The sequence below is a fragment of the Amycolatopsis sp. NPDC050768 genome, assembly GCF_040654155.1.
Classification (GTDB): Bacteria; Actinomycetota; Actinomycetes; order Mycobacteriales; family Pseudonocardiaceae; genus Amycolatopsis.
The window spans coordinates 113,190-224,800 of sequence record NZ_JBFAHL010000004.1; the positions used below are offsets into that span (position 1 = coordinate 113,190).

Below are 111,611 nucleotides of genomic sequence, written 5' to 3' on the forward strand. Positions count from 1 at the left end.
GACCAGGACCGCTCACCGGGACACCGCCACCCCGGTCGTGTGACGTGCGGCCACCCGCCTTGCCGCCCGTTGATCATGTGCGCTAGGTTTTTGCACTGACCGGTCAGTTCAAAAGTCCGGTCAGTGGAGAAATTGGAGTGTCCCCGTGCAGGTACGAGCCGACCGGGTGTCCCTGGAGGGCCCCCACGGCACACTGTTGCCACCCACCTCGCTGACCGTCGAGGACGGCTACGTGACGCTGGTCCACGGCGAGCCCGGCGTCGGGATCACCGCGCTCGGCCTCGCGCTGGCCGGCCGCGTCAAGCCGAGCACCGGCACGGTCACCGCCGACGTCCCCGGCCTGCTGCGCGACCTCGTCGCCGTGGTCGACGCCCCGGGCGTGAGCGAGCCCGACGAGGCGCTGCCGCTGCGCGTGGTCGCCGGCGAGGAGCTCGCCCTGGCGCACCGGCCCGCAGGCAAGGAGGACGTGGCGCGCTGGCTCACCGAGCACGACGCCGCCCCCTTCGCCGGCACCCGCTTCGAGAACCTCGAGCCCGCGCTGCGCACCCGGCTGCTCGCCGAGCTGGCCGCGGAGCGCACCGGCGTGCGCGTGCTCGTGCTCGACACCCCCGACCGGCACACGAGCCTCGTCGAGACGTGGACCGCGGTCGCCGAGGAGCACGCGAAGCGCGGCCTCGCCGTCGCCGTGCTCACCGCGACGACACCCGCGTCCGCCCTCCCGTACCCCCCGGCGCGCATCGGGTCGACCGACCAGCCCGGGCCGGTGCGCCTGCTCCCCCGCATCGAGGAGCCCACCGGCGAAAAGCCCGCTGCCGAAGAGCCCGTCGTCGAAAAGCCCGTCGCTGCAAACGTCAGCGCTGAAGGAGAACCGGCATGACCGCCCCCGACAAGCGCGCCGGCGGCCTCAACGCCTTCCGCATCGCCCTCAACGAACTGCGCCGGCTCTCGGCCGGCACGCTGCCGAAGCTGGCGATGGCCGCGCTCGTGCTGGTTCCGCTGCTCTACGCGTCCTTCTACCTGTACGCGAACTACGACCCGTACGGCCGCCTCGACAAGCTGCCCGCCGCCGTGTTCACCAGCGACGCCGGTGCGAAGGACTCGACGGGTGCCACGCGCAACGTCGGGCGTGAGGTGACCGACGAACTCGCGAAGTCCGGCACCTTCCAGTGGCACGAAGTGTCCGAAAAGGACGCCCGCGACGGCGTGCGCGACGACAAGTACTCCTTCGCCATCGGCATCCCGCGCGACTTCTCCACCGCGCTGCTGTCGTCGGGCAACTTCACGCCCCAGCAGGCCACGATCACGCTGACCACCAACGACGCCAACAACTACCTCGCGGGGACCATCGCGAAGCAGGTGGCCGACCAGGTGCGCAAGACCATCGCCGAGAAGGTGGGCGGCGAGGCGGCCGACCGGTTCCTCGTGGGCTTCTCCACGATCTACGGCAAGATCTCCGACGCCGCCAACGGCGCGAAGCAGCTCGCCGACGGCGCCGCGCAGCTGCAGACCGGCCAGCACCAGCTCGCCGACGGGGCGAGCCAGCTCGCCACCGGCTCCGGCACGCTCGCGACCGGGCTGAACACGCTGAAGACGAGCACCGCGCAGCTGCCGAGCCAGACCCAGCAGCTCGCGACCGGTGCCGGCCAGGTCGCCGACGGCAACCAGCAGGTGGCCGACGCCGCCTCGCTCGCCGCGTCCGCGTCGGCCGACATCCAGGGCAAGCTCGACGGCTACCGGACCCAGCTCGACACCGACCTTCACAACGCGGGCCTGTCCGACACCCAGGTCAACAGCATCCTGGCTCAGCTCGACCAGCTGCGCTCGCCCGTCGACCAGGCGAACACCAAGATCCAGTCGGCCAACGGCGACCTCGCCAAGCTGGCGAGCGGTGCCCGTCAAGTGTCGGACGGCGCGCACCAGCTCGCCTCGGCCACGCCGCAGCTGACCAGCGGGATCGCGCAGGCGTCCGACGGCGCCAACCAGCTACGGGACGGCGCGGCGAAGCTCGACGACGGGGAGAAGACCGCCGTCACGGGCACCGACCAGCTCGCGAGCGGCGCGAACCAGCTGCGCGACGGGCTGTCCTCGGGCCTGTCGCAGATCCCGAACCCGGACGACCCGACGCGCACCGCCACGGCGAACACCATCGCCGACCCGGTCGCGGTCACGGCCAACGGCGTCGCCTCCGCGGGCACGTACGGCGCGGGCTTGGCCCCGTTCTTCATCTCGCTGGCCACGTGGATCGGCGCGTTCGTGCTGTTCCTGCTCATCCGCCCGCTGTCCACGCGGGCGCTCACCGCGGGCGCCGCGCCGCTGCGGGTGGCGCTCGGCGGCTGGCTGTCGTCGGCCGTGCTCGGCATCGCGCAGGTGATCGTGCTGTTCGCCGCGGTGACGTGGCTGGTCGGCATCCACATCGCGCACCCGTTGGGCGCGATCGGGTTCGCGATCCTCGTCTCGCTGGCGTTCACGTCGGTGGTGCACGCGCTCAACGCGTTCTTCGGCGCCGTCGGCAAGTTCCTCGGGCTGGTGCTGCTGGTGCTGCAACTGGTGAGCGCGGGCGGCACGTTCCCGTGGCAGACGATCCCCGACGCGCTCTACCCGCTGCACGTCGTGCTGCCGATGGGCTACGCCATCGACGGCTTCAGGCACCTGCTCTACTCCGGCGCGTCGCTGCAGATCCTCGGTGACGTCGGGGTGCTGCTGGCCTACCTCGTCGGCGGGATCGTGCTGTCGACGCTGGCGGCCCGCAAGCACCGGGTCTGGACGGTGTCGGCGCTCAAACCCGAGCTCAGCCTGTGAGGGAGACGACCAAGCGGAAGCTCTTCGAGGCGACCCTGCGGCTTTCGGCCAGCAGGGGCCTCGTGGGGCTGACGGTGGACGAGATCGCGACCGAGGCCGGCGTCGCCAAGGGCACGGTGTACTACAACTTCGGGTCCAAGGACGGGCTGGTCGACAGCCTGCTCCGTTTCGGCGTCGACCTGCTGGCCGGGCGCCTGCGCGCGGCTGTGACCGACGGCGAGCCGCTCGACGTCATCGAAGCGCAGGTCGACACGACGCTGCAGTTCATCGCCGAGTACCCGGGGTTCTCGCAGATCGTGGTGAGCGAGCTGTGGCGCACGCCGGGCCAGTGGCACGACACGCTGGCGCTGCTGCGCGAAGAGATCATCTCGATCGTGAAGGGGCAGCTGCACCGCCTCGACGAGGCCGGCCGGCTGCCCGCGGGCGTCGCCATCGAGACCGCGGCGGCTGGCCTGTTCGGGACGATGCTGGTCGTCGCGCTCGACTGGCAGGTCTTCCAGCCCGCCCGCACCCGGGCCGACGTGCGCGACTCGGTGATGGTGCTGATCCGGGGCCTCGGCCGCGGCTGAGACCCCGGACTGTTCTTTCGCGCGCCGGGTCAGCCGCAGTTGGCGCAGCAGCCGCAGCCCTTGCCGGTGCACGCGGCGCAGCAGCCGTGGCGCATGACGAACTTGAAGAGCCGCTTGATCATCTCTCGGTCCTCCGCTATCGATCGACACCTGCGCGTGTCACGCTAAGTGAGGCGGCCGTGACGCGGGTACCGCTGACCGGGCGGGTGACCCGGGTGAATCACCTCACGGAGGCGCCCGGCGCGCCCGCTAAGCTCGCCCGCGTGAAACTCCACGTCGGCTGCGCGATGTGGACGCACGCGCCCTGGCAGAGCCGGCTCCTGCCGCACCCCCTGGCACCCCGCGAGCGCCTCCGCGCGTACGCGACGTGGTGCAACGCGGTCGAGGGCAACACGACGTTCTACGCCACGCCGTCCCGCACCACGGTCGAGACCTGGGCCGAGCAGACGTCCGCCGATTTCCGCTTCGTGCTCAAGCTGCCGAAGCCGATCACGCACGAACGCGGTCTCGGCGACGTCGACGCGGTACTGGCCACGTTCCTCGCGGCGATCGAGCCACTGGGCGAGCGCGCCCACACGCTGTGGATCCAGCTCCCGCCGTCGTTCTCGCCGGAGGCCCTCGGCGCCCTCGCGGGTTTCCTGCGGCGCTTGCCCCGCGAGTACCGCTACGCCGTCGAGGTCCGCGACCGCGCCTTCTTCGAAGACGCGCGCGCCGCCCAGGCCCTGGAACGCGTCCTCGCCGGCGCCGGCGCCGAGTGGATCACCTTCGACACCACGGTGTTGTTCTCCCAGCCGCCGACATCCGAAGCCGAGCAGGAGGCGTGGCTCAAGAAGCCCCGCATGCCCCGGCGGATCCGCGCCCTGACCGCCGACCCCGTCGTCCGCTACATCGGCCGCGACGACCCCGACGAGACGGCCGCCGGCTGGCGCCCCTGGGCCGACGCCGTGGTGCACTGGCTGCGCGAAGGCCGCTCACCCACGGTCTTCCTCCACACCCCGGACAACGCCGACGCGCTGCTTCTGGCCCGCCGCTTCCACGACGAGGTGCGGGCGCGCGTTCCCGAACTGGCGCCCCTCGCCGAGCCGATGCCGGTGGGACCACCGACGCTGTTCTGAGCCGGACTGTCCACACAGGATCTGCGGCCTCACGCACGCCGGCGCCATTTGAGCTTGATCTCGAGCTGCATTTCCACGCCGGTCTTAGCGAGCCCGTCGTCCAAGCCCGGCGAACCCGATGCGGCCCGCTGCGGGAAAGCGGACCACCCCGGACCAGCGCACTCACCCGTTCGGCGCCGTCGGCAACGCTTCCTCCGCCGTCAGTGGTCCGGACCTTCCCCGGACTTCGGCGACGGACCGGAGCTCGCGGGCGAGGCGCTCCGCGGCGGGGCCGAAGAAAGCGCTGTCGAACGCGGTTGCGATGGCCGCGGCGTCGGCTGCCAGGTCGCGGCCCGAGCGGGTGAGGGAGACGCGGACGGCGCGGGCGTCGCGTTCGTGGGCGGTGCGGGTGAGCAGGCCGCGGACTTCCAGCGCCCGCAGGACTTTCGACGTCATCATGCGGTCGGCACCGGCGTGTTCGGCGACCTCCTGCTGGGTGGCCGGGCCGGCGGTGCGCTCGAGGCGGGCGGCCACGGACAGCAGGAGGAACTGCGTGGGCGTGAGGCCCAGCGGGCGCAGGCGGACGTCGAGCGCGGCGCGCCAGGCCAGGGCCGCCTGGTGGAGCCAGAGGCCGGCACCGGAAGCGGCGCCGTTCTCCGTGAGATCGGAGATCTCGTACATCACGTCTCCCCGTCCGCGTGCCGCGGCCGCCGGAGGTGCGGCCGCGGCACGCGGGTCGTCAGCGGACGCCCAGGGGCAGGTCGAACCGGCCGAACACCCAGGTGCCCGGGGCGTCGGCGTTGTCGCCGGCCCAGAACTCCAGCCAGTGCTCGGTGAACTCGTCGGCCGTGAGGTAGCCGTCGCCGTTGAGGTCCAGGACCGGGAAGACCGTGTCGGTGTCGGTGGCCGTGCCGTTCCAGGTCTCGATGAGCCGGCGGTACTCCTCGCGCGAGATGCGCTCGTCGCCGTTCTCGTCGATGGCCTCGAACATCGCGGCCGCCGTGCCGCGCACCGAGTCGGGCATGTCCCCCAACTGGTCCACCACGAGCAGGACCTCGTCGAGCGTCACCTTCTCGTCGCGGTCGATGTCGGACGCGGCAAGCAGCGTGGTCCACCAGCCCATCATGATCTCGCTCAGGCGCGCCGCCTGGGGCGAGTCGGGAGCGAGGCCGCGCGCCTTCGTCCAACGGTCGGTGAGCGCCTGGAAGTCGGCCTCGGTGAGGAATCCGTCGCCGTCGACGTCCATCGCCCCGAACACCGTGGAGATCTTGCGTCTCTGCAGTTCACTCGCCATCGTTCGCCGTCCTTTCTCCGATCCCCCTTGGCCGGGGACCCCGTGGGCGAAGCTCAGCGTTGTCGCGACTCAAGATCACCTGCACCGGCACCCGGGTTCTCCCCCTGCCCGACCCGGTGATTTCGTTAGTGACGCGAAGTAACCGAAAAGGCTCCTTCCCCGCGGGGAAGGAGCCTTTCTGGTCCGTTCGGAGTTCTAGTGCGCCGCTTCGTTCCACGAACGGCCGTAGCCCACCGAAACCTCCAGCGGCACGGCCAGGTGGGAGGCCGACCCCATGCCCTCGCGCACGAGCTTTTCGACTTCGGCGCGCTCGCCCTCGGCGACCTCCAGCACGAGCTCGTCGTGCACCTGCAACAGCACGCGGCTGCGCAGCTTCGCCTTGACCAGCTCGCGGTGCACGTTGAGCATCGCGACCTTGATGATGTCGGCCGCGCTGCCCTGGATCGGCGCGTTGAGCGCCATGCGCTCAGCCATCTCGCGGCGCTGGCGGTTGTCGCTCGTGAGGTCGGGCAGGTAGCGGCGGCGCCCGAAGATCGTCTCGGTGTAGCCGGTCTTCCCGGCTTCGCCGACCACGGACTGCAGGTAGTCGCGCACGCCGCCGAAGCGGTTGAAGTACGCCTCCATCTGCGACTTCGCGTCCTCGGTCGAAATGCGCAGCTGCTGCGAAAGCCCGTAAGCCGACAACCCGTAGGCCAGACCGTAGGACATCGCCTTGACGCGGTAGCGCTGCTCCGCCGTGATCTCCTCGGCGGGCACGGAGAACGCGCGCGACGCGACGAACGTGTGCAGGTCCTCGCCGCTGTTGAAGGCCTCGATCAGGCCCTCGTCCTTCGACAGGTGCGCCATGATCCGCATCTCGATCTGGCTGTAGTCGGCGGTCATCAGCTCGACGTAACCCTCGCCGACCACGAACGCGTCGCGGATGCGCCGGCCTTCTTCCGTGCGCACCGGGATGTTCTGCAGGTTCGGGTCGACCGACGACAGCCGCCCGGTCGCGGCGATGGTCTGCTGCAGCGTGGTGTGGATGCGCCCGTCGTCGGCGACCGACTTGATCAGGCCCTCGACGGTGGTGCGCAGCCGCGTGGCGTCGCGGTGTTCCAGCATGTGCTGCAGGAACGGGTGCTCGGTCTTCTCGAACAGGCTCTGCAGCGCCTCGGCGTCGGTGGTGTAGCCGGTCTTGGTGCGCTTGGTCTTCGGCATGCCGAGCTCTTCGAACAGCACGACCTGCAGCTGCTTCGGCGAACCGAGGTTGATCTGCTTGCCGATCACCTTGTACGCCTCTTCGGCGGCCTGCGTGACACGGCTGAGGTAGTGGGCCTCCAGCTCGGTGAGCTGTTCCACGTCCACGGCGATGCCCGCGGCCTCCAGCTCGGTGATGACCTCGAGCAGCGGCAGCTCCAGCTCGGCGAGCAGCTTCGCCCCGCCGAGGTCTTCCAGCTCCTTGCCGAGCGCGCCGGCGAGCTCGAAGATCGCGCGGGCCTTCACCAGCTCGTCGGAGATCTCCTTCTGCTCCAAGCCTTCGGCGCCGCCGTCGAGCAACGACAGCTGGCCGTCGCCCTCGGCGGCCTCCGAGCGCAGCTCGCGGTGCAGGTAGCGCAGCGCCAGGTCGTCGAGCTCGAAAGTCCGCTGGCCGGGCCGCACGAGGTAGGCCGCGAGCGCGGTGTCGAGCACCAGCCCCGCGAGCGTCCAGCCGCGAGCGCGCACCGCGTGCAGCGCCACCTTGAGGTCGTGGCCGATCTTGCGGATCTTCTCGTCGGCCAGCCACGCGGCAAGCGCGATGTCGTCAGCCTCGTCCATCGCCGTGACGTCGACGTACGCGCCTTCGCCGTCGGCGCACGCGAACGCCAGCGCTCGCAGGTCGGAGCGGATCGACGTGCCCGTGGCACGGAACGCGAGCGCCACCGGCTCGCCCTCGCCGGCGTGCGCGGCGAGCCAGGCGCCGAGCGCGCCGGGCGCGAGCGCATCGCCCGAGACGTCGAAGCCCTCCTCGGCCTCCGGCTCGGTGCTGCTGAGCGTGGCGAAGAGCCGGTCGCGCAGCACGCGGAACTCCAGCTCGTCGAACAGGCGGTGCACCGCGTCGCGGTCCCACGGCCGCAGCTCCAGCTGGTCGGGCACCAGGTCGAGCTGCACGTCGCGCACCAGCTCGGTGAGCTGGCGGTTGAGGGTGACCGACGTCAGGTTCTCGCGCAGCGAGTCGCCGACCTTGCCCTTGACCTCGTCGACACGGTCGATCAGGTCGGCCAGCGTGCCGAACTGCCGGATCCACTTCGCCGCCGTCTTCTCCCCCACCCCGGGAATGCCCGGCAGGTTGTCCGACGGGTCGCCCCGCAGCGCCGCGAAGTCGGGGTACTGGGTCGGCGTGAGGCCGTACTTCTCCTCCACCGCGTCGGGCGTGAAGCGGACCAGGTCCGACACGCCGCGCTTCGGGTAGAGCACGGTGACGTGCTCGTTGACCAGCTGCAGCGCGTCGCGGTCGCCGGTACAGATCAGCACGTCGAAATTCTCCGCGCCGGCCTGCGTGGTGAGCGTCGCGATGATGTCGTCGGCCTCGAAGTTCTCCTTGACCAGCGACGGGATGCCCAGCACGTCGAGCACCTCCTTGACCAGGTCGACCTGGCCGCGGAACTCGTCGGGCGTGGTGCTGCGGTTGGCCTTGTAGTCGGCGAACGTCTCGGACCGGAAGGTCTTGCGCGAGAGGTCGAACGCCACCGCGAGGTGCGTGGGCTCCTCGTCGCGCAGCAGGTTGATGAGCATCGAGGTGAACCCGAACACCGCGTTGGTGACCTGGCCGGTCTTCGTCTTGAAGTTCTCCGCGGGCAACGCGAAGAAGGCGCGGTAGGCCATCGAATGACCGTCGATGAGCAGCAGGCGGGGCCGCTCGGCCGTGGTCGTGGCTGCTGTGGCGTTCGCTACGGTTCGGTTCTCACTCGGGCTCACGGGAGCGAGTCTAAGGTGAGGGTCCGACACTCTTACGTGTCGCATAGGTTGAGGAGCATTGCGTGACCGAGCAGGCCGGCGACTTGGCGCTGGAAACTCGCGCGGGGATCGACCCCGCCGCCGCCGACCAGCAGCTGAACGACAAGATCGGGCTGAAGATCCTCGAGGCCACGCCCGAGCGCGTGGTCGGCACGATCCCCGTCGAGGGCAACCTGCAGCCCTACGGCCTGCTGCACGGCGGAGCCAACGCCACCGTCGCCGAGGCGCTCGGCTCGTACGTCGCCGCGCTCAACGCGGGCACCGACCGCGCCGCGATGGGCCTCGAGCTGTCCTGCACTCACCACCGCGCCGTCCGCTCCGGCACGGTCACCGGCGTCGCCACCCCGCTGCACGTCGGGCGCGGCACGATCACCGCGGAGATCGTGCTCACCGACGACCAGGGCCGGCGCACCTGCACCGCCCGCCTCACCTGCGTCGTGCGCGACCGCCCGCCGGGCGCTTGACCCGCCCGCTGCCATGACAACGGCCCCTCACCCACCAGGGCGAGGGGCCGTCGCACAGGGCCTCCTACCTCACCCGACGCCGAGGTAGGCCTCCTTGATGCTGGTGTCGGCCAGCAGTTCCTTCCCGGTGCCGGACTTGGTGATGCGCCCGGTCTCCAGCACGTACGCGCGGTGCGCTCGCGAAAGGGCCTGCTGCGCGTTCTGCTCCACCAGCAGCACCGTGGTGCCCTGGCGGTTGATCTCCGTGATGATCCGGAAGATCTGCTGGATGAACTGCGGCGCGAGCCCCATCGACGGCTCGTCCAGCAGCAGCAGCCGCGGCTTCGCCATCAGGGCTCGCCCGATGGCCAGCATCTGCTGCTCGCCGCCGGACATCGTGCCGCCGACCTGGGTCTTGCGTTCCGCGAGCCGCGGGAACAGCTCGAAGACGCGGTCGAAGTCCGGCTGCAGGTTCTTCCGGTCCTTGCGCGCATACGCGCCCATGTCGAGGTTCTCGAGCACCGTCATGCCGGGGAAGATCCCCCGGCCTTCGGGCGACTGCGAGATCCCGCGGACCACGCGCAGGTCACCGCGCAGCCGCGAAATGTCCTCGCCGTCGAAGCGGATCGTGCCGCCCGAGATCGCCCGGATCCCGGAGATGGCCCGCATCGTGGTGGACTTGCCCGCGCCGTTGGCCCCGATCAGCGTGACGATCTCGCCCTCGTCGACCCTGATGGACAGGTCCGACACGGCCTGGATCCGGCCGTAGTGGACGGACACCTCGGACAGCTCAAGCAACGTCATCGTCGGGCACCCCCAGGTAGGCGGCGATCACGGCGGGGTTCGCCCGGATCTCGGCGGGCACCCCTTCCGCGATCTTCTTGCCGAACTCCAGCACCACGATCCGGTCGGTCACGCCCATGACCAGCTTCATGTCGTGTTCGATCAGCAGGACGGTGTAGCCGTCGTCGCGGATCGTCCGGATCAGCCCCATGAGCTCTTCCTTCTCCGTCGGGTTGAACCCGGCGGCCGGCTCGTCGAGGCACAGCAGTTTCGGCTCGGTCGCGAGCGCCCGCGCGATCTCCAGGCGCCGCTGGTAGCCGTACGGCAGGTTCTTCGCGCGGTCGGCCGCCCGGTCGGCGATGCCGACGAACTCCAGCAGCGCCATGCCCTTCTCGATCGCCTGCTTCTCCTCGCGGTGGTGGCGAGGCGTGCGGAGCAGGGCGCCGATGAGGCTGGTCTTGTGGCGGGCGTCGGTGCCGACCACCACGTTCTCCAGCGCCGTCATCTCGGAGAAGAGCCGGATGTTCTGGAACGTGCGCGCGATGCCGAGCTGCGTGATGGCGTGGCGCGAGGCCTTGCCGAGCGGCTTGTCCTCCAGCAGCACCTGGCCTGAGGTCGGCCGGTACACACCGGTCATCGCGTTGAAGCACGTGGTCTTGCCCGCGCCGTTGGGCCCGATCAGGCCCAGGATCTCGCCGCGGCGGATGTCGAACGACACCGCGTCGAGCGCCACGAGACCGCCGAACCGCACGGTGACGTCGTCGACCTTCAGCAGCGTCTGCCCGACCGCGACGTCGATCTCACGGTCCGCTGCGACGACCTCGGCGACCTCCGCCTCGTGCTCGGCGAGCTGCTCCGCGTTCATCTGGGCGACCTCCGCCACGAGGCCGCCCTCGGCCGGGACTTCCGGGCCGTTGCCAGGGCCGGTCATGCCTTCTCTCCCGGGGTCTCGGGGGCCAGTGAGCCGTCACTCGAGATCTGCTCGCCGCGACCGAGCAGCCGCTGGTACGCCTGCCTGCCGTACGTGAGCAGCCGCTGCCGCGCACCGAGCAGACCCTGCGGGCGAAAGATCATCAGGATGATCAGCGCGAGGCCGAAGATCAGGTACTTGTACTCGGCGATCGCCTGGAACCGCAGCGGCACGTACGCCACCACGATGGCACCCAGCAGCACGCCGACCTTGTTGCCCGCCCCACCGAGGATCACCGCGGCGAGGAACAACATCGACGTGACGACGTCGAACTTCTGGTTGTTCACGAAGCCCAGCTGCCCGGCGTAGAGCGCGCCGGACAGGCCACCGACGGCCGCGCCGGAGACGAACGCGAAGATCTTGAACTTGTACGTCGGCAGGCCCATGATCTCGGCCGCGTCCTCGTCGTCCCGGATCGCGACCCACGCGCGGCCGACCCGGCTGCGCTCGAGGTTCCCGACCAGGAACAGCACGATGATGATGACCGTGACGCACAGCCAGTACCACGGCGTGCCGTCGGAGTTGTTGAACAACGCGCTGCCGTCGGCGTTGGTGCCCGGTGGGTGCCCCACCGCCTGGAACCCGCTGTTGCCGCGCAACGGGTCGACGTTGTCCGCCAGCAGGCGCACGATTTCGCCGAACCCGAGCGTCACGATGGCGAGATAGTCCCCGCGTAATCGCAGCGTCGGTGTCCCGAGGATCACGCCGAAGATCATCGTGACCACCATGGCGATCGGGAGCACGATGAGGAACGGCAGCTTGTGCAACGTCGAGTCGGGGCTCGTGAACAGCGCCATCACGTACGCGCCGACCGCGAAGAAGCCCACGTACCCGAGGTCGAGCAGGCCGGCCTGGCCCACCACGATGTTGAGCCCGATGGCGACCAGCGCGTAGCGGGACACCTCGAACATCGCGATCGGGAAGTTGTACCCCGGCTGCGTGGAGAGGATCGGCGGGTTCAGCACGGGCAGCAGGTAGATCAGCACCACCAGCGGCACGAGCACGAGCCACTGCTGCACGCGCGGCAGGTTGTTCCACCACTCCGAGATGGGCCGCCTGCGCTTGGCCGCGGCAGGCGCGGTAGGCGTCGAGGTCACTGTCATACCCGTGCCTTTCCGAGCGACTCGCCGAGGATACCGGTCGGGCGAACCATCAGGACCAGCACGAGGAGCACGAAGGCGACGACGTCACGCCAGCCTCCGCCGAAGAGCGACTGGCCGTAGTTCTCGGCGACCCCGAGCAGCAGACCGCCGAGCAGCGCGCCACGCAGGTTGCCGATACCGCCCAGCACCGCGGCGGTGAACGCCTTGATGCCGAGGATGAACCCGCCCTGGTAGGACGCGCCCTGCGGCACCTTCATCATGTAGAACAGGGCCGCCGCACCGGCCAGCAGGCCACCGATGAGGAACGTGAGCGTGATGACGCGCTCCTTGTTCACACCCATCAGCGTCGCGGTGTCCGGGTCCTGCGCCACGGCGCGGATGCCGCGGCCGAACTTGGTGCGGTTCACGAACATGTTGGTGGCGAGCATCAGCACGACCGACGCGATGATCGTGATGATCGTGACGTTGGTGACGTCGGCGCCGAAGAGCTTGAACACCGGTTCGTTGCGCATCAGGCGGATGCCCTGCTCGGCGTTGCCGCCGCGCCAGATGAAGAGGATCTGCTGCAGGACGAAGGAAGCGCCGATCGCGGTGATCAGGAAGACCAGCTTCGGCGCGCCGCGTTTCCTCAGTGGACGGTAGGCCACGCGTTCGAGGAGCACCGCCGTACCGCCGGACACGGCCATCGCCGCGAGCAAGGCGAGGAGCAAGAACCCGATCAGCTCGAAGACCGGCAGCTCAGGCGTGTCGCCGGGCCGGAAACCGAGGCCGAACAAGGTGAACCACACCGCGTAGGCGCCGTAGATGAACACCTCGGAGTGGGCGAAGTTGATCAGCTTCAGGACGCCGTAGACGAGGGTGTAGCCCAGCGCCACGAGCGCGTAGATGCTGCCGTAGGCAAGACCGTCGATCGTGTTGGCCCAGAACTGGTCAAGGAAGCCTTTCACGTCGAAGGTGATCCAGCTGTCGCCCTGCGCGAGGACGAGCGAGCTCAGGTCATGGGTCATCGACACACTAGTTCTCCATGTGGGTCCGGGGTGCGGGTCCGGCGGGATCGAGCCGCCGGACACGCACCCCGGTAACTGGAACGGAAGCCGGAACTACTTGATCTCGGTGTTGCGGACGATCTTCCCGTTCTCGACCTTGTAGGTCCACACGGTGGTCGACGACAGCTCACCCTTGTCGTTCCACTTGAAGTGCTTCGTGATGCCCTGGCCGTCGTAGGTCTTGACGAAGTCGAGCAGCGCAGGACGCGTGGTCTTGCCCGAGTCGATGCCCTTCAGCAGGATCGTCGCGAGGTCGTAGGCCTCGGGCGAGTACGTGCCCGGGTCCTTGCCTGTGGCGGCCTTGTACGCGTCGGTGAACTTGGTGAACTGGTCCGCCGGCACACACGGGCAGGTGAAGTACGCGTTGGCAGCGGCTTCGCCGGCGCCCTTCACGAACTCGTCGTCCTTCACGCCGTCCGGGCCCACGAACTTCGCGGTGACGCCGGCGTCATTCAGCTGCTGCGCGAACGGAGCGGCTTCCTGGTAGTAGCCGGAGTAGAAGACCGCGTCGGGCGCGTTGGCCTTGATCTTGTTGACCACGGCCGAGAAGTCGGTCTGCTTCGTCTTGACCTTGTCCTGGCACGACAGTGCCGGGCCGAGGGCCTTGATCGTCGAGGCGGCGAGGCCGGTGCCGTAGTCGGAGTCGTCCTCGATGACGCAGACCTTCTTGGCTGCGAGGTCACCGGTCATGAACTTCGCGGCGGCGGGGCCCTGCGTGTTGTCGTTGCCGAGACCGCGGAAGAAGGTCTTCCAGCCGTTCTCGCTCAGCGTCGGGTTCGTGGCCGACGGGGTGACCGTGACGAGACCGGCGGTGTTGAAGATGTTGCCGGCCGCCTTGGACTCACCCGAGAAGGGGAGGCCCACCACGCCGATGATCCCCGGCGTGTTCACGATCTGGGTCACGATGCCGGGCGCCTTGTCGGGCGTGCCCTCCGTGTCGTACTGCTCCAGCTTGACCTGGCAGCCCGGGTTCGCCTTGTTGTGCTGGTCGACCGCGAGCTTGGCACCGTTCAGGATGTTGATGCCGAGGGCCGCGTTGGCGCCGTTGATGGTGCCGGCGTAGGCGATGGAGGTCGGCGAACACTGCGCCTTGCCGTCGCCCGCGGGGTCGGCGGCGTCCGCGGCGGCCGAAGGCGCTGCCGCCTGCGGGGCTCCGCTGTCGTTTCCGCCAGAACCGCTGTCGGTACGCGCCGCGCACGCGCTCAGGGAGATGGCCCCCGCAGCCGCCAGCACGATGATCTTCGTGAGTCGTGCTCTCTGCACTCTTCCTCCAAATGCCAACCAACCGTTCGAAGCGAACGGCTCGTCCCTATGTGGGAACTGACTGGCCGCTGAAAGTAGCCGCCCCGTGAGGTGTTGCACAGAGTTACCCACGGTCTTGTATCCACATCGTGACGGTCGTCACCGGCAGTAATGGACGTTATCCACCCGATTGTCGCAATATGACAACCGGGTGATGACACTGAGTACTCGGATGGCACCTCGATCGGAGCACTTGACGTGCGGCCAGATCGATGTTGGCAGTCTAGGGACTCCACTCGGCTGATGAAGGGGCGGCAAGCCATGATCAGACTCGAAGGTAGCAAACTTGCCCTCTTGCACCGCGCAGAGCGACGGAAGACCACACCAAAACGGGCGCGACCCCCTGGTCACGCCCGTTTTGCCACTCGGATGGGTGAGGCCTAGCCGATGCTCTCCACCACGGCCTCGGCGACCGCCTTCATCGTCGTGCGGCGGTCCATCGCGGTGCGCTGTATCCACCGGAACGCGTCCGGCTCCGTGAGGCCTTGACGGCTCATCAGCAGGCCCTTCGCGCGGTCGATGACCTTGCGGGTCTCGAGCCGGTCGGTGAGGCCCGCGACTTCCGCCTCCAGCGCCTGCAGCTCGGAGAAGCGGCTCACGGCCAGCTCGATGGCCGGCACGAGGTCACGCTTCGCGAACGGCTTGACCAGGTACGCCATCGTGCCCGCGTCGCGGGCCCGCTCGACGAGGTCGCGCTGGCTGAACGCGGTGAGGATGACGACCGGCGCGATGCGGTCGCTCGTGATCTTGGCGGCCGCCTCGATGCCGTCGAGTTTCGGCATCTTGACGTCGAGGATGACGAGGTCGGGCTTGAGGTCGGTGGCCAGGTTGATGGCTTCTTCACCATCGCCTGCCTCGCCGACCACCTCGTAGCCCTCCTCACGCAGCATCTCGACCAGGTCGAGCCTGATGAGCGCCTCGTCCTCGGCGACGAGCACCCGACGCTGCGGCACGGTGGCGGCACCGTTGGCCTCGGTAGCCTGTTCGGTCACCGGGGTCCTCCTGAAGGCTCGGCGGGACGGTTGACTCGCGGTGACCCGCGAAAGGTCAGCCTACCGGGAACGATCCAGTTCCCAAGATGGCGTTCACCACGAAGTGGCGGGCGCGACACCCCGCCCCGCCACACGCGCGTCACCGGTGATCGCGTAAAGTTCGTCGCGCTCGCCCCCGTAGCCCAACTGGCAGAGGCAACGGATTCAAAACCCGTCCAGTGAGAGTTCGAATCTCTCCGGGGGCACCCCTTTCCACCAGCACAAACCGGCCCCTGACCAGGCGCAACTCGGTCGGGGGCCGATCTTGTGTCAACCAGTGGCGCGCGACGGCGACCGGCCGGCCCCTCGACGGCGTCACGGCCACGCTGGTCATCACCATCGGCTCGGCCGTGCTCGGCGCCGGCGTGAAGACCAACGACCCCGACCTACGTTCACCCCTCTCGCATGGGGACTGGCGGATGGCAAGACTGGCGGACCCCGGACCGCGATAATGGCCAGGTGACCGCACACGTCGAACTGCGTGAAATCACCGACGACAACCGCGACGAGGTATGCGCCGTGCGTGTCCGGCCGGACCAGAAGAAGTTCGTCGCATCGGTGAAGAAGTCACTGAAGGAGGCACGCAAGAAACCACAGCTGTCGCCCTGGTATCGCGCTGTGTACGCGGACGACGTGCCCGTCGGTTTCGTCATGCTGAACTGGGCGGTGTCCCCAGGCACGCGCGGCGTGGCCGGCTCGTACGTCTTGTGGCGACTGCTCGTCGGAGCGCAGTTCCAACGCCGCGGCTACGGGCGCGCCGCGCTGGCCAAAGTCATCGAACTGGTCAGGGCGGACGGTGGCACCGAACTATTCACCAGTTACCAACCAGGAAAGGGCGAACCATGGCCGTTCTACCGGGGCTTCGGCTTCCAGCCGACCGGTGAGATCGACGACGGCGAGATCGTCCTGCGGTGCGCGCTGACCTGATCGGCCAACCGCGACGACCGAAGGGGCGGTCCGTGGTCCGTTACTGGCGGTGGAAGACGGCCCTACAATCCGCCACCGCGGCCTAAGGACCGTCTCGTCGAGCAGATCGAACGCCAAAGTGAACGGGTTCGCGGAATCTGGTGTGCGCTGACACGGGAACCCGTCGCTCGGTCGGCGTCCAAGACCGGTTACTCGGGACGATCGTCGACGACGCGTTCCGTGAGCCAGGCAGTGACTAGCTCTGCGGTGACGGCGTCGAGGTACACGGTGTGCACGTACTCGCCGCGGCGGACCCGGATGACCTGCCGGGTGAGCTCGAGGTCGTCCAGCCACCGGCGCAAACCGGCCCCGCGACCAGCGAAAACTGGCGTGGGGCCCTTCTCGTTCTGTCCGGCTGTGTCCGAGCAGAACCGGCGACCTCGACCGCTACCCAGTGCCCAGCCCACTCGGCGCATTGCGCGGCGGGCGCCGTGCTTGAAGGATCGATGTCAGCGAGGGCGGCGAAGGCACGACGCGGACCTCTCCCCTGCCAGGCTGCTTGAGCTGTCAAGGACGGGATGCGGCGGAACAGCCGCCGGAACACTTCTGTCGGCTCTACTCGGGCCAGGTTCTGGCCGAGGCACTGGTGCACGCCGAAGCCGAACGCCGGGTGACCCGGGCCGCCGGTCCGCCGGTCCGCCTCCGGGTCAAGTCGGCCCCACAGGTCTTCACCGTTTACGGCCAGCCGCCCGGGTGACCATGTGAACGGCCAATTCGGGTTTGGTCTTACCGATTTCCCTTGCCCCGCATGGAATACACTAGCAGTTGATCATTTTTCAATACAGTCAAAAAATACAACCATACGCAGCGATCTTCCCGGCGCGCCACTGGTCGTGCGTCAACCTTCGGACGTCATGCGAACCTATGGTGAAGCGGATAGCGTGGGCCAGAACCGTTTGCGTACTGTTTCAGCACGGCCTTGGCCAAGGCGACGAGCGCGGTGCGAAGCTCAGGTGGTGACACCACCTCGATATCGCTGCCATACCCGATCAGCTGTACCGCGCCTTTCGCTGCCGATTCGATCGGCAGTTCCGCCAGTACCCAGCCCTGCTCGTCGCGAGAGCCGTGGCGGAGGGCGTCGGCGAGGCTGCTGTCGCTGAGGTCCGGCAGTTGTGCGACGAGTTCGGGAGCGACCCGGATGTGCGCTGTCGCGGTGAGGCGCCGGCGATCGAAGTCGGTCAGGTGGTGCTGCCAGAACTCGGCGAGGTCGAATGGGGTGACCCGCTCGAATGTCACGTCCTCGGTGCGGAGTTCCAGGATGTTGCTCACCCGGTAGGTCCGCAGTGGTGACGTGGTGCCGCGGGTGCGGTCGGCGGCGACGAGGTACCAGACGCCGTTCTTGACGACGAGGCCGTGCGGATCGAGGGTCCGGCGCACTTCGCGTGGTTCGGCCCAGCGCCAGTAGCTCACGTGCACCCGCCGGTTCGTCAGCAGCGCGTCGGCGAGCGCGGGCAGAGCCGCGGGGGTGGTCGCGTAGCTGTACCAGGCGGGCAGGTCGAGCAGAAAGCGATCGCGTAGCCGGTTCGCTCGCTCTTCGTGACGGGGTCCGAGGGCGGCGAGCAGCTTCGCCTCGGCCGAGCGGGCCTGTTCGGTCAGTCCGAGTGAGGCCGCCGGCGCCGGGAGTCCGATGAGGAACAGTGCCAGAGATTCCTGCGAGGTCAGGCCGGTGAGCGTGGTGCGGTACCCATCCACCAGCCGGTAGCCGCCGCCGCGACCGTTCTCGGCGTAGAGGGGGACGCCCATCTGGGACAGCACCTCAACGTCGCGGTACACGGTGCGCATCGAGACGCCGAGGTGGGCGGCGAGTTCGCGGGCGGTGGCGGTGCGGCGCGCCTGCAACAGCAGCAGGATCGAGAGCAGGCGCCCGGAACGGACGCCGGACTGGTTCATCGAACTAAAGCTGCCATACGGTGTCAGCGTTGGCCAGCAGACTTGCTCGCATGACGCAGACAGAGCGGCGCCCCGCCTACGACTTCGACTTCTTCACCGGAACCTGGCAGGTGCGGCACCGGCGGCTGAGCTCACCGCTCGACAGCACTTCGGACTGGATCGAATTCGAGGGCATCACGAACGCGCACACCCATCACGGTGGAGCGATCCACGTCGACGAGGTGTCCCTCGCCGAGCCAGGCCACTACGGCTTCACCATCCGCACGTACGACCAGGAGCGGAAGGACTGGACGATCCACTGGGTGAACAACCGGGTCGGACGGCTCGAGCCACCGGTGCGAGGGCGGTTCACCGACGGCGTCGGGACGTTCTACGGCACCGACGAGGTGGACGGCCGGCCGGTGCGAGTGCGGTTCGTGTGGTCCGAGATCTCGGACACGACCGCGCGTTGGCGGCAGGCTTTCAGCGTCGACGGCGGCACGACGTGGGTGGACAACTGGGAGATGCGCTTCACCCGGGAAGCCAAGTGACGGGCATCCCGCGCTCCGAAGTGGTCGACCTGCGGCAGTACACGCTCCGGCCCGGTCGCCGCGACACCTTGATCGATCTGTTCGACAGCTATTTCGTCGACGGCCAGGAAGACGTCGACATCCACGTCGTCGGACAGTTCCGCGATCTCGACGACCCGGACCGGTTCGTGTGGTTGCGCGGCTTCGACTCGATGGCCGCCCGCGGTGCGAGCCTGCCGGCCTTCTACGGCGGGCCGGTGTGGCAGGCGCATCGGGACCGGGCGAACGCCACCATGGTCGACTCGGACAACGCGTTGCTGCTGAACCCGCTTCGGCTGGCCGACGGGTATCCGCGGTTCGGTACAGCTCGCGATTCCGCCACACAGCCACGCTCGGTGGTCGGCGTTACCGTCGTCCATCGCGGCCGGCCGATCGATGAACCGTTCCGCGCGTTCGTCCTCGACTCTGTCCTCCCCGAACTCGTGGCGGCCGGCGGCGTGCCCATCGCGGTGTTCGTCACCGATCCGTCCGTCAACAACTTCCCGGCGCTGCCCCTGCGAGAGGAGAACGTCGTCGTGTGGATCAACTGCTTCGACGATGATGCGGCCTACCGCGCCCACCACACCCGCCTCGCCGCGTCGGCCGGATGGTGTGAGCACGTGCTGCCAGTTCTCGAGCACAGCGCCGGGTTGCCCATGCAACAGCTGCGGTTACGTCCCACGGCAGGGTCACATCTGCGCTGACCCTTGGCGAAGCCCCGGCGCAAGACGCCGGAGAACGTCGTCGCTGCTTCAAAGGGTCCCCGAGCTCGCGGGTCGCAGAATCCTGAGTCAGCGGATGCGTTCGCCGGTCTGGGCGCAGGAGTAGCCGCCGAGCCCCTCGACGCGTGTTCGGAAGCCCGGGTCCGCGAGCAGTGTCCACAGGGGAGCCAGCAGGTCGTGCGACACGTCCGCGGCGCGCATCACGAGATCGTAGGGTTCCTGCGCGACGGGCACGAAGTCGAGGCCGAAGGCGCGGGCCGCGGCGAGGATGCCCAGCCCCGTGTCGGCGCGGCCGGCGGAGACCGCGGCGGCGACCGCGAGGTGCGTGTGTTCCTCCCGGGCATAACCGGGGATGGCGGCGGGATCGATGCCGCGGCGGCCCAGTTCGTGGTCGAGCAGGGCGCGGGTGCCGGCGCCGCGCTGGCGGTTGACGTAGCGCACGCCGGGACGCGTGAGGTCGTCGACGTCCTTGAGGCCCAGCGGGTTTCCGGGCGCCACGAGAAGGCCTTGGTCGCGGTGGACGAGCCGGATCACCGCGGCGTCGTCGCCGAGCAACCGCTCCACGTAGGGCAGGGTGTACTCGCCGGTGGCCGGGTCGAGCAGGTGCGAGCCGGCGAGGTGGCAGAGCCCGTCGCGCAGGGCGACCAGGCCGCCGAGCGAGCCGACGTTCGAGGACGCGAGCGTCACCAGCGGGTCGGTGGCGCGCAACGCCGAGGCCGCGAGGTCGAGGACGAGGTCGTGCGAGCCGATCGCGACGATGGTGCGGTCGATCTCGGCGAGCCCGCGCAGCAGTTCCACCCGGACCTCGGTGCCGGCGTGGTGTCCTTCGACGCCGGCCGGGACGACGAGCAGCCCGTCCGCGCGGACGAGGGAGGTGAGCACACCGGCACCGCGCGGGAGCGGGGTCGCGACGACGTGGTCCCGTACGCGGCCGAGGCGCACGCGCACCCAGTCGTCCATCCCGACCACCGACGGCAGTTTCCGGGCGAGCCGCGCGGTCGTCGAGGGCCGCTCGCGCGGTGCGGCACCTTCGAGCTCGGCCAGCAGGGGCGCGGCGAAGATGTCGAAGGTGAGAGCCGCGGAGACGGGATAGCCGGGGACACCGAGAATCGGCGTGCCCTTCTCGCCCGTCACCGTCCCGAGCACCACGGGATGCCCGGGCCGCACCGCGACTCCGTGCACGGCAACGGTTCCGGCTTCGGCGACGACGCGGGCGGTGTAGTCGTCGCGGCCCGCGCTGGATCCCGCGATGAGCATGACCAGGTCGGCTTCGCACGCGGCCGTGCGCACGGCGGCGGTGATGGCGGCCGGGTCGTCGGCGACGATGGCGGTGACCCGCGCGTCGCAGCCGGCCTCGCGGGCCTGCGCGGCCAACATGACCGAGTTGGTGTCGGCGATCTCGCCCGGCCGCAGCTCGGTCCCGATCGGCCGGATCTCGTCGCCGGTCGGGATGATCACCACGATCGGCGCCCGCCGCACGGACAGCTCGATGACGCCTGCGGCGGCACTGGCGGCGACGTCTACCGGGCGCAGCCGGTGGCCCTCCGGCAACAACAACTCGGCGGCGCTGATGTCCTCGCCGATGGAGCGCACGTGCTGGTACGGCGGCACCGCCGTGCGCAGTTCGGCACCGTCGAGTGTGTGGTGGACGTGTTCGCGCATGACCACCGCGTCGTACCCGGGCGGCAGCGGGTCGCCGGTGTCGACGACCTCGAAGTCCGTCACCACCACCGGCGTCGTCTCCGACGCCCCGACCGTGTCGGCCGCTCGCACGGCGATGCCGTCCATCCCGGACGAGTCGAACGCCGGCGAAGACCGTTGCGCCCACACCGGTTCCGCCGTGACCCGGCCCACCGCGGCACCGACGGGGACCCGGATCGCCTCGACCCGGGCCGGGCACCCGGCGGCGGCCCGCGCTTCCCGCCAGGCGTCGTGGGCCTGGGCGGCGGGGACGTCGGAGATGAACGGGCTGTTCATGCGTACAGCGTGACATCGACGTCCAGGCCGCCGTCCAGCCCGGTCGCCGGCTCCGGAATGACCACGTACCCGTCCGCCCGGGTCAGCACCGACAGCAGCGCCGACGGCCCGAACAGCGGCTCGGCGACGCCGTCACGCACGCGCACCTGCACCACGTCCAGCCGCCCGGCGGCCGAGGCCAGGTCTCGCGACAGCCGCGCCCGCGTCGACGACCGGGCCGGCGGGATCTCGCAGCCGCTGAGCCGCCACAGCAGGGGAATCCCGATCTGCCCGAACACCACCAGCGCGGACAGCGGGTTGCCCGGCAGGCCGATCACCGGAACCCCGGCGCACTCGGCCAGCAGCGTGGGCTTCCCGGGCTTGATCGCCAGCCCGTGACACCACACCTCGCCGACCGCGGCGACGGCGCCCGCGGTCTCGTCCCGGGCCCCGACCGACGACCCGGCCGACACGACCACGAGATCCGCCCCGGGCAGGACCGAGGTCAGCTTGTCCTTCAACGCTCCGGGTTCGTCCGACACGATGCCGCCGGGCACGGGTTCACCACCGGCGTCGAGCACCAAGCCGGCCAACGCGGACGCCGTGGCATCACGCACCTGGCCCGCGCTCAGCGACGAGGTCTGCGGCGGAACCACTTCGTCGCCGGTGGAGATGATCACGACCCGCGGCCGTGCGTGCACCGACACGGTCACCACGCCGGCGGCGGCCAGCAGGCCCAGGTCCGGGGCACGCAGCGGCCGGCCACCCGGAACGAGCGACCCGCCGGCGGCCACGTCGTCGTCGGCGCGCACGAGCCCGCCGCCCGGCGCGACCGGCCGGGTGACCTCGATCGTGCCCGGCATGGTTTCGGCGGTGAACTCGACCATCACCACCGCGTCCGCCCCCTCGGGAAGCACGCCGCCGGTCGGCATCGCCACGCAGCCGCCCGGGCGCACGGGCACCGTGGGCGCCGCACCCATCCGCACCGCGCCGAGCAGGTCGAGGTAGGACGGCAGGCCGTCGGAGGCGCCGTAGGTGTCCGCCGCCCGGACCGCAAATCCGTCCACTGTGGACTTGACGAAGCCGGGCAGGGCGTGCGGCGACGGGATGTCCCCGGCCGGCACCCGGTGCAGTGCCGCCGCCAACGCAACCGTCTCGACCGCGGTGCGGTGCGAAGGGCGGAACCCCGCGAGGGCCTCGGCGACGGTGCGGGTGGTGAAGAACTCGCGTCCGCTCACCGATCCGGCTGGTCCTTCGCGCCTTCGGGCTTCGGGTGCGGACGGGCCGCGGCGCCGCCCTTGGCCAAGCCCAGCACGGACACCACGGGCCCGAGCGCGACCTGGCCGAGCCCGCAGATCGAGGTCTTGCGCATGGCCTCTTCCAGCTGCAGGACCTTCCCCCGTCCGGCGTCGTCCAGCTCGGAGCCCGAATCGAGCACACCACTCAGCAGCGTGTGCGCCTTGGTGGACCCGACCCGGCAGGGCACGCACTTGCCGCACGACTCGTTGCGGAAGAACCGCAGCACGTTCGTCGACGCGGCCAGCAGGTCGGTGCCCTCCGCCAGCACCACCAGCGCGCCGGAGCCGAGCATCGTCCCGGCCTCGGCCAGCGACGCGAAGTCCAGCCGCAGGTCGAGCCGGTCGGGACCGATGAAGTTGGACGACGCCCCGCCCGGCTGGACCGCGCCCACGGCCGCGCCGTCGAGCACGCCACCGGCGGTGTCGATCAGCTCCCGCACGGTGGTGCCCATCGGCACGCAATAGACACCCGGGCTGGTCACGTGCCCCGAAACGGCGAAGAACTTCCAGCCCGTCGAGTCGCCGACGCCCTGCGACTGCCACCAGTCCGCGCCCCGCTGCAGAATCACCGGCACGTCGGCGAAGGTTTCCACGGAGTTGATCAGCGTCGGGCGGCCGTGCAGGCCGTAGTTGCCCGGGAACGGCGGCTTGTTGCGGGGCTCGCCGCGGTGGCCCTCCATGCACTCGAGCAGCGCTGTCTCCTCGCCGAGGATGTAGCCGCCGGGCGAGACGAAGATGTCCAGCTCCAACCGGCGCCCGCTGCCGCACGCGTCCGGGCCGATCACCCCGGCCTCGCGCAGCGCATCGATCTCCTCGCGCAGCACGTGTTCCTCGGGGCCGTACTCGTGCCGGATGAACACCCAGCCCTGCTCGGCGCCGACCACCGCCATGCCCAGGAGCAGCCCTTCCAGCACCAGGTGCGGCTGCTCGGCGAGGATCTGCCGGTCCTTGAAGGTGCCCGGCTCGGACTCGTCGGCGTTACAGATCGCATACTTCACCGTGCCCGGCTGGGCACCCGCGACCAGGCTCCACTTCTGCCCGGTCGGGAACCCGGCGCCGCCCATGCCGCGCAGCCCGGAGTCTTTCAGCGTCGCCACCACGGCCTCGGGACTGATCTCACCGGCCAGCAACGCACGCGACGAGCGATAGCGATCGCCCACACCGGAGCCGCCCGGGTACGGGTCGTTCGGCCACGGTTCCTCGCGCCGCGCCGCCGACGCGTGCCCGACGCCCCCGCCGCGCGCGGCGGTGACCAAAGTGTCCACTTCGGACACCGGCGCCGGGTGCTCGTTCACCGCGGCCGCGGGCGCGGCGTCGCAGCGGCCCAGGCACGAGACCTCGACCAGCTCGACGTCGGTGTCTTCGCCGTACTGGCGCTTGATCGCCGCGATCCTGTCCTCGCCCGAGCGCAGCCAGCACGACAGGTCGTGACAGACGCTGATCTGCACCTTTTTCGGCGGCGTGGTGCGGAAGTGCGGGTAGAACGAGATCAGGCCCTCGATCTCGTAAAGGGGCCGGCGCACATCGCGCGCCAGCTCCTCCAGCTCCTCGCGCGGCAGCCAGCCCAGCCGCGCCTGGATCGCGTTCAGCGCGGGGATCAGCGACGGGCCGGGGAACTTGCCCGCCCGCGCCTCGACACCGGGTACCCGCTCGGGAATCAAGGTCATTCCGCGACTCCCACTGCCGTGACGGATTCCGTGTGCGCCGCGCCCAGGGCCTCGACCTGGATCGCGCAGAACTTGAACTCGGGGATCTTGCCGTACGGGTCGATCTCGTCGATGGTCAGCAGGTTCGCCGCCGCTTCCCGGAAGTGGAACGGGATGAAGCAGTTCCCGAGCTGTTCGCGGTGCGAGATCCGCACCTGCAGCTCGATCACCCCGCGCCGCGACCGCACGCGGGCCCGTTCACCGTGGGCCAGGCCGCGGTCGGCGGCGTCCTTCGGGTGCATGTACACCTCCGCAATCGGAGCGATCGAGTCCAGCGCGAACGAGCGCCGGGTCATCGACCCGGTGTGCCAGTGCTCCAGCAGCCGGCCGGTGTTGAGCACCAACGGGTACTCCGCGTCCGGGAGTTCCTTGGCGGGCAGCCAGTGCGCGGCGACGAGGTGGGCCAGGCCGTCGTCGGTGTTGAATCGCTCGTCGAACAGCACCACGGTGCCGTCGGAGTGCTCCGGATCGGCGTTGGGGTAGAGCTTGCCGGACAGGCCGAGGTTGTCGTGGCGCAGGTTCTTGTACGAGGGCATCAGCGCGACCATCTCGTCGAAGATCTCGCCGGGCGCCGAGTAGGTCCAGTCCAGGCCGATCCGCCGGGCGATGTCCTGCACGATCTCCCAGTCGACCCTCGCCTGCCCGGGTGGGTCCATGACCTTGCGGCCCAGTTGCACCCGCCGGTCGGTGTTGGTGTAGCTGCCGTCCTTTTCCAGGTACGACGACGCGGGCAGGATCACGTCGGCGAACTCGGCGGTCTCGGTGAGGAAGATGTCCTGCACGACCAGGAAGTCCAGCGCTGCCAACGCTTTGCGGACCTTGTTGATGTTCGGGTCGGACAGGAACGGGTTCTCCCCGAGCATGTACATCCCGCGCACGCCACCGGGTTTGAGCACGGAACCGATGATCTCGGTGACGGTCAGCCCGCGCTTCGGATCCAGCTCCGTGCCCCACGCCTGCTCGAACCGCTTCCGGGTGCCGTCGAGGTCCACACCCTGGTAGTCCGGGTAGAACATCGGGATCAGGCCCGCATCGGAGGCGCCCTGCACGTTGTTCTGGCCGCGCAACGGGTGCAGGCCGGCGCCGGGCCGCCCGACGTTGCCGGTGATCGAGCACAAGGCGATCAGGCAACGAGCGTTGTCGGTGCCGGTGGTGTGCTGGGAAATGCCCATGCCCCAGTAGATGACGCCCGCGCCCGCCTCGCCCCACTCGCGGGCGACCTCGCGGATCAGGTCCGCGTCCACGCCGGTGATCTGCGCGGCGCGTTCCGGCGGGTACTCGGCGACCGTGCGCGCGAGCTCTTCGTAGCCGGACACTCGCTCGGCGATGAACTCGCGGTCGATCAGGCCGAGGCGGATCACCTCGTACATGATCGAGTTGTAGAACGCGACGTCGGTGCCGGGCTTGACCTGGCAGTAGTAGTCGGCGTGCTCGGCCACCGTGCTGGCGCGCGGGTCCACGTACACGATCTTGGTGCCGCGGCGGCGGGCCTGCTTGAAGAACGAGCTGGCGACCGGGTGGTTCGCCGTCGGGTTGGACCCGGTGATGATCACGATGTCCGCGTTGGCCACGTCGCCGTAGGTCGTGGACACCGCGCCCGAGCCGACGCCCTCGAACAGCGCCGCGACCGACGACGCGTGACACAGCCGCGTGCAGTGGTCGACGTTGTTCGTGCCGAAACCGGCCCGGATCAGCTTCTGGAAGAGATAAGCCTCCTCGTTGGAGCACTTCGCTGAGCCGAACCCGGCGATCGCGCCCGGCCCGCCGGTCGCGTGGATCTCCTTGAGCCGCCGCGCGACCAGGTCGAGTGCCTCGTCCCAGGTCGCCTCGCGGAAGTGCGGCATGACCTCGTCGTAGTCGACGAGCCCGCCCGGCTTGCGCCGGCCGTCGCGCCCGCGTTTCTGGCTCCGGCCGCCACCGCTGCGGTTTCCACCGCCTCCACCGCGCCCGCGGTCGTTCTCGGCGTCACCCCGCACGTCCGCGGACAGCGGGCCCTTCGGGTACGACGAGTCGATGCGGATGAGCGGCGTGGTGAGCCGCTGTGGTGAGGCGGCGTAGTCCCAGCCGTAGCGGCCCTTCACGCACAGCCGGCTCTTCGACCCGGGCTGGTCCCGGCCTTCGGCGAAGGAGATCGCCCCACGGTCGCGGTCGACGTAGTAGGTCAGCGCGCAGCCGACCCCGCAGTAGGGGCAGACGCTGTCGACGGCGTCGAGCTGCTCGCGGGGCTGGATCGGGATGAGATTGATCGCCTTGTTGGTCAGCGCACCGGTCGGGCAGGCCTGCACGCATTCACCGCATGTGACGCACGAGCTGGCGCCCATGGGGTCGTCGAGGTCGAAGGCGATCTTCGTCGAGTAGCCCTTGCCGGAGCGGCCGATCACGTCGTTGCCCTGGATGTCGTCGCAGGCCCGCACGCACCGGTCGCACAGGATGCAAGCGTCGTGATCGACGCTGATGACCGGGTTGGACAGGTCCGTGCCGCGCCCGGATCCGCACGGCAGGTCGGTGGTTTCCTTGGCGACGTCGAACCGGTCGGCCAGCTCGAGCAACAGGTTGTCGCCGGTCGTGGTCTGCTTGGGGTCCTCGGCGCGATCCGGCTGGTCCGACAGCAGCAGCTCGGTCAAGGTCGCGCGGTTGCGTTCGAGCTCGGGCGTACTGGTCTTGACTTCCATGCCGTCCTCGCACGGGCGCACGCACGCGGCGGCGAAGACCCGGCCGCCGGTGTCGACCACGCACATCCGACAGACGCCGACGGGGTCGTAGCGTTCGTTGTGGCACAGCACGGGAATGTCCACGCCGGCCTGCTGCGCCGCGTTGTAGATGCTGGTTCCCTCGGGCACCGTCACGGAGTGGCCGTCGATCGTCGTGGTCACCGTGCGCACCGCCGTGGCGGGCTCGTCGACTGTCGTCATCACTGACCTCCGTCGCAGGCGAGCGGATGCTGCATACAACATACCCTCGTAAGTCAGGCGTCGAGGAGAAGATCGGGAAGGTCGCTCGCGCGCACCCGGCCTTCCTCATCGAGCCCACGGGCAACGTAATAACTGTCGACCATGGCCTGCAACCGCTGAGCGGTCAACGTCGCGGAGCGGCCGGAAGGCAGTTCCAGCGGCGTTTCCAGCAGGCGGGGCGGCAGGGTGTCGTCCTTCGCGGTTGCCCCTTCGCGCTGGTTGAACGCCCGCTTCGCGCGCACGATCCGCGCGGCCGTGGTACGCAGCTCGGCTGAGTCCACCGGCCACCCGGTGACCAGGGACAACAGCGTGGCCCACTCGGTGAACGGATCCTCGAACACCCCGCGCAGGAACTTGCACAGGATCATCGAGTCCATCACCGCGGCCCGGTCCTCCGTGCCGATCGCCGCGCCGACGTGGGCCTCGCCGCCGCGGAACCGGTTCACCTCGCCCGAAAGGTCGGCTTCGTAGGCGCCGGACCGGTTGTGGTCGGCGCCGCGCGAGTTCACCGCCAGGCCCAGAGCCATCGACTGCAGGCTGCGCGGCTCGTAACCCGGCAGCTCCAGGCCCTTCACCTGCGGGGCGAAGCCGATCGAGCCGTGCCCGACGATCCCCGCCGCGCGCCGCGACCCCTGGGCCAGCAGCTCGCCCAGCCCTTCCTCACGGGTACCGATCGCCTCGAGTGCCCGCAGCAGGGCCGCGCCGTCGCCGAACTTCAGCCACGGCTCGTCGATCAGGCCGCGCTCGACGCACTCCATGGCCCACGCGATGGTGCCGCCGGCCGAGATCGTGTCCAGGCCCAGCTCGTCGCACTTCGCGCTGGCGGCGAACACGTCGTCAGGGTCGGAGACCCCGCACAGCGGGCCGAGGGCGAACACGTTCTCGTACTCCATCCGCTGGCTGCCGCCGCCCTTGCGGGAGTAGATGTGCTCGCACCCGATCGAGCAGGACGCGCAGCTGTTGCGGGCCACCCCGCGCAGCTCGTGCAGCTCCTCGGCGGCCAGCCTCGGCGCACCGTCGAAGGTCGCCGCGGTGAAGTTGCGGGTCGGCAGCGTGCTGACCGCGTTGAACGCCAGCAGGTTCGCCAGCGTGCCCAGTTCCCGGTACTTCGCCGTCGCCGGGCCGAAACTGCGCCGCCGCAGATCCTTCGCCGCGGCCAGCACCCCGGCCTGGTCCGCCACCGCCACCTTGGTCGCCGACCGCACGAGGACCGCCTTGATGTTCTTGGCTCCCAGCACCGCGCCGAGCCCACCTCGTCCGGCATGGCGGCCGTCGTGGCTGATCGTCGCGTAGCGGACCTGACGCTCCCCGGCCGACCCGATCGCCGCCGTGCGCCAGCCGCGCCCGAACCGCTGCCGGGCCTGCGTTTCGGCGTCCGCCGCGGACAACCCGGCCAGCTCCGGCGCCGGTTCGAGCCGCACCCCGGCACCGTCGACGAGCAGCACCGACAATCGCGCCGCGCGGCCCCGGATGACGATCGCGTCGTGCCCGGTCAGCTTCCCGGCGATCGCGAACTGGCTCGACGCCAGCGCGTCGGTCAGCAAGCCGGTCAACGGGGACTTGGCGACCACGGCGAACTTCGCGCTGGTGGTGAGCGGGGTGCCCACCAGAGACGAGAACACGAACGCCAACGGCGCTTCCGGCGCGAGCGGATCCACGCGTGGCGGCGCGAGCCGGTGCATCAGCCACGTACCCAGCCCGACACCGCCGAGGTACGCGCGCAGCACCCGCTCGTCCAGCTCGCACGTCTCACCGGTCGCCGTGTCGTCGCCGACGTTGACGACCAGTGCCCGTCCGAAAAAGCCTCCCGGCGCCATACCCCGACTCTAGGCCCGTTCGTGCGGTTGTGGCGCGGTCAGCCGCCGGCGTCCGCCGACAGGAACGCCACCGAATCCCCCGTCACGAGCGGCATCAACGGATCCCGCGTCACCTGCTCACCGTTCACCGCGGCGACCACGTGCCGGTCCAACGCCAGCCCGGCCAGCGCGGCCGCCGCACCCAGCGTCGCCGCCCGGCCCGTGCGCGGCCGATGCCCGTTCTTGCCCGCCAGCGCCCCGAACCGCTCGACCGTCACTTCCGGCGCCGGGCGACTCCGTACCTCGGCGTAGTCCGCCGGCGTGTTCACGTTGACCGCCGACTCCAGCCGCGGATCCAGCCGCGCCAAGTTACGGTCGTCGAGCAGCTGCGCGTCGTCGAGCTGGATGACGTCGCAGTGCTTGAACAACATCCCCGGCCTCAGGTTCCCCTCTCCGATCAGCCCGGTGATCAGCCCGGCCAGCGACGTCCGGTACCCGGCCGCCAGCGGCTGCCGGAATCCCCGAGCGAACGGCATGACCATGTCCGCACCCGTCTCCGCCAGCCCGCGCAGCACCCGCCGCACCCACGCGGGATGCAGCAACGGCATGTCGGTAGAGCACACGAACGCGACCTCGGCCCGCTCCGCCACCGCTGCCAGCCCCGCCGCCACGCCCTGCATCGGCCCGAGGCCCTCGACCGGATCCTCGACTACCGCGACCCCCGCCGGCAGGTCGGGCAGCTCCTGCCCGGCCGCCGCGACGACCACGACCGGGCCGTCGATCGTCCGGCCCAGCACCGCGCACGTCCGGTACAGCAACGTCGAGCCGTGCCATTCCAAGCCCGCCTTGGGCCGGCCCATCCGGGATGAACGCCCTCCCGCCAGGACCACCCCCGCCTCGCTCTGCATCTGACGGAGGATAGCCGCGAGTCACGGACAGTGGCGAGAAACAACGGCCCGGCTGCGAGTGCCAGTCGGGTAGCCGCTCGCGCCGGCGGGCGATTCAAGAGTTACCCAGGCGGCCGACCTCGGCCGCCGTACACCGTGAGCATCACGGCGGTCCCGCGCTCCCGCCGTCACCGGCCGTCGCGAGCGGGTGCCGGTTGCCGGGGATCGCGGCGAGGAGTTCGCGGGTGTATTCGTGGCCCGGGTTGGTGAACAGGTCCTCGGTGGTGCCGGTTTCCACGATCCGCCCCTGACGCATCGCAGCGACGTCATGGGCGATCTGGCGGACGACGGCGAGGTCGTGGGAGATGAACAGGTACGCGACACCGGTGTCGGCTTGGAGTTCGGCCAGCAGGTCGAGCACCTGGGCCTGCACGGAGACGTCGAGCGCCGACACGGGTTCGTCGCACACCACCAGGTCCGGGGACAGCGCGAGCGCCCGCGCGATGGCGACGCGCCGGCGTTGCCCGCCGGACAGTTCGGCCGGGCGGCGGGTGAGCATGGCCGCGGGGAGAGCGACGCGGTCGAGGAGATCGCGGGCGCGCGCGAGGCGGGAGACGCGATCACCGACGCCGAAGGCGCGCAACGGTTCGGTGATCACTTCGCCGATCGAGAACCGCGGATCCAGCGAGGCGTAGGGATTCTGGTAGATCAGCTGCGCCCGGCGGCGCAGCTGCCGCACCTCGGCTCCGCGCGCGGTGGTGACGTCGGCTCCGGCGAAACGGATCTCGCCGGCGGTCGCGTCGGTCAGGCGCAGCACCAGCCGGGCGGTGGTCGACTTGCCGGAGCCGGACTCGCCGACGAGAGCGAGCGTCCGGCCGCGGTGGAGGGTGAAGCTGACGTCGTCGACGGCCCGCAGTGTCCGCGCCCGACCCGAGACGCGCGGCAGCCGGAACTCCTTGACGGCGTTACGGACCTCGACCAGCGGAGCGGCATCGGCCGGCGCCGGTGCCGAGACGCGGGGATGGGCCGTGGTCAGGCTGGGCGCGCTGGCCAGCAACTGGCGCGTGTACTCGTGCCGTGGGTCGGCCAGCAGGCCGGCCGCGGGGCCGGTCTCGACCACCCGGCCCTCGGACATCACCACGATCCGGTCCGCCCGGTCCGCGGCGACCCCGAGGTCGTGGGTGACCAGCAGCACCGCGGTCCCCGACTCCTCGGTCAGCCGCTGCAGGTGGTCGAGGATGACCCGTTGCACGGTCACGTCGAGCTCCCTGCTGGACACCGGCAGCGCCGACTTCCACGGCGTTCCGGCTCACGGTCGCGCCGATCCTGCCCGTCACCGTGCCCGGCGCGCAACCGCGCGTACCGGTCCTCGTCGCCGCGATGGGGCCGGAAGCGCTGCGGGTCACCGGCGAACTGGCCGACGGCACGCTCCCCTACCTGGCCGCGCCACGCGTGCTCGGCGAGCACATCGTCCCCGCCATCACCAAGGCGGCCGATGAAGCCGGCCGCCCCGCACCGCGGATCGTCGCCTTCGTGGCCGGCACAGTGACCGGCGAACGCCGAGGAAGTCCGGGCGAAAGCGTTGCGGGACATGGCTTTCTACGATCAGGTCCCCTCCTACCAGCGGGTGGTGTCGCTGGCCGGCGCGCGGCACGCGGGTGAGCTCGCCGTCATCGGGGACGAATCCGCCGCCGCCGCTGCGGTGCGCCGGTACTTCGACGCCGGGGCAACCGCAGTGGTGTTCACGCAGACCGATCTCGGCGGTCCCGAAGACCAGTCCCGGACCTTCGAAGTCCTCGGCGGCCCGGCCTGACCGCGGATGCCACTGCGGACAGTCACTCCGGCGCGGCGTAGTCCTGCACGATCCGCCGGAACGTCTCGCGCTCACGGCGTGACAGCGGCACGCTCGGCACATCGGCCGCCGCCGCGCGGGGCGCGGGCACGACGAATCCGAAGTCGAGCGGCGCGGACGGGGGTGCGAGCACCCAGCCGCAGCCGGTGACCGCTCGTGCCACTGCCCGGATCGCTCGCTTCATCGTCATCAGCCTCCCGCACCCGACCGGCCCTCCATTCTCGTCGCGGACGCGGCCGTGTCCAGCCCCGTCCACCCGGCGGGAGAACAAAACCGCCCACGGACGCGCCGCGTGGCTGGTCGGCGCGACCGCCCTGCCCGAGGCGCTGGCGACCGTCGGCCGGCCGCCGCTCGGGTCCGACGCGCTGAGGCGGGAAGTGACCGATGTCGTCGAGGTCGTCCGGCGGCTGTGGGACTCGGGGGAGGACGACGCGGTCGTCAAGGACGTCGCGACCGGCCGCTACCTCGATCCCGGCAAAGTGCACCAAGTCGACTTCGACGGCGAGACCTTCTCGGTCATAGGACCGCTGATCACTCCGCGCCCGCCCCAGGGCAGTCTCGTCGTGCTCGCACCCGACACCCTCGCCGACGCGGCCCGCCCCGATGCCGAGCGGTTACGGCGGCCGCCTTCATGAGCGGGGTTCGCCCGCCCGCCTGGTTGCTGGGGTGTGGGGTGCGGGCGTGTTCCGGACGGCGGGCGGTCCGGTTCGAGACGAAAGCCACCAGGCAGTTCGCGCGAGGAGATCGCGGGTGGCGAGAAGACCCTTCGCGTCCCGTCAGCCGGGGAGTGTGGCGGCGGTGACGACCGTGATCCGCGCGGATCCTCGGCGCAGCACCAGCCATCCGTCGGCCGCGCGCTCGATGTCGTAGCCCTCGGCGAGGTAGGAGTCCAGCTCGCGGGCCAGCTCGTTCCCGTCGGCGACGCGGTGGACCGGCTGGTACGCGTGCGCAGCCATGTGTTCTCCTCCACTGTGGACTTCTTGCTCCCGGGTACGAAGTGGACAGCAGCTCACCCGAGGTCGAACCGGAGCACCCCCGGAGTCGTGGGCCGGGGTGATCCCGTCGCGGGTTCGGTGGTGACGGCGATGTGGTCGACGTCGGCGGGCAGTGCGCTGACCAGCGCGCCGGCGTCCGGGCGGACCAGGCCGGCCGACTGCGGGCCGCGCGGGCCGATCAGCCAGACCTGATAGGCGTGCGCGGGGTCGAGCGCCGCGACGCCGTCGAGCGAGACCGCGACCTGTGCAACGCCGCGGGAGGCCTCGGCGGTACCGGTCCCACCGGTGGCCGCGTGCGCAGTGACGGTGACCGCGTCGGGTGCGGCGAGGATCCGCCCGTCGGCGGTCACGACCGTCGAGCCGCGGTCGCCGCCCGGGCCGCCGCCCAGCGTGATGCCCCCGACGACACCGGCGGCCACTGCCGCGACGACGGCGACCGTGATCGCCGCCCGCGTTCGCCACCGACGAGGGATGCCGGCCGCGGGCTGTGGTTCGTGGACGAGCGGTGGAGCCTGGCGCGTCGCCGTGATCCCCGCGAGCACGGCCGCGCGCACCCGGGCCGGCGGCTCGGCGTCGGCGGCGACGCCGAGCAGAGCGGCCACGGCCCACAGCTCGCTCACCTCCTGGGCGCAGACCTCGCAGTCGCGCAGGTGCCGTTCGAACTGCGCCCGCTCGAAGTCGCCGATGGCGTCGAGCACGTAGGCGCCGGTGAGGGTGACTTGACGGTGCTGACGGGGACGTCGAGGAGGTCGCCGACCTCGCGACAGGTGTACCCGTCGTAGTACGCGAGCTCGATCGAACGGCGCTGCAGGTCGGTGAGCGTGGCGAGCGCGGCCCGGACGTCGTCGCGTTCCAGGCGCAGCATCGTCTGCTCGGCGACCTCGTCGAAGTCCCGGCGCGGGTCCAGGCGGCCGGCGCGGGCCTCCCGGTCGGAGCCGGACTGCTCGGAACGCACGCGGTCGATCGCCCGCCGGTGCGCGATCGTCAGCGCCCACGACCGCACGTTCCCCCGTCCGGCCGTGAAAGTCGCGGCCTTGCGCCAGATCTCGAGCAACGTCACCTGCGCGACCTCCTCGGACTGCGCCCGGTCCCGCAGCACCCGCACCGCCATGCCCAGCACGGGGCCCGCGAGCTCGTCGTACAGCGCGGCGAACGCCGCCTCGTCCCCGAGCGCCACCCTCGCGAGCAGGGATTCGGGCGTCACCGGTTCCTCCACTGTGGATAGTGGCGGCGGTGTCCTCGTCAACGTCCCGGCGTGACCGGCCATGTCAGATCCCTCCCGGCCGAAGCGCCGAGAAAGCCGTCAGCACTCGGCCGGCGGGTCACCGGGTATTCGCCACCGGTTGCGCGGTGTATGGGTGCCGATCGGAAACTCACCCGAGCAGATGCCCATCCGGAAGCCGCGCGGGGCCGAATGACCGGTATGGCCACCACCGAAGCCCCCGCCGTGCCGAGCGCCGCGCCCCCACGGCTACGCATCCCCTCCGCGGCGCTCTGCGGCGTGCTGGCGCTGTTCGCGGCGCTGGCGGCCGGGCACCTCGTCGCCGGGTTCATCAGCGTCAACGCCTCGCCCTACCTGGCCGTCGGCAACGGCGCGATCGACCTGACGCCGGTGGAGCTGAAGGACTTCGCGGTGCAGACGTTCGGCACCTACGACAAAGTCGTGCTGCTCGGCGGCATGGCCGCGGTGATGGTGGCCGCGGCCGCGGTCGCCGGGGTGCTGTCGCTGCGCTCGCCCCGGCCGGGTGTGGTCATCGTCGCCTTGTTCGGGCTGCTCGGCGGGTTCGCGGTGCACCAGCGGCCGGACCTGACCGCCGTGGCGCTGCTGGCGCCGGCGACGAGCCTGGTGGTGGGCGTGGCCGTTTTCCTGCTGCTGCACCGGATCGCGCCCCGCAAGAACCCGCCGGCCGAGCGGTCCGGGGGTACGTCGCGGCGGTCCTTTCTCCTCGGCGGGGCGGGTGCTCTCGTCGGGGCCGGGGTACTCGGCGGGGCCGGCCAGCTGGTCAGCGGCACCCGGGACGCGACGGCGTCGCGGGCGGCGATCGGTGCCCTCGTGCCCGCGAAATCCGCGCCCGCGATCCCGGCCGACGCCGACTTCGCCAAGCTGGGGACACCGACGTTCCTGACGCCCAACCCCAAGTTCTACAGGGTGGACACGGCGCTGTCGGTACCGCAGCTGCGCGCGGAGGACTGGAGCCTGCGCATCCACGGCATGGTGGAGCGCGAACTGCGTTACGGCTACTCCGACATCCGCAACCGCCCGCTGGTCGAACGCACGATCACCATGACCTGTGTGTCCAACGAGGTCGGTGGCGACTACGTGTCGACGTCCGACTTCATCGGGGTCGACCTGGCCGACCTGCTGGCCGAAGCCGGGGTGCGGCCGGGAGCGGAACAGCTGTTCTGCACGAGTGTCGACGGCTGGACCTCCGGCACCCCCGTGGCGGCGGCCCTGGATCGCGGCCGCGGCGCGATGCTCGCGATCGGGATGAACCGGGAACCGCTTCCGCTGGAACACGGATTTCCCGCACGGCTGGTCACGCCGGGGCTCTACGGCTACGTGTCGGCGACCAAGTGGGTCGTGGACATCGAGGTGACCACCTGGAAGGCCCGGCAGGCGTACTGGCTCAAACGCGGCTGGGGCGAGCAGGCACCGATCAAGACCGAATCACGCATCGACACCCCGAAGGGCTTCGACACCGTGCCGGCGGGCGCGGTGCGGCTGGCCGGTGTCGCGTGGTCGCAGCACAACGGCATCGCCGACGTCGAGATCAAAGTGGACAACAACCCGTGGCAACGGACCACCCTCTCGACCGAGGTCAACGTGAACACCTGGCGCATGTGGTGGACCCAGATCGCCGTGAAACCCGGCACCCACCAGGTGTTCGTCCGCGCCACCGACAAAACCGGCTACACCCAGACCGACGCGCGCGCCGGCACCGTCCCCGACGGCGCCACCGGCTGGCACTCCACCACGTTCATCGCGACCTGACCGGCTCACTCGAAAGAGTTGCCATCCGCACCAATCCTTTCCCCGACCGGCACCGAATCCCTCATGAGAAACACCCGCCGACCCCACTGCGGCCGGTCCTGGCACATCTGTCCACTGTGAACGGAGTTATCCCGTGAAATCCCTTCGTATCGCCGCAATCGGCGTCACCGCTGTCGCCGCCCTCGCCCTCGCCGCCTGTGGCAGCAGCACCGGCAGCGGCTCGTCCGGTGGCAGCGCCCCGGCACCCTCGTCGTCGGCTCCGATGTCGTCGAGCAACGACTCCGGCGCCTCCAACGGCATGACCACCAACGCCGACGTCTTCGGCCCGGCGTGTTCCCAGCTGCCGCAGGGCAACTCCCCCGGCTCGCTCGACTCCATGGGCCCGCAGCCGGTCGCGTCGGCCGCGTCGACCAACCCGCTGCTGACCAAGCTGGTCGCCGCGGTCAAGGCCACCAACCTCGTCGACACGCTCAACAGCCAGCAGGCCATCACCGTCTTCGCCCCGGCCGACCCGGCGTTCAACGCCCTCGGCGACGCGAAGTTCACCGAACTGGCCCAGAACCCCGACCAGCTCGCGCCGATCCTGCAGTACCACGTCGTCGGCAAGCGCTACGACGCCAAGGGCCTCGCTGCCGCGGGCTCCGTCACCTCGCTCAACACCGCGGGCGGCCCGCTCAAGATCGAAGGCACCGGCGACGACATGACCGTCAACGGCGCCAAGATCCTCTGCGGCAACATCCCGACGAAGAACGCCACCGTCTTCGTCATCGACAAGGTCCTCACCCCGGGCACCAACAAGAACTGACCCCGAGGTCCCACGAGGACCCCTCCGGACGACGAGCCCGGCGTGCTTGCCCACAGGCCACGCCGGGCTCGTTGCGGTCTCCAAGTCCCCTGCCTCGCCTGGCCGGCCACAGTGGACGGCGTCAGCGGCGCACCTTGAATCCGAGGTGCAGCACCCCGTCGCCCTGGATGACGACGTGGGGATCCTCCAGCAGGTACTGGCCGTCGATGCCGCCGAAGTAGCGTTTGCCCGACCCGAAGACCACCGGCACCACGTCCATCGCCACTTCGTCCACGAGGCCGGCCGCGAGGATCTGGCCGCCCACGTCGCCGGCGTTCACCGCGACGGTCCGCTCGCCGGCGAGCTCCTGGGCCTTGTCGATCGCGGCCACCACACCGCCGACGAAGTGGTACGACGCCTCGGGGTGCCAGCCCTCGGGCTTGGGCCGGTGCGACACGACGACCACGTGGTCGCCCGCGGGCGGCTTGCCCTCCCAGCCGTTCACGAGGTCGAACAGGTGGCGGCCCATCACGATCACGCCGATCTTCTCCCACATCGACCGGACGTAGTCCGCTGAAGCGCTGGAGACCTTGAAGGCGTTTCCGGCTCCGGAATGGTCGAAGTCCTGCTCACCCTGCCGGCCGGGGCGTTCGATGATCGGGTTGTCCCCGTTGAAGTACCATTCGTGGAGTGGGCCGACGTCGTCCTTGTCGTCGGCGATGAAGCCGTCCACCGACGCCACGTTGTGCATGATCACCGTGCCCACCAGTACTCCTCGGATCTCCTCGCGCGGATGCCCCGATCCTGCCGTCCCCGGTGGGCGACGGGCTTGTAAAAATTCACTCGGCGGGCATCGGGCCGCTGTCCGGCGGGAACCCTTCCTCGGCCGGCAATCGGCGCCGCAGGGTCAGGTATCCGGTCGGCGTGTGCCCGGTGAAGTCCTTGAACTCCTTGCTGAAGTGGGCCTGGTCGAAGTAGCCCGCCCGGTGCGCGAGGTCCGGCCAGTCGACCGGCCCCCGCGCGTCGACAGACAGGATCAGCCGCGCGAAGCGGTAGATCCGCGCCACCCGCTTCGGGGTGAGCCCGACATGGGACTTGAACTGCGCGGCCAGGTGATTGCCGCTGACGCCGGCGGCATCGCTGAGCGCACCGACCGGGATCGTGCCGTGGGCGGTCTCCAGCCACCTGCCGGTGTGCTGGACCAGGTCGAGACCGCGCGGGGCGGTCTCGGCCAGCCGCGCACGCAGCTCCTCCTCCACGACCCGCAGCGCCTCCGCGGCCGAAGTGAGGTCGCCGAGCCGGTTGCGCAGCCGACCCGCGGACCGCGGCCACACGGCGTCGGCCGGCACCCAGCGGTCCCGCAGCTCGGTCGCCGCCACGTCGACGAACGGCGAAATCCCCCACGGCTTGAAGTGCACCCCGACCAGCCGCACCCAGCCGGGGTACTCGACGACGAACCGCCTCGTCCGCACTCCCGTGAACAGCCCACCGGCCACCAGCACAGGCGGCGCGTCGGAATCGCGCACCACGAACGGTCCGCCCAAGTTGACGAACAAGTGCGCCGACGGCATCGGGGGCACGGTCATCCGGCGATGGCGCGGCACCCCGGTCAGGCAGTAGATGTCGTCGATGAACCGGTCCAGCGGCGGCGCGGGCACCCGGCCGACGTAGTCCATCGGCTCAGTGTGGCCGACGAGGGTTCAGATGGCGAGGAGTGTCGACGCCGACGCTGACCGGCCGGTCGTCAGTGGTCCTGGCCGGCGCCGAGCACGCCGAGAAGGGCGAGGCGGTCGGCGGTATCCGTGCCGGGTACGGGCACGAAGAGCGCCAGGATCTGCGACCGGTTCTCCTCCAGGAGCGCTTGGCAGTCGAGCTCCAGGACGCCGGTTTCGGGGTGCAGGATGCGTTTGCGGCGGCTGCGCAGCACCGCGACGTCGTGCGCGGACCACAGCTCGGCGAACTCCGTGCTGTCCCGCAGCAGCTGGTCGACCAGTGCCCGTGCTCGTGCGTCGCCTCGGCGCACGAGTGCGGCGCGCAGGTCCGCGGCCAGCAGCCGGGACTCCTGGGCCCGGTCTTCGAGCGGGTAAGCGGCCCGGGCGTCCTCCGACGTGAACCACCGGTACACGAGGCTGCGGTCCGGCCCGTCGAGCCGGGTGTGGTCGCCGAAGACGGCGGTGGCGAGGGCGTTCTGCGCCAGGACCTCGCCGAGGTCGGTCATCACCTGCGCCGGCATGTCGTGCAGGCGATCCAGCAGGCCGAGGAGCACGGGGGAAACGTGGTCGTCGGTCGAAAGCCGGTCGGGCGCGGTGTGCCCGGCGAGCCGGAACAGGTGGTCCCGCTCGTCCAGCGTCAGGCGCAGCGCGCGGGTCAGGCCGCGCAGTACCGACGACGTCGGTTTCGGAGCACGGGCCTGTTCCAGGCGGGTGTAGTAGTCGGTGGAGATGCCCGCGCGGGCGGCCACCTCCTCCCGGCGCAGGCCGGGCGTGCGACGCCGCGTCGAGGACGTGACCCCCACCTCGCCCGGCGTGAGCGCCTCGCGTCGCACCCGCAGGAAGTGGGAGAGCTGTGCGGAGTCCATCGGCCCAGTGTCGCTGCGGAAGCCCCGGTCAGCCAGGGACTGCCGGTCCCTGGGAAGAGCTCGCTCTGCCTACGTGGCCGCCCGCGCCGGAATGTGGTGGGTGAGGGGCCGGATCCACCGGCTTCCCACGACAGAGGAGCACGTGATGACCGAACAAGGCCCGAAGACCTGGTTTCTGACCGGGGCGTCGCGGGGGCTTGGCGCTTCGTGGGCGCGGGCCGTGCTGGGGCGCGGCGACCGGCTCGCGGCGACGGCCAGGGATGCCGCGTCGCTGAAGCCGCTCGTCGACGCCTACGACGACCAGGTGCTGCCGCTGGGGTTCGATGTCGCGGACGCGACGGCCGTCCGTGAAGCCGTGGCCGCTGCCGAGGCGCACTTCGGTGGCATCGACGTGCTGGTGAACAACGCCGGGCACATGCTCGTCGGCGCCGTGGAGGAAGCCACCGACGAGCAGGTCCGCGAGCAGATGGAGACGAACTACTTCGGTGCGATGTGGACCACCCGCGCCGTCCTGCCGGGCATGCGTGCCCGCGGCGGGGGCCGGATCCTCCAGGTTTCCTCGCTCGGCGGGGTTGTCGCCTACCCGGCGCTCGGTCTCTACCACGCGTCGAAGTGGGCGCTGGAGGCGGTGAACCAGTCGCTCGCGGCGGAGGTCGCCCCCTACAACATCAAGGTGACGCTCATCGAGCCGATCGTCTTCCAGACCGGCTTGGCCGCCAACTCCCCGCAGACCCAGCCCGACGACGCCTACTCCCACATTCGCGAAGCGCACGACGACAGGGCCACGCACTTCGTCCCCGGCGACATCGAAGCCACCGGCCAGGCCGTGCTCGAACTCGCCGACGCCGAGGAACCGCCCCTGCGGGTGCTGTTCGGCACCGGCGGCCTGGACCTGGTCCGCGCGGAGTACGCGCGCCGCCTCGAGGGCTGGGAGAAGTGGGACGGTCTCTCGCGTGCCGCTCACGGCTCAGCAGCCGGCTCTTGACCGGTACTGCGGCGCCAGGCTTTCCCACCGGGACCTGGGATCGGCACCGCTCTGGTACCGCCGGATTCCCGCGGCCTCGTTCGACGTCGCTGATGTCCTTGCAGAACAACGACCCGTGTTCGGTGGCGAGCGTCTGAACGGCGAGTCCTCGGTCCGGGTGTGTCGCTTGTGGACCTGCTCTGCCGAACACCGGCCGGCCGGCTACGACAGGGCCATGCCGGGCACCCGCGCGCGGATGGCGTCGAGCTCGGCCTCGTCGGAGATGCCCTGCCAGTCGTGGCGGGGGGTGTAGGGGGTGATGAGCGAGCGAACCTCGTCGTCGGTGAGGACGACGTCCAGGGAGGCCACTGCGTCGTCGATCTGCTGCACCGACCCGGCACCGACGAGCGGGGCGGTCACCACCGGCTGGCGGTGCAGCCAGGCCAGGGCGATCTGCGCGCGGCTCACGCCGTGTGCGGCGGCCACCTTGCCGACGGCGTCCGCGATCGCGCGGTTCGACGCCTCTTCGGCGGGCGAGTAGAGCAGGTCGGCGAAGTCGCCGTCGGTCGCGGCCCGGGCGGTTGCCTTCGCGTCGTCCCAGGCGCGGGCGAGGCGGCCTCGCGCCAGTGGGCTCCAGATGATCGTGCCGACACCTTCGTCCAGGCACAGCGGGATCATCTCGCGCTCCTCCTCGCGCTGCAGCAGGTTGTAGTGGTCCTGCATCGACACGAACCGCGCCCACCCGTGCTCGCGCTGCAGGTGCAGGGCCTTCGCGAATTCCCAGGCGTGCATGGAGGACGCGCCGATGTAGCGCACCTTGCCCAGCTTCACGAGGTCGCCGAGGGCCTCGAGGGTCTCCTCCAGCGGCGTCGCGTGGTCGTTGCGGTGCACTTGGTACAGGTCGATGTAGTCGGTGCCGAGCCGCCGCAGCGAGTGGTCGACCTCGGACATGATCGCCTTGCGCGAGAGCCCCCTGCCGTTGGGACCGGGACGCATCGGGTGGCGCAGCTTGGTGGCGATGACGACGTCGTCGCGATCCGCGAAGTCCTTCAGCGCGCGTCCGAGGATCTCTTCGCTGGACCCGTTCGAGTACATGTTGGCGGTGTCGAAGAAGTTGATGCCGGCCTCGAGCGCGTGCTTGATCAGCGGGCGGGCGTCCTGCTCGCCCAGGGACCAGACGGGATGGCCGCGGTCCGGCTCGCCGTAGGTCATCGCGCCGATCGCGATGGGCGAGACGTCGAGGCCGGTGGTGCCGAGCTTCACATAACGCATGGGGAGTGTCTCCTGTCGAGGAAAACTTGCGGAGGATCCTCCGCAAGTACCTCCGAAACTAGCGGAGGATTCTCCGCGAGTCAAAGGTGGGGCATGATCGGAGACATGACCGACGGGACGCCGAGCACCTACGGCACACAGCGCAAAGCGGCCGCGCGCAACCGGGTCGCGATCATCGAAGCCGCGCACGAGCTGTTCGCGCAGAACCCCCTCGTGCCGCTGAGCGAGGTCGCCAAGCGCGCCGGCGTCGGCGCCGGGACGCTCTACCGCCACTTCCCCACCCGCGAGGACCTGATCCTGGCGGCCTACCAGCACGACATCGACCGCCTCACCACCACCGCCGACGAGGTGCTGGCCCGCCAGCCGTCGGCGAAGGCCGCCTTCATCGAGTGGTTCGAGACGCTCGCCGCGTACATCCGCATCAAGCACGGCCTCGGCGACGCGCTGCACAGCGCCGCCGCCCAGGACCTGATCACCGCCTCCTGGGCCCCGGCCACCGCGGCGGTGACCAAGCTCGTCGACGCGTGCGTCGCGGAGGGCACCATCGCCCCGGGTCACGACCCGGCGGACATCATCCTGCTGATGAGCTTCCTCTGGCGGGTCCCGAACAACGACGCCGGTGCGGCCCAGGGGCGGCGGCTTGTGGCGGCGGTTTTCTCGGGGTTGCAGGCGCCGCCGCAGGCGGTTTGAGGCGGCGATTTCCGGGCGCGCAGCCGCGCTGGTCGGACAGCAGCGTCGAAGAGCGATTCGCCAAGGTATTTCGCCACGGGACCGGTCGACGCCGGGAAGTACGAAGGAGTAGCCGCCGCCGAAGGGCCGTTCCAGGTCTGCGCCGCCGACGCTCAACAAGCCCGGGGTCACGATGCAGGAAATGGTCAAGACTGCGCCGCCAGAAAACGCTTTCTCCAAGGGTTCGAGCACGAGCACGCCGCTCGCCTCCGAGGTGAGGGAAAACCTTGCGGTCGCCCAGCCGGGCCAGGAGCGTTTTTCCCGCGGGCAAACGAAGGTGATCACCAAAAACCCGCCGAAGTCGTTTCAGGGCAACGGCGTGACGGTCACCTCAAGGCCGGGATGATCTCCTTCGCGATCACGTCCGCGTGCCGGGCCTGGTCGTACAGCGGGGTGAACAGGATGAGCTCGGCGCCGGCGACGATCACCTCGCGGAGGGCGCGGACGCAGTCGTCCGGGGTGCCGGCGATCGCGGCCGCTTCGATGGCGGGCGGGAGGGCGCCGTAGAGCGCGGTGAGCTCGGCGTTGACGCGCCCCCGGGCGCGTGCGGCGTCGGCGTCGACCGCGAGGTAGACGCGTTTGGCGATCTCGAAGTCCGGGCGATCGCCTTGCGCCCGGACGAACCGCACCTGCTCGGCGAAGTCGGCCGTCGGGGTCGAGCCCGCGCCGAAGAACCCCGTGCCCAGGTCGAGGGCGCGCCTCAGCGCCTTCGGCCCGCTGCCGCCGAACCACAGCGGCGGGTGCGGCTTCTGAAACGGGCGGGGTGTGATCGTCGCGCCGGACAGCTGCCAGAACTCGCCGTCGTGGTCGACGCTGTCCTGTGTCCACAGCTGTTTGAGGAGCTCGACGCCTTCGGTGAACCGGGCCAGGTAGCGCTCGGGCCGCATGCCGAACGCCGGGAACGGCCGGTTCTTGCCGCCGGAGCCGACGCCGACCTCGAGCCGGCCCCGCGACAGCTGGTCGAGGCTGCTGGTGCTCTTCGCCAGCTGCGCGGGGATGTGCAGCGTGGACACGAACACCGTGCAGCCCATGCGCAGGGTGTCGGTGCACGCGGCGGCGAACGTCATCGCCTCCATCGGGCTCAGCTGCGGGCGCCTGCCGAACACGGCCTCCTGCGTCCACGCGCTGTGGAAGCCCGCCTCCTGCGCGCGCACCAGGTAGTCCCGGAACGCACCAGGATCGAACGAGCCGTCGGAGTAGTACTGCGGAATCGCGATCGCGTACCTCATGATCACCGATCCTACGGCCACCGAGCGCCTCAGGTGCCCGAACGCAGCGTCTCGACCGGTTCCATGCGCGCCGCCCGCATCGCCGGGTACAGGCCGGCGAGCAGCCCGACCAGCGCACCCGTCACCGGTGCGCCCGCGGCGAGGGACAGGTCCAGCACCGGGGTCCAGCCGTTCACCGCGGAGACGACCACCACGGCGATGATCCCCGCGCTGCTGCCGAGCAGGCCGCCGAACAGCCCCACGGTCACCGATTCCACGAGGAACTGGGCCGCGATGTGCCGGCGGCGCGCGCCGAGCGAGCGGCGGAGGCCGATCTCGCCGACGCGTTCCAGCACGGTCACCAGGGTGACGTCGGCGATGCCGATCGCGCCGACCACCAGGGAGACCAGCCCGAGCACCACGAACAGGCCGTTGATGTCGTGCTCGACGCCGCCGCGCAGGCTCGCCGGGTCGGGCGGCGCCAGGACCTGCAGCGAGTCGTGTCCGTTGGGGCTCAACGCGATCGGCGCCTGGCGGGCGATCAGGCTCGCCGCGCCGAGGTCCGTGCGGATGAGGACCTTCGTCGGCGCGCCGGCCGCCAGCCGGTCGGCCGCCGTGGTGTACGGGAGCACGACGGAGGTGTCCAGCGCGCGATCCAGGTCCAGTCGCCCGTTGCCGAGGATGCACGCTTCAGCCGGCTCGACGTCGTCGGCAACAACGCCGGATACGGGCTCTTCGGCGCCATCGAGGAGGTCGGCGAGGAACGGGCCCGCGCGCAGATCAAGACCAACCTGTTCGGCGCTGTGAATCACCCAGGCCGAGGTACCGATCCTGCGATGACCAAGCCCGGCGACACCAGGCGTGCCGAGCTGACGGAGTACGCGTCGGCGCTGCCCGCGCGGTGACCGTTTCTCGCTCGGCACCGGCCCCACGGTCGCCCCGCGACGCACCTCGGGTCAGGGCTCCAGCGGCAACAGCAGGGTGAAGAGGGCCGGCCGCGGGCGCGTCAGGCGCAGCCGCCCGCCTTCGGCCTCGGCCAGGCGGCGCGCGAGGGCGAGGCCGATCCCGGTGCCGCGGGCGCCGGGTGAGCGGCGATGGAATACGTCCGTGCCCGGGGTGATCCCGTCGCCTTCGTCGGCGACGTCGACCGCGAGCACTCCGCCGGCGTCGCGGGCGGTGATCGTGACGGTGCCGGCGCCGTGGCGCAGCGCGTTGTCCAAGAGCACGGTCATGATCTGCCGCAGCACCGGACCGGACAGCCGCGCGCCCGCGACGACGGGTTCCACGGTCAGCACGAGCTCGCGTCCGGGCCCTGCCAGCGCGGGCGCCCACTCCAGCTCGAGGGCGGCGAGCTCGTCGGCCGCAGCGGTGGCGTCGCGCACCGGCGGAGTGTCGCGGGCGAGGGCGAGCAGGTCGGTGACGGTCCGGTCGAGCCGCCCGGTCGTCGCGACGCCGGCCTCGACCACGTCGCGCAGGTTCGCGCGAGGGTTCTCCAGCGCGGCCTCCAGCTGCAGGCGAAGGCCGGCGAGCGGGGTGCGCAGCTGGTGCGACGCGTCGGCGGAGAAGGCACGTTCACGGGCGAGCAGGTCGTCGAGCCGCACGGCGGTGGAGTCGAGGGACTCGCCCACCGAGTCGATCTCGGGAATCCCGGCCCGGCCCGCGCGGATGCTGAAGTCGCCGTCGCCGAGGTCGCGCGCGGTCGCCGACAGCTGTTCGAGCGGGCGGGCCAGCCGACGCGCCTGGCGGCGGGCCACCAGGTACGCCGACAGCAACGCGACGACGGCGAGGCCGGCCATGCCGAGCCAGGTCAGGCCGGTGTGCCAGTAGACCTCGGTGCGCGAGGTGGCCGCGCGGACCTGCGCGACGACCGTTCCGTCGTCGTCGAGCGGGACGATCACCACGAGGTCGTCGTCGGTGTCCGCGGTGACGACGCCGTCCGTTTCCCCGGCCGGGGCGAGCGCGGGCGGGCCGACGCCGGCGAGCAACGCGCCTTGGGGGCTGTAGACCGCGACGGAGGTGGGATCTTCGGTCTCAGGAGTGCGATCCGGCGTGCGGTGGCGCAGGAGGTCGCCCGAGACGTCGAGCGCGTAGGCGTCGGCGGCGCGTTCGAGCTCGGCACGCTCGGCCGTGACGAAGTAGCGCGCCACGGCGACGGCGAGCGGGACGCCGAACAGCCCGATCGCGACCAACGCGGCGAGCACCGTCGTCAGGACGATGCGGCGGCGCACGGGCTCACCCTTCCGGTTCCTCGAGCCGGTAGCCGTGCCGGCGCAGCGTGGCGATCTCCGGCATCGGGCCCACACCGCCGGCCTCGGCGAGTTTGCGCCGCAGCGTGGCGATGTGGACGTCGAGCGTTTTGGTCGAGCCGAACCAGTGCGCGTCCCAGACGTCGGCCATCAGCGTTTCCCGGCTCACGGCGTTGCCCGGTTCCTGTGCCAGCCGCAGCAGAAGCTCGAACTCCTTGGCCCGCAAAGGAAACTCGGTGCCGTCCACAGTGACCCGCCGCGCCGCCGGGTCGATCCGCAGCCGGCCGAGGGTGATCTCGCCCTGGCTCCGGTCGGTCGAATGGCGGCGCAGGTGCGCCCGAAGGCGGGCGTGCAGCTCGCCGAGCGGCACGGGCTTGACCAGGTAGTCGTCGGCGCCCGCTTCGAGGCCGACGACCACGTCCATCTCGTCGGCGCGCGCGGTGAGCATCACGATCACGCAGGCGGGCAGCGCGCCGCGCAGCTCGCGGCAGACCTCGGTGCCGTCGAGGTCGGGCAGGCCGAGGTCGAGCAGCACCAGGTCGCACGGCTGATTCGCGGCGTCGTGCAGGGCGGTGCGCCCGTGGGTGTGCCACGCGACTTCGTGCCCGTGCTGGGCCAGGCTCGCGTGCAGGACCTCACCGATGGTGCGGTCGTCTTCGACGAGGAGAACTCGGGCCATGCGCCGAGAATATCCGCGTTTACGGGTTTCGGTGCGGGCGGCGATCATTTTGCCTTGCGCTAACCTGACTGGAACCATTTCTTACCTCCGGCCGGGGTGAAATGCGTTCCCGTTCACCGTCGAATGCGTTTTTCCCGGTCGCTAACCCGCGGCTTTCCGGGCGTGCACCAGGCCCGGAATAGCTTGCGGACATGTCCGCTGATCAGCCCTTCCCGCGCCCGGTTCCGTCCCCGCAGGCACCCCTGGGCCCACGGCCGAAGCGCCGTCGGCGCCGGCTCGCGCTCCTGGTGATCGCGGCCCTGCTGGCCTACCCCGCCGGCACCTACGGCTACGCGCTCACCTATCCCGGCGACGCGAGCGTCGCCGTCCGGACCGTGGATTGGCTGCGTGACCTCGGTCTCGGCGGTGTGGTCAACGCCGTCGAGAACTGGTGGTTCACGCGGCACCCGCCCTCGAGCGCACCGCCGCCGCCCGGCGACCTGCCCTCCACGGGAGGCATCGCGGCCGGCGGGGCGGGTCCACGCCCGCGAAACCTGCCCGTCGGTCCGGGCGCGGCCGCCGGCGCGGGCGAATGGCTCCCGGGCGCGCGCAGCGGCGGCCAGGTAGCCGAATACACGACGTTCCTCCAGCCCGATCCCGCCCACGCGAGTGTCGTCGCCGGAGTCGCTTGGCTGAACCAGTCACTGGTGCGCACACAATTGTTCTCCGGCACGAAAGACCCCGGCGGTCCCGGCCCGGCCGCGATTCCCGCCGAACTGCACGGCACCCTCGTCGCCGCGTTCAACTCCGGTTTCAAGCTGAAGGACTGCAACGGCGGCTACTACCTCGCCGGCACCACCGTCGCGCCCCTGCACGACGGCATGGCATCGGTCGTGATCGACGACACCGGACGCGTCTCCGTGGCGCAATGGGGCCGTGACGCCACCATGAACCCGCACCTCACCGCCGTGCGCCAGAATCTCGACCTCGTGATCGACCACGGCGCCCCGGTCCCCGGCCTCGACCTCAACCCGGCAGGTCACTGGGGCAGCGCGTCGAACCAGTTCCAGTACACCTGGCGCTCGGGCCTCGGCACCGACCGCGCCGGCAACCTCCTCTACGTCGGCGGCACTGGACTCACCCTCCACACCCTCGCCGACGCCATGGTCCAAGCCGGTATCCGGCAGGGCATGGAGCTCGACATCCACTCGCCGATGGTCACGTTCAACAGCTACCGGCCCGACGCACCGGGCATCGGCCCGGACAAGCTCCTGCCCACCATGCCCGGCAACCTCACCCGTTACCTGCAGGCCGACCAGCGTGACTTCTTCGCCACCTCACTCCGGTCCCGGCCGCCGACGGCACCGTGAACTACGACACCAGTGTAGATTTGCGTCATGCGCAGGGGACCTGGTGAGCTCGAGGCCGAAGTGCTGGCCGTGCTCTGGCAGCACGGCGCGGCCTCCGCGGCGGACGTGCGGCAACGGCTCGGCGACGACACGCTCGCCTACACCACCGTGGTGACGATCCTGTCCCGCCTCTACGAGAAAGACGTCGTCACGCGGGAGAAGCGGGGCCGCATGTTCGTCTACAGCCCGGCGGAAGACGCCCCGGGCCTGGCGGCGCGGCGGATGCGCGCGGTACTCGACGGAGAGGCCAACCGCGAGAGCGTGCTGGCCCGGTTCGTGTCGAACCTGTCGGCCGACGACGAGCAGGCGCTGCTCAACCTCCTTCAGCACGACCGAAAAGGCGAGTGAGACCGTGGGCGCCGGCCTGCTCGTTCCGCTCGTCCTGCCGGCAGCGTCGTGGCCGGTGGCCCGCTGGCTCGCGCCGCGGCTGTCACCGCGGGCCGCGACGCGGCTGCTGACGTTCCTGGCACTGGTGTTCGCGGCGGGCAGCGGCGGGGCTTTGGCCGTGGGTGCTCTCGCCGGGCTGTCGCTGGTGCCCGTGGTCGCCGAGCTCGGGCACTTCACTCCCGCGACGTTCACCGCCGGCATGCCGATCCCGGTGGCGATCGTCTGCTGCGCGCTTCTGATCGCCGCGGCGCTCTCGGCTGTGCACGCGTGCCACCGCCACTGGCGTTGGTACCGGCGGGTGCACGCGGAGCTGGACGAGCATTCCCGCGAAGGCGGCGTGGTGGTCCTGCCGGGAGCGGAGCCCGTGGCGTTCGCCATCGCCGGGCGCGGCGGCCGCATCGCCGTGTCCACGGGGATGCTCGCCGCGCTCGAACCCGGTGAGCGGGCCGCCCTCCTGCAGCACGAGCGGGCGCACCTGCGGTTGCGTCATCCGAGCTATGCCGCGGTCGGCGTTCTCGCCACGGCGCTGAACCCGCTCGTTCGCCCGCTGACGGCGGCGGCTCGGTTCGCGATGGAACGCTGGGCCGACGAAGCCGCCGCGTCCGGCGTCGGCGACCGGCGCGTGGTCGCGACGGCGGTGGCCAAGGCCGCGCTGGCGGACCGCGGGCACGGCTCGTACGCGCTCGCCGCCGGCGGCGGCCCGGTGCCGCAGCGGGTACGCGCACTGCTCGACGCCCCCGTGTCACCGCCGCGCCGTCGCGGCGTGCTGACCGCCTTCGCGGTTGCCGTGGTGCTCGGCTGCTGCGGCTGGTCCGCCGGCGCCGGCGCGCAGGCCGCGATCGCGTTGCACGCCGACATCGAGGCCGCCCAGCTGGCCTCGTGCGTTTCCGGCTCCGTGGTCGCACAGCGGCCCCACCGCGAGGCCGCGGTCCGCGCAGCCGGCCAGGATCGCCGGGAGTGCGCCGAGCGCTGAGCGCCACGAACCGACGGTCGAGGAAGCGACGTCGGAGTCGTGCAACAGGATCGTGCCACCGGGGCGAAGTCCCTTGTGGACTGTCGCGGCCACCGACGCCGGGGTCGCGCGGGCGGACCAGTCGAACCCCCAGGTCGTCCACAGCACGGGCCGCAGGCCCAGCTTTCGCGCGGTGATCAGGGAGCTCGTCGAAAACACCCCGTAGGGCGCCCGCAGCCACCGCGGCCGGACGCCGGCGACGTCGGTGATCAGCTCGGCCGTGCGCGCGAGGTCGTCGTGCAGGCCCGAGGGCGAACGGCGCAGGAAACAGCGGTGGTTCCAGCCGTGCACCGCGACCTCGTGCCCGGCAGCGACGATCTCGCGCCCGAGCTCCGGGCAACGGGCGAGCTCACGGCCGAGCACGAAAAACGTCGCTCGCGTCCCGGTTTTCGCCAGCAGCGCAAGGAAACGCGGCGTCGAGCGGGGATGCGGCCCGTCGTCGAACGTAAGCGCGACATGGCCGGGGTTGCCCACTCCCGCCAGCGCGGCGGAGCGCAGGGCCGGCAAGAACAACGCGGCCGGAGCGGCGTGGCCGGCGAGCGCGGCCAGAGCCGCCGCGCGGATCACCCGGCCACCTCGACCGGCAGGGCCGGCACGGTTTCCCCGGCCAGCGCGGCACGCACGGCCGGGCCGAGCGCGTCCGGCGTCCGCACCCACGGCACCGCGCCCTCCTGGTCCAGCACAGCGGCGTTGGCGCGGCCGTGGCCAGGCAGGCAGCGGTAGGTCAGCACCGGCAGCCCCGTCGCGAGGGCTTCGGAAGTCGTGAGCCCGCCCGCGTTCTGGACCACGACGTCGCACGCGCGCATCAGGTCGGCCATCGTGTCCACCCAGCCGAACACGTGCCGGAGGCCGGCGCTGCGCAGGCGTTCGCGCAACGCGTCGTTGCGGCCGCAGACGACCACGGGCTCGGCCGAGCCGTCGGCGCGCAGATCGGCCACCGTCCGCTCGACCTCGCCGACGCCCCAGGACCCGGAGACGACCAGGGCCAGCGCGCGATCCGCGGGCAGGCCGTACGCGAACCTCAGCCGCGTCCGCTCGGCCGTGCCGGCGACCGGCCGGAACGCGGGCGCGACCAGTGGCGGCGCGACCAGCACGCGGCCCGCGCCCCAGGCTCGCGCCTGCCGTGCCGCGGTCTCATTGGGTGCGACCGTCAGGTCGGCCTGCGCGCTCACGCACAGCCGGTGCACCGAGGGATCCGTCAGGTACGCCACCAGCCCCGGCGCGAGCCGTCCGCGCGCCCGCAGGTGCGCCGCCGCGTGCGTTGCGAGCGGGTAGGTCGACACGACCAGCCGGGCGTCGTCGCCCACCACCTCGGCCAGTCCGGCGGACGCGAGTGCCGCGAGCCGCCGGGCAGTCGCCGCGAGCGCTGGTGAACCGAGCGCCCCGAGCAGCCAGTCCCAGCTGCGCGGGGCGACCTGCAGCTGCCGGTGGTAGGCGCCGCACAGCGTCTGCCCGAGCCGGCCCGGCAGCAGGTCGAGGAAGTCGACGCGGTCGGCGCGCACTCCCCGCTCGGCCAGCCATCGGGCGAGCTCCCGCGCCGCACCGTCGTGCCCGGCGCCGACCCGCGCGGACACGATCACCACTCGATCGCCTTCGTAAATTTCTACAGGCATGTAGTAAATCTACATTCATGTAGTCACTCGAGGCTTCCGGGTGCGCCCGAACCTGTTTCGTCCGGTCTCCGGCGCCCGCACGAGCGGTGCGGGCGCCGGCCCCGCTACAGGCCGAGTTCCGGCAGCACGCGGGTGCCTTCCGCGCGCACCGCCGCGAGCGACCGCGGGTCGAGGTGCAGCAGCCGCAGGATCGTCGGCGCGATCTGCGTGGTCTCCACCGCGGCGCCGACGCTCCGCCCGCGGCCGATGCCGCGGACGACCAGGGGGACGGACCGGTCGTCGGCGGCGGCGCCGCCGTGTTCGGCGATCTTCGACTGCCCGCCGGTGAACACCACACCGGGCACGGTGAGGCCGACGAGGTCGGGCACCCGGTCGTCGCCGGGGCGCACGCCGAAGTAGCGAGCGGCGTCGGCTCCCGCGTGGACGGTCGTCAGTCCGGAGTGGACGAACGGCTTCGGCGCGCCGGTGACCCCGTTGCCGGTGCCGGACCGCGCGAGGAGGTAGTTCTTCGCGAACGTCGTGGCCGCGGCCGAGCGGTCGGTGAGCCACAGCAGCAGCGCGTCGTCGTCGGTCGACTGGGCCACGAGGTCGGCCGCGCCCGGGTGGGCCGCGCGCCACGCCGCGTTGAGACCGTCGAGCAGGGCGCCGTCGTCGATGCGGGTCAGCGCGTTCGGGTCGATCGGCGACTGACCGTGCTTGGCGGACAACACGATGGTCGTGCTGCGGTCGAGGTGGCGACGCTCGAGTTCCGCCGTGAAAGCACCGAGCTGTCGGTCCACGAAGTCCAGCGCCGAGCGCACGACCGGGCCGGGCGCGCCGCCCGCCAGGTACCCACCGGCCTGACCGCCGGAGACGGGGAGCTTCTGCGCGGTCGACACCGACTGGAAGTTCAGCCCGAACACCGCCGGCGTGCCGACCTTCGCGGTGCCGCTGTGGTCGTAGCCGTCGATCTCGTTGAGCACCGCACGGGCCTTGTACGAGTCGTAGCGCTGGGTCGCGGCGTTGTCCGTGGTCCAGTCCGCTCCGGACCCGCCGCCGGGCACCTGGCTGTTGATCTCCGGCGTGAACAGGTCCTGCACGCCGGTGCCGGACGGGCCGTTCAGCAGCTCGTAAGCGGGGTGCTTGTCCGACCACGCGGTGCGCAACCCGGCCTGGCGAGCCACCTCGAAGACCGTGTTCACCTGAAGGTACTGGTGCGGGTAAACGGGTTCGCACGTGCGCGGGTCGACCGGCAGCTTCGCCGGGTCGATGAGCGTGCGCGGGTTCCCGGTCATCTTCAGCACGCTGCCGGGCAGACCAGCGAGGCCCTGCCCGGCGTCGACGGAGCTCTTGTCGCGGTCGAGATCCTCGGTGTAGTCCACGACCGCGCCCGGTTTCCCGTCGACGCAGTTCGTGGTGCCCGCGGGCAGCAGCGCGTGGTTGTAGGTGGCGTCGTAGTACACGCCGGTCGTCGCGGGGTTGCCGCCGGTGACCTGGGCGACGAGGCCGGGGAACGAGTCCGAGGGCACGGGCGTGTTCGCGTGCGTGTACTGCGTGCCGTGCGCCACCAGGCTCGCGAGCGCCGAGTGCGGGTGGGCCGCGGTGTACCAGGCGAGGTCCGACTGGTGCATGCCGTCGACCGAGACGAGCAGCACGTGGCGCTGCTCGGGCTGCGCCGCGGCGGCCGGCAATGCCGTGGCGAACAATCCCGCGGCGGCGAGAAGAGCGAACAAAGGGGTACGCGACACGGATCTTCCTCCTGTCATCCGGCGCCCGCCGGCTGCGGCGCCCGGGGTATTCCAAGCCCCGGAAGAGGACTCCGGGAAACGCCGGAAAGAACAAAGCGTGAAATGACTTTCCGGATACAGCAGCGAAAACCGGCGACAAGATACCGTCTTGAAGGTTAGCGGAAGGTTTTCCGGAAGCAATTTTTCCGCAAGCGGTAAACCGGCAAAACAATCATCGAGAACATCGAAGGAACAATCATTCCGGTGTCGGGAAGAAACTCGGCACCTGGGAGGATTTCCCCATGACGACAGCGGAACTGAGCGGCGGCGGTCCTCGTGCCGGGCACCGCACCGCGAGCAAGGTCCCGGAAGTCACCACCCTGTTCTGGGTGATCAAAGTGCTCACGACCGGCGTCGGCGAGACGACAAGTGATTTCTTCGCCCACACCGTGGATCCCGTGATCGCGGTGGCCGGGGCGGGCCTCGTGCTCGCCGGCGCGCTCACCGCGCAGTTCCGGTCCCGCGCGTACCGCCCGTGGCTGTACTGGACGACCGTGGTGCTGGTGAGCGTGTTCGGCACCATGGCCGCCGACGCGGCCCACGTCGGCTTCGGCGTGCCCTACGCGGTGTCGGCGGGCGTGTTCGCGGTCGCGCTTGCCGTCGTTTTCCTGCTGTGGCACCGCTTCGAACACACTCTGTCCATTCACGACATCACCACGCCGCGGCGCGAGGCGTGGTACTGGCTCGCCGTCGGCACGACCTTCGCGCTCGGCACCGCGCTCGGCGACCTCACCGCCACGACGCTGCGCCTCGGCTACCTCGGCTCGGGACTGGTGTTCGCGGTCGTCATCACCGTCCCGCCACTGGCCCGGCGGTTCGCGGGCCTCGGGTCCGTCGCGACGTTCTGGGCCGCCTACGTCCTGACCCGGCCGCTGGGCGCCTCGTTCGCCGACTGGCTCGGCGTCGGGCCTGAGCGAGGCGGCGTCGGAGCGGGCACCGGCCCCGTGAGTCTCGCTCTGCTGCTGGTGATCGCGGCGCTCGTGGGCGCGTCGCGGGCTGCCGGGCGACGGACCCGGTGACGCGGTGCGCATCGCGTTCGTGACCGAGACGTGGCTGCCGTCCACCGACGGGATCGTGACCAGGCTCGTCGCCACCGTGCGCGAACTGCACGCGCGGGGCCACGACGTGCTGGTGATCGCCCCGGAAGCCGGCGGCCCGAGCGGCCTCGCCGGCGCGCGGGTTCGCACCGTCCCGACCGTCGGTGCGAAGTTCCTCTACGGCGGCAAACGATGGGGCCTGCCGCTCCCCCGCGTCGCCGACCACCTGCGCGAGTTCGACCCCGACGTGGTGCACCTGGTCAACCCGGTGCTGCTCGGCGTCGCGGGGCTACTCGCCGCGCGGAAACAGGACCGGCGGATCGTCGCTTCGTACCACACGGACGTCGCCAGCTACGCGCGTCACTACCGGCTCGGCGCGGCCGTGCCGCTGATCTGGACACTGCTTCGAGCCCTGCACCGGCGCGCGCACCTCAACCTCGCGACGTCGAGCGCGTCGGTCGAAGACCTGGCGCGCCACGGCATCGAGCGGGTCCACCTGTGGCCGCGCGGCGTCGACCTCGAGCGCTTCCGCCCCGCATCGAGCCGGCACACCGACGGGCGCCCGGTCGCGCTCTACGTCGGCAGGCTGGCCTCGGAGAAGGGCCTGCACCGGCTCGCGCCACTGGCCGAGGGCTTCCGCCTGGTGCTCGTCGGCGACGGCCCGGCCCGCGCCCACCTCGAACGCACGCTGCCGGCGGGCACGGTCTTCACCGGCATGCTCCACGGAGACGCGCTCGCCGAGGCCTACCGCCTGGCGGACCTGTTCGTCTTCCCGTCCACAACGGACACTCTCGGCCTCGTGCTGCTGGAGGCCCTCGCCAGCGGCCTGCCTGTGCTCGCCGCCGAAAGCCCCGCAGCGCGCTCGACGCTCTCCGGCACCACGGCCGCCGAGTTCTTCCCCGTCGACCGGCCGGCCGACCTGCCCGCCCACGCCCGCGCGCTGCTGAGCGCCGACCACCGCGCCGAGGCACGCCGCCACGCCGCCGGGTCGGGGTGGGACACGGCCACGGAACAACTGCTGGCGCTGTACGCCGAGACGTTCGGCTTGGGCCACCGCCGACACACTCCGGCCCGCCGGATCCGCGCTTCCTGACCCCCACGCCGGCCCGGCGCGGCTCAGGCCGACAGCACGCCCGAGGTCAGCGCGGCCAGCAGCGCGACCCCCACCACGAGCCGGTAGATCACGAACGCCGTGAACGTGTGCCCCGCGACGAACTTCAGCAGCCACGCGATCGTGGCGTAGGCCACGACGAACGACACGACCGTCCCGACCACGAGCGGCAGCACGTCCAGGCCGCCGCCGAGCGCGTCCTTCAGCTCGTACAGGCCGGCGCCGGTCAGTGCCGGGATCGACAGGAAAAACGACAACCGCGTGGCCGCGACCCGGTCCAGGCCCCGCAGCAGACCGGTCGAGATCGTCGCGCCGGAACGGGAAAACCCGGGTAACAGCAGCGCAAGGATCTGCGACGAGCCGACCAGCATCGCGTCGGCGAACGTGGACTCGGCCTCACCGCGTTTGCCCGTCCCGAACCGGTCTGCCGCCCACATGATCCCGCTGCCCGCGATGAGCGAGATCGCGACCACCCACAACGACGCCAGCGGCCCCTTCACCAGAGACTGGAACAGCAGGCCGGCGACGACGATCGGGATCGTGGCGAGGATGACCCACCACGCGAACTTGTAGTCGTGCTCCTGGCGCGCCCGCGCGTTGACCAGCCCGCGACCCCACGCGGCGGCGAACCGCACGATGTCGCGGAAGAAATACACCAGCACCGCGGCGATGGCACCGACCTGGATCACTGCGGTGAACCCGACCACGGACTGCTCGTCGACGGGGATGCCGAGCAGTCCTTCGGCGATCTTGAGGTGGCCCGTGGAGGACACGGGCAGGAATTCGGTCAGGCCTTCCACGATCCCGAGGATCACGGACTGGCCGAGGTCGATCGCGCTCACTTCGTTTTTCCTTTGTCGTGCGACGAGAACATCAGGACCCGGCGTCGCGGCGCTGCTTGCGGCTCCGGAGAACCTCGAGCGCCAGCGGGATCAGCGAAACGATCACCACGAGCGCGATGATCGGCAGCAGGTACTGGTCGATCCCTGGGACGCTCGCCCCGAGAAGATACCCGGCGACCGTGACCCCGACCGACCACAACAGCCCGCCCAGGACCTGCCACAGCGTGAACGTCCGCGCGGGCACGTCGAGAACGCCCGCGAGCGGGTTCAGCACAGTCCGCACGACCGGGATGAACCGGGCCAGGACGATCGCCTTCGCATGGCCGTAACGCGTGAACAACTCCTCGGCCCGGCTCATCCCCCGATGCAGATGCGCGTTGCCCGTCCGCGCCAGCAACGCCCGGCCCCCGCGCCGGCCCAGCACGAACCCGGTCTGCGCCCCCAGCAGCGCACCGGCGACCGCGGCCACCAGCACCAGCGGCAAAGACAGGTGGACGGTCGCCGTGGCGCTGGTGGTGCAGAACAGCCCCGCGGTGAACAGCAACGAGTCACCGGGCAGGAAGAACCCGACCAGCAAACCGGTTTCGGCGAACAGCACGAGGAACACCCCCGCTGCGCCGAGGCTCGAGAGCCACGACGTCGCGCTCAACGGATTCATGCAGCAGACCGCCTTCCCCGGAAGCCCAGATCTTCGACAACGATGTAGTATTTCTACACCACTGTCGTTTTATCGGCGGTCAGCCCCCATCCCGGAGAGACGCTCGCGCGTCACCGCGCCCAGCTGCGGCCGCCGAGACGCTCAGTCGAGATGGCTGAGTCCCGGCCACAGCTGCGCCCAGGTGCCATGGGGTTGGCGGCACAGGTAGATCGCCGCGTGGTTCGTGGTTTCTTCGTTCGCGACGCCGCCGGGGGTGGTGATGGGCGCGATCTCGCGGACGTCGGACCAGAAGCGGCGCAGGTAGTCCGGGCCCCACTCCCCCACGCACAGCACGGTGTCCGGGGTGCCCGCGGGCGGGCCCCACAGGAGGTAACCGTTGTGGGCGCTGGAAACCGGCAGCTGCAGGCCCGCGTCGGGGCCGAGGAGGGTCAGGGCGCCGGCTTCGCCGTAGTTGCTGGTGAAGACGCTGGAGCCGGGCGGCAGGGTGTCGGCCACGGCCGTGACCTGGCGAACGAAATCGGGCCAGCCGTAAGTCTCCACCAGCTGCGGGTTGACCGAGGCGAACACGCGTTCCGCGCTCACCGGCAACACGGGCAGTCCGATCAGCACCGCGAACACCCCCGAGAGCGCGATCGCGATCCGCCATCGCCGTGGGGTGACCGCGTACCGGGTTTCGGCCCACACCCCGCCGGCGGCGAACAGGCCGATCAAGGCCGGCGCCGCGTAGTAGCTCTTGCCGCCGCCCGCGGTGAAGACGACCACGGCGGTCACCGCGACGACGAGCACCCACCGGTGATCACGGTTCCCGGCCAGCCACCGCACCCCGAAGATCCACAGGGCGATCAGCGGCGGGCCGGCGAGCACCAGCAGCAGCAGCGGCACGTTCGGCAGCGCCCCGAGCGGCCCGCCCTGCTCGGCCGAGAGCACGCCGGCCATGCGGAACTGCGCCCAGCTGTGCTGCGCGTTCCACACCACGTTGGGCGCGACCAGCACCGCGGCCAGCGCACCGGCCAGCCACGGCCCGGGTGTCCGCAGCACAGTGCGCCGGAACAGGGCCAACCCCACGACAACACCGAGCAGCAGCACTCCGACGGTGTACTTGTTCTCCAGCCCGATCCCGGTCACCGCGCCGGCCAGGAGCCACGCGCGGACGGTGCCCGACCGCAGCGCCCTCGCCACCGCGACGAACACCGCGGCCCAGGCCAGCTGGTCCGTGACCGTCGTGCCGAACAACATCGAGCCGGCGACGAACACGGGACACGCCGCGATCGCCGCGGCCGTGATGGTCTGAGCACGAGAGCGGCCGCCGAACTCCGCCGCGAGCTTGGCGGCCAGCAGGACACATCCCAGCTGCGCGGCGATCGCGAGCAGCCGCAGGGGCAGGACACCACCCGGCAGGTCGGCGGCCAGCCGCGCCAGCAACGGCGTCAGCGGCGGTTGGTCCGGGTAGCCCCAAGCGAGGTGCCGGCCGGAGACCACGTAGTAGAACTCGTCGCGGTGCCAGCCGAAGCGCGCCGCCACCGCCAGGTGCACGACTCCGGCCACGGCGACCACCGCCAGTACCGGGCGCCACGCCAGCCGCTCGGCTCGGGCGGCCGGCCTGTCGGTTTCGAGCTTTCCCGTGTCATGCATGGCTTCTCGCCTTCCGGTCAGGACGGGGACGGGGCACGAACACTGCAGGCATGGACGGCCGGTCTGTCCCTCGCGGACTTTCCCTTGCTGCGAAGGACATCTCGACCTTCACGTCAGGACGAGGGACGGGGTACGAACGCGGCCAGCACCAGATGGCGGACCGTGGCACGGCAGGCGTCGTCGTCGAGGCGGGCGGAGTCGGGGTCGCCGAGGCGGTGCCAGGCGAACCACGCGATGGTCTCGACGATGAAGCGCGCCGCGGCCGGCACGTCGGGGACGGCGCCCAGCGCGCCGGAGCGGATCCGCCGGGTGAGGTAGTCGGCGAGGGTGTCGAGCATGCCGCGGCGCCGTTGCACGAAGTAGTACTGCGCGAGCTCGGGCAGGTCGGCCGCGCATCGTTCGACGAGGGCGAGCAGGTGACGGTTGCGTTCGATGAAGCCGTAGAGCTCGTCGACGATCGCGCCGAGCTCGTCGGCAACGGGTCGCTGCCTCCGGCCGGCGGACGCGGCCAGCGCGGGGAGGCCGCTGTCGTCGGCGGCCCAGCCGTCGATCAGCGCCACGATCTCCTCCGGCGTCGGCGTGGGCACCGGAGTGGCCAGCGTGTCCACCGCGTCCGGCCGGATCAGGCGCAGCAAAGCCAGGTACAGCAACGCTTCCTTGCTCTTGGCATAGGTGTAGACCGCGCCGTGGCTCAGCCCGAGGGCCGCGGACACGTCGGACACCCCGGCCGCCTGGTAGCCCTTGGCCATGAACACCCGGGCCGCAGCCTCGGCGATCTCCCCCACCGGCCGCGCCGGCACTCTCCCTCGCACGGGCCCAGTATTGATTGACTGACCGAGTCAGTCAACAGTCGGCGCATTACAATGGGGCGAGAACGAAGGGAGCCGTCACGTGACGACGAAGAGCCCGGTGGCGCTGGTGACCGGCGCGGCCGGGGGCATCGGCGCCGCCGTGTGCCGCGCGCTGGCCAGGCAGGGGCACCGCGTCGTGGTGCACGATTTCGGCAAACCCGAGGCGGGCGACGCGCTCGTCGCGGAGCTTCCGGACGCCGTGTACGTGGACGGCGACATCTCTGACCCCGGGGTGGCGCCGAAGCTGGTGGCCGCTGCCGTCGAGCGGTGGGGCCGGCTCGACGTGGTCGTGAACAACGCCGGCATCGCGCGGCAGATCCCGCACCGGGACCTCGACGCCGTGCCGGACGAATGGTGGGACCAGGTCCTCGGCGTCAACCTGCTCGGTCCCTGGCACCTTTCGCGCGCCGCGGCGCCCGCGTTGCGAGCGACGCGCGGCGCGATCGTCAACGTGGCGTCGGTGGCCGGGCTCACCGTGAGCGGCAGTTCGATCCCGTACGCGGTCAGCAAAGCCGGGCTGATCCACCTGACCAAGCTGCTCGCGGTCGCGCTGGCGCCCGAGATCCGCGTCAACGCGATCGCCCCCGGCTACATCGACACCCCGCTCACCCACGACTGGACGGACCTGCGCGACACCGTCGGCGAGCGGGCGCCACTGAGCCGACTGGGCGCGCCCGAAGACGCGGCGGCCGCCGTGCTGAGCCTGCTGAACAGCCCGTACACGACCGGCGCCGTGCTGACCGTCGACGGTGGCCTGAACTTGATCTGACGGCTCAGCTCTGCCAGGTGATCAGCTGGTCCAGCGGCAGCTTCTGACGCTTTCCCGCACTGCCGCTCGGCGGCGCGCCCGGGTCTTCGGCCGAGTAGCCGAGCGTCAGGACGCCCGTCAGCGACACGTCTTCGGGGAAGCCGGTGAGGGCGTGGACCGCCTCGAACTGGGCCCGCTCGCCGGGGCCGAAGAAGCCCGTGGCGAGGCCCTCGTCGGTGGCGGCGAGCTGCAGCAGCGACAGCAGCGCGCCGCTGTCGAACCACCAGTACGGGACACGGTCCACTCCCCTTCCGCGCCGTCGTCGTCGGTTTTGTCGGCTTCCTGGTAGCGCTCGTGGTAGGACGCCTCCCGGATCCCGACCGCGATGTGCACGGGCGCCTCGGAGATCCACGCCGGGAGGCCGAGGTCGAGGTACGGCTTCTCGGCGATCTCGGCGATGCGGGCGCGGACGTCGGGCGCCGTGATCACCGCGAGCCGGTGCCCCTGGCTGAAACCCGCACTCGGCGCGCGGCGGATCACCCGCACCACGCGGCGCAGGACGTCTTCGGGCACGGGTTCGGGCCGGTAGGCCCGGACCATCCGGCGGTGGCGCAGAACCTCGGAGAACTCCATGTGATCAGCATGGCGCAAGATCCACCACGCCCGCCTGCGTTCCGCCGAACCGAGACACCCGAGCGCATCGGAGTCGAAAACTAGTGCCGATTGGCGAACTGTGTGCGAAGTGGGAAAGTTTTCTCCGAGACCGGTTCCGCGTCGAACAGGCAACTCGTCGAGCAGATTTCGTTGGGGCAAAGCCAAGATCTACTCACCAACTGGCCACCATCTGACATGACACATTGTTGCCCCGCCACTACGCGCGTTGATGATCTGTGTCGCTTCCCACGGAGTCTGTACACATGTCGTTGCTTGTTCTTAACCTTCTCGTGCTTTCGCGGTGACCTGCGATCCACCCCCGAGGATCAGCGGCCGGAAGCCACCGCGAGACTCCGGCAGACGTGGCCCTCCCCTGGCCGCGGAGCCGGGTGCGCGGTGTGAAAACGAAGGAGCCCACCCCCGTGGGGCGACACAGCAAACCCAGCCACACCAAAACCGTCCTGAAACGCACCGGCGCGACCGCGGCTCTCGCGAGCGCCGCGCTCGGCGGCATCGGCCTCGTCAGCGCCGGCACGGCCAACGCCTTCCCCGGGCAGGCCGGACTGGTCAAGTGCGAGAGCTCCGGCAACCCGACCGCGGTCAACAACACCGCGGCCGGCCAGCGCGCCGGACGCCCGGCCGGTCTGTTCCAGATCGTGACCGGAACCTGGCTCGCCAACGGTGGCGGCCAGTTCGCCCCGACCGCGGACAAGGCCTCCCCCGCCCAGCAGCAGGTCGTCGCGGACCGGATCTACGCCAGGTCGGGTTCGGCGCCGTGGGAGTGCAGCACCGGCTCCGGCCCGGCCGGCTTCGGCTCGTTCTCGGGCCAGCTGAGCACCGGGTCCGCCGACAGTGGCGCCGCCACCGGCCGCAGCAAGGCCAAGGCGGCCAAGCCCCAGGCGAAGACCCAGCTCAAGGCCAAGGCGAAGCCGCAGGTCAAGCAGCAGGCGAAACCGCAGGTCAAGAGCACGCCCGCGGCCGGCGCGACGCGGTCGAACCCCAACGGCGACTACACCGTCGTCGCGGGCGACACCCTGTCGGGCATCGCCGCGCGCACCGGCATCGCCGGTGGCTGGCAGCACCTGCAGCAGCTGAACTCGGCGTACGTCCCCGATGCCGACCTGATCCTGGTCGGGCAGAAGATCGCCACGAAGTGACCCCCGTCCGCGTCCGCGCCGCTTTCCCCCGGGCGCCGCGGACGCGGACGGCGAGCCACCGCGGGTCCCCCGCCGCGGGTGCGCTCGGGCACCTTCGGCGAGTTCGCGGCGGAAGGCGCGCGGGGTAAGCGGGCTCTCGTTGTGGGAACACCGGCCCGCCTACCCCGCTCGTCCCCGCCGGCACGCACCAGTCGTCGCCTTTACTCACCAAACAGACGTCAGGTAGTTTCGCCCCAGCCGACAGAAGCGGGGTGGGGCGGTGCAGCGCGCGGTGTACGACGCCGAACACGAGGCGTACCGGGACAGCGTCCGGCGGTTCGTGGCGACCGAGGTGGTTCCGCACCGTGAACGCTGGGAAGCCGCCGGCCGCGTCGACCGCGAGCTGTTCCGCGCCGCCGGGAAAGTCGGGCTGCTCGGCATCTCCGCACCCGAGGAGCACGGCGGAGGCGGCAGTGCGGACTTCCGCTTCAACGCCATCCTCAACGAGGAACTGGCCGCCGCGGACGTGTTGGGCGCGGGGCTCGGGTTGTCGCTGCAGGCGGACATCGCGTTGCCCTACCTCGTGGACCACTGCGCGGCGGACCAGGCCGCCCGCTGGCTGCCCGGCGTGGTCGCCGGCGAGACCATCCTCGCGCTGGCGATGACCGAACCCGGCGCGGGTTCCGACGTCGCGGCGATCACCACGCGAGCCGTGCGCGACGGCGAGCACTACGTCGTCAACGGCACCAAGACCTTCATCACCAACGCCCTCAACGCCGACCTCGTCATCACCGCGGTGAAAACCGACCCCGCGGCGGGCCGCAAGGGCATCTCGCTGCTGGTCGTCGAGGCCGACCGCGCGGGGTTCCGCCGCGGCGCGAAGCTGGCCAAGGTCGGGCAGCACGCCGCCGACACCGCCGAGCTGTTCTTCGACGACGTCCGCGTGCCGGCGGCCAACCTCCTCGGAGAAGAGGGCCGCGGCTTCTACCTGATGATGAACCACCTCAGCCAGGAGCGCCTCGCCGTCGCCGTGCAGGCCACCGCGCAGGCGCGCCGGGCCTACGAGCTGTGCGTGAAGTACGCGAAGAGCCGCGAGGCGTTCGGCAGCCCCATCGGTTCGTTCCAGCACAACCGGTTCGTGCTGGCCGAGATGAAAACCGAGACCGAGATCGCGCAGTCCTACGTCGACCGGCTGCTGCTCGCCCACAGCCGCGGCGAACTGGACGTCGTCGAGGCGGCGCAGGCGAAGTGGTGGACCACCGAGCTGTGCCAGCGTGTCGTCGACCGCGGGGTGCAGCTGCACGGCGGCTACGGCTACATGGCCGAGTACCCCATCGCCCGGGCCTGGACCGACAGCCGGATCCAGACCATCTACGCGGGCACCACCGAAGTCATGAAAGAGATCATCGGCCGCTCGCTGGGCTTTTGACCCGAGCGGGCGCCGCGTCCGTCTTGGATGTGGCCCGGGCCACTGCTAAGCTCGGCCACCAAACGACCGGTAGATTCGAGTGAGGCAACGATGCCCGACCTGACGATGCGCGACGGCACCCGGCTGCACGTCCGGGACGAAGGAGCCGGCCCCACCCTGCTGCTCCTGCCCGGCTGGGGCGTCTCCACGTGGTGGTTCCGCAAGCAGTTCGAGACACTCTCCGCCTCGTTCCGGGTCGTGTCCTACGACCCGCGCGGGCAGGGCGAGTCGGACAAGACCACCCGCGGTCAGCGGACCGCGCGGCTCGCGGCGGATCTCGCCGAGGTCGTGGCGTGGACGGGCGACGAGCCGGTGCACCTGGTGGCCTGGTCCGGCGGCGGGTCCACGGCTCTGCAGTACGTCGAGCTGTTCGGCACCGACCGCCTGCGCACGCTGACGCTGGTCGGCGCGAGCCCGAAGCTGCTGAAGTCCGAGGGCTGGGACCTGGGCTTCGCGGACCTCGATGGCCTGCTGGGCTGGGTCGGGCTGGTCGGCAGCGACTTCGGCGCCGCGGCGGAAAGTCTGCTGCCGGCGTTCTTCGCCGCCCCGCTTTCGGCTGAGGACCGCGAAGCCACACTGGCCGAGATGCGCCACTGCGATCAGGCGGCGATGGCGCTGGCGTCGTGGGACTTCATCATCCAGGACTACCGCGACGCGCTGGAGCTCATCAAGGTCCCGACGCTGGTCATCACCGGCGCGGACGACGTCGCGGTGCCGGCGGGCAACGCGCCTTACCTGCACGAGCACATCGCCGGATCCCGGCTGGAGATCATCGAGAAGGCCGCGCACTGCCCGTTCCTGGAGCAGCCCGAGCGGTTCGACGCCGCGCTGCGGAAATTCCTCGACGCCTGACACTCACCGCTGCGGGCCGGGACCACCCGGCTCGCGGCGAGTCAGCTTTCCGACGCCGTGGTTTCCTTGCCCCGCTTGGGTTTGGCGGGCTTTTCGGACGGCAGCACGCCGTCAGCCGCGAGACTGTGGACGATCAGGTCGGCGAAGTGCTCGCCGATCTGCTTCGGCGTGAACTCTCCCCCGGGCCGGAACCAGCGGTACACCCAGTTCACCGACCCGAGGATCGACAGGCTCGCCAGCTTGGGGTCGATGTCCGCGCGCACCAGGCCTTCGGCCTTGCCCTTCTGGACCAGGTCGAGGAACACCGAGCGGTACGCGTGCTCGCCGCCGAGGATCTCGGCCTGCCGTTCCTCCGGCAGCGCCGCCATCTCGTGCAGGAACACGGTGGTCCCCGTGAGGTTGCTGCACATGTGGTCGACGTGCCCGATCACCACGTTGCGCAGGCGCTGCAACGGGTCACCCGGCCGGCTCGCCAGTTCGACGATGTTGGCGAGGCCCTGGCGGTGGACCTCGCTCATGACCTCGAAGAGCAGGTCTTCCTTCGAGTGGATGTAGTAGTAGAGACTCCCCTTGAGCAGCCCGAGCCGGTCGGCGATGTGCTGCAGCGAAGCGCCTTCGTAGCCCTTTTCGTAGAAGACCTCGGTGGCGACGGCGAACAGCTCCGCCCACCGTTCCTCACGGGGTTTGCGCGAACCACCGCCGCGTCGCTCCGCCCTGCCCGCCGGCTGCCGCACCCGGACCACCCTCATTCGTGAGCTTCGCCGCCGGGCGCACTGGGCACGAGCGGACCTTTCGAAACCATCAATCTACCAAACGACCGATTAGTCAACCACCGGCCGTGGTCCCGGCGGGTGGCGATCACGCTACCGTCGGCGAGCGACCGGCACTCAGACGGCGAGCCCCGTGTCCGCGCCGGCGTTGATCGCGCGCACGAAATCCGCCGGGGTTTCGGCGTCACCGAGGATGCGGACGTCGACGCCGTCGGCCGCGAGCTCCGCGGCGACCTGCGGGCCGGTCGCGCGCCAGCCGATGGCCAGCGCGACGAGATCGGCCTCGACGATCTCGTCGGCCGCGGTGTCGACTGTGTCCTCGGCGGCCGGGCGCCAGCGCACGGAGCCCGGCTCGATCCCGACGACCACGGCCTTGGTGAGGACACGGACACCGTCGTGGCGCAGCTGTTTCACCAGCTGCCGCCGCGTGATCGCCTCGATGCCGCGGCCGATGCTCCCGCGCATCTCGACGATCGTCACCTCGGCGCCCCGGGCCCGCATCAGCTCCGCGGTCTCGCACCCGGTGGCGCTGCCGCCGACGACCACCAGCCGGGTCCCTGGCACCACCTCGATCTCCCCGCGTAGCAGCCGTTGCGCGTCGTACACGTCCGGCCCGTCGATGCCGGGCACGGGCGGCACCAACGGAACCGCGCCTGTCGCGACGACCACGACGTCCGGCCGCTCCTCGGCCACCGTCCCCGCGGAGACTCGTGCCGACGTGCGGATCTCGACCCCCAGCTCGACCAGCCGGCGAGCCTGGAAATCCCGGAACCGCAACACTTCCCGCTTGCTCGGCGCCGCCCCCGCCACGGACAGCTTGCCGCCGAGCGCGTCGTCGGCCTCCCACACGGACACGCGGTGCCCGCGCAGCCGGGCGATCCGCGCGGCCTCCAGCCCCGACGGCCCGGAGCCGACCACCATCACGTTTCGCGGTGCCGCGGCGGGCTCGACGGACCACGTGAGCTCGCGGCCCACCTCCGGGTTCACCGAGCATCGCGCCCGCTCGCCGCGGCCGACCAGGTCCACGCACGCGTTGCACGCGATGCACGGACGCACCTCGCCCAGCCGGCCTGCGCGCACGAGGTCCGGCCAGTCCGGTTCGGCGATCAATCCGCGGCCGAGCAGCACCAGGTCCGCGTCGCCGGAAGCCACGATCTCGGCGGCCAGCGCCGGGTCGTCCAGCCGGCCGACGGCCATCACCGGTACCGACACGGCCTGGCGCACGGCCTGGACGAGCGGGCGCATGTGGCCGCGCCGCACCGCCATCGGCGCCAGCGTCTCGTGCAGGGTCAGCCAGGTGCCCGAGGACACGGAGATCGACGCGACGCCCGCGGCCTCCAGCATTTTCGCCACCGCGACGGCCGAGTCCAGGTCGAACCCGCCAGGCTCGGCGTCGGTCCCGTTGAGCCGCCAGACGAGCGGGAGGTCCACGGCCGCGACGATCGCGCGCGCCACTTCGAGCGAGAACCGGGCACGGTTTTCGAGGCTCCCGCCGTAGCCGTCGGTGCGCAGGTTGTGCCGGGGCGACAGGAAGTTCGAGGGCAGGTACCCGTGCGCACCGTGCACCTCCAGGTAGTCGAACCCCGCCTCGGCCGCGAACCGGGCCGCCTGCGCGTAGTCGGCGACGATCCGCTCGATCTCGGGCGCGGTCAGCTCGTGCGGGGTGGGCGCGGCCGAGTTCAGCGCGACCGGCGACGGCGCCACGGACGGGCCGGCGACCACCTGGCGGCCCGGGTGCATGAGCTGCACGCCCACCACGGATCCGTGCGGGCGCACCGCCTCGACGATCCGCCGCAACCCCGGCACGAACTGCGGCGCGCACAGGCGCGGCTCTGGCCCGACCGTGTCCGCGGAAACCAGGCAGCCCTCGACGGTGATCGCGCCGACGCCACCCTCGGCGCGGCGCCGGTAGTAGGCCACGGTGTCGTCGGTGATGTAGCCGCCCTGGTCCAGGCACGTGCCCATGGGTGCCATCACGAGCCGGTTGCCGAACGTCAGCCGGCCTACCCGCACCGGCGTGAACAGGACGTCCAGCGCGCTCACGGCAGGATCCGCAGCGCCGCGACCGGGCACGCCTCGACGCCCATCTCGGCGGTGTCCTCCTCCCCCGGCGGCACCTCCTGTTCCGCGGCGACACCGGAGAAGCCGTCGTCGTTGAGGGGGAACAGCTCCGGGTCGATGATGTAGCACTGCGCGTGGCCCTGGCAGACGTCGGGCACCTGGCCGATCTTCACGAGATCCTCCCGGCGCCGTGCGTGACGGGGAGCGTCTCCATGGCCCGCGACGCCAGGCTCGCCTTCCACTGTGGATCGCGGGCGAGCGCGAGTTCGGGCATGCGGGCGAGAATCCGGCCCACCGCGATCCGCGTCTCCATCCGCGCGAGCTGCGCGCCGATGCAGGCGTGGATGCCTTTGCCGAACGCCAGGTGCGGGTTGGGGGCGCGGCCGAGGTCCAGCGCGTCGGGGTCGGTGAACTTCGCCGGGTCGCGGTTGGCGGCGGCCAGCACGAGGTGCACGCGTTCGCCGGGCGCGATCGTCCGTCCCCCGACCTCGGTCTCCGCGACGACCCAGCGGATCAGGACCTTGATCGGCCCGTCGAACCGCAGCAGCTCCTCGACCGCGGGACCGATCAGCGCCGGATCCTGGCGCAGCCGGTCGAGCTGGTCCGGCCGTCGCAGCAGGGCCAGCAAGGAGTTGGCGATGGAGTTGGTCGTGGTTTCGTGGCCGGCGAACAGCAGCAGGGCGCACATGGCCACGAGCTCGTCGTCGGAGAGGTGGTCGGCGTCGCCGTCGTGCGCCATGAGCGCGGACAGCATGTCCTCGCCCGGGTCGGTGCGGCGCTTCGCGATGAGCTCGCGGATGTAGGAGTCCATCTCCCGCAGGCCGCGCAACGCCCGTTCGTGCCGTTCGGCCCGCGCGGTGCCGCCGGCGCCGAACGCGACCAGCGCGAGCTCGTCGGACCACTCGCGGAAGCGATCGCGGTCCTCGGGCGCCGCGCCGAGCATCGTGGCGATCACGGTGGTGGGCAAGGGATACGCGATGTGCTCGATCAGGTCCTGCGGGCCGGAGCCGCGGAGGAAGCCGTCGATGTGCTCGTCGACGATCCGGGTGATCATGCCGTCCATCCGCGCGATCCCCTGGCCCTTGAACGCTCCCGCGGCGAGCTTGCGCAGCCGGGTGTGCGCCGGCGGGTCGGACACGACCATCCAGCTCGCCATCAGCGCGAGCACCGCGGTCGTCGCCTCCGGCTGGTCGGGCCGCTCGGCGCGCGCGGCGAGCAGCGGCCGGACGCGGTCGCTCGAGAACGCCTTGTTCTGGAACGCCGCCGAGACGTCTTCGTAGCGCGTGAGCAGCCACGCGCGGTGCTTCTCGCTCCAGTGCACCGGGTCCGCGGCGCGCAGCTCGCGGAGGACGGGGTAGGGGTCGGCGCTCGCCGACGGCTCGAGCAGATCGTCGGGGACGGCGGGGTTTTCGGTGGCAGACATGGGTGTCCTCTCAGGAGCCGGCGGCGGCCGGCTGCGCGAGACCGCGGGCCAGCCCGAGCCGGTCGCGGACGATCCAGCCGCCGATCCGGCCGCCCTCGACGGAGACCAGACCGACGAGGTGCAGGGTCGCGGGCGTGCCGACGGCCGCCTCACCGCCGTCGGGGCCGAGCCCGCCGGCGTAGGCGCCCGTGGCGGTGATCCGGAAAGCGACGTGCTCGCCCGCGGAGAACAGCTCGTCGATCCTCGATGTGACGTCGGTGAGCAACGCGGGCCCGGCGTCGCCGTCGTCGAAGCGGACCGCGGCCGGGGAGTCCTGCGGCTGTACGGCCCCGCCGGACGCGATCCAGTGCCGGACGAGGGATTCCGCGGCGGGGTTCGCCGGTTCGGCTTCGGTGTCCCACGGCGCCGGTGCGGGCGGGTCGACCGGAGACGGGTTCCCGGAGCTCAGCTGACGGCGGCGGGACAGGTAGTCCTGCTCCACGAAGTTCGTCTCCAGCCGGCGGCCGTTCCAGCGGTACAGCCCGATGCCCGTCCACACGGCGACCTGTCCATCGCGGGCGCGCCGGCCGTGTTCGGAGAACCGCAGAGCCAGTTTCCGGCCGTCGGTGACGATCGAGTGGACCGTCAGGCACAGCCCGGGATACTGCTCGAACTGCCGCTGCGCCGCCGGGATGTACGCGTCGTCGCGCCCGGCGACCTCGTGCGGGCCCATGCGCAGGACGTAGCCGGGCTCCATGATCTCCGCGCACACGGAGACATCGTGGCGGTTGGTGTAGTCGTTGACGTAGCGGCGCATCAGCGCCACGAACGGGTCGGGGTGGGCGGTCATCAGCGGCCCTCGAACTTGGGCGGCCGTTTGCCGAGGAAGGCGGCGATGCCCTCCGCGGCGTCCGCGGTGGCGTGCAGGGTGGTGAGCGCGGCGGTCGAGTGGTCGAACTCGCCGCGGTCGACGCCGCGGTTGACCAGGTTCTTGCCGCTGGCCACGGCGAGCGGGGCCATCGACGCGAACCGCCCGGCGAGCTCGCGTGCGGCGCTCATCAGCTCGGCGGCGGGAACCACCTTCTGCGCAAGGCCGATCCGCAGCGCCGTGGGCGCGTCGACCCGCTCGCCGCCGAACATCATGAGCTTCGTCCAGTGCCGCCCGATCACCGAGGGCGCGCGCAGCACCCCGAACCCCGGGACCAACCCGACACCGCACTCCGGCATCCCGAACGTCGCCGTCTCGGCGGCCACCACCACGTCACACGCCAGGGCCAGCTCGCACCCGCCGCCGAGGGCGAACCCGTTCACGGCCGCGACGATCGGCAGTGGCGACTCCTCCACCGCGGCGAAGGTGCGCATGCAGTCCTGCTGGAACTCCCGCTTGGCGACGACGTCGGTGAGGTCGGCGAAACTCGCGATGTCGCCGCCGGCCGAGAACGCCTTGTCACCCGCGCCGGTGATGATCACGGCTCGCGTGCGGCCGTCGGAGGCCAAGTGGGCCAACGCTTCCCGCAACTCCGGCCAGAATTCGCGGCCCATCGCGTTGAGCTTGCCCGGGGTGTCCATGGTGAGCACCGCGACCGCGCCCTCGCCGTCGCCGGTGTCGTCGACCTCGACCCGCAAGGTGCGGGCCGCAGCGGGATTCCAGGTGCTCACGCAAGTCCTCCCGAGGCGATCTCGATGCTCGTCGCGATGACGTCCCGCGTGCGGGCGGGCTCGATGACGTCGTCCAGCGACAGGTGCGCGGCGGCCTCCCACGGCTCGGCCTCGCTGATCCACTCCTCGGTCAGCTCGGCGACGAGCGCCGCGTGCGCCTCGGGGCCTTCCTCGGCCAGCACGCGTTCCAGCCGGCGCCGGTGGATCGTGCGGATGCCGGTCTCGGGCGCCATGAACCCCAGCTCGGCACTCGGCCACGCGTAGAGGAAGTCCGGTTTGGTCGGGCGCCCGCCCATCGCGAAGTGCCCACCACCGTAGGCCTTGCGCAGCACCACTCCGACCTTCGGCACAGTCGCCTCGGCGATCGCGGACACGAGCCCTTCGTAGCCGTGCAGGATGCCTCCGCGCTCGGCCTGGGTGCCGATCATGAGACCGGGCACGTCGTGCAGGAACACCAGTGGCAGGCCGAACGTGTCGCACAGCTTCACGAACGTCCGCTCCTTCGCCAGCGTCGGCGGCTCCAGCGCCCCGGCGCGCACGATCGGCTGGTTGCCGATGAGCCCGACCGGCCGCCCGTCGATCCGGGCGAGTGCGCACAGGAGGCTCGGCCCCCAGCCGTCGGCCCAGGGCAGCACGCTCGCCTCGTCGGCGATGCACGCGAACACGTCGCGCATGTCGTAACCGGAGCGCGGGCCGAGCGGGACGATCGACTCGAGCTCACGCGGGTCCCGGGCCGGCGGGCGCGGCGGAGCGAGCGGCGGCTTCAGCGTCGAGTTCTGCGGCAGGTAGGACAGGAACGCGGCGATGGCGTCCATCGCGTCGGCCTCGGTCTCCACGACGAGGTGCGCGTTGCCCGCTTCGGTCGCCGCGGCCGGGCCGCCGAGCTCGGTGTCGGTGACCTTCTCGCCGATCGCCGGCTCCACGACCGACGGACCCGAGAGCGCGATCGACCCGCTGCGCACCATCACCACGAAGTGGGCGGTCGAGGCGTGCAGGGCGGAGTCGCCGTAGCTCGGACCGAGCACGGCCGCGGCTCTCGGCACCACCGGCTGACCGGGCGGCGGCTTGAGGAACGTGGTGAAGTCCAAGGGAAGACCGGAAAAGCGCCAGCCGGAGACGTCCGGCATCCGGCCGCCGTCGGCGTCGCACAGCAGGACGAGGGGGAAACCGTGGCGTTGCGCGTGCTCGATGAGCCGGCCCTGCTTGCGCATGCTGATGGGGGCGGTCGTGCCGGCCACCACGGAGGAGTCGATGCCGATCACGCCGATGCGCCGGCCGTCGAGCAGCCCGAACCCGGTCACCACGGCGTCGCCGGGGATCGGCTTTTCACGGCGCAGCTCCGGCAGCGCGAGCGCGCCGATCTCGAACCACGAGCCGGAGTCGACGAGCAGCTCGATCCGCTCCCGCACGGGCAGCCGGCCGGATTCCCGGTGCCGGCGCAGGCCTTCCGGCCCGCCGCTGGCGTGGGCGGCCGCCTGCTTCTCGCGGAGGACGGCGAGCCGGTCGGCCATCGTGACCTCGGCCGGTTCGGCGGTGTCGCCACCCGAGTCGTCGCGCACGGTGCTCCTCGTCGTCACGGGACCTCCCCTGGCCGGGATCGGGTGGTCCGTCCCCGGAGCCGACCCTAGACTATCAGACGACTGGTTGGTAGACAGTTCTCCACGGGGTGCTCGTCGTCCGCGACGGAACCCCCAAGACGGGTGTGCAGCGACACCACGGACGTGAGGGAAACCGACATGCCAGAGGCGACCGTCCTGGTGGCGAACCGCGGCGAGATCGCCGTTCGCATCATCCGCGCGTGCCACGAACTCGGTCTGCGAGCCGCCGCCGTCCACAGCGACGCGGACGCCGGCGCGCTGCACGTCCGGCTGGCCGACGAAGCTCACCGGATCGGACCGCCGCCCGCGCGAGCGTCCTACCTGGACGTCGACGCGGTGCTGGGTGCGGCGAAGGCGGCCGGTGCGAGCCTCGTGCACCCGGGTTACGGCCTGCTGAGCGAGGACGCCGGGTTCGCCGAGGCAGTCACCGCGGCCGGGCTGACGTTCGTCGGGCCGTCCGCCGAGGTCATCGCGCGGATGGGCGACAAAGTCGCGGCGCGCGCGGTGGCCCGGAAGTGCGGCGTGCCGGTGCCGCCCGGCACCGCGGATCTCACGGCCGAGCAGGCGGCGGCCGAGGCGGACCGGATCGGCTTTCCCTTGGTGGTCAAGGCTTCGTTCGGCGGGGGCGGGCGGGGCATGCGCGTCGTGACGTCCGCCGGCGGGCTCGCCGAGGCGATGGCCGCGGCCGGGCGGGAAGCGGGCGCCGCGTTCGGACGGCCGGAGGTGCACCTCGAGCGCTACCTCCAGCCGGTGCGGCACGTCGAAGTGCAGGTGTTCGGCGACGCGCACGGCACGGTCGTCCACCTCGCCGACCGGGACTGCTCGGTGCAGCGCCGGCACCAGAAGCTCATCGAGGAGGCGCCGGCGTTCGGCCTGCCGGATCGGGTGCGCGCCGCGCTGCGGGAGGCGGCCGTGACCCTGGCGCGCGAGGTCGGTTACGTCGGCGCGGGCACGGTCGAGTTCCTCGTGCTGCCGGAGACCGGCGAGTTCTTCTTCCTGGAGATGAACACCCGGCTGCAGGTCGAGCACGGCGTGACCGAGCTGGTCACCGGCCTCGACCTCGTCGCGGCGCAGCTGCGGGTCGCGCTCGGTGAGCCGCTGCCGTTCACGCAGGACGACGTGGTGGTGCGCGGACACGCGATCCAGGCCCGCATCGCGGCCGAGGATCCGTCGGCGGGTTTCCGGCCGGCGCCGGGCACCGTGACCGGCCTGACGCTGCCGCTGGGTCCGGGGATCCGCAACGACTTCGGTGTCGAGACCGGCGACGCGGTGCCGGCGATGTACGACTCGCTCTTCGGCAAGGTCCTCGCCCACGGCGCCGACCGCGACACCGCGCGACGCCGGCTCGTGGGCGCGTTGGGCGAACTGCGGGTCGCGGGTCCGCCGACGACCGCGCCGTACCTGCGCACGATCCTCGAATCGGCGTCGTTCACGGAAGGCAGGCACGACACGGGATCCGTCGAACGGGAGTGGGTGCCGGAACCGGCCACGGCTCCTGCCGCTCCCCCCGCCCCGCACACCTCGGGCACGAACGCCGTGCCCGCCCGGCTGGTCCGGATCGCCACGGACCGCGGGCCCGTCGAGATCGCGGTTTACGGACGCGCTCAGCGGCCCGGGGTGGTTGCCGCGCCGTCGGAACGCCCCTCACGCGACAGCGGATCAGGAAGCACCGCAGGCGCGGCAGCCGGCGGACCGCCCACCGCGCCGATGGACGCCACCGTGGTCGCGGTCCGGGTCGAGCCCGGGCAGGAGGTCGCCGCGGGTGACGTCGTCGCGGTGCTGGAGGCGATGAAGATGGAGATGCAGGTGCGCACGGAGGTCGGCGGTGTCGTCGGGACCGTCCTCGTCTCCCCCGGCACCTCCGTCGCCGCCGGGGCTCCGCTGATCACGCTCGGCTGAGCCCGGCGGTCCCGGCTGTCACGCCTTCGGGACGGCGACGATCGGGACGTCCGGCCCGCCACCGTCGACGAGGATGCGTTGCGCCGTCAGGTAATCGGCGTCGGCAGAGGCGAGGAACGCCACGACACCGGCCACGTCCTCGGGCCGCGCCACGCGGCCGAAGGGGTAGCGCGCGTCGAGGTCGGCGATCATCGGCGCGCCGGACGCCGCGACGAGGCGCTCGCCCATGTCGGTCGCCACCAGGCCGGGCGCGACGATGTTGACCCGCACGCCGTGCGGCCGTTCCTCGTGCGCCAGGGTCCGCGCGGCGGTCTCCATCGCGGCCTTCGCCATCGTGTACGCGGCGCCACCCGCCGGCGTGGTCTCCACGATCGCGCTCGACACCACGATCACGTCGCCCCGGGCCGCGGCGCGCATCCCCGGCAGCAGCGCGCGGATCAACGCGAGCGGCCCCAGCGTGTGGACGCGCAGCAGCCGCAGGTATTCCTGCTCGTCGGTGTCCGCGATCGGCGTGCCGCGGCTCGCCGTTCCGGCGTTGCTCACGAGCAGGTCGACGGGGCCGAGGTCGGCCCGGATCCGCTGCACCATGGCGGCGACGGCGGCCTCGTCGTCCACGGACGCGCGGTAGGCGACCGCGGTCCCGCCCTCGGCCGCGATCCCCGCCACGACCTCCTCGGCCGCGCCGGCGTCACGCCGGTAGTTGACCGCGACGGCGGCACCGTCGGCCGCGAGCCGCGTCGCGATCGCACGGCCCACACCGCGCGAGCCGCCGGTCACCAGCGCGATGCGGCCCGCCAGCGGCGTGGGGTCGGGGGACATCGGAAACTCCTCGTCGTCGGTGGTCGCGTCAGAGGCGGGTCGCGGCGTCGAGCCGGACCACCTCGCCGTTGAGCAGCTCGTTTTCCATGAAGCTCGCCACGAGCCGGGCGAAGTCTTCCGGGCGGCCCAGGCGTTTCGGGAACACGTGCAGGTCCATCAGCGCGGCGCGGCGCTTCTCGTCGGCCCCGGCCAGCATGCCCGTGTCCATGATCCCCGGGCACACCGTCATCACGCGGATCCCCCAGATCGCGAGATCCCGCGCGAGCGGCAGCGTCAGTGCGACCAGCCCGCCCTTCGACGCCGAATACGCCGCCTGCCCGGCCTGCCCTTCCAGCGCGGCGGCCGACGAGACGTTGACGATCAGCCCGCGCTCGCCGTCCGGGCCCGGCTCGTTGCGCGCCATCACGGCGACGGCGTGGCGCAGCACATCGAACGCGCCCACGAGGTTGATCTCCACAGTGCGCCGGAAGAGATCGAGCGGGTGCAGCTCGCCCTTGCGCGACAGCACCCGCGCGGCCGGGCTGATCCCGGCCGCGTTGACGCACACGTCGAGCCGCCCGAACCGCTCCGCGACCGCGCCGACGGCCTTCTCGACCGCCGCCTCGTCCGACACATCGGTGGGCACGAACAGCGCGCCTTCGCCCAGCTCGGCCGCGAGCTCGGCGCCGGCCGAGCTCGCCAGGTCGAGGATGCCCACCCGGCCACCGCCCGCGACCAGCCGCCGCGCGGTGCCGGCGCCGAGCCCCGACGCACCGCCGGTGACCAGGCCGACGGAACCCTCGATCCTCATTTGATCGTGGCCCCCGCGTCGACGGGCAGCGCGACCCCGGTCACGTACCGCGCCTCGTCGCTGGAGAGGAACAGCACGGCGTTGGCGATGTCGATCGGGTCGACCCACGGCACCTGGAGCGCGTTGAGCGACAGGAAGCCCGGCATAGCCGCCTCCCTCGTCGGCGCCGGGTCGTCCGGGGCGAACATCCCCCACGTGCCGGGGTTCTGGATCATGTGGGTGTCCACATTGGTCGGATGCACGGTGTTGACACGGATGCGGTGCCCGGCGAGCTCGTTGGCCATCGTGCGCATCAGCCCGACCATCCCGTGCTTGGCGGCCACGTAGTGCCCGACCTGCATGATGCCCTTCAGCCCGCCGATCGAGCTGGTGAACACCATCGACCCGCCGCCGCGGCGCATCAGGTGCGGCACCGCGGCCTTCGCGGTGTGCCAGACCCCGGTGAGGTTGACGTCGAGCATGTCCTGCCACATGTCCTCGGTGAGCTCCCAGGACATGCCGTAGGTGGCGATGCTGGCGTTCGCCACGACGATATCCAGCCCGCCGAACCGCTCGACTCCCTCGTCGAGAGCGGCCTGCAGGCCTTTGGCGTCCCGGACGTCGGCCTTGCTCGCCACGATCTGCCCACCGGCCTTCTCGACCAGCGCGGTGGTCTCGGCCAGGTCCTCCTCGGTGGCCGGCGGGTACTTGTCCACCGTCTCGACCGCCGCGCACGCGTCGATCGCGATGATGTCGGCGCCCTCCTCCGCGAGCCGCACCGCGTGTGCGCGGCCTTGCCCACGTGCCGCGCCCGTGATGAACGCGACCTTTCCCGCGACCCGTCCCGTCATGTCCGCCTCCTCTGCTGGAAGAAACTTGTTGCCGTTCAAAGACTTCCGGTCAGTAGCGCAGCGTCCCGGCGAACGCGTCGAGCCGCTTGCCCAGCACGGCCTCGGCCGCCGTGATGCCCGAGCGCGCGGCCTTGTCGATCCCGATGCCGCGGGCGCGCGTCGTGTCGCCGGTCAGCCACAAGCCCTCGATCCCGCGGACCTTCGTGTCAGGCCGGACCGGGCCGACCAGGCCCGGTTTGGTGATCACGCCGTAGCTGGTGACGACGTGCGGCTTCGTCCACAGTGCCCCGCGCGCCGCCGGCAGCATCTCCTCGATGTCCTCCCACAGCTCGGCGAACTTCCGGTCGAGCCAAGCCCGGTCGCCGTAGTGGGTGGTCGCGTCGAACGAGGCCCCGACGCACGTCAGGTACTCCCCTGCGGGCGAGACCCCGCCGTCGTAGCCGGTGAAGTTGAGGGTGAAGCCGGGCAGGCCGCAGCGGGGTGTGGACAGGAACGACGCCATCTCCCGCTCGGTCATCGCGATCACCGGCTCCTTCGCGGCGATCCAGTAACCGATCCAGCAGGCCCGGTTGCGGTTGGCCGCCAGCATGCGGATGCGCGCCGCGAGGTCCCACGGCAGCACGTCGTCGTCGAACAGCCGCAGCAGGTCCCACACCGGCGCCGACACGACCACCTGTGGGGCCGCGATCTCCTCGCCGTCGCGCAGCGTCACGCCGCGCACGGCGCTATCGCGCACGTCGACCCGGCGGACCGGCGCCGACAGCCGGAGCTCACCACCGTGGGCCTCGAACGCCGCCATCATGTTGTGCCACAACGCATCCCAGCCGCCCATGGGCCAGAACGAGTATCCGGCGGTGCGCCGCGTCGAGTAGTGCAGCTTGCGCGTGTACAGGTTCTCCGAGGCCGAGTGTTCCCACGGCCGCAAGGTGATCTGCTCCAGCACCGAGATGGCTTCCCACACCGTGTACACGCCCTCGTCGGAGGTGTACTGCGCCATCCACTCCCGCAGCGAAGCGTGGTTCCAGTTCTCCAGCTCCTCGTACGACGTCTCGTTCAACGCCTGGATGCACCGCTTGAGGCCCTGCTTCGCGCTGCCCGCGTACTGCTCCTGGATCGGCGCCCAGCCCCGGCCGTTGGTCCAGAACGGCATGGAGTCGCTGCGTTCGGAGTGCACGAGGTCGAGCCCCATGAGCGCGCACACCCTCGTCAGCGAGTCGCCGGGATCCTCGACGAGGTGGCTGCCGAGGCCGAGCTGGTGCCCCTTGTACCGGTACTCGCGCGCCCGCCCGCCGAGGTACGCGTGCTTTTCCAGCAGCAGCACGCGTTGGCCCTGTTCGGCCAGCACTGACGCCGTGACCAGGCCGGACACGCCGGCACCGAGCACGATCACGTCGTAGGACAAGAACCCTCCTCCTGCCGGGTACTCACGGGGCGACCACGTCGGCGACCGCCCGCAACGGCGCGTCGAGCAGTTCGAGCACGGTCCCGTCCGGGTCGCGCAGGTACACCACCCGTACCGGCCCCCACTGTTTCGGCCGGTTCCACAGCCGCTGCCCGCCGGCGGCCTCGGCCCGGGCCAACGCGGAGTCGACGTCGGCGACCCGGATGCCGAGGTGCGGCAGCCGGGCGGCCGGCTCCTGCGCGGCACACCACTCCGGCGCCGGCTCGCCGAACTCGAACAGCTCGATCCCGCTGCCGTCCGGGAACCCGAGCAGGGCGACGCGCACCTCGCGCTCGGTGTTCATCGCCAGCGCGGCCGCACCGGGATCGAGCGTGAATGGCGGCGCGAGCGGTTCGGCGCCGAGCTCGCGGTAGAAGGCCACGGCCCGGTCCAGCTCCGCCACGCGCACGCCGAGGTGGTGCAGTCCCGCCGTCACACGGACCGGCCGCGGTCCGCCCAGTACGCGCGGCGCAGGTCGCGCTTGAGGATCTTCCCGGTGGGCGCCTTGGGCAGGGCGTCGACGAACTCGACGGACCGGGGCTTCTGGTAGGAGGCGAGGTGCTGCTTGGCCGTGGCGATGATGTCGGCCTCCGTCGCCGTCGTCTCGGGCTTGAGCACCACGAACGCCTTCACCGCTTCGCCCCACTCGTCGTCGGGCACGCCGATCACCGCGCACTCCAGCACCGACGGGTGTTTGTTCACCGCCTCCTCGACCTGGATCGAGTAGATGTTCTCGCCACCGGAGATGATCATGTCCTTGGCGCGGTCGACGATGAACACGTACGACTCGGCGTCCCAGGTGGCGATGTCGCCGGTCCACATCCAGCCGTCGCGGATCGTGTTCTCGGTGAGGTCGGGGCGGTTGAGGTAACCGAGCATGTTGGCCTCGGACCGCACGATGATCTCGCCCGCGGTCCGGCCGTCCTTGGGCACCTCGCGCCCGTCCGGGTCGACGACGCGGACCTGCGTGACGAAACCCTCGCGCCCGCAGGACATCAGCCGTTCCGGGTGGATGCCGCGCACGGCGTCGAGGTGGTCTTCCTGCGACAGGAAGCACATCGTGGTGCCCTCGGTCTGCCCGTAACCCTGGATCAGCGTGCAGGGGAACTGGTCCAGCGCCGCCTTGACCACCGACGAGGGCATGGGCCCGCCGCCGTACTGGATGTTGCGCAGGGCCGAGATGTCGTAGGAGGAGAAGCCCGGCACGGCCATCATCCAGTTCAGCATCGTGGTGATGCCGAGGAACGCCGAGACGCGCTCCTCCTGGATGAGCTCCAGCGCCGTGCGCGCCTCGAAGTTCATCAGCACCAGCGGGCAGCCGTGGCGGTGGTAGTTCATCGAGAGCACCACCGGGATGTGGTACATCTGCCCGGTCAGCATGTAGACGTCGGTCGCGACGATGCGCTCGGCGACGGTCTGGTTGAGCATCCCGAACGACACGCTCGTGTGGCTGTGCAGCGCGCCCTTCGACTCTCCGGTGGTGCCGCCGGTGTAGAGGATGAAAAACGGATCGGCGTCACCGACCGACGACGACTGCACCGGCTCGTCGGTGCTGCTGCGCGCCAGCAGGTCCTCGTAGCTTCCGTCGCCCGATTCGCCGTACTGCAGCCAGTTGGGCACGTCCACCGCGGCCTGCAGCTGCTTCGCGGTATCGAGCCACTCGTCGGACGCGATCACCGCTTTCGGCGCCGCGTCGGCGACGATCCGGGTCAGCTCGCCCGCTCCGAGCCGCCAGTTCAGCGGCTGCGTAACGAGCCCGGCGCGCCCGGCGGCGTAGTACAGCTCCTGGTACTCGATGGAGTTCTTCGCCAGGATCGCGACCCGGTCCCCTTGGGACAGACCGAGGCCGCCCTCGCCCGCCAGCCCGTTGGCGAGCCTGCGGACGCGTTCGTCGAGGGTTCTCCAGTCCATCCGCCGGCCGCTCGGGGCGTCGACGATCGCGTCCCGGGTGGGCGTGAGCGCCGCCCACTTCTCCGGGATCCGTCCGATGTTGACCATGGGTGTCCTCTGGTAGGTGCCGGTGCGGGGATCAGTAGGGCAGGTCGAGGTAGATGTGCCGGGTCGCGATCAGCCAGCGGTCCCCCTGCTTCACCAGCTCGTCGCGGTACCAGCCGCTGGAGAGCACCCGCACCGCGCCGTTCTCGATCGAGAGCAGTGTGAGGTTCGCGGTCGTCGCCGCGCTGTCCGGGGTTTCCTTGGTGAGCACCAGGTTCGAGAGGTTGTGCCGGCGCTGGTCGGTCTGCGCGACGAGCGAATCCGCGTGCAGCTTGCGGATCGCCTCGCGACCCTCGAACGGCCCGATCGTGTCACCTTCGCGGCCGATCTGCATGGTCATCGTGGCCGTCTCGGTGAACTGATCGGCGATCAGGCCGACGTCGTTCTCGTCGTAGCCCCAAGAAGCCTTGCCCAGGACGTTTTCGATCTCGGCGCGTGCGGTCATGCGGGTGCCTCCTCAGGCGGGCGTGAAGGTCAGGGGCAGCGAAGTGGGGGCGCGGGTGAACACGCCGTGCTCCGGCGGCGCATCGCCGTCGAAGCGGATGTCCCGCATGGCGTCGAGCAGGTGCGCGATGCCGGTGTCGAGCTCGGTCTTGGCCAGCATCGCGCCGACGCAGAAATGGCGTCCCAGGCAGAACGCCGTGTGGTTGGCGCCGGCGGTGTAGGCCCGGCCGAGGTCGAGGTCGGCGCGCAGGAGGTTGAACGAGTCGGGATCGGCGTACTTGGCCGGGTCGCGGTTCGCCGCGCCGATCAGGCAGGTCACGGTCGTGCCCGCTTCGACGCCCCCGCCCGAGAGCTCCACGTCCTCGGCAGGCTGGCGCATGATCATGTGCACCGGCGGCGAGAACCGCAGGGTCTCCGCGAACGCGGCCGCGATCAGCGAGTGGTCGGCGCGCACCGCTTCGAGCTGGTCGGGGTTCGCGACGAGGTTGCGCATCAGGCTGGCGATGGCCTTGTCGGTGGTCTCCCCGCCCGCGGTCAGCAACAGGCTGCAGAAGGCCTTGATCTCCTCGTCGCTCATCCGCACGCCGTCGATCTCGGCGGAGCACAGCGTGGAAAGCAGGTCCTCGCCCGGGTTTTCGCGGCGCTCGCGAATGATCGGCAGCAGGTAGGCCTCGAACTCTTCCTTGGTACGGATCCCTTCGGCCATGACCTGCTCGTCACCGGAGAGGTTCGACAGGAAGGCCATGATCGAGCTGTACCAGCGGTGGAAGTGCTCGTGGTCGGACTTGGGCAGGCCGAGCATGTCCACGATCACGTTGATCGGGAACCGCGTCGCGTACTGGTCGACGAGGTCGACGCGCCCGTCTTGGCGGAACGCGTCGACGAGGTCGCGCGAGTTCTGTTCGATGACGGGCAGGAACTTGGTCATCAGGTCCCGGCCGCGGAAGGCCGGCGCGACCAGGTTCCGGTGCGTGGAGTGCTCGCGCCCGTCCATCTGCAGGATGGTCCGGCCGTGCACGGGCTCGAGCTGCCAGTCGTAGTTGTGGCTGGTGAACACCGGGTCCTTGAAAGCGCGCTCGACGTCCGCGTACCGGCTGATCACATAGCTCTGCGTGGCTTCGTGCCAGATGAGCGGGTGCTGCTCGCGCATCACCCGGTACGCGCGGTAGGGATCCGCAGCGAACTCCTCGGACAGGATGTCGGGTCCAGCGGTGGCGGCTACGGACATCGGCGTCCTCCATGACGTCATCGTCACTGACTAACGGCCGTTTGGTAGCGGTGAGATTAGCACCACACCGGTGCCCCAACAAGGGTCTGTCAACCAACCGTTTGACAGTGAAGATCGGGCTTGTCATGCTGCGGACAGGACTCGCGCAGGGAGGCTCCAGTGCACGACGACGGCAGGCCGCGACGCTTCCCCCGAACGGCCCGGGCCTGATGGGTCGCGCGCTGGTCGTCGGTGGCACGGGCCCGACCGGTCCCCCGATCGTGGCGGGGCTGCTCGCCCGCGGGCACGAGGTGACGGTGTTCCACACCGGCCGCCACGAGGTCGCCCAGCTGCCGGACGTCCCGCACGTGCACGGCAGCCCCTTCGAGGCGGACGACATCGCGCGCGCCGTGGGCGAGGGCGGGTGGGACCTGGTCGTCGCGACCTACGGCCGGGTCCGGCTCATCGCCGACGGAGTGGCGAACCGCTGCGCGCACCTGGTCGTGGTCGGCGGCGTGCCGGTTTACCAGGGTTACGTCAATCCCGGTTCGCGGTTCCCGTACGGCGTGCAGCTGCCCGTGCGCGAGGACTCGCACCCGCTCGTCGCGCCGGACGAACCCCGCTTCGCCGGCTACAGCACCGGCCCGATCCGGCGCACCGAAGACCACGTGTTCTCGTTGGGCGCCAAGGGTTCCTTCGCCGCCACCTACCTGCGCTACCCCACCGTCTACGGGCCGCGCAACCCGTACGCCTGGGAGTGGAACGTGGTGCGCCGCGTGCTGGACGGGCGCCCGTGGCTGGTCCTCGCAGACGGCGGGCACGGCATCCACTCCCGCGCCGCCGCGCGCAACGCGGCGGAGGCCGTGCTGCTGGCCGTCGACCGGCCCGGGATCGCGGCGGGCAAGGCGTACAACGTCGCCGACGACGAGCTCCTCACCGTGCGGCAGTGGGCGCAGCTCGTCGCCCGCGCTGCCGGCCGCGACCTGGAAATCCGGTCGCTGCCCCGGGAACTGCCCAATCCCGGCCTCGCGGTGTCGGCGTTCGGCGGCCAGGAGTCGCCCACGTGCATTGTGGACACGACCCGGCTGCGCGAGGACCTCGGCTACCGCGACGTCGTCTCGGTGCCCGACGGGATCGCCGAGACCGTCGAGTGGATGCTGGCGAACGAACCGGTCCTGCGCGCGTCGGGCACCACGGATCCCTTCGACTACCCGGCCGAAGACGCGTTGGTGGCGGCCTACGAGCGGGCATTGGCGAGCCTGGCCCCGCAGGCCGCGCCGTTCGACGCGGGCATCGAGCGGATGGGCATGGTGCAGACGGCGAAAGGCCGCACCCTATGACGCGAGCACCTGGCGGCGCACGTCGCGGGTGTCGTACCAGGTGGCGACTTTCGCGATCCGGCCCTCGCGCAGGTCGAACACGTCGAGGGCGCTGAACCCGATCGGACGGCCGTCGCGCAGACGGCCCGTGAAGCCGATCTCCGTCACCACGGCCTCGGCGGCTTCGATCCAGCGCGTCACGCGGTCGACGTGCTCGGCGTAGCCCGCGAGGAGCTTCGCGAAGTGCGCGATCGCCGCGTCCCGGCCGACGACCGGGGCCGCGCCGACGGTGTGGATCTCCACCTCCTCGGTGAAAACCCCGGCCAGGTCGGCGAACCGCTCGGCGTTGATCGCGGAGAAGTACGCCTCCACCGCCGCTCGGCTCACGACCCGACCAGCTTCTTCAGCTCCGTCATCGCCTGGAACGACCACCTCGCCAGCGACGGGTCGCCGAACGCGGTGATGTTCCACATGACGAGGTGGCGCAGCCCGGCCTCGCGGTACTCCGCCAGCTGCTCGGCCACCTGGGCCGGGGTGCCGCAGAACGCGTAATGCCGCACGACTTTCGGCGGGATCGCGTCGATGATCCTCAGCGACTCGGCACGCGACACGGCCGTGGGGATGAAGTCGTGGAAGCCGGATCCGCCCGGCCCGCCGTCCAGCGGCGGTTCGACGCCGAGGTCGCGGAAGACCTGTGCGGGCAGCAAAACACACAGCGCGCGCACGAGCGGTGCCTCGGTGAGCCGCTGGACCGTCTCCTCGTCGGGACCCATGAGCAGGTACCCGAGCATGCCGGGGGTGATCGCCTCGGGATCGCGGCGCGCGTCCTGCGCCGACTGCCGGATCGTGGTGAGCGACTTGGCGTACTCGGCCGGCGACATCTTGGTGGGCAGCCACCCGTCGGCCTTGGCCCCGGTGAGCTCCAGCATCCGCGGGCCGTGCGCGGCCGTCCAGATCTCGGGCGCTTTCCCTTGGTAGGGTTGCAATCCCAGGACGGCGTTCTCCAGCGTGTGAAACTTCCCGGCGTAGTCGACGGGTCCGTCGGCCTCCCACAGCAGCCGCATCACGTCGATGCCTTCGCCCAGCTTCGCGACGGGCTTGTCGAACGACATCCCGTACGGCGTGATGTTGAGCCGTTCCCCCGAGCCGAGCCCGATGATCGCGCGGCCCTTCGTGACGTGGTCCAGTGTCAGCGCGCTCGCCGCGGCCATCGCCGGGTTGCGCCGGATCAGGTCGGTGACGACGACGCCGACCTTGATCCGCTCGGTCTGCGCGCCGACGACACCCATCATGATCAGCGGGTCGAAGTAGGCGTGCGGGTTGGGCTGCACCGCGGCGAGCGGCGTCAGGTCCTCGGTCCACATGGTGTCGGCGTGCCAGCCCATGAGGTGGTCAGGCCACCACACGGCGTCGAAGCCCTCGGCTTCGCTGCGGCGCGCGAACTTCACCGCGGCGTCCGCGGGCGGCATGATCTGACCGGGCACACCGAGCTGCAGACGCTCCACTCAGTACCTCCATCCATCGCCGAACGTCGGGATCCGCGCACCGAGGTAGTCCTCGACGCACGTGAGGGCGGCGCGGGCCGCGCGGTCGGTGCCGACGCCACGGCTGCGGAAGGTCTCGCTGGCGAACCAGAGCCCCTCGACGTTGGGCGCGCGCCAGTGCGGCCGGTACTTCCCGACCAGCCCGGGCATCTGGATCACGCCGAAGCTCGGCTCGAACACCAGGTGCCGGCGCCGCCAGACCGGGTTCGCCAGGCCGGGCCACATCGTCTCGACGTCGCGTTCGAAGGCCTGCATCGTGGCGCGGCACCACTCGCGGTCGCGGCCCTTCGCGCCCGGGATGATCGCGCCCAGCACGTGCAGGTGCGTGCCTTCGGGCGAGCACGACGGGTCCATCGCCGACTGGTCGAACATGAACCCGGAGCAGTCCGTCGACGGCGTCGCGGTCCACGTCGAGAGCTCACGCGGGTCGAACTGCGTGACCGGCTCCTCGGTGGCGAGGTAGAGCCCGAGCCAGGCGATGCGGAACTTGTCCTGCGCCAGGAACTCGATCTGCGAGGCGTACCACTCCGGGAGCACGCTGCGCGGCACCACGTTCAGCACGTGCCACACCGGCAGCGTGGAGATCACCGCGGGGGCCTCGAGGATCTCCTCCTCGAAGAACTCGTTGGGCAGTACCCGGGGTTCGCGGGCGACCGCGACGCCTTGCACCGCACCGTTTTCGACGATCACGCGCTCGACCGTGGTCCCCAGGCGCAGCTCGCCGCCGTGCCCGGTGATCGCGTCGGCGAGGTCGCGCCACAGCCCGTCCCAGCCCTGGCCGGGCCAGCACGAGTAGGCGGCGGTGTTGCGCTCCTCGTAGTGCATCTTGCGCACGTAGAGGTTGTCGCTGGCGGAGTGGTCGTACCAGTTGTCGGTCATGCACTCCAGCACGGAGATGAACTCGAACAGGTCCACCACGCCCTGGTCGGACGTGTGCTGGTGGATCCATTCACGCAGCGACCGATCGTCCCAGTCGTCGAGCTCGGAGTACGGGGTGTCGGCGAGTGCCTTGATGACCTTCTTCAGTTCCGCGCGGTCGGTGTAGCGGTCGCGGATCGAGCCCCAGCCCGACCCGTTTTCCCAGATCGGCATCTCCTTGCTGACCTCGCCGTGGATCAGCTCCTTGCCGACGTGCTCGAACACCTTGGTGAGGCCTGATCCGCCGTCTTCGATCAGGTGCCCGCCGAGGTTGACGGTGAAGCCCTCGTCCGGCACGGCCATGGCGCGCCCGCCCAGGTACGGGCTGCGGTCGAGCACGACGACCCGCTTGCCTTCGCGCGCGAGCAGCGCTCCCGCGCACAGGCCGGCCGCGCCCGCCCCGATCACCACCACGTCGTAACTCGACACGGCATCACCTTTCTTCGCCGCAGTCGCGGTCAACGCATTGTCGCGGCTGGGTTTTCCGGCTTGTCCACCATCAAGTACCCACGCTAGTTTGTCAAACGGTCGGTAGATAGAGCGGGGAGTGGCCGATGACGAGCAGATCCGCCGGTTCCGTCCGGCCCGTGGCCGCCACCACGCTCGGCGATCTGGTGCGCCGTCGAGGGCTGGCGCATCCCGATCGCGAAGCCCTCGTCTTCCCTGCCGAACGGGCCACTTACGGCGCGCTCGCCGACCGCGTCCGGGAGCTCACTCTCGCGCTGGTGGGGCTGGGAGTTCAGCCGGGCGACCGGGTCGGGATCCTGCTGCCCGCGTCGGTCGATCTCCTCGCGATGCTGGTGGCCGCCACCGAGGCCGGCGCGATCGCGGTGCCGGTCAACGCGCGGTTCAAGTCGGTGGAGCTCGAAGGCATCGTCACGCACTCGGGGATGCGGGTGCTCGTGACCGCTCCCCCGCGGGCCGGCGAGCCGGACTTCGCCGAGCTGCTGCACCGGACGTTTCCGGGGCTCGCCGAGGGCGCTGCTGCCGAGCTGGAGCACGTCGTGCACCTGGGCGGTCCTGGTGGCGGCGGGCTGATGTCCTCCGCGGAGTTCTTCGCGAGTGCGTGTCCTGCCGCCGAGGCCGACCGGGCGGCGGCGAGCGTGCGGGTCCGCGACACCGCGTTGCTGGTCTACACGTCGGGGACCACGGCCGCGCCCAAAGGCGCGATGCTCAGCCACGAAGCCCTCACCCGGCTGGCCGACGGGATCGCCGGCGAGCGGATGCCGCTGACCGCGGACGACCGGGTGTGGACGGCGATCCCGCTGTTCCACGGTGGCGGGATCACCTTCGCCCTCACCTGCCTCACGGCGGGCGCCACCTTTGTGCACCCGCGGTTCTTCGACCCCGCCACGACGTTGGAAATCCTGGTCCGCGAGCGCGTGACGGTCGCGCTCGCGGCCTTCGAGACGATCTGGCTGCCCGTGCTCGACCGGCCGGACTTCGCCTCGTACGACCTGTCGCGGATCCGGGTCGTGATGGTGGTCGGCGTACCCGAACGGCTCCGCACCATGGCGGCGCGGCTCCCCGACGCGGTGCACGTGTCGTGCGTGGCGATGACGGAGTCCGCCGCGTTCCTCACGCTCAACCGGCTCGACGACCCACCGGACAAACGCGTGGAAACCGGCGGGCATCCGATGCCCGGGATGCAATGCCGGGTCGTTGATCCGTCAGGTGACGACGTGTCCCCCGGTGTGCCCGGTGAGCTGCTTTTCCGTGGCCCCAACACGTTCGACGGTTACTTCCGCGACCCGGACCTCACCGCGCGCGTGTTCGACTCCGCCGGCTGGTTCCACACCGGCGACGTGGTCGTCGCGGACTCCGACGGTCGGCTGACGTTCGTGTCCCGGCTCAAGGACATGCTCAAGGTAGGCGGCGAGAACGTCGCGGCGGCCGAGGTCGAGGGGCACCTGCTCACGCACCCGGCCGTCGCGATCGTGGCCGTGGTGGCAGCCCCGGACGCGCGGTATGTCGAGGTGCCTGCGGCGTTCGTCCAGCTCAAGCCGGGGTGTTCGGTGACCGAGCGGGAGCTGATCGACCACTGCGTCGGGCGGATCGCGTCGTACCGGGTGCCGCGCTACGTCCGCTGGGTGACCGAGTGGCCGATGTCGGGGACGAAGATCAAGAAAGTGGAGCTGCGCAAGAGGATCGCCGACGAACTGGCGGCCGCCGGCATCACGGAAGCGCCGCGGGTGCGCCAATAGTCGCTCTGGAGGGGCCATGTCCACCATCCCGGATCTGCTCGACCGGTGCGCGGCCGAGCGCGAAGTCGTGTTCCCCGACGGACGGCTGAGTTATGGCGAGATCGCCGCTGAGGCCCGGCGACTGGCCGGATCGTTGTGGGCGCGGGGAATCCGCCCCGGCGATCACGTCGGCGTGCTGGTGCCCGGCGGGATCGCGAGCGTGACGACCTGGCTGGGGATCGCCTACCTGGGCGCGGTCACCGTCCCGGTGAACCCCCGGCTCAAGGCCGCGGAACTCGCCTACGTCGTCGAGCACGCCGACCTGCGGCTGCTGTTCGCCGACACCACGCTCGGGCCGGTGCTCGCCTCGGCGCTTCCCGGGCTCGCTCCTTCTTCCGGTCTTTTCCTGCGGGTGGCGCCGGTGTTGCGTGCGATCGTCGCCGTGGACGACGGCCCCGCGCCCGCCGGCTGGCTCTCGCGCGCCGCGTTCTCGGCGAGTCCTGCCGACGCGGCGACGGTGACCGCGGCCCGGGACGGTGTGCGCGCCGGCGATCCCGCGTTGATCCTCTACACCTCCGGCACGACCGCCCGGCCGAACGGATGCGTGCACGACAACGCGTCCCTGGTGGCGGAAGGCGAAGCCGTCGCCGAACGGCTCGGCCTCACTTCAGAGGACCGCTTCTGGACCGCCCTGCCGATGTTCCATTGCGGCGGATACGACGTCGTCCTCGCGGCGCTGGCGGCCGGCTGCGCGATGGTCCACACCGGACCGTTCGAGCCGGGTCTGGCGTTGCGTCAGCTCTCCGAAGAACGGTGCACGGTCGCGTTTCCCGCGTTCGAGACGATCTGGCTGCGCGTGCTCGACCACCCTGAGTTTCCTGGTACCGACTTGTCCGCGCTGCGCCTCGTGCTCAACGTCGGCGCCCCCGAACGGCTGCGCGCCATGCAGGCCCGGATCGCCCCGGCCGTCCAGATGTCGTCCCTCGGCTCGACGGAGTCCCTCGGCTTCTGCTGCGTCGGCTCCCCCGACGACCCGGCCGACGTCCGCGCCACCACGAGCGGCAAAGTGTTGCGGCACATGGAAGTCCGCGTCGTCGACCCTGCGACTCGCGCGCCGGTCCCCGCGGGCACCCGCGGCGAACTCCAGTTCCGCGGCACCTCCCGCTTCTCCCACTACCACCGCGACCCCGAGCTGACCGCCGAACGCCTCGACCCCGCCGGCTGGTTCTCCACGGGCGACCTCGTCGTCGCCGACCCCGCCGGCCGCCTCTCCTTCGTCTCGAGGCTCAAAGACATGCTCAAGGTCGGCGGCGAAAACGTCTCCGCCGCCGAGGTCGAAGGCTGCCTCGCCGACCACCCCGCCTGCGGCGTCGTCCAGGTCGTCGCCGCCCCGGACGCCCGCCTCGGCGAAGTGGCCGCCGCCTTCATCCAGCTCCGCCCCGGCGCCACCACCACCGAACGCACCCTGATCGACCACTGCCTCGGCCGCATCGCGACGTTCAAGGTCCCGCGCTACATCCGCTTCGTCACGGACTGGCCGATGTCGGGCACGAAGGTGCAGAAGTTCCGCTTGCGGGAGGTTATTACCGAGGAACTCCGTGCCGCGGGCATCACGGAAGCGCCTCGGCTTTCGTCCCGTCAGACCGAGACCGGGTAGACCTCATTTACCCGGCCGCTTCACCGCCTGCCCCACCAAAAACGTCTCCACCCGCTCCACCCCGAGCTGCGCCAGATCCTCCGTGACGAACCGGTACAGGTGATCCAGATCGCGCAGCCAGACGGCGGCGTGGAGGTTGGAGCTGCCGGTCGTGGCGAGGGCGCCGTGGACCGCCGGGTGGTGGGCGAGGGTGCGGCCGGCGTGGTCGAGCTTCGCGGGTGGGACGTGCATCGTGATGTTCGCGTCGATGCGGAGGCCGAGGTGGTGCGGGTCGACGAAGGTCTGGGTGAGGAGGCGGCCGTCGGTGCGGAGGGTGGCGAGGCGGCGGCGCACGGTGGACTCGGGGTGGCGCACCTCGGCGGCGACGGCGGCCGCGGGCAGGCGGGCGTCGCGCGCCAGGGTGGTGAGGATCGAGGAGTCGACGGAGTCGAGGTCGCCGGTGGTGGCCTGGGCGGACATCACCGTCAGGTCGGCTCGTTCGGTCTCGGTGAGCACGTCGAGGCGCCAGTCGCTCGCGTCGGAGAAGACGTGCATCACGGTTTCGGCGTGGATCTCGGTGACGGCGGTCGTCGCGGGGAGCTGGCGGAAGACGAGGGCGTTGCGGCGGCTCGGGTCGGAGACGACGGCGGCCGAGATCTCGTCGCCGGCGTGCGAGAGGTCGAGGTAGAGGACGTCGTCGCGCGCCGCGAGGGCGGCCGTGACGGCGTCGATCTTGCCGCGCAGCACCCGGATCCGCAGCAGGGTCACGCCCGGGAACGCGGCGCGCGGCCGGGTCGCGACCACGCGCACGACGCCGTCCAGCAACACCCGCAGCCGCCGGCGGACCGCGCGCTGGTTCAGGCCGAGCACAGCCGCCGCGCGCTCGATCGTCACGCGACCGTCGCACTGCAGGGCCGCGATCAGCCGAATGTCGTCGTCTTCGAGGACGGCATTGCTCACCACCAGCCCATGATGGCACTGAGTTCGATCAAAAGAGCCACCGAAACACCTCATAATCGCCCACCCGGGAGCACGCTTGGCCCATGACAACCACCCTGATCGACGGCATGATCGCCGCGGCCCGGGAAGCCGGCCGCCTCCTCGCCGCCCGGCCCAGGCCCGCGGCCCCCACCACTTTCACCGAGTTCCGCGAGACCTTCGACGCCCTCGAACGCTCAGCCGAAGGCGCACTCCGGGCGAGTCTCACCGCACTGCGACCCGGTGTGGAATGGGCCGGCGAGATCGACACCACCGTCCCGCCCGGCGAGCAACGCTGGGTCGTCGACCTCGCCGACGGCGCCGTCCAGTACCTGCGCGGGCTGCCGTACTGGTGCGTCAGCATCACCCTGGTCGAGGACGCCACCCCGGTCGCCGCCGTGATCCACAGCGAAGTCCGCGGCGAGACCTACCACGCGGCGACCGGCCTCGGCGCGTTCCTCGACGGCGACCGCCTCACCCCGCCGGCCACGGCCGAGCTCCCGGTCACGCTCGTCGGCACCAGCCAGCCGCCCTTCATCACCACCCAGCCGAACGCCGCCGAGCAGGCCGGCCGCTCGCTCTCGGCGGTCCTCCCCCACGTCGGCGCCGTCCGCAACCTGGGCCCGACCTCCCTGCAGATCGCCGACGTCGCCGCCGGGCGCATGGACGGCTTCTGGCTCTACGGCCGCGACGCCGGCAACCTCCTCGGCGCGAGCCTGATCGCCCGCGAGGCCGGCGCGGTCGTCACCGATGCCGACGGCACCCCCTGGCACCCGCAGGCCACCTCGTTCCTCGCCGCGCCGGCCCAGCTCCACGCCGCCCTGCTGGACCTGCTGAAGAACGCCTGATCACGACCGCCGCCCTCAGCCGACGGGCGCACCGATCAGCTGGCCGATGCCGTAGGTGACTGCGACGGCCAGCGCCCCGAGGACGAGCTGCCGCAGCCCGGAGTGGACCAGCGGCCTTCCGGTCAGCTTGCCGACCGTCATCCCCCCGGCCAGCAGCGCGACCGCCGTCAGAATCAGCGACACGACCAGCGTGCTCGCGCCGAGCAAGTACGGCAGCAACGGAAGCAGCGCACCGATCGAGAACGCGACGAACGACGCACCACCCGCCAGCAGGGCGGACGGCAGGTCCTGCGGATCGACGCCGAGCTCCTCGCGCGTGTGCAGCCGCAGCGCCTGGTCCGGGTTGCGCGCGACGGCTTCGGCCATGCGGCGGGCGGTGTCGTCGTCGGCACCGTAGGAGACGAAGCGGCTGACCAGCTCGTCGTGCTCCTGTTGCGGGAAGCGCGCGTGCATGTCGGCTTCGAGCGCGACCTCGGCGTGCACGAGCTCGTTCTGGTTGGTCACCGACACGTACTCGCCCGCGCCCATCGAGAACGCTCCCGCGACCAGTCCCGCCAACCCGGTGAGCACGATCGTGTGCGGCGCGACGCCGCTGCCGCCGACGCCTGCGATGAGGGCCGCGTTGGTGACCAGGCCGTCCACCGCACCGAACACGGTCGGGCGGAGCCAGCCGCCGGAGACGTCGCGGTGGCGGTGGGCCCAGCCGGTGGTCGCGGCCCGGCGACGGTCGGGGTCGGAGCGTTCACTCATCCCCCGATTCTCACCGGGCCGGTCGAGGCCCGCCTGCCGGAAACCGGCCCGGTCTCCCTGTCGGGACGGTTCGGGGCAGCCCCGGGCTGATCGAGCGCTCGCCCCGCGCGGGAGCGAGCGCTCGCACGGCTCAGCCGGCCAGCGACGCCTGCACGGTGATCTCCGGGACGCCCGCGAGCGCGCGGCTGACCGGGCAGCCGGCCTTGGCCTGCGCCGCGTACTCCTTGAACTGCTCCTCGTTGACACCGGGCACGCGGCCCTCCGTCACGAGCTCGATCTTGATGATCGTCGGCGCGCCGTCCACCGGGCGCAGGGTGACCGAAGCGTCCGTTTCGATCGACTCGGCCGGGAATCCCCCACTCGCCAGCGTGTTGGCCAGCGCCATCGAGAAGCACGACGCGTGCGCCGCGGCAATAAGCTGCTCCGGATTCGACCCGGGGCCGTCCTCGAAGCGCGACTTGAAGGTCACGCTCCCGTTGATGCTTCCTCCCCCGGCGGTGAACTGCCCGGACCCGGTGGGAAGGTCGCCGTTCCAGTTCGCGTGCGCCTTCGAGACGGGCATGCGTCCTCCAGAATCGTCTTGGGTGTCTGATGCCCGGCAGAGCCGGGCAGCCACAGTCAATCAGGCGGGGGCCGCGTTCGCCAAAGTTCGGCCGCTGCCCGTCCCACGGGTTGCCTAGGCTGGACCTGGTGGCACCCACCTGAGAAGGAGCCCGGCCCATGCGCGCGATCGTCGTCCTGTTCGACACGCTCAACCGCCGGTACCTGCCGCCGTACGGGGCAACGGGCGTGCAGGCGCCGCAGTTCGAGCGGCTGGCCGAGGCGGCCGTGACGTTCGACAACTGCTACGCGGGCAGCATGCCGTGCATGCCGGCGCGCCGCGAGCTGCACACGGGCCGGTACAACTTCCTGCACCGGTCGTGGGGGCCGCTGGAGCCGTTCGACGACTCGGTGCCCGAACTGCTCTCGCGCAACGGCGTCCACACCCACCTCGTCACCGATCACCAGCACTACTGGGAAGACGGCGGCGCGACCTACCACAACCGCTTCGACACCTACGAGTTCTTCCGCGGCCAGGAAGGCGACCGCTGGAAGGGCCAGGTGGCCGATCCCGAAATGCCGGAACCGGCGGTCGGGGGACGGCGGGCGTCGGCGATGGCCCGCCAGCACTGGGTGAACCGGCAGCACTTCCTCAAACCCGGGCAGCACCCGCAGACACTCACCGTCGACGCCGGGCTGGAGTTCCTCGGCACCAACGCGGGCGAGCAGGACTGGTTCCTCCAGGTCGAGTGCTTCGACCCGCACGAACCGTTCGTCGCCACCGAAGACCACCGCGCGCGGTACTCCCTCACGCACGAAGGCCCGGAGTACGACTGGCCCGGCTACCGCAGGGTCACCGAACAACCCGGCGACACACTGAAGGTCCGCGACGAGTACCGCGCCCTGCTGTCCATGTGCGACAGTTCGCTCGGCCGCGTGCTCGACGCGATGGACACCCACGCGCTGTGGGACGACACCCTCCTCATCATCTGCACCGACCACGGCCTCCTGCTCGGCGAGCACGGCTGGTGGGGCAAGAACGTCCAGCCCTGGTACGACGAGAACATCCACACTCCCCTGTTCGTCTGGGACCCGCGCAGCCGCGCCCGCGGCGAGCGCCGGGCCGAGCTCGTGCAGACCGTCGACTTCGGACCGACCTTGCTCGACTTCTTCGACGTACCAAGGCCTGCCGACATGCAAGGCCTCCCCCTGACGGGCCCCACCACGAGGGAAGCCTGCCTGTTCGGCAGCTTCGGCGCCCACGTCAACGTCACCGACGGCCGCTACGTCTACCTGCGCGCCTCCGCCACCCCCGCCAACACACCACTGTTCGAGCACACCCTCATGCCCACCCACATGAACAACCGCTTCTCCCCCGCCGAACTCCGCGACGCCGAACTGATCCCGCCCCTGCCCTTCACCAAGGGCGCCCCCGTACTGCGCATGCCCGGCTACGCCTGGGGCGACCCACACGCGTTCGGCACCCTGCTGTTCGACCTCGAAACCGACCCCGGCCAGACCGCCCCCCTCGTCGCCGACGACCTCGAACTCACCATGGCCACCCACCTCGTCGACCTCATGCGAGCCGCCGACGCACCCGCGTCCCAGTTCGAGCGCCTCGGCCTGCCCGCCGACGGCCCCGTCACACGCGACCACCTCCTCGTCCGCGCCCAACGCGAGAACGCCCTCGCCGTACTCGAGGACCTCCCACCGGCGGCCGAGTTCGGCTCCGCCGTCCTGACCCCGATCGGCGAACTGGCCCCGGCCGCCCGCGAGATCCTCGTGCGCCACCTGCCGATGCTCGCCAACGCCGACTGCGCCGCCTCCGTCGCGACGCTGTCCGTGTGGGAACTGGCCGCCACGACCCCCAGCCTCACGGTCCGAACCCTGCGCTCACTCGACGCGCAGCTGTCGCAGCCGAAGATCCACACAACTTCCTGACAGGATCCGAAAGATCGTCACCCAGGATGGGCCCGCGCGGCGGCGGTGGCGCCGCCGGCAGTCCTGGGAGGCGAAATGTCCTTGTACAAGGGAAAAGTCACAACGAGGCGGGCCCTGGCCGCGGCCGCGGCGCTGCCGGTGCTCGCGGCGATGACCGTGGCGGGCGCCCCGGCGCAGGCCGCGCCCGGCACTTCGGACATCGCGGGCCTTCAGGCCCAGATCCAGGACGGCACCTTGCTGAGCGACCACGGCGTGCGGACCGCGTGTGCCGCCGGGTGCCAGGCCGCCGTGGTCACCGAGAGCCCCGGCTCGGCAAAGGCGTTGTCGACGACGACGCCGGTCGGGCTCGGGGCCACGGACCTCGCGCGCGCCTACTCGCTGCCGGCCGCGGGCATCGGGCGCGACGGCACGATCGCGGTGATCAGCGCGGGCGCGAACACGCACCTGGAGTCGGATCTGGCCGTCTACCGCGAGCAGTACGGGCTGCCCGCGTGCACGACGGCGAGCGGGTGCCTCACGATCACCGACTTCCACGGCGGGCCGCCGGTGCGGCCCGAGACCACCGACGAGTTCAAGGAGTCCGAGGAGGACTGGGCCATCGAGACGTCACTCGACGTCGACATGGCCTCCGCGGCGTGCCCGGCCTGTCGCATCACGGTGGTGCAGACGCCGGACCTCGACGCGACCGGTGAGCCCGACCCCGACGAGAAGGCCGCCGACTACGCCACCGCCTACCAGACGGCGGTCCGACTCGGCGCGAACGCCGTGAGCCTCAGCGACATCGAGGTCCTCGACTCGGCCACGATCGACGCGCCCTACAGCAAGGCCCTGAACCACCCGGGGGTGCCGCTGTTCGCGTCGATCGGTGACGTCGGCAGCGCCGACGCGACGGCGGTTTCGGCTTCGGCTTCGGCTTCGGCCAAGAGCAAGGCCGACACGAGCTTCTACACCTGGCCCGCCAACTTGCCGTGGGCGGTCGGCGTCGGGGGCACGGCGCTGAAGCCCTCCGACGCGTCGCGTACGAAATTCACCGAACAGGCGTGGCACAACCTCGGCGGCGAGTGCGCCCTGACGTTCCCGCCCGCCGCCGGCCAGCCCGCTTCGACCGCCGAGAACTGCGGTGGACACCGCGCGTCCTCCGATGTCGCCGCCATCGCCGACCCGGCGAACGGCCCGGCGGTGTACGACACCTACGCGCCCTTCACGGGCAAGCCGCAGAACTGGATCGTCAGCGGCGGCACCAGCGCTTCGTCGCCGTTCGTGGCCGCGTGGTACGTGCGCAGCAGCGGCCACACCACCGACGCGACGGGCCCGAGCGCGCTGTACGGCGCGCCGGCCTCGGCGTTCCACGACGTCACGACCGACGGTGCGGCACCGTCGGTCTGCCAGGGCCTGGGCTGGGGCCCGAAGGTCTGCCAGGCCGGCCCCGGCTGGGACGGCCCGACCGGTCTCGGCTCGCCGCACGGCCTCGGCCGGTTCTGAGCCGACGCTGAACCCAGGGTGGCCACGGTGGCGTCCCACCGCGGCCACCCGGCTCAGCCGGCCGTGCGGGGCACGACCGGGAGCAGGAGGTAGGACGGGTGCTCGCCGCCGCTGATCAAGGTGGTCGTGCCGGCGTAGACGTCCGATCCGCGATCGTGGGGATCGTTGTGGACGTAGATCCCGTTGCCGCGCATGGAGATCCCGTACGCCGAGGGCCACGGACCGTCGCCGGGGAACTCGAAGTCGCGCCCCAGCAAGGAAACACCGAGCCGGTTGCCGGCCGGGATGATCACCGACGTGGGCCAGATCTCGACGTCGACGTCCACCGGCTCGCCCGGGATGAGCGGCTGCCGCTCGTCGTAGGTGTGCCAAGGCCGGTACGGCAGGCTCTTTGCCGGGTCGGTCTTGCGCAACGACGAACGCAGCCAGCCGAACCCGACGCCGCCGTGGGGATCCATGGCAGCGGGGAACGTCACGTCGCGGCCGGCGGGATCCTGCACACGCAAGGCGAGGAACAGGTCGGCGTCGGCCGTGGACGAGGCGACGCGCAGGTGCGCCGACGCCGGGCCCGTTAGCTCCAGCTCCTCGGTCAACGGCTCGGTCCAGAACGTGAGCCCCTCGCCCTGCGCCGCGAACGCCGTCTCGCGCCGCGTCACATCCCCGGCCGCGGCCAGCGTCCCGCCGTCGAGGTCGAGGTGAAACTGTGCCCACTGTGTCCGGTCGAGCGGCCACGCGGTCTCGCCGCGCTTCTCGAACGTCCCGTCGACGCGGCGGGCGTGCACAACCACCGGCGGCTGCTCGGCCCACCCGGTGTCCTCGCCCTTGAGGAAATGCCCGAAGAACCGCTTCTGCAGCGCGACCCCGTAGTCGGTGTAGAACTCGACCCAGTGCTGCAGGCCGTGGACCTCGAGCCACTTCTGCTCGCTCGACACGCCGGCGTAACCCTCGAACCCGCCGCGGGTGTGCAGGTGGTGGGCCCAGTTCGTGGCCGAGAGCACGGGCACGGTGATCTTCGCCAGGTCCGCCGTGCGCTCGCGGTAGTACTCGTCCAGCAGCGGGTGGTCGCGCAGCTCGGCGACGGTGTCGGCGACGTTCTTCGCCAGTTCCTCGGGAGTGAGCACCTCGGGCCCGGCCACCGGCTCGCCGGTGACGCGGCTGCGCGGGCTGTCCGCGACCCCGTGCTGCACCGAGGAAACCTGGACCGGGTACCACTGTTTCACGAAGACGTCGAGGATCCCGCCGTGGTGGGTGAACTCGCGGTAGTAGTCGCTCGCGCCCTCCCACGGGCAGATCGCCGCGAGGTGCGGCGGCTGCAGCGCGGCGACCTGCCACTGGTTGATGCCGTAGTAGGAGATGCCGAGCAACCCGACCTTGCCGGTGCTCCAGGGCTGGACCGCGGCCCACTCGATGCAGGTGTAGTAGTCCCGTGTCTCGCGCGGCGAGAGGATGTCGAGGTACCCGGGCGAACGGCCGGCGCCGCGCGAGTCGACGCGGATCACGACGTACCCGTCCGGCACCCACTTCTCCGGGTCCACGGTTTCCCAGTTCTGGTATCGGTTCGACGAACCCGCCAGGGCGTCCGGGTGCTCGGCCTCCAGGTTGCTCCACATGGCCTGGTAGCCGTCCTGGAACGCGAGCCCCTTCGCGTACGGGCCGTGGGTCATGAGCACCGGGTGCGACCCCGCGTCCTCGGGCCGGAACACGTCCGCCCGCAGGACCAGCCCGTCGTCCATCGTGATCGGGACATCCCAGTCGATGTGCATGGTTCTCGTCCGCTCCTAGCCGGCCAGGAAGGCCGCGATCTTCTCGCTCGTCTCACCCGGGTTCTCCAGCGGCGGGAAGTGCCCCGCGCCGACGAACGCGAGCCGGGAGTTCGGGATGTGCTTCTCGATGTCTTCGAAGTACTCGTACGGCTGGAACGGGTCCTCGTAACCCTGCAGCACCAGGATCGGGCACTGCCAGGTGCGGATCAGGTCGAGGCGCCGGTCGATCCACTCCTTCTTGATGGTGGTCGACTGGAAGTACCGCGGCACCGCCCACTTGATGCCCGGGTGGCTCGCCTCCCGGATCGTGCGCCGCACGTCCTCCTCGGCGACCGGGCGGGTCGAGAGGATCGCGTGCAGGTTCGACACCAGCTCCGCGGGGTCGCCGAACGGGTTGTGGTCGAGGTCGGTGAACCACTTCTCCTGCGGCGACACGTCCGGGTGCCAGTGCCACAGCTGCTGCTCACCGCGCACGTACTTGTGGATCCGCTCCGGGTGGCGCGAGGCGAGGTAGTCGACGATCGGGCCACCGCGGTCGTGGGTGACGAAGCTCGGCCGCTCGATGCCGAGCACGTCCAGCAGACCCACGAGCTGGTCGGCCACCCCGACGTGCCGGTAGTCGCCCGGGGACTTCTCCGACTGGCCGTATCCCTTGAGATCGATCGACAGCACGCGAAAGTCGGCGGCGAGATCGGTGATCTGGTGGTGGAACAGGTACCACGAATCGGGAATCCCGTGCAGGAACACCACCACCGGCTTGTCCGACGTGCCCGCCTCGACGAAGTGCCAGCGGACGGTCTCCATGTCGCCCGGGCCGTCGACGAAGCGGTGGGTCACGGTCGTGCCGCCGGGGAGGCGTTCGGTTTCTCCGTCCTCGTTCGCGATCGGCTTTTCGGAGGCGAAGACGTGCTTGCCCGGCGCGTCCCGCCGCGCGATCGCCGCCGCGATCGCGTCCTGCGCGCGTTGCGTCGGCGGGGTGAACTCGAGCCCGGCCGCGACCGCCGGTGCCGTGTAGTGCTCCATGGGTTGGTCCCTTTCAGCGGCAGACGGCCAGGTTCGTGCGCCTGCAACCAACGTCGGACAGCTGTCCGTCAGACGACGACGATTCAACCCGAAGCGGCCGTTGTCAAGACTCAACAGCCGTTGAGTTCCCCTTTCTACTGGCGTCTTGGGAGCACTTGACACACTTTGTGGCTCCGGTCCACTGTTGCCGGACAGATGTCCGTAGGCCGGCGGGTAGCCGTTCCGGCAGGTTTCACGAAGGGAAGCTCGTGTCTCGAATCCTGGTCATCGGGGGCAGCGGCGGACTGGGGCGGGCCGTCGCCGGGGCGTTGGCCGACCGCGGGGACGCGGTGATCGTCACCAGCCGCGATCCGGGCCGCGCCGAAGCCGCCGCGCGGGAAATCGGCGGACGGGCGACCGGGCTCGGTGTCGACTTGGCGATGCCAGAGACGATCGCCGGCGCCCTCACTGGCGTCGACGAGATCGACGGGCTCGTCATCACCGCCATCCACCAGGACGGCGGCAGCATCCACGCGTTCAGCGTCGCCGACGCGGTGCGCGCCGCCACGGTCAAGCTCGTCGGGTACGCCGAAGCCGTCCGCGCCCTTCGCGACCGGTTCGCCCCGCACGGCTCGGTGGTGCTGTTCGGCGGCAGCGCGAAAGACCGGCCGTATCCCGGGTCGACGATGGTGTCCGCGACCAACGGCGGCGTCAGCTCACTCGTGCGCACGCTGGCTTGGGAGCTCGCGCCGATCCGGGTCAACGCACTGCACCCGGGTGTCGTCCTCGACAGCCCGGTCTGGCGCAAGGTCCCCGGCAACCCGCCCGCGCGCACGCTCACCGGCACGCCGATCACGATGGCCGACATCGTCGACGCCACGCAGTTCCTCCTGCGCAACCCCGCCGTCAACGCGCTGGACCTCCACGTCGACGGCGGCGTGCCGCTGATGGACGGCCCGGTGCCGCTGCAGACGCCCGGGGCTTAGGTCTCCGCGAAGAAGTCCCGCAATGCTTCGGCGACAACGTGCGGTTGTTCCTCCGGCAGGTAATGGTCGCTCTCGACGGCGAGCGTGCGCAGGTCCGTCGCGTACTCGCGCCACGCGGCGGGCACGTCGTAGGAGCGGCCGACGAAGCTGCCGTTCCCCCACAGCGCGAGCAGCGGGCTGGTGACGAGCCGGCCCGCTGCCGCGTCCGCGTCGTCGTGTTCGAGGTCGATGCCCGCCGCGGCACGGTAGTCCGCGCACGAAGCGGCGATCGCCTCCGGCGCGGAGAAGCACCGCACGTACTCGGCGACGGCGGCGGGATCGAAGGGCGTGCCGCCGTCGTGGCGGGAGTTCATGCGCGAGGTGACCCAGAACTCGGGGTCGCCGGCGAGCAGCCGTTCGGGGATTCCGTTGCCGGCGGCGAGGAAGAACCAGTGGTAGTAGCCCATTCCGAAGTCCTTGTCGGCGTGCTGGAACGCATACCGCGTGGGGACGATGTCCAGCACCGCCAGCGCCTTTACCGCTTCGGGCGCGTCGAGCGCGAGCCGGTGCCCCACCCGCCCGCCGCGGTCGTGCCCAGCGACGGCGAAGCGGTCGAAGCCCAGCTTCGCCATGACCTGGAGCTGGTCGTCCGCCATGGCCCGCTTGGCATATTTTTGGTCGCCGCCGGCCGGCTTGTCGCTGTCACCGTACCCGCGCAAATCGGTCAGCACCACGGTGAACTCCTCCGCCAGCCGCGGCGCGACGTGGTGCCAGATCAAGTGCGTCTGCGGATAACCGTGCAGCAGCAACACCGGCGGCCCCTCCCCGGCGACCGCGCAGTTGATCCGCACGCCCCCCGCGTCGACCCGCTGGTACCCGAACTTCTCCGGCAAGGGAACACTCATCGAGACCTCCGGTGGGGCGGCTTCATGATCGACTGTATCTGCCAGAATCGCCGGCCAGCCCAAGGGACCGGACGATGACCGCCTCGATTCGTCGTTCGCGCCACGACAGGAAGACCCCCAACCGCGAAGAACCGCCACACTTCAAGCTCTTCAGACATGCACCTCGCAACCAGGGCTCGCCGCGGTTGTATACCCCAGAGCAGGTTGCGGCCCAAGCCAGAACGAAGCCCAGCGTCGCCAAATACTGCAGCACCGTCTGTGCTGCGCCGCTGACCAGGATCGCCACACTCGTGAGCACGATCGCCACGACGAACGCAACCATGCGAATCGGGTCGCGGCCACCACGCGCTCAAGCCACCGGTGAAATTGCCCGCCAATGTCCGATACCTGCCCTACGCTGGACGCATGCCCTCACTGTTCGAGCACGCCGGCGGGGAAGCCGCCCTGCACCGGCTGGAGCAGCTGTTCTACGACAGCGTGCTGGCGGATCCGCTGCTGCAGCCGTTGTTCGGCGCGGGACAGCCGCGGCACGTCGAGCACCTGACGTCGTTCACGGCCGAGTCGTTCGGCGGGCCGGACCGCTTCTCGCGCGAGCTGGGGTTCGCGCACCTGATCTCCGTCCACCGGGGACTGAAGATCACCGAAGCCCAGCGGCAGCGGTTCGTCCAGCTCTACCTCGCGGCCCTGGACACCGCGGGGATGCCCCGCGACGCGCCGTTCCGCGACGCTGTCCGCGAACACGTCGAGTTCGGCTCCCGGGTCGCCCTGCAGAACTCCCACGCCGAGACGGACGTCGACCTCCACCCCCTGCGCGAAGTCCCCCACTGGACCTGGGCAGGCGACGACCCGCAGTAGTCGTGACATCATCGGAGCCGCCGTGATCACGTGTGGAAAGGCGGCCGGTGGACTACGAGCGCGCTGTCGGTGAGGTCTGGGCGGCCACGAAGCCCCACATCGGGGCCGGCAAGGTGGCGGACTACATCCCCGACCTGATCTGCGTGGACCCGGGCCAGTTCGGGTTCGCGGTGGCGACCGTCGACGGCGAGGTGCACCAGGTGGGTGACGCGGAGGTGCCGTTCTCGATCCAGAGCATCTCGAAGGCGTTCGCGCTCGCGCACGTGCTCGGGCACGACGACGCGTCGATCTGGCGGCGCGTGAACCGCGAGCCGTCGGGGACGCGGTTCAACTCGCTGATCCAGCTGGAGATCGAGCGCGGCGTGCCGCGCAACCCGTTCATCAACGCGGGCGCGCTGCTGGTGACCGACCAGCTCCTCGCGGACACCGGCGACGCCTGTGGCGCCCTGTGCGCGTTCCTGGCCGCGGAGACCGGGAACCCCGACCTCACCTACGACCCGGCGATGGCCGAGTCCGAGACGCGTACCGGGAACCGCAACCGTTCGCTGGCCTACCTGATGGCCGATTTCGGCAACGTCCTCAACCCCGTCGACGAGATGCTCGACCACTACTTCCGCCAATGCTCGATCATGGCCTCGTGCGTCGAGCTCGCCCGCGCGGGGCTGGTCCTGGCGCGCCACGGCGTCCGCCGCGACGGCACGCGCCTGCTGTCGAAGCAGGACGCCCGGCGCATCAACGCGATCATGCTCACCTGCGGCACCTACGACGCCGCCGGCGAGTTCGCGTATCGCGTGGGGCTGCCGTGCAAGAGCGGTGTCGGCGGCGGGATCCTCGCGATCGTGCCGGACCGCTGCGCGATCGCGGCGTGGGGGCCGGGGCTCGACGAGAAGGGCAACTCCGTGTCCGCGGCGATGGCGCTCGAGACGTTCGGCAACGTCACGGGGCTCAGCATCTTCTGATGCGTCCACTCAGGACTGCAACGCGGCCGCCACCAGCATCCGCAGCTCCGGCACGACCTCCTGCTCGAACCACGGGTTCCGCAGGTGCCACCCGACGTTCAGCGGCGACGGGTGCACGAGCGGGATCGTCGACGGCAGGTAGTCGCGGAACGACCGGACGGTCTCCGTGAGGCTCCACCCGCGCCCGGCGTGCAGGTAGTGCTTCTGCGCGTAGCTGCCGACGAGCACCGTCAGCCGGATCTCGGGCAGCTCGGCGAAAATCCGCGGATGCCACTTGTCCGCAACCCCGCGGCGCGGCGGCGCGTCACCGGAGGCCGCCTTGCCGGGGTAGAAGAAATCCATCGGCACGATCGCGAACAGCCCGGGATCGTAGAACTCCTCGTCGGTCACCCCGAGCCAGCCGCGCAGCTTCACGCCGCTGGCGTCGTTCCAGGGGACGCCGCTCTCCTGCGCCTTCCGCCCGGGCGCCTGCCCGATGAGCGCCACCTTCGCCGACGGCTCCGCGGTGTAGAGGGGCTCGTAACCGGCTTCCTTCGCCCACGCGTTGTCGGGGTCGGCGATGAGGTCGGCGCGGATCCGGTCGAGGTTCGTCATGGTCCGGCGAGAATATCCGGGCCCCTCACGCGGGCCAGAGCTGGATCAGCCAGCCTTCGACGCCCTCGGCGAAGGTACCTTCGGCCAGCTCCGCCGTCGCGGCGCGGCCGCCCTCGTGCACCCGGGCGTGATGCGGGCCGGGCCGCCCCAGGGTGAGCACGTCGGGCGACATGGCGGCAGTGACCGACTGCAGGCGCACCTGATCGGCCAGGTCGCACCCAACCGTGACCACCTGGTCCCACTCGCCGTGCGCCGCCGGCGGCTCGGCGTCCCACAGCTCCACCCGCACCGCCGGGTCGTGGTCGTTCCCGGCGCTGTGCAGCAGCAGTCCCCCGGCCCCGCCCAGGACAAGCCAGTCACCGCTCGGCTCCCCCACGGCCAGCGCGTTGCGGCTCATCGGGATTTCCTGCAGCACGAACTGGCCAAACTCGACCGTGATGCTGCTGTCGATCGCGCCCAGCAGTTGCGGCATCGGCCGGTCCCCCTCGGTGTGGCGATCCAGCGATCGTAGCGAGGATCCGTCACGGCAAGACGATCGCCAGCACCACCAGCGGCCCCAGTTGCGCCACGACCCCACCCCAGGCCGAGTTGCGCGGGCTGCCGAGGGCAAGCGCGGCGGGACCACGTGAAGTCGGTGTTCGCGAAGGTGGCCGTGCGCAGCCGGGGCGAGCTGGCCGCGAAACTGCGCCCGGTCCACGACGTCACCGTGAGCCTGAGGTCCGGCTGTGCGGTGTCGGCGCGGCGGGAAACCCGGCCCGCGGCGAAGGTTCCGGACGCGACGACGACGCGCTGCGAGCCACGGGCGAGGTCGCGCAGGTTGCGGGACAGCAGCTCGGCCAGACGCGGTCCGGCGTGGTGGTGCGTGCGGTGCAGCCGCCGCAGGGCTTTGCTGTCGAGCAGCACGCCGCGACAGTCCTGAGTGGACTGTCACCGGGCCGCCGCCCGGACTCGGCGTCGAGGGGCTGGGAGGTAGACGGTGGACGGAGACAGGAACGGTCCGAACTCCAAGAGCCGATTTTCCTAGCTGCACAATGGAAAGGTCCGTACCGCGAAGTTCGGCCCTGCCAACGAGAGCAGCCCTCGTTCGCAGGGCCGAGTCCGGCCCCGGCCCGCGAAGGAGCCGGCGACTACCAGCGGAGCAGAGTTCGGTCGCGCGTCCTGGTGTCGATCCAGACGATCCGGGGATATGAGCCCCGGCCGGCCACTGGGCCCCGCGCGTCGCGGTGTGCCGCGGTGCCCCCGGCAGGAGTCGAACCTGCGTTCCCGGCTTCGGACGCCGGAGTCGTGTCCGTTGGACCACGAGGGCTTCGCCGGGTTCGCGCGGGCGAGGTGCGGAGGATGCAGGAGTCGAACCCACGCGGGCGCTCAGCACACCCGACCACCGTTTTCGAAACGGCTGCCTTACCACTCGGCCAATCCTCCCTGGCCCGGCAACACCCGAGTGCCGCCGTCGTGCGCGGAGGGCGCGCGGGTCGAACGCGCGCCGGGACGTGCCGTCCCGGACCACGGATTAGCAATCCGGTGCCTTGCCACTCGGCCAGCCCTCCTCGTTGTGCCGCGCCCCGCTGCCCGTCGAGGGTTCGAACCTCGGTTGCCGGATCCAGAGTCCGGAGTCCTGCCGGTTGGACGAACGGGCATCGCGTGGTGCTCCCGGGCCAGGACTCGAACCTGGCTCTGCGGAACCAAAATCCGCCGTGTTGCCGGATACACCACCCGGGAAAGCGTGCCCTCGCCAGGAGTCGAACCTGGACTGTCCGGAGCCTGGGTCCGGTGCCTCTGCCGGTTGGGCTACGAGGGCTTGGGGTCCGCGCGCGGGGGGACCCGTCTTCGATGGAGCTGCGTGCGGTTGCGGGGATTCGAACCCCGACTGGCCTGACCCTCAGCCAGGTGCCTCTTCCAGTTGGGCTACAACCGCGTAGCGCGTGCGGGAGTCGAACCCGCGTCTTCGGCGTGAGGGCCGGTGTCCGTTCCGCTGGACCAACGCGCCGTGCTGGTGACAGTCTTTTGATCAACCTCAGTCGAGTGCCCGCGAGTCGAACGCGGTGTCTTCCGCTCCCGAAGCGGATGGGTTCCCGTCTCCCTCGCACTCGTCGGCCGGGCACCCCCCTCGGGTGCCGGACCTGCGCTCACGACGGGACTCGAACCCGCGATCGTCTCCTCGACAAGGAGCTGCCCTGGCCGCTGGGCCACGTGAGCCTGAAACCTGCGTACCCCTACCAGGAGTCGAACCTGGGACCTCCGGATTCGTAATCCGGCGCTCTGTCCAGCTGAGCTACAGGGGTGTGGCAGCCGATCCGGGTATCGATCCCGGTCCCCCGCCTTGAAGGGGCGGTGACCTAGCCAGCAGTCGCATCGGCCTTGTCTTGGTGTGTCGGTGGTGGGGGACGGAGTCGAACCGTCAAAGCCGCCGAAGGGCGTCCGGGTTACAGCCGGGTGGGCTCACCTGTGCCCAGCCCCACCGTGCTCGCCGCGGCCGGCGAGCGTGTTTCTGCTCCGCTGTGTAGTTGACAAAGACCAGGTAGCCGAGAAAGAACAGGCGCCGACAAAATGGGCGCAGCACATCAACGAAATGGATATACCACCATTTATGGGTGCACGAAATAGAGAAAGCCGCCCGAATCGGTTTCCCGATGGGCGGCTCCCGGTCATGACGTCGACGACGTCACGGTGGGGAGCCCCCGACGCTCAGCAGCCGCTCTTCAGGCAGCATCGAGCCACTGAGCCGCTCTTGCGGCAGGCGCGGCATTGATGACAGCGCATCCGACGAGCGCAGCGCATCGCGCAGATCGCCCAGATAGCGGCGCTGCGACCCTCGCTTCTCCATGCTCGCCACGATGACTCCTTCTCAGTTTCTGTGCTGGTTCCGATGAGCTCTTGCGTTCAGCTCCATTACATAATCGCGAACCCGCACCCGGGTGTCAATCTTTATTACCGGACCAATTTCACCGCCCGAGCGCCGCTTCCACGAACTGCCGCAGCACCGGCCCGTTCGCGCTCGGCAGGAAAGCCAGCGCGACCGGGATCGCCGGCGCACCGGCGATCGGGAGGAACCGCACCGTCGGGTGGATGTTGCGCCGCACCGCGACCTCCGGCACCACCCCCAGCCCGCGCCCCGCGGCGACGCTCTCGATCCACTCGTCGAAGTTGGCCGTCTCGACGACGGTCGCCGGCCGCTGCCCCTCGGGCCAGGACCACGGGCCGGTGGTGCCGTTGACGACGTTGACCACCAGCGGCCAGTTCGGCACGTCGGCCCATGCCAGCTCCGGCTCGCCGGCGAGCGGGAACGTCTCCGCGAACACGGCGACCCGGTCCTCGTCGAACAGGTGCACGACCTGCAGCCGCGACGAACGCACCTCCCCGCGCACGAGCGCGACATCCACCTTCTCCTGCTGCACCGCCGCGAGCGGGTCGTCGATGCGTACAAGGTCGACCGAACTGCCGGTGGCGCGTTCGAACCGCGCCACGGTCTCCTGCGCCCACGGCGTGGGCAGCAGCCAGCTGAACCCCAGCTTCACGGTGCCCCGGCGCCGCGCCGCGCCGACGCCGCGGTCGAGCTCCGCCAGCACGCGCTGCGTGTGCTCCAGGAACGCGCGGCCCGCTTCCGTCAGCTCCACGTGCCGCGACGAGCGGTCCAGCAGGGTGACGCGCAGCAGCTCCTCGAGCTGCCGCACCGTCCGGCTGAGCGCGGGCTGGGTGATGGCGAGCTCCTGGGCGGCACGGGTGAACGACGCCAGCCGGGCCACCGACGCGAACGCGCGCAGGTGCCGGATTTCGATGCCCGCCGGTGTGCCCTCAACCATGCCCGCAGAGCATAGCCGCGGCAGGACGGGCATTTCCCAACGCGGCCGCGGGTGCCTAGCGTGGAGCCGAAGGGGTTCACACGGGGAAGAGAGAAGGCGTTCGACATGCACAGCTCGCTGTCCGGTCTCGGGGTGACCTCGCCGGTCCTGGCGGCGCCGATGGCGGGCGGGGGTACCACGCCCGCCCTGGTGGCCGCGGCGGCGAGCGCCGGGGGCCTCGGCTTCGTCGCCGGCGGGTACAAGACGGCCGAAGCGCTCGCCGAGCAGATCGCACAGGTCCGCGCGCTGGGCATCCCGTTCGGGGTCAACCTGTTCGCCCCCAACCCGGTGCCCGTCGACCCGGACGCCTACCGCCGCTACGCCGGCGCGCTGCGGGCCGACGCCGACCGCTACGGCCTCGACCTCCCGCGGGCGATCACCGAGGACGACGACCACTGGGAGGCCAAGCTCGACCTCCTGCTCGCCGGCCCCGTCCCGCTGGTCAGCTTCACCTTCGGCCTGCCGGCCGCGTCGGTCTTCGCCCGGCTTCGCCGCGCGGGCACGCTGGTCGCGCAGACCGTGACTTCGGCCGACGAGGCCCGGCTGGCCGCCGACGCCGGCGCGGATCTCCTGCTCGTGCAGGCCGCGGCCGCGGGCGGGCACTCGGGCACGCTCACGCCCGACCGCGTCCCGCCGGCGGTCGCGCTGCCGCGGCTCCTCGGCGAGGTCGGGGCCGCCGTGTCGCTGCCCCTGGTCGGCGCCGGCGGGCTCGCCACTCCCGAGGCCGTGGCCGAGGCGCTGAACGCCGGAGCCATCGCCGTGGCCGTCGGCACCGTGCTGCTGCGGTCCGACGAGAGCGGCGCGTCGAAGCCCCACCGCGAAGCGCTGGCCGACCCGGCCCGCCGGGAGACCGTCGTCACGCGCGCGTTCACCGGCCGCCCGGCGCGGGGCCTGCGCAACGCGTTCACCGACGACCATTCGGCCGAAGCTCCCGCCGGGTACCCGGCCCTGCACCACCTGACCAGCGCGCTGCGCAAGGCGGCCGTGCAGGCCGGTGATCCCGAGCGCGTCAACCTGTGGGCAGGCACCGGCTACCGGCACGCCACCGCCGAACCCGCGGCCGACATCCTCACACGGCTCTCCCCCCGGCTCTAGCCCACCCGTCAACCGGACGGGTGAGCTCGGCGACAGGTCGCCGGCGGCCAGAACGGGTACCCCACCAAGGCAATCCATGATCGACCAGAGGAGAACGAGAACCATGGCACGAGTCCTGTTCGTCATGACGGGCGCCGACCACTGGACGCTCAACGACGGAACTCGGCATCCGACCGGGTACTGGGCCGAGGAGTTCGCCGCCCCGTACACCGCGCTCAAGGACGCGGGCCACACGATCGTGGTGGCGACCCCGGGCGGCGTGGTGCCGACCGTGGACCAGGGCAGCCTGAACCCGGACATGGCCGGCGGCGAGGAAGAGGCCGCGAAGCTCGCGCAGGTCCTCGAGTCCGCCGGCGAACTGCGCGAGCCGATCGTGCTCACGGACGTGAACCTGTCGGACTACGACGCCGTCTACTACCCCGGCGGCCACGGTCCGATGGAGGACCTCTCCCACGACGCCGACTCCGGTGCTCTGCTCAACGCCGCCCTCGCGTCGGGCAAGCCGCTCGCCGTGGTGTGCCACGCGCCCGCCGCGCTGCTGGCGACGCGCGACGAGCGGGGCGAGTCGCCGTTCGCCGGCTACCGCGTCACCGGGTTCACCAACGACGAGGAGAACGCGGTCGGCCTCGGCCCGAAGGCGAAGTGGCTGCTGGAGGACGAGCTGGGCAAGCTCGGCGTCGCGTTCGAACGCGGGCCGGACTGGCAGCCATACACGGTCGTCGACCGCACCCTCTACACGGGACAGAACCCGGCGTCGGCCGCGCCGCTGGCCCAGGAACTCCTCAAAGCCCTGAAATAGGCCCGATCGCCGGCGGGGTGCGCGGCTACGCGGGCTCCGCCGGCGATTGCGCGAGCGAGAGGCTGTTCCCGTCCGGGTCGAGGACCACGACGTGGCGCACGCCGTTGGCGTAGGTCTCGACGGGTTCGTGCGTGATGCCCTGCGCGGCGAGGCGGGCGAGGATCTCGTCGAGATCGGTGACGCCGAGGGTGACCATCGCCCGGCCCACGCCCTCGGCGCGCACCTCCCGCGCGTCGACCACGAGCCACGCGGCTTCGCCCAGCTGCCACAGGTGCTCCTCGCCGATGACCTCGTCGGCGGGCCGGCCCAGGAACGCGGTGAACCACTCCAGGGCCCGGGGCAGGTCGCTCACGCACATGATCGTGTACAGGTCCACGGAACCACTCCTCTCGACGGTTGACGGAGGGGTAGACCACCGCCGCCGCGAAAACTCATCGGTCCCGCGGGTCGCCCTCGGTCATCGCCCCGGCCACCTGGTCGTGCACGGCCAGCACGCGGGCGTCGAGCTCCTCGACCGGCACACCGACGTCACGCGCGAGCGCCTCGCGGAAGATGAGGTAGCCCTTGTACGCCGCGACCATGAACACGTGCATCGCGATCGCGTCGCCGTCGGCGGGCAGGGCACCGGTGGCCTGGTCGCGTTGGAGAGCGGCTCTCGTCTTCTCGATCTCGGGCAGAGCGTGGTAGTCCGGGTCGCCGTCGATCGCGAGCAGCGCCTCGACCAGCGTGGGCGCAGGGTTCGCGAGCGCGCTGCGGAACATCGCCTTGCGCCGGCCGAGGAACGACGCCTCCCAGTGCCGTTTCGCGCCTGCCGCCCATTCCCGGGCGCGATGGGCCACGGCCGCCCTCAGCAGGGATCGCCGGTCTCCGAAGTACTGGTAGATCTGGCCGCGGTTCACCCCGGAGCGGTCGGCGACCTCCTGCAGGTTCAGCCCGGCGAAGATCCCGTCGCGCTGGAGCAGGTCGAAAGTCGCCTGGAGGAGGTCGGCCTCGGTGCGGGCCCGGTCGCGCCCGCGCCGGCTCGACGCCTGCCCGGCGGTGTCGTTCACATCATCTCCCGTGTGCACTCTTCTCACCTGCTCCGACCTCGCAGTCTAGTGATCGCTCACACCACACCCCGGCCCCGCAACGCGTCGAGCTCCGCGGTGGACAGGCCCAGCAGGCCGCCGAGCACCTCTTCGGTGTGCGCGCCCAACGTCGTGCCGGCCCAGCGGACACTGCCGGGCGTCGCACTCAGGTGCGGCAGCGGCGCGACCATCGGGACCTCGCCGAACTCCGCGTCGTCCACAGTGATCACGGAGCCGCGGGCCCGGCAGTGCGGGTCGTTCATCAGGTCGGCGACGCTCATGATCGGCGACGCCGGAATGTCGGCGTCGCTCAGCAGTTTCACCACCTCGTCGGCGGTCAGCCGCGAGACCCACTCGCTGATGAGCGGGTACAGCTCGTCCTGGTGGCGGATCCGGGCGGGGCGGTCGGCGAAGCGCGGGTCGTCGGCCAGCTCGGGCTGGTTCATCACCGCGGACAGGCGCCGGAACAGCGAGTCGGTGCCCGCGTGCAGCGACACCCGGCGATCGTCGGACGTCACGAAGTCCGACGCCGGGACGATGGCCGGGTTCTTGTTGCCCAGCCGTTCCCGGACCTGGCGGTCGAGGCCGTAGGCGGTCACCGAGTCCTCACTGGACCGCAACGCCGCCTCGTACAGCGCCAGGTCGATGACCTGGCCCGAGCCCGAACCGTGATCGCGGTGGTACAGCGCGGACACGACGGAGAACGCCGCGAGGTAGGCGCTCATGTAGTCGATCACCGAGTATCCGCTGCGCACCGGCGGCCGTTCCGGCTCGCCTGTGGCGTAGGTCAGTCCACTGTAGGCACTCGCGATCCGGTCGAACGCGCCGCGGTCGCGGTAGGGCCCGGTGAGGCCGAACCCCGTGAGGTACAACAGGATCGCCCGCGGGTTGAGGGGCTGCAGGTGCTCGGGCAGCATGCGGTAGCGCTCGAGCGTCGGCGGGCGGAAGTTCGTGACCACCACGTCGAAGTGCGGCACCAGCCGGTGGAACACGTCCTGCCCTTCGGACGTCCGGAGATCGAGCGCCACGGACTTCTTGTTGCGTCCCTCCTGGAGCCAGCCCGGCGACCGCCCGCCGCCGCGGGTGAAATCGCCGACCTTCGGGTCTTCGATCTTGACCACCTCGGCGCCGAAGTCGCCCAGGATCGTCGCCGAGACCGGTCCGGCGAGGACGGTCGCGGCGTCGAGGACCCGGACACCGGCCAGCGCGTCGCTCATCGTGTGGTTGTCCTCCGTGCTCGCGTCGGGATGCGGGGGTTCACTTGCCTTGCGCCGCGTCGATCACGAGCGACAGGTCGATCAGCTCTTCGGGCTTCACCGGGGAGTCGATCTGCAGCGTGTTCGGCACGGCCTGGTACATCTTCTGCAGGCTCGCCACCGATTCGGCGGGCACGTTGAAGTCGAACGGCACCGACGGCGCGATCCGCAGCGTGTCGACGGTCGTGCCGAGCTGCTGGGCCATCTTGGTCATCACGTCGGTGTCCTGGTGGTAGTCACCGGACAGGTGCGTGTTCACGGTCCGCTCCACCGCGCGGAAGAACGCGACACCCGCGTCGCGGTGTTCACCGAGCAGGTCGGTGGTTGCGAAGTAGCCGGCGATCTGCATGCTGTCCGGGTACCCGCCTTCGGCGTTGAACGCGGTGCCCGGCTTGATGCTCGCGGTGAACGGCGGGCCGAGGGTGGCGCCGTCGATCGAGCCGTTGTTGAGCGCCTGGACCATCGCGGCGATGTCGCTGAACGGAGTCATCCGCACGTCGGCGGGCTTGAGGCCACCCTTGGTGATCAGGTCGTACAGCCCGTACTCCGACGGAGCCGCCAGGCCACCGGGGTTGACGCCGATGTTCTTGCCCTTCAACGAAGCCGGGTTGAAGTCGCTCGCCTTGCTGCCGTACTTGGTACTCATGTAGACGCCACTGTCCGGAGAGGACGAAGCGACGCCGGAGACCCAGCGGATCGGGACGCCGTGGCGCAGCGCGTTGAAGACCAGTGCCTGCGCACCGGCGTAGACGAGGTCGATCTTGTCCTGTCCCAGCAACGTGAGCAGGTTCGGCACCGTGTCGGTGACGAACGTGACGTCAAGGTTCTCCTTGCCGAACTCGCCGTAGACCTGGGCGAGCAGCGCCGGCGCTTCGAGCTCCAGTTTGGACGGGATGCCGACCTTGAGCGAAGCACGCTGCGCCAGCGGTTTGGGCGCGGGCGTGCCGGGCTTGCCCGACAGGCTCATGCCGGCCGGCAGCACGGACACCTGCTTGGCGTCGGTGGCCTGGTTCTGCTGCGACGACGGGGCACACGCGCTCGCGAACACCAGGCCCGCCGTGACGGCGGTGGCGCAGAGCGCCCGGGTGGTTCTGGACATGGCTCTCCTGAGGAAAACACGGGAAGGGGTGGGGGACGGGGAGGGACTCAGGACCGGCGCAGGCGCGGCCGCTGCTGGGGGACGGCGAACTTCAGCGCGAGGCTGACGAGGCCGGTGAAGGCCACGCCGATCACCCCAGCGATGATCACGCCGGCGTACATCGTCGCGGGGTCGAACACCTGGGAGCGCTGGAAGATCAGGTAGCCGAGGCCACTGTCGCCCGACACCATCTCGATGCCGACGATCACGAGGATGCCGATGCCCGCGGTCAGCCGGATCGAGGTCGCGATGGCGGGCAGCGCTGCGGGGAGGATGACGTGGCGCAGCAGCTGGGTGCGTTTGGCGCCGAGCACTTCCGCGGCGTCGCGGTAGCCCTGCTCGACCGACAGCACCGCGGTGGTGGAAGCGAGTACGACGATGAAGAATACGGACACGCCGACCAGGACGATCTGCGGCAGCCCACCGAGGCCGAAGATGAGCAGGAACACGGGGAACAGCGCCAGCTTCGGCAGCGTGTACAGCGCGACCAGCGTGTGTTCCAGCGCAGCCCGGGCGATCCACGACAGTCCGAGGAGGACACCGAGCGCCACGCCGGCCACGACGCCGATCCCGTAGCCGATCACGAGTTTGCGCACGGTGTCGACGATGGCGTCGGTCATCACACCGTCCTGAATGGACTGCACGCCCGCCTGCCAGATCACGCTGGGGGCAGGGAAGAACCGGGTGTCGAGGATGCCGAACTGCGCGGTGAGCTCCCAGACCACGACGATCAGCA

107 protein-coding genes, 13 tRNA genes and 5 pseudogenes (2 of these 125 cut by a window edge) are annotated in these 111,611 nt (G+C 70.9%); 39 read left to right on the forward strand and 86 right to left on the reverse strand.

Annotated features, from left to right (window positions below):
* From AB0H62_RS13570 to AB0H62_RS13590, 5 genes are all read left to right on the forward strand, one after another.
* Positions 1-2, forward strand: a 2-nt sliver of a protein-coding gene (locus AB0H62_RS13570) for a GNAT family N-acetyltransferase (RefSeq protein ID WP_220242039.1). It extends 922 nt beyond the left edge of the window; only 2 of the gene's 924 nt are visible here; the start codon falls outside the window, past its left edge; only part of the stop codon is in view: it crosses the left edge, with 2 bases visible at positions 1-2.
* A gap of 143 nt (positions 3-145) precedes the next feature.
* Positions 146-877: an ABC transporter ATP-binding protein gene (locus tag AB0H62_RS13575; protein ID WP_360586148.1), complete on the forward strand. Its 732-nt coding sequence runs from the start codon at positions 146-148 to the stop codon at positions 875-877.
* Positions 874-2,799 (forward strand): YhgE/Pip domain-containing protein, encoded by a 1,926-nt coding sequence (locus AB0H62_RS13580; RefSeq protein ID WP_360586150.1) that lies wholly within the window; start codon positions 874-876, stop codon positions 2,797-2,799. Before AB0H62_RS13575 ends, AB0H62_RS13580 begins: the two co-directional genes overlap by 4 nt.
* Entirely contained in the window at positions 2,796-3,368 is a 573-nt protein-coding gene (locus tag AB0H62_RS13585) for a TetR/AcrR family transcriptional regulator (RefSeq protein WP_220242041.1), read from the forward strand. Before AB0H62_RS13580 ends, AB0H62_RS13585 begins: the two co-directional genes overlap by 4 nt.
* A gap of 287 nt (positions 3,369-3,655) precedes the next feature.
* On the forward strand, positions 3,656-4,483 hold the full coding sequence (locus AB0H62_RS13590; protein ID WP_360586643.1) for a DUF72 domain-containing protein: 828 nt from the start codon (positions 3,656-3,658) through the stop codon (positions 4,481-4,483).
* A 162-nt stretch (positions 4,484-4,645) separates the two neighbouring features.
* Here the strand turns inward: AB0H62_RS13590 and AB0H62_RS13595 are convergent, their stop codons facing one another.
* The 3 genes from AB0H62_RS13595 to polA all read right to left on the reverse strand — a co-directional run bounded on the left by AB0H62_RS13595 (position 4,646) and on the right by polA (position 8,693).
* Entirely contained in the window at positions 4,646-5,143 is a 498-nt protein-coding gene (locus AB0H62_RS13595; protein WP_360586153.1) for a MarR family transcriptional regulator, read from the reverse strand.
* 58 nt (positions 5,144-5,201) lie between these two features.
* Positions 5,202-5,756, reverse strand: a complete 555-nt coding sequence (locus AB0H62_RS13600; protein WP_360586154.1) for an EF-hand domain-containing protein — start codon at positions 5,754-5,756, stop codon at positions 5,202-5,204.
* Between the two features lie 195 nt (positions 5,757-5,951).
* Positions 5,952-8,693 carry a DNA polymerase I gene (gene polA / locus AB0H62_RS13605; protein WP_220242044.1) on the reverse strand — a complete coding sequence of 914 codons (2,742 nt, stop codon included), beginning with the start codon at positions 8,691-8,693 and terminating at the stop codon, positions 5,952-5,954.
* Between the two features lie 62 nt (positions 8,694-8,755).
* Between polA and AB0H62_RS13610 the strand changes: the two genes are divergently transcribed.
* Complete coding sequence (locus AB0H62_RS13610) at positions 8,756-9,196, forward strand: hotdog fold thioesterase (RefSeq protein ID WP_220242045.1); 441 nt, start codon at positions 8,756-8,758, stop codon at positions 9,194-9,196.
* Positions 9,197-9,265: 69 nt separating this feature from the next.
* Here the strand turns inward: AB0H62_RS13610 and AB0H62_RS13615 are convergent, their stop codons facing one another.
* From AB0H62_RS13615 to AB0H62_RS13640, 6 genes are all read right to left on the reverse strand, one after another.
* Positions 9,266-9,979, reverse strand: a complete 714-nt coding sequence (locus tag AB0H62_RS13615; RefSeq protein ID WP_220242046.1) for an ABC transporter ATP-binding protein — start codon at positions 9,977-9,979, stop codon at positions 9,266-9,268.
* Complete coding sequence (locus AB0H62_RS13620; protein WP_220242047.1) at positions 9,966-10,889, reverse strand: ABC transporter ATP-binding protein; 924 nt, start codon at positions 10,887-10,889, stop codon at positions 9,966-9,968. Before AB0H62_RS13620 ends, AB0H62_RS13615 begins: the two co-directional genes overlap by 14 nt.
* Positions 10,886-12,031, reverse strand: a complete 1,146-nt coding sequence (locus AB0H62_RS13625; RefSeq protein WP_220242048.1) for a branched-chain amino acid ABC transporter permease — start codon at positions 12,029-12,031, stop codon at positions 10,886-10,888. Before AB0H62_RS13625 ends, AB0H62_RS13620 begins: the two co-directional genes overlap by 4 nt.
* Positions 12,028-13,038, reverse strand: a complete 1,011-nt coding sequence (locus AB0H62_RS13630) for a branched-chain amino acid ABC transporter permease (RefSeq protein ID WP_220247858.1) — start codon at positions 13,036-13,038, stop codon at positions 12,028-12,030. Before AB0H62_RS13630 ends, AB0H62_RS13625 begins: the two co-directional genes overlap by 4 nt.
* A gap of 93 nt (positions 13,039-13,131) precedes the next feature.
* Positions 13,132-14,310 carry a branched-chain amino acid ABC transporter substrate-binding protein gene (locus AB0H62_RS13635; protein ID WP_220247859.1) on the reverse strand — a complete coding sequence of 393 codons (1,179 nt, stop codon included), beginning with the start codon at positions 14,308-14,310 and terminating at the stop codon, positions 13,132-13,134.
* 449 nt (positions 14,311-14,759) lie between these two features.
* Positions 14,760-15,371: a response regulator gene (locus AB0H62_RS13640; RefSeq protein ID WP_220242049.1), complete on the reverse strand. Its 612-nt coding sequence runs from the start codon at positions 15,369-15,371 to the stop codon at positions 14,760-14,762.
* 171 nt (positions 15,372-15,542) lie between these two features.
* Here AB0H62_RS13640 and AB0H62_RS13645 point away from each other — a divergent pair.
* Both AB0H62_RS13645 and AB0H62_RS13650 read left to right on the forward strand, forming a co-directional pair.
* Positions 15,543-15,616 (forward strand) — tRNA-Leu (locus AB0H62_RS13645).
* Positions 15,617-15,869: 253 nt separating this feature from the next.
* Positions 15,870-16,337, forward strand: coding sequence for a GNAT family N-acetyltransferase (locus AB0H62_RS13650; RefSeq protein WP_220242050.1), 468 nt, complete (start codon positions 15,870-15,872; stop codon positions 16,335-16,337).
* A gap of 188 nt (positions 16,338-16,525) precedes the next feature.
* On the opposite strand, the gene AB0H62_RS13655 is transcribed toward AB0H62_RS13650, so the two are convergent.
* From AB0H62_RS13655 to AB0H62_RS13665, 3 genes and pseudogenes are all read right to left on the reverse strand, one after another.
* Entirely contained in the window at positions 16,526-16,678 is a 153-nt protein-coding gene (locus AB0H62_RS13655; RefSeq protein ID WP_220242051.1) for a hypothetical protein, read from the reverse strand.
* A 206-nt stretch (positions 16,679-16,884) separates the two neighbouring features.
* Positions 16,885-16,989 (reverse strand): annotated as a pseudogene (locus tag AB0H62_RS13660) (cytochrome P450); the annotation flags it as partial.
* A 239-nt stretch (positions 16,990-17,228) separates the two neighbouring features.
* Entirely contained in the window at positions 17,229-18,266 is a 1,038-nt protein-coding gene (locus tag AB0H62_RS13665) for a WYL domain-containing protein (RefSeq protein WP_220242052.1), read from the reverse strand.
* A gap of 50 nt (positions 18,267-18,316) precedes the next feature.
* Here AB0H62_RS13665 and AB0H62_RS13670 point away from each other — a divergent pair, with 50 nt between their 5' ends.
* Positions 18,317-18,796, forward strand: a complete 480-nt coding sequence (locus AB0H62_RS13670) for a hypothetical protein (protein ID WP_220242053.1) — start codon at positions 18,317-18,319, stop codon at positions 18,794-18,796.
* Complete coding sequence (locus tag AB0H62_RS13675; protein ID WP_360586161.1) at positions 18,793-19,518, forward strand: NIPSNAP family protein; 726 nt, start codon at positions 18,793-18,795, stop codon at positions 19,516-19,518. The genes AB0H62_RS13670 and AB0H62_RS13675 overlap by 4 nt, the downstream gene beginning before the upstream one ends.
* An 87-nt stretch (positions 19,519-19,605) precedes the next feature.
* Here the strand turns inward: AB0H62_RS13675 and AB0H62_RS13680 are convergent, their stop codons facing one another.
* From AB0H62_RS13680 to AB0H62_RS13710, 7 genes and pseudogenes are all read right to left on the reverse strand, one after another.
* A complete protein-coding gene (locus AB0H62_RS13680) occupies positions 19,606-21,513 on the reverse strand; it encodes a molybdopterin biosynthesis protein (protein WP_360586163.1) in 1,908 nt (635 codons plus the stop codon).
* Positions 21,510-22,730, reverse strand: a complete 1,221-nt coding sequence (locus AB0H62_RS13685) for a molybdenum cofactor synthesis domain-containing protein (protein ID WP_360586165.1) — start codon at positions 22,728-22,730, stop codon at positions 21,510-21,512. Before AB0H62_RS13685 ends, AB0H62_RS13680 begins: the two co-directional genes overlap by 4 nt.
* Positions 22,727-24,457, reverse strand: coding sequence for an NAD(P)H-dependent oxidoreductase subunit E (locus AB0H62_RS13690; protein WP_360586167.1), 1,731 nt, complete (start codon positions 24,455-24,457; stop codon positions 22,727-22,729). The genes AB0H62_RS13685 and AB0H62_RS13690 overlap by 4 nt, the downstream gene beginning before the upstream one ends.
* Positions 24,454-27,408, reverse strand: a complete 2,955-nt coding sequence (fdhF, locus tag AB0H62_RS13695) for a formate dehydrogenase subunit alpha (protein WP_220242058.1) — start codon at positions 27,406-27,408, stop codon at positions 24,454-24,456. Before fdhF ends, AB0H62_RS13690 begins: the two co-directional genes overlap by 4 nt.
* 53 nt (positions 27,409-27,461) lie before the next feature.
* Positions 27,462-29,264: an aldehyde ferredoxin oxidoreductase C-terminal domain-containing protein gene (locus AB0H62_RS13700; protein WP_360586169.1), complete on the reverse strand. Its 1,803-nt coding sequence runs from the start codon at positions 29,262-29,264 to the stop codon at positions 27,462-27,464.
* A gap of 38 nt (positions 29,265-29,302) precedes the next feature.
* The gene (locus AB0H62_RS13705; protein WP_360586171.1) at positions 29,303-30,151 is read right to left on the reverse strand and encodes a molybdenum cofactor guanylyltransferase; all 849 of its coding nucleotides are present in this window, start codon (positions 30,149-30,151) and stop codon (positions 29,303-29,305) included.
* A 142-nt stretch (positions 30,152-30,293) separates the two neighbouring features.
* Positions 30,294-31,394 (reverse strand): annotated as a pseudogene (locus tag AB0H62_RS13710) (ABC transporter ATP-binding protein); the annotation flags it as partial.
* Between the two features lie 116 nt (positions 31,395-31,510).
* On the opposite strand from AB0H62_RS13710, the gene AB0H62_RS13715 reads away from it, so the two are divergent.
* Entirely contained in the window at positions 31,511-31,792 is a 282-nt protein-coding gene (locus AB0H62_RS13715) for a hypothetical protein (RefSeq protein ID WP_360586645.1), read from the forward strand.
* On the forward strand, positions 31,722-31,943 hold the full coding sequence (locus tag AB0H62_RS13720) for a hypothetical protein (protein ID WP_360586666.1): 222 nt from the start codon (positions 31,722-31,724) through the stop codon (positions 31,941-31,943). Before AB0H62_RS13715 ends, AB0H62_RS13720 begins: the two co-directional genes overlap by 71 nt.
* A gap of 22 nt (positions 31,944-31,965) precedes the next feature.
* Here AB0H62_RS13720 and AB0H62_RS13725 read toward each other — a convergent pair whose 3' ends face one another.
* On the reverse strand, positions 31,966-32,172 hold the full coding sequence (locus AB0H62_RS13725) for a hypothetical protein (RefSeq protein WP_360586668.1): 207 nt from the start codon (positions 32,170-32,172) through the stop codon (positions 31,966-31,968).
* Between the two features lie 85 nt (positions 32,173-32,257).
* Here AB0H62_RS13725 and AB0H62_RS13730 point away from each other — a divergent pair.
* Positions 32,258-32,587, forward strand: a pseudogene (locus AB0H62_RS13730) (LLM class flavin-dependent oxidoreductase); the annotation flags it as partial.
* A 171-nt stretch (positions 32,588-32,758) separates the two neighbouring features.
* Here AB0H62_RS13730 and AB0H62_RS13735 read toward each other — a convergent pair.
* From AB0H62_RS13735 to AB0H62_RS13745, 3 genes are read right to left on the reverse strand one after another with little or no spacing between them, the layout of a single operon-like run.
* Positions 32,759-32,938, reverse strand: coding sequence for a hypothetical protein (locus AB0H62_RS13735; protein WP_220242063.1), 180 nt, complete (start codon positions 32,936-32,938; stop codon positions 32,759-32,761).
* Positions 32,939-32,991: 53 nt separating this feature from the next.
* Positions 32,992-33,675, reverse strand: a complete 684-nt coding sequence (locus AB0H62_RS13740; protein ID WP_360586173.1) for an anti-sigma factor — start codon at positions 33,673-33,675, stop codon at positions 32,992-32,994.
* On the reverse strand, positions 33,594-34,181 hold the full coding sequence (locus tag AB0H62_RS13745; RefSeq protein WP_360586175.1) for a sigma-70 family RNA polymerase sigma factor: 588 nt from the start codon (positions 34,179-34,181) through the stop codon (positions 33,594-33,596). Before AB0H62_RS13745 ends, AB0H62_RS13740 begins: the two co-directional genes overlap by 82 nt.
* A 219-nt stretch (positions 34,182-34,400) precedes the next feature.
* Between AB0H62_RS13745 and AB0H62_RS13750 the strand changes: the two genes are divergently transcribed.
* The gene (locus tag AB0H62_RS13750; RefSeq protein ID WP_360586177.1) at positions 34,401-35,969 is read left to right on the forward strand and encodes a molybdopterin-dependent oxidoreductase; all 1,569 of its coding nucleotides are present in this window, start codon (positions 34,401-34,403) and stop codon (positions 35,967-35,969) included.
* Between the two features lie 133 nt (positions 35,970-36,102).
* On the forward strand, positions 36,103-36,774 hold the full coding sequence (locus AB0H62_RS13755) for a fasciclin domain-containing protein (RefSeq protein WP_220242067.1): 672 nt from the start codon (positions 36,103-36,105) through the stop codon (positions 36,772-36,774).
* Between the two features lie 121 nt (positions 36,775-36,895).
* Here AB0H62_RS13755 and AB0H62_RS13760 read toward each other — a convergent pair whose 3' ends face one another.
* The 3 genes from AB0H62_RS13760 to AB0H62_RS13770 form a co-directional block, all read right to left on the reverse strand.
* On the reverse strand, positions 36,896-37,519 hold the full coding sequence (locus tag AB0H62_RS13760) for a dihydrofolate reductase family protein (protein ID WP_360586179.1): 624 nt from the start codon (positions 37,517-37,519) through the stop codon (positions 36,896-36,898).
* Between the two features lie 73 nt (positions 37,520-37,592).
* On the reverse strand, positions 37,593-38,429 hold the full coding sequence (locus AB0H62_RS13765) for a helix-turn-helix domain-containing protein (protein ID WP_360586181.1): 837 nt from the start codon (positions 38,427-38,429) through the stop codon (positions 37,593-37,595).
* A gap of 68 nt (positions 38,430-38,497) precedes the next feature.
* Entirely contained in the window at positions 38,498-39,331 is an 834-nt protein-coding gene (locus AB0H62_RS13770; RefSeq protein ID WP_360586183.1) for a helix-turn-helix transcriptional regulator, read from the reverse strand.
* 145 nt (positions 39,332-39,476) lie between these two features.
* Here AB0H62_RS13770 and AB0H62_RS13775 point away from each other — a divergent pair, with 145 nt between their 5' ends.
* A complete protein-coding gene (locus tag AB0H62_RS13775; protein WP_360586185.1) occupies positions 39,477-40,316 on the forward strand; it encodes an SDR family NAD(P)-dependent oxidoreductase in 840 nt (279 codons plus the stop codon).
* A gap of 201 nt (positions 40,317-40,517) precedes the next feature.
* Here the strand turns inward: AB0H62_RS13775 and AB0H62_RS13780 are convergent, their stop codons facing one another.
* A complete protein-coding gene (locus AB0H62_RS13780; RefSeq protein ID WP_360586187.1) occupies positions 40,518-41,567 on the reverse strand; it encodes an aldo/keto reductase in 1,050 nt (349 codons plus the stop codon).
* A 105-nt stretch (positions 41,568-41,672) separates the two neighbouring features.
* Here AB0H62_RS13780 and AB0H62_RS13785 point away from each other — a divergent pair, with 105 nt between their 5' ends.
* Both AB0H62_RS13785 and AB0H62_RS13790 read left to right on the forward strand, forming a co-directional pair.
* Positions 41,673-42,257 (forward strand): TetR/AcrR family transcriptional regulator, encoded by a 585-nt coding sequence (locus AB0H62_RS13785; protein ID WP_220247861.1) that lies wholly within the window; start codon positions 41,673-41,675, stop codon positions 42,255-42,257.
* Between the two features lie 181 nt (positions 42,258-42,438).
* Positions 42,439-42,642, forward strand: a complete 204-nt coding sequence (locus AB0H62_RS13790; protein ID WP_220242073.1) for a hypothetical protein — start codon at positions 42,439-42,441, stop codon at positions 42,640-42,642.
* Here AB0H62_RS13790 and AB0H62_RS13795 read toward each other — a convergent pair.
* The 4 genes from AB0H62_RS13795 to AB0H62_RS13810 form a co-directional block, all read right to left on the reverse strand.
* On the reverse strand, positions 42,623-43,525 hold the full coding sequence (locus AB0H62_RS13795) for an LLM class flavin-dependent oxidoreductase (RefSeq protein WP_360586190.1): 903 nt from the start codon (positions 43,523-43,525) through the stop codon (positions 42,623-42,625). The genes AB0H62_RS13790 and AB0H62_RS13795 overlap by 20 nt on opposite strands.
* A gap of 29 nt (positions 43,526-43,554) precedes the next feature.
* Entirely contained in the window at positions 43,555-44,316 is a 762-nt protein-coding gene (locus tag AB0H62_RS13800; protein ID WP_360586192.1) for an ABC transporter permease, read from the reverse strand.
* 144 nt (positions 44,317-44,460) lie between these two features.
* Positions 44,461-45,732: a HAMP domain-containing sensor histidine kinase gene (locus AB0H62_RS13805; RefSeq protein WP_360586194.1), complete on the reverse strand. Its 1,272-nt coding sequence runs from the start codon at positions 45,730-45,732 to the stop codon at positions 44,461-44,463.
* A gap of 4 nt (positions 45,733-45,736) precedes the next feature.
* Positions 45,737-46,429 (reverse strand): response regulator transcription factor, encoded by a 693-nt coding sequence (locus AB0H62_RS13810; RefSeq protein ID WP_220242078.1) that lies wholly within the window; start codon positions 46,427-46,429, stop codon positions 45,737-45,739.
* Between the two features lie 191 nt (positions 46,430-46,620).
* On the opposite strand from AB0H62_RS13810, the gene AB0H62_RS13815 reads away from it, so the two are divergent.
* The 3 genes from AB0H62_RS13815 to AB0H62_RS13825 are packed head-to-tail and all read left to right on the forward strand — an operon-like array spanning position 46,621 to position 49,177.
* Positions 46,621-47,778: a hypothetical protein gene (locus AB0H62_RS13815; protein WP_360586196.1), complete on the forward strand. Its 1,158-nt coding sequence runs from the start codon at positions 46,621-46,623 to the stop codon at positions 47,776-47,778.
* A gap of 27 nt (positions 47,779-47,805) precedes the next feature.
* Complete coding sequence (locus AB0H62_RS13820; RefSeq protein WP_220242080.1) at positions 47,806-48,165, forward strand: BlaI/MecI/CopY family transcriptional regulator; 360 nt, start codon at positions 47,806-47,808, stop codon at positions 48,163-48,165.
* A 4-nt stretch (positions 48,166-48,169) separates the two neighbouring features.
* The gene (locus tag AB0H62_RS13825) at positions 48,170-49,177 is read left to right on the forward strand and encodes a M56 family metallopeptidase (RefSeq protein ID WP_220242081.1); all 1,008 of its coding nucleotides are present in this window, start codon (positions 48,170-48,172) and stop codon (positions 49,175-49,177) included.
* A 159-nt stretch (positions 49,178-49,336) separates the two neighbouring features.
* On the opposite strand, the pseudogene AB0H62_RS13830 reads toward AB0H62_RS13825, so the two are convergent.
* The 3 genes and pseudogenes from AB0H62_RS13830 to AB0H62_RS13840 all read right to left on the reverse strand — a co-directional run.
* Positions 49,337-49,873, reverse strand: a pseudogene (locus AB0H62_RS13830) (polysaccharide deacetylase family protein); the annotation flags it as partial.
* On the reverse strand, positions 49,780-50,829 hold the full coding sequence (locus AB0H62_RS13835; RefSeq protein ID WP_360586199.1) for a glycosyltransferase: 1,050 nt from the start codon (positions 50,827-50,829) through the stop codon (positions 49,780-49,782). The pseudogene AB0H62_RS13830 and the gene AB0H62_RS13835, both read right to left, overlap by 94 nt.
* Positions 50,830-50,933: 104 nt before the next feature.
* Entirely contained in the window at positions 50,934-52,574 is a 1,641-nt protein-coding gene (locus tag AB0H62_RS13840; protein ID WP_360586201.1) for an alkaline phosphatase family protein, read from the reverse strand.
* Between the two features lie 263 nt (positions 52,575-52,837).
* On the opposite strand from AB0H62_RS13840, the gene AB0H62_RS13845 reads away from it, so the two are divergent.
* Positions 52,838-53,614, forward strand: coding sequence for a hypothetical protein (locus AB0H62_RS13845; RefSeq protein WP_360586203.1), 777 nt, complete (start codon positions 52,838-52,840; stop codon positions 53,612-53,614).
* A gap of 4 nt (positions 53,615-53,618) precedes the next feature.
* Positions 53,619-54,725, forward strand: coding sequence for a glycosyltransferase family 1 protein (locus AB0H62_RS13850; protein WP_360586205.1), 1,107 nt, complete (start codon positions 53,619-53,621; stop codon positions 54,723-54,725).
* A 23-nt stretch (positions 54,726-54,748) separates the two neighbouring features.
* On the opposite strand, the gene AB0H62_RS13855 is transcribed toward AB0H62_RS13850, so the two are convergent.
* The 4 genes from AB0H62_RS13855 to AB0H62_RS13870 form a co-directional block, all read right to left on the reverse strand.
* On the reverse strand, positions 54,749-55,585 hold the full coding sequence (locus AB0H62_RS13855; RefSeq protein ID WP_360586207.1) for an undecaprenyl-diphosphate phosphatase: 837 nt from the start codon (positions 55,583-55,585) through the stop codon (positions 54,749-54,751).
* A 31-nt stretch (positions 55,586-55,616) separates the two neighbouring features.
* Positions 55,617-56,243 carry a DedA family protein gene (locus tag AB0H62_RS13860; RefSeq protein ID WP_360586209.1) on the reverse strand — a complete coding sequence of 209 codons (627 nt, stop codon included), beginning with the start codon at positions 56,241-56,243 and terminating at the stop codon, positions 55,617-55,619.
* Positions 56,244-56,384: 141 nt separating this feature from the next.
* On the reverse strand, positions 56,385-57,875 hold the full coding sequence (locus tag AB0H62_RS13865) for a glycosyltransferase family 39 protein (RefSeq protein ID WP_360586211.1): 1,491 nt from the start codon (positions 57,873-57,875) through the stop codon (positions 56,385-56,387).
* Between the two features lie 113 nt (positions 57,876-57,988).
* Positions 57,989-58,687, reverse strand: a complete 699-nt coding sequence (locus tag AB0H62_RS13870; protein ID WP_220242089.1) for a TetR/AcrR family transcriptional regulator — start codon at positions 58,685-58,687, stop codon at positions 57,989-57,991.
* Between the two features lie 79 nt (positions 58,688-58,766).
* Between AB0H62_RS13870 and AB0H62_RS13875 the strand changes: the two genes are divergently transcribed.
* Positions 58,767-59,495: an SDR family oxidoreductase gene (locus AB0H62_RS13875; RefSeq protein ID WP_255638184.1), complete on the forward strand. Its 729-nt coding sequence runs from the start codon at positions 58,767-58,769 to the stop codon at positions 59,493-59,495.
* 4 nt (positions 59,496-59,499) lie between these two features.
* Here the strand turns inward: AB0H62_RS13875 and AB0H62_RS13880 are convergent, their stop codons facing one another.
* Together AB0H62_RS13880 and AB0H62_RS13885 are read right to left on the reverse strand one after the other, a co-directional pair.
* Positions 59,500-59,778, reverse strand: coding sequence for a hypothetical protein (locus tag AB0H62_RS13880; protein WP_360586670.1), 279 nt, complete (start codon positions 59,776-59,778; stop codon positions 59,500-59,502).
* 149 nt (positions 59,779-59,927) lie between these two features.
* Positions 59,928-60,107: pseudogene (locus tag AB0H62_RS13885) on the reverse strand (nitroreductase family protein); the annotation flags it as partial.
* Positions 60,108-60,550: 443 nt separating this feature from the next.
* Here AB0H62_RS13885 and AB0H62_RS13890 point away from each other — a divergent pair.
* The 3 genes from AB0H62_RS13890 to AB0H62_RS13900 all read left to right on the forward strand — a co-directional run bounded on the left by AB0H62_RS13890 (position 60,551) and on the right by AB0H62_RS13900 (position 63,584).
* The gene (locus AB0H62_RS13890) at positions 60,551-61,285 is read left to right on the forward strand and encodes a transglycosylase family protein (RefSeq protein WP_220242091.1); all 735 of its coding nucleotides are present in this window, start codon (positions 60,551-60,553) and stop codon (positions 61,283-61,285) included.
* Between the two features lie 259 nt (positions 61,286-61,544).
* Positions 61,545-62,693: an acyl-CoA dehydrogenase family protein gene (locus AB0H62_RS13895; RefSeq protein ID WP_360586214.1), complete on the forward strand. Its 1,149-nt coding sequence runs from the start codon at positions 61,545-61,547 to the stop codon at positions 62,691-62,693.
* Between the two features lie 90 nt (positions 62,694-62,783).
* Positions 62,784-63,584 (forward strand): alpha/beta hydrolase, encoded by an 801-nt coding sequence (locus AB0H62_RS13900; RefSeq protein WP_360586215.1) that lies wholly within the window; start codon positions 62,784-62,786, stop codon positions 63,582-63,584.
* A gap of 41 nt (positions 63,585-63,625) precedes the next feature.
* Here AB0H62_RS13900 and AB0H62_RS13905 read toward each other — a convergent pair whose 3' ends face one another.
* The 7 genes from AB0H62_RS13905 to AB0H62_RS13935 all read right to left on the reverse strand — a co-directional run bounded on the left by AB0H62_RS13905 (position 63,626) and on the right by AB0H62_RS13935 (position 71,053).
* Positions 63,626-64,318, reverse strand: a complete 693-nt coding sequence (locus AB0H62_RS13905; RefSeq protein WP_360586217.1) for a TetR/AcrR family transcriptional regulator — start codon at positions 64,316-64,318, stop codon at positions 63,626-63,628.
* A gap of 153 nt (positions 64,319-64,471) precedes the next feature.
* Positions 64,472-66,397 (reverse strand): FAD-dependent oxidoreductase, encoded by a 1,926-nt coding sequence (locus AB0H62_RS13910; protein WP_220242095.1) that lies wholly within the window; start codon positions 66,395-66,397, stop codon positions 64,472-64,474.
* Complete coding sequence (locus tag AB0H62_RS13915) at positions 66,394-66,588, reverse strand: ferredoxin (protein ID WP_220242096.1); 195 nt, start codon at positions 66,586-66,588, stop codon at positions 66,394-66,396. Before AB0H62_RS13915 ends, AB0H62_RS13910 begins: the two co-directional genes overlap by 4 nt.
* Positions 66,585-67,838 carry a cytochrome P450 gene (locus AB0H62_RS13920; RefSeq protein ID WP_360586219.1) on the reverse strand — a complete coding sequence of 418 codons (1,254 nt, stop codon included), beginning with the start codon at positions 67,836-67,838 and terminating at the stop codon, positions 66,585-66,587. The genes AB0H62_RS13915 and AB0H62_RS13920 overlap by 4 nt, the downstream gene beginning before the upstream one ends.
* A 10-nt stretch (positions 67,839-67,848) precedes the next feature.
* Positions 67,849-68,667 carry a nuclear transport factor 2 family protein gene (locus AB0H62_RS13925; RefSeq protein ID WP_360586221.1) on the reverse strand — a complete coding sequence of 273 codons (819 nt, stop codon included), beginning with the start codon at positions 68,665-68,667 and terminating at the stop codon, positions 67,849-67,851.
* Complete coding sequence (locus tag AB0H62_RS13930; protein WP_360586222.1) at positions 68,667-69,476, reverse strand: enoyl-CoA hydratase-related protein; 810 nt, start codon at positions 69,474-69,476, stop codon at positions 68,667-68,669. Before AB0H62_RS13930 ends, AB0H62_RS13925 begins: the two co-directional genes overlap by 1 nt.
* Positions 69,473-71,053: a carboxyl transferase domain-containing protein gene (locus AB0H62_RS13935; protein WP_360586224.1), complete on the reverse strand. Its 1,581-nt coding sequence runs from the start codon at positions 71,051-71,053 to the stop codon at positions 69,473-69,475. Before AB0H62_RS13935 ends, AB0H62_RS13930 begins: the two co-directional genes overlap by 4 nt.
* A gap of 159 nt (positions 71,054-71,212) precedes the next feature.
* On the opposite strand from AB0H62_RS13935, the gene AB0H62_RS13940 reads away from it, so the two are divergent.
* Positions 71,213-72,973, forward strand: a complete 1,761-nt coding sequence (locus AB0H62_RS13940) for a biotin carboxylase N-terminal domain-containing protein (protein ID WP_220242101.1) — start codon at positions 71,213-71,215, stop codon at positions 72,971-72,973.
* Between the two features lie 18 nt (positions 72,974-72,991).
* Here the strand turns inward: AB0H62_RS13940 and AB0H62_RS13945 are convergent, their stop codons facing one another.
* Genes AB0H62_RS13945 through AB0H62_RS13980 form a run of 8 tightly spaced genes read right to left on the reverse strand, consistent with a single transcriptional unit; the run spans position 72,992 to position 80,520 of the window.
* Positions 72,992-73,792, reverse strand: a complete 801-nt coding sequence (locus tag AB0H62_RS13945; protein ID WP_220242102.1) for an SDR family oxidoreductase — start codon at positions 73,790-73,792, stop codon at positions 72,992-72,994.
* Positions 73,793-73,820: 28 nt separating this feature from the next.
* Positions 73,821-74,582 (reverse strand): SDR family NAD(P)-dependent oxidoreductase, encoded by a 762-nt coding sequence (locus AB0H62_RS13950; RefSeq protein ID WP_220242103.1) that lies wholly within the window; start codon positions 74,580-74,582, stop codon positions 73,821-73,823.
* Positions 74,579-75,412, reverse strand: coding sequence for a mycofactocin-coupled SDR family oxidoreductase (locus tag AB0H62_RS13955; protein ID WP_360586228.1), 834 nt, complete (start codon positions 75,410-75,412; stop codon positions 74,579-74,581). The genes AB0H62_RS13950 and AB0H62_RS13955 overlap by 4 nt, the downstream gene beginning before the upstream one ends.
* 49 nt (positions 75,413-75,461) lie before the next feature.
* A complete protein-coding gene (locus AB0H62_RS13960) occupies positions 75,462-76,814 on the reverse strand; it encodes an FAD-dependent oxidoreductase (protein WP_360586230.1) in 1,353 nt (450 codons plus the stop codon).
* Between the two features lie 22 nt (positions 76,815-76,836).
* The gene (locus tag AB0H62_RS13965) at positions 76,837-77,289 is read right to left on the reverse strand and encodes a VOC family protein (RefSeq protein WP_220242106.1); all 453 of its coding nucleotides are present in this window, start codon (positions 77,287-77,289) and stop codon (positions 76,837-76,839) included.
* The gene (locus AB0H62_RS13970; RefSeq protein ID WP_220242107.1) at positions 77,286-78,851 is read right to left on the reverse strand and encodes an AMP-binding protein; all 1,566 of its coding nucleotides are present in this window, start codon (positions 78,849-78,851) and stop codon (positions 77,286-77,288) included. Before AB0H62_RS13970 ends, AB0H62_RS13965 begins: the two co-directional genes overlap by 4 nt.
* Before the next feature lie 31 nt (positions 78,852-78,882).
* On the reverse strand, positions 78,883-79,293 hold the full coding sequence (locus tag AB0H62_RS13975; RefSeq protein WP_220242108.1) for a nuclear transport factor 2 family protein: 411 nt from the start codon (positions 79,291-79,293) through the stop codon (positions 78,883-78,885).
* Between the two features lie 12 nt (positions 79,294-79,305).
* The gene (locus AB0H62_RS13980; protein WP_360586233.1) at positions 79,306-80,520 is read right to left on the reverse strand and encodes a cytochrome P450; all 1,215 of its coding nucleotides are present in this window, start codon (positions 80,518-80,520) and stop codon (positions 79,306-79,308) included.
* Positions 80,521-80,627: 107 nt separating this feature from the next.
* On the opposite strand from AB0H62_RS13980, the gene AB0H62_RS13985 reads away from it, so the two are divergent.
* Positions 80,628-81,839, forward strand: coding sequence for a hypothetical protein (locus AB0H62_RS13985; RefSeq protein WP_360586235.1), 1,212 nt, complete (start codon positions 80,628-80,630; stop codon positions 81,837-81,839).
* Here the strand turns inward: AB0H62_RS13985 and AB0H62_RS13990 are convergent.
* The 3 genes from AB0H62_RS13990 to AB0H62_RS14000 are packed head-to-tail and all read right to left on the reverse strand — an operon-like array spanning position 81,834 to position 84,709.
* Positions 81,834-82,205 (reverse strand): nuclear transport factor 2 family protein, encoded by a 372-nt coding sequence (locus AB0H62_RS13990; protein WP_360586237.1) that lies wholly within the window; start codon positions 82,203-82,205, stop codon positions 81,834-81,836. The genes AB0H62_RS13985 and AB0H62_RS13990 overlap by 6 nt on opposite strands.
* On the reverse strand, positions 82,202-83,323 hold the full coding sequence (locus AB0H62_RS13995; protein WP_360586239.1) for an LLM class flavin-dependent oxidoreductase: 1,122 nt from the start codon (positions 83,321-83,323) through the stop codon (positions 82,202-82,204). The genes AB0H62_RS13990 and AB0H62_RS13995 overlap by 4 nt, the downstream gene beginning before the upstream one ends.
* A complete protein-coding gene (locus tag AB0H62_RS14000; RefSeq protein WP_220242113.1) occupies positions 83,324-84,709 on the reverse strand; it encodes an FAD-dependent oxidoreductase in 1,386 nt (461 codons plus the stop codon).
* A 125-nt stretch (positions 84,710-84,834) separates the two neighbouring features.
* On the opposite strand from AB0H62_RS14000, the gene AB0H62_RS14005 reads away from it, so the two are divergent.
* Positions 84,835-86,484 (forward strand): AMP-binding protein, encoded by a 1,650-nt coding sequence (locus tag AB0H62_RS14005; protein WP_360586241.1) that lies wholly within the window; start codon positions 84,835-84,837, stop codon positions 86,482-86,484.
* Between the two features lie 16 nt (positions 86,485-86,500).
* A complete protein-coding gene (locus AB0H62_RS14010) occupies positions 86,501-88,120 on the forward strand; it encodes an AMP-binding protein (RefSeq protein WP_360586243.1) in 1,620 nt (539 codons plus the stop codon).
* Between the two features lie 3 nt (positions 88,121-88,123).
* On the opposite strand, the gene AB0H62_RS14015 is transcribed toward AB0H62_RS14010, so the two are convergent.
* Positions 88,124-89,062, reverse strand: coding sequence for an Lrp/AsnC family transcriptional regulator (locus tag AB0H62_RS14015; RefSeq protein WP_220242116.1), 939 nt, complete (start codon positions 89,060-89,062; stop codon positions 88,124-88,126).
* Positions 89,063-89,142: 80 nt separating this feature from the next.
* Between AB0H62_RS14015 and AB0H62_RS14020 the strand changes: the two genes are divergently transcribed.
* Positions 89,143-89,925: an inositol monophosphatase gene (locus AB0H62_RS14020; RefSeq protein ID WP_255638185.1), complete on the forward strand. Its 783-nt coding sequence runs from the start codon at positions 89,143-89,145 to the stop codon at positions 89,923-89,925.
* A gap of 15 nt (positions 89,926-89,940) precedes the next feature.
* On the opposite strand, the gene AB0H62_RS14025 is transcribed toward AB0H62_RS14020, so the two are convergent.
* A complete protein-coding gene (locus tag AB0H62_RS14025) occupies positions 89,941-90,675 on the reverse strand; it encodes a VIT1/CCC1 transporter family protein (RefSeq protein ID WP_220242117.1) in 735 nt (244 codons plus the stop codon).
* Positions 90,676-90,805: 130 nt separating this feature from the next.
* Entirely contained in the window at positions 90,806-91,237 is a 432-nt protein-coding gene (locus tag AB0H62_RS14030; protein ID WP_360586246.1) for an OsmC family protein, read from the reverse strand.
* Between the two features lie 158 nt (positions 91,238-91,395).
* On the opposite strand from AB0H62_RS14030, the gene AB0H62_RS14035 reads away from it, so the two are divergent.
* Complete coding sequence (locus AB0H62_RS14035) at positions 91,396-93,156, forward strand: sulfatase (protein WP_360586248.1); 1,761 nt, start codon at positions 91,396-91,398, stop codon at positions 93,154-93,156.
* A gap of 75 nt (positions 93,157-93,231) precedes the next feature.
* Entirely contained in the window at positions 93,232-94,638 is a 1,407-nt protein-coding gene (locus AB0H62_RS14040; RefSeq protein WP_360586250.1) for a hypothetical protein, read from the forward strand.
* Positions 94,639-94,691: 53 nt separating this feature from the next.
* Here the strand turns inward: AB0H62_RS14040 and AB0H62_RS14045 are convergent, their stop codons facing one another.
* Entirely contained in the window at positions 94,692-96,401 is a 1,710-nt protein-coding gene (locus AB0H62_RS14045; protein WP_360586252.1) for a CocE/NonD family hydrolase, read from the reverse strand.
* Between the two features lie 15 nt (positions 96,402-96,416).
* Entirely contained in the window at positions 96,417-97,424 is a 1,008-nt protein-coding gene (locus tag AB0H62_RS14050) for an alpha/beta hydrolase (protein WP_220242122.1), read from the reverse strand.
* A gap of 248 nt (positions 97,425-97,672) precedes the next feature.
* Between AB0H62_RS14050 and AB0H62_RS14055 the strand changes: the two genes are divergently transcribed.
* Positions 97,673-98,389 carry an SDR family oxidoreductase gene (locus tag AB0H62_RS14055; RefSeq protein ID WP_360586254.1) on the forward strand — a complete coding sequence of 239 codons (717 nt, stop codon included), beginning with the start codon at positions 97,673-97,675 and terminating at the stop codon, positions 98,387-98,389.
* Here AB0H62_RS14055 and AB0H62_RS14060 read toward each other — a convergent pair.
* Together AB0H62_RS14060 and AB0H62_RS14065 are read right to left on the reverse strand one after the other, a co-directional pair.
* Positions 98,386-99,273, reverse strand: coding sequence for an alpha/beta hydrolase (locus AB0H62_RS14060; RefSeq protein ID WP_220242124.1), 888 nt, complete (start codon positions 99,271-99,273; stop codon positions 98,386-98,388). The genes AB0H62_RS14055 and AB0H62_RS14060 overlap by 4 nt on opposite strands.
* A 22-nt stretch (positions 99,274-99,295) precedes the next feature.
* Entirely contained in the window at positions 99,296-99,595 is a 300-nt protein-coding gene (locus AB0H62_RS14065; protein WP_360586256.1) for a hypothetical protein, read from the reverse strand.
* 83 nt (positions 99,596-99,678) lie between these two features.
* Between AB0H62_RS14065 and AB0H62_RS14070 the strand changes: the two genes are divergently transcribed.
* Positions 99,679-100,128, forward strand: a complete 450-nt coding sequence (locus tag AB0H62_RS14070; protein ID WP_220242126.1) for a group II truncated hemoglobin — start codon at positions 99,679-99,681, stop codon at positions 100,126-100,128.
* 47 nt (positions 100,129-100,175) lie between these two features.
* On the forward strand, positions 100,176-101,087 hold the full coding sequence (locus AB0H62_RS14075; protein WP_220242127.1) for a glutaminase: 912 nt from the start codon (positions 100,176-100,178) through the stop codon (positions 101,085-101,087).
* A gap of 9 nt (positions 101,088-101,096) precedes the next feature.
* Here the strand turns inward: AB0H62_RS14075 and AB0H62_RS14080 are convergent, their stop codons facing one another.
* The 16 genes from AB0H62_RS14080 to AB0H62_RS14155 form a co-directional block, all read right to left on the reverse strand.
* On the reverse strand, positions 101,097-101,681 hold the full coding sequence (locus AB0H62_RS14080) for a uracil-DNA glycosylase family protein (protein WP_220242128.1): 585 nt from the start codon (positions 101,679-101,681) through the stop codon (positions 101,097-101,099).
* Positions 101,682-101,706: 25 nt separating this feature from the next.
* Positions 101,707-102,153, reverse strand: coding sequence for a hypothetical protein (locus tag AB0H62_RS14085; RefSeq protein WP_220242129.1), 447 nt, complete (start codon positions 102,151-102,153; stop codon positions 101,707-101,709).
* 762 nt (positions 102,154-102,915) lie between these two features.
* Positions 102,916-102,987: transfer RNA gene (locus tag AB0H62_RS14090), tRNA-Arg, on the reverse strand.
* A gap of 26 nt (positions 102,988-103,013) precedes the next feature.
* Positions 103,014-103,103: transfer RNA gene (locus AB0H62_RS14095), tRNA-Ser, on the reverse strand.
* A 35-nt stretch (positions 103,104-103,138) separates the two neighbouring features.
* Positions 103,139-103,228 (reverse strand) — tRNA-Ser (locus tag AB0H62_RS14100).
* An 18-nt stretch (positions 103,229-103,246) separates the two neighbouring features.
* Positions 103,247-103,318: transfer RNA gene (locus AB0H62_RS14105), tRNA-Gln, on the reverse strand.
* A gap of 10 nt (positions 103,319-103,328) precedes the next feature.
* Positions 103,329-103,400, reverse strand: a tRNA-Gln gene (locus tag AB0H62_RS14110).
* Positions 103,401-103,405: 5 nt separating this feature from the next.
* Positions 103,406-103,479, reverse strand: a tRNA-Leu gene (locus tag AB0H62_RS14115).
* A gap of 43 nt (positions 103,480-103,522) precedes the next feature.
* Positions 103,523-103,596, reverse strand: a tRNA-Leu gene (locus AB0H62_RS14120).
* A 1-nt stretch (position 103,597) separates the two neighbouring features.
* Positions 103,598-103,668 (reverse strand) — tRNA-OTHER (locus AB0H62_RS14125).
* Between the two features lie 136 nt (positions 103,669-103,804).
* Positions 103,805-103,877: transfer RNA gene (locus tag AB0H62_RS14130), tRNA-Asp, on the reverse strand.
* A gap of 12 nt (positions 103,878-103,889) precedes the next feature.
* Positions 103,890-103,963, reverse strand: a tRNA-Arg gene (locus tag AB0H62_RS14135).
* A 1-nt stretch (position 103,964) separates the two neighbouring features.
* Positions 103,965-104,039 (reverse strand) — tRNA-Glu (locus AB0H62_RS14140).
* 17 nt (positions 104,040-104,056) lie between these two features.
* A tRNA-Tyr gene (locus AB0H62_RS14145) sits at positions 104,057-104,141 on the reverse strand.
* Positions 104,142-104,343: 202 nt separating this feature from the next.
* Entirely contained in the window at positions 104,344-104,514 is a 171-nt protein-coding gene (locus AB0H62_RS14150) for a hypothetical protein (RefSeq protein WP_220242130.1), read from the reverse strand.
* 109 nt (positions 104,515-104,623) lie between these two features.
* Positions 104,624-105,481 (reverse strand): LysR family transcriptional regulator, encoded by an 858-nt coding sequence (locus tag AB0H62_RS14155; RefSeq protein WP_360586260.1) that lies wholly within the window; start codon positions 105,479-105,481, stop codon positions 104,624-104,626.
* A 105-nt stretch (positions 105,482-105,586) separates the two neighbouring features.
* Between AB0H62_RS14155 and AB0H62_RS14160 the strand changes: the two genes are divergently transcribed.
* Positions 105,587-106,615, forward strand: a complete 1,029-nt coding sequence (locus tag AB0H62_RS14160; protein ID WP_360586262.1) for a nitronate monooxygenase — start codon at positions 105,587-105,589, stop codon at positions 106,613-106,615.
* Between the two features lie 103 nt (positions 106,616-106,718).
* Complete coding sequence (locus AB0H62_RS14165) at positions 106,719-107,414, forward strand: type 1 glutamine amidotransferase domain-containing protein (RefSeq protein ID WP_360586264.1); 696 nt, start codon at positions 106,719-106,721, stop codon at positions 107,412-107,414.
* Positions 107,415-107,439: 25 nt separating this feature from the next.
* Here AB0H62_RS14165 and AB0H62_RS14170 read toward each other — a convergent pair whose 3' ends face one another.
* The 5 genes in view from AB0H62_RS14170 to AB0H62_RS14190 are tightly spaced (at most 56 nt apart) and all read right to left on the reverse strand, a layout consistent with a single transcriptional unit that may run on beyond the window.
* Positions 107,440-107,790, reverse strand: a complete 351-nt coding sequence (locus AB0H62_RS14170) for a VOC family protein (protein ID WP_360586266.1) — start codon at positions 107,788-107,790, stop codon at positions 107,440-107,442.
* Positions 107,791-107,845: 55 nt separating this feature from the next.
* On the reverse strand, positions 107,846-108,463 hold the full coding sequence (locus AB0H62_RS14175; protein WP_360586268.1) for a TetR/AcrR family transcriptional regulator: 618 nt from the start codon (positions 108,461-108,463) through the stop codon (positions 107,846-107,848).
* Positions 108,464-108,519: 56 nt separating this feature from the next.
* Complete coding sequence (locus AB0H62_RS14180) at positions 108,520-109,698, reverse strand: CoA transferase (RefSeq protein ID WP_360586270.1); 1,179 nt, start codon at positions 109,696-109,698, stop codon at positions 108,520-108,522.
* Between the two features lie 40 nt (positions 109,699-109,738).
* Positions 109,739-110,836, reverse strand: a complete 1,098-nt coding sequence (locus AB0H62_RS14185; RefSeq protein ID WP_360586272.1) for an ABC transporter substrate-binding protein — start codon at positions 110,834-110,836, stop codon at positions 109,739-109,741.
* A 47-nt stretch (positions 110,837-110,883) separates the two neighbouring features.
* Positions 110,884-111,611, reverse strand: the 3' portion of a protein-coding gene (locus AB0H62_RS14190; protein WP_220242137.1) for an ABC transporter permease. 142 nt of this gene lie beyond the right edge of the window; the window shows 728 of its 870 coding nt (coding positions 143-870); the start codon falls outside the window, past its right edge; its stop codon occupies positions 110,884-110,886.

What these genes read in the sequence shown, in the direction of transcription:
- AB0H62_RS14045 (WP_360586252.1), bottom strand. Translation starts at nt 96,401, where the DNA reads ATGCACATCGACTGGGATGTCCCGATCACGATGGACGACGGGCTGGTC.
- AB0H62_RS14070 (WP_220242126.1), top strand. Translation starts at nt 99,679, where the DNA reads ATGCCCTCACTGTTCGAGCACGCCGGCGGGGAAGCCGCCCTGCACCGG.
- AB0H62_RS14060 (WP_220242124.1), bottom strand. Translation starts at nt 99,273, where the DNA reads ATGAGTGTTCCCTTGCCGGAGAAGTTCGGGTACCAGCGGGTCGACGCG.
- AB0H62_RS14155 (WP_360586260.1), bottom strand. Translation starts at nt 105,481, where the DNA reads ATGGTTGAGGGCACACCGGCGGGCATCGAAATCCGGCACCTGCGCGCG.
- AB0H62_RS13790 (WP_220242073.1), top strand. Translation starts at nt 42,439, where the DNA reads ATGGTCAAGACTGCGCCGCCAGAAAACGCTTTCTCCAAGGGTTCGAGC.
- AB0H62_RS13765 (WP_360586181.1), bottom strand. Translation starts at nt 38,429, where the DNA reads ATGGACTACGTCGGCCGGGTGCCCGCGCCGCCGCTGGACCGGTTCATC.
- AB0H62_RS13945 (WP_220242102.1), bottom strand. Translation starts at nt 73,792, where the DNA reads ATGTCCCCCGACCCCACGCCGCTGGCGGGCCGCATCGCGCTGGTGACC.
- AB0H62_RS13775 (WP_360586185.1), top strand. Translation starts at nt 39,477, where the DNA reads ATGACCGAACAAGGCCCGAAGACCTGGTTTCTGACCGGGGCGTCGCGG.
- AB0H62_RS13845 (WP_360586203.1), top strand. Translation starts at nt 52,838, where the DNA reads ATGACGACAGCGGAACTGAGCGGCGGCGGTCCTCGTGCCGGGCACCGC.
- AB0H62_RS13955 (WP_360586228.1), bottom strand. Translation starts at nt 75,412, where the DNA reads ATGACGGGACGGGTCGCGGGAAAGGTCGCGTTCATCACGGGCGCGGCA.
- AB0H62_RS13970 (WP_220242107.1), bottom strand. Translation starts at nt 78,851, where the DNA reads ATGGTCAACATCGGACGGATCCCGGAGAAGTGGGCGGCGCTCACGCCC.
- AB0H62_RS13700 (WP_360586169.1), bottom strand. Translation starts at nt 29,264, where the DNA reads ATGGCGCCGGGAGGCTTTTTCGGACGGGCACTGGTCGTCAACGTCGGC.
- AB0H62_RS13705 (WP_360586171.1), bottom strand. Translation starts at nt 30,151, where the DNA reads ATGCAGAGCGAGGCGGGGGTGGTCCTGGCGGGAGGGCGTTCATCCCGG.
- AB0H62_RS14020 (WP_255638185.1), top strand. Translation starts at nt 89,143, where the DNA reads ATGACAACCACCCTGATCGACGGCATGATCGCCGCGGCCCGGGAAGCC.
- AB0H62_RS13615 (WP_220242046.1), bottom strand. Translation starts at nt 9,979, where the DNA reads ATGACGTTGCTTGAGCTGTCCGAGGTGTCCGTCCACTACGGCCGGATC.
- AB0H62_RS13815 (WP_360586196.1), top strand. Translation starts at nt 46,621, where the DNA reads ATGTCCGCTGATCAGCCCTTCCCGCGCCCGGTTCCGTCCCCGCAGGCA.
- AB0H62_RS13795 (WP_360586190.1), bottom strand. Translation starts at nt 43,525, where the DNA reads ATGAGGTACGCGATCGCGATTCCGCAGTACTACTCCGACGGCTCGTTC.
- AB0H62_RS14035 (WP_360586248.1), top strand. Translation starts at nt 91,396, where the DNA reads ATGCGCGCGATCGTCGTCCTGTTCGACACGCTCAACCGCCGGTACCTG.
- AB0H62_RS14065 (WP_360586256.1), bottom strand. Translation starts at nt 99,595, where the DNA reads ATGGTTGCGTTCGTCGTGGCGATCGTGCTCACGAGTGTGGCGATCCTG.
- AB0H62_RS13750 (WP_360586177.1), top strand. Translation starts at nt 34,401, where the DNA reads ATGGCCACCACCGAAGCCCCCGCCGTGCCGAGCGCCGCGCCCCCACGG.
- AB0H62_RS14185 (WP_360586272.1), bottom strand. Translation starts at nt 110,836, where the DNA reads ATGTCCAGAACCACCCGGGCGCTCTGCGCCACCGCCGTCACGGCGGGC.
- AB0H62_RS13975 (WP_220242108.1), bottom strand. Translation starts at nt 79,293, where the DNA reads ATGACCGCACGCGCCGAGATCGAAAACGTCCTGGGCAAGGCTTCTTGG.
- AB0H62_RS13720 (WP_360586666.1), top strand. Translation starts at nt 31,722, where the DNA reads ATGGCTTTCTACGATCAGGTCCCCTCCTACCAGCGGGTGGTGTCGCTG.
- AB0H62_RS13785 (WP_220247861.1), top strand. Translation starts at nt 41,673, where the DNA reads ATGACCGACGGGACGCCGAGCACCTACGGCACACAGCGCAAAGCGGCC.
- fdhF (WP_220242058.1), bottom strand. Translation starts at nt 27,408, where the DNA reads ATGACGACAGTCGACGAGCCCGCCACGGCGGTGCGCACGGTGACCACG.
- AB0H62_RS13625 (WP_220242048.1), bottom strand. Translation starts at nt 12,031, where the DNA reads ATGACAGTGACCTCGACGCCTACCGCGCCTGCCGCGGCCAAGCGCAGG.
- AB0H62_RS13835 (WP_360586199.1), bottom strand. Translation starts at nt 50,829, where the DNA reads ATGCCTGTAGAAATTTACGAAGGCGATCGAGTGGTGATCGTGTCCGCG.
- AB0H62_RS14080 (WP_220242128.1), bottom strand. Translation starts at nt 101,681, where the DNA reads ATGACGAACCTCGACCGGATCCGCGCCGACCTCATCGCCGACCCCGAC.
- AB0H62_RS13950 (WP_220242103.1), bottom strand. Translation starts at nt 74,582, where the DNA reads ATGAGGATCGAGGGTTCCGTCGGCCTGGTCACCGGCGGTGCGTCGGGG.
- AB0H62_RS14085 (WP_220242129.1), bottom strand. Translation starts at nt 102,153, where the DNA reads ATGCCGCAACTGCTGGGCGCGATCGACAGCAGCATCACGGTCGAGTTT.
- AB0H62_RS13595 (WP_360586153.1), bottom strand. Translation starts at nt 5,143, where the DNA reads ATGTACGAGATCTCCGATCTCACGGAGAACGGCGCCGCTTCCGGTGCC.
- AB0H62_RS13940 (WP_220242101.1), top strand. Translation starts at nt 71,213, where the DNA reads ATGCCAGAGGCGACCGTCCTGGTGGCGAACCGCGGCGAGATCGCCGTT.
- AB0H62_RS13580 (WP_360586150.1), top strand. Translation starts at nt 874, where the DNA reads ATGACCGCCCCCGACAAGCGCGCCGGCGGCCTCAACGCCTTCCGCATC.
- AB0H62_RS13725 (WP_360586668.1), bottom strand. Translation starts at nt 32,172, where the DNA reads ATGACGATGAAGCGAGCGATCCGGGCAGTGGCACGAGCGGTCACCGGC.
- AB0H62_RS13735 (WP_220242063.1), bottom strand. Translation starts at nt 32,938, where the DNA reads ATGGCTGCGCACGCGTACCAGCCGGTCCACCGCGTCGCCGACGGGAAC.
- AB0H62_RS14010 (WP_360586243.1), top strand. Translation starts at nt 86,501, where the DNA reads ATGTCCACCATCCCGGATCTGCTCGACCGGTGCGCGGCCGAGCGCGAA.
- AB0H62_RS14030 (WP_360586246.1), bottom strand. Translation starts at nt 91,237, where the DNA reads ATGCCCGTCTCGAAGGCGCACGCGAACTGGAACGGCGACCTTCCCACC.
- AB0H62_RS14040 (WP_360586250.1), top strand. Translation starts at nt 93,232, where the DNA reads ATGTCCTTGTACAAGGGAAAAGTCACAACGAGGCGGGCCCTGGCCGCG.
- AB0H62_RS14165 (WP_360586264.1), top strand. Translation starts at nt 106,719, where the DNA reads ATGGCACGAGTCCTGTTCGTCATGACGGGCGCCGACCACTGGACGCTC.
- AB0H62_RS13665 (WP_220242052.1), bottom strand. Translation starts at nt 18,266, where the DNA reads ATGAACCAGTCCGGCGTCCGTTCCGGGCGCCTGCTCTCGATCCTGCTG.
- AB0H62_RS13630 (WP_220247858.1), bottom strand. Translation starts at nt 13,038, where the DNA reads ATGACCCATGACCTGAGCTCGCTCGTCCTCGCGCAGGGCGACAGCTGG.
- AB0H62_RS13690 (WP_360586167.1), bottom strand. Translation starts at nt 24,457, where the DNA reads ATGACCTTGATTCCCGAGCGGGTACCCGGTGTCGAGGCGCGGGCGGGC.
- AB0H62_RS13600 (WP_360586154.1), bottom strand. Translation starts at nt 5,756, where the DNA reads ATGGCGAGTGAACTGCAGAGACGCAAGATCTCCACGGTGTTCGGGGCG.
- AB0H62_RS14050 (WP_220242122.1), bottom strand. Translation starts at nt 97,424, where the DNA reads ATGGAGCACTACACGGCACCGGCGGTCGCGGCCGGGCTCGAGTTCACC.
- AB0H62_RS13860 (WP_360586209.1), bottom strand. Translation starts at nt 56,243, where the DNA reads ATGAATCCGTTGAGCGCGACGTCGTGGCTCTCGAGCCTCGGCGCAGCG.
- AB0H62_RS13980 (WP_360586233.1), bottom strand. Translation starts at nt 80,520, where the DNA reads ATGTCCGTAGCCGCCACCGCTGGACCCGACATCCTGTCCGAGGAGTTC.
- AB0H62_RS13780 (WP_360586187.1), bottom strand. Translation starts at nt 41,567, where the DNA reads ATGCGTTATGTGAAGCTCGGCACCACCGGCCTCGACGTCTCGCCCATC.
- AB0H62_RS13865 (WP_360586211.1), bottom strand. Translation starts at nt 57,875, where the DNA reads ATGCATGACACGGGAAAGCTCGAAACCGACAGGCCGGCCGCCCGAGCC.
- AB0H62_RS14160 (WP_360586262.1), top strand. Translation starts at nt 105,587, where the DNA reads ATGCACAGCTCGCTGTCCGGTCTCGGGGTGACCTCGCCGGTCCTGGCG.
- AB0H62_RS13590 (WP_360586643.1), top strand. Translation starts at nt 3,656, where the DNA reads ATGTGGACGCACGCGCCCTGGCAGAGCCGGCTCCTGCCGCACCCCCTG.
- AB0H62_RS13920 (WP_360586219.1), bottom strand. Translation starts at nt 67,838, where the DNA reads ATGTCTGCCACCGAAAACCCCGCCGTCCCCGACGATCTGCTCGAGCCG.
- AB0H62_RS13840 (WP_360586201.1), bottom strand. Translation starts at nt 52,574, where the DNA reads ATGACAGGAGGAAGATCCGTGTCGCGTACCCCTTTGTTCGCTCTTCTC.
- AB0H62_RS13925 (WP_360586221.1), bottom strand. Translation starts at nt 68,667, where the DNA reads ATGACCGCCCACCCCGACCCGTTCGTGGCGCTGATGCGCCGCTACGTC.
- AB0H62_RS14025 (WP_220242117.1), bottom strand. Translation starts at nt 90,675, where the DNA reads ATGAGTGAACGCTCCGACCCCGACCGTCGCCGGGCCGCGACCACCGGC.
- AB0H62_RS13680 (WP_360586163.1), bottom strand. Translation starts at nt 21,513, where the DNA reads ATGAACAGCCCGTTCATCTCCGACGTCCCCGCCGCCCAGGCCCACGAC.
- AB0H62_RS13770 (WP_360586183.1), bottom strand. Translation starts at nt 39,331, where the DNA reads ATGGACTCCGCACAGCTCTCCCACTTCCTGCGGGTGCGACGCGAGGCG.
- AB0H62_RS13620 (WP_220242047.1), bottom strand. Translation starts at nt 10,889, where the DNA reads ATGACCGGCCCTGGCAACGGCCCGGAAGTCCCGGCCGAGGGCGGCCTC.
- AB0H62_RS13900 (WP_360586215.1), top strand. Translation starts at nt 62,784, where the DNA reads ATGCCCGACCTGACGATGCGCGACGGCACCCGGCTGCACGTCCGGGAC.
- AB0H62_RS14180 (WP_360586270.1), bottom strand. Translation starts at nt 109,698, where the DNA reads ATGAGCGACGCGCTGGCCGGTGTCCGGGTCCTCGACGCCGCGACCGTC.
- AB0H62_RS14005 (WP_360586241.1), top strand. Translation starts at nt 84,835, where the DNA reads ATGACGAGCAGATCCGCCGGTTCCGTCCGGCCCGTGGCCGCCACCACG.
- AB0H62_RS13820 (WP_220242080.1), top strand. Translation starts at nt 47,806, where the DNA reads ATGCGCAGGGGACCTGGTGAGCTCGAGGCCGAAGTGCTGGCCGTGCTC.
- AB0H62_RS13715 (WP_360586645.1), top strand. Translation starts at nt 31,511, where the DNA reads ATGGGGCCGGAAGCGCTGCGGGTCACCGGCGAACTGGCCGACGGCACG.
- AB0H62_RS13670 (WP_220242053.1), top strand. Translation starts at nt 18,317, where the DNA reads ATGACGCAGACAGAGCGGCGCCCCGCCTACGACTTCGACTTCTTCACC.
- AB0H62_RS13810 (WP_220242078.1), bottom strand. Translation starts at nt 46,429, where the DNA reads ATGGCCCGAGTTCTCCTCGTCGAAGACGACCGCACCATCGGTGAGGTC.